This is a genomic window from Rhodoluna sp. (assembly GCF_036721215.1).
Classification (GTDB): domain Bacteria; phylum Actinomycetota; class Actinomycetes; order Actinomycetales; family Microbacteriaceae; genus Rhodoluna.
The window spans coordinates 228212-342594 of the sequence record NZ_DAIMLM010000001.1 but is presented as its reverse complement, the minus strand read 5'-3'; the positions used below and the strand labels follow the sequence as shown (position 1 = coordinate 342594).

Annotated in this window: 116 protein-coding genes and 3 tRNA genes (1 of these 119 cut by a window edge); 23 read left to right on the top strand and 96 right to left on the bottom strand. The window is 49.0% G+C overall.

The annotated features are described in order from the left end of the window. Window positions 1–65, bottom strand: the 5' end (the start) of a protein-coding gene (gene glmS, locus AC9UCN_RS01790; protein WP_509523181.1) for a glutamine--fructose-6-phosphate transaminase (isomerizing). Its footprint begins 1786 nt before the window's first position; 65 of the gene's 1851 nt are visible here — the first part of the coding sequence; it begins with the start codon at window positions 63–65; its stop codon lies beyond the left edge, outside the window. A gap of 29 nt (window positions 66–94) precedes the next feature. On the opposite strand from glmS, the gene coaA reads away from it, so the two are divergent. Then, a complete protein-coding gene (coaA, locus tag AC9UCN_RS01785) occupies window positions 95–1057 on the top strand; it encodes a type I pantothenate kinase (protein WP_509523180.1) in 963 nt (320 codons plus the stop codon). On the opposite strand, the gene glmM is transcribed toward coaA, so the two are convergent. From glmM to AC9UCN_RS01610, 35 genes are all read right to left on the bottom strand, one after another. After that, on the bottom strand, window positions 1043–2392 hold the full coding sequence (gene glmM, locus AC9UCN_RS01780; RefSeq protein ID WP_509523179.1) for a phosphoglucosamine mutase: 1350 nt from the start codon (window positions 2390–2392) through the stop codon (window positions 1043–1045). The two genes, coaA and glmM, sit on opposite strands and share 15 nt — an antisense overlap. A gap of 30 nt (window positions 2393–2422) precedes the next feature. Beyond that, window positions 2423–2917: a 30S ribosomal protein S9 gene (gene rpsI, locus AC9UCN_RS01775; RefSeq protein WP_509523646.1), complete on the bottom strand. Its 495-nt coding sequence runs from the start codon at window positions 2915–2917 to the stop codon at window positions 2423–2425. A 28-nt stretch (window positions 2918–2945) separates the two neighbouring features. Beyond that, window positions 2946–3389: a 50S ribosomal protein L13 gene (rplM, locus tag AC9UCN_RS01770; protein ID WP_509523177.1), complete on the bottom strand. Its 444-nt coding sequence runs from the start codon at window positions 3387–3389 to the stop codon at window positions 2946–2948. Between the two features lie 129 nt (window positions 3390–3518). Continuing rightward, window positions 3519–4385 (bottom strand): tRNA pseudouridine(38-40) synthase TruA, encoded by an 867-nt coding sequence (gene truA / locus AC9UCN_RS01765; RefSeq protein WP_509523175.1) that lies wholly within the window; start codon window positions 4383–4385, stop codon window positions 3519–3521. Between the two features lie 9 nt (window positions 4386–4394). Next, entirely contained in the window at window positions 4395–5018 is a 624-nt protein-coding gene (gene rplQ, locus AC9UCN_RS01760) for a 50S ribosomal protein L17 (protein ID WP_509523174.1), read from the bottom strand. A 35-nt stretch (window positions 5019–5053) separates the two neighbouring features. Continuing rightward, entirely contained in the window at window positions 5054–6046 is a 993-nt protein-coding gene (locus tag AC9UCN_RS01755; RefSeq protein WP_509523645.1) for a DNA-directed RNA polymerase subunit alpha, read from the bottom strand. A 99-nt stretch (window positions 6047–6145) separates the two neighbouring features. After that, window positions 6146–6580 carry a 30S ribosomal protein S11 gene (rpsK, locus tag AC9UCN_RS01750; RefSeq protein ID WP_509523172.1) on the bottom strand — a complete coding sequence of 145 codons (435 nt, stop codon included), beginning with the start codon at window positions 6578–6580 and terminating at the stop codon, window positions 6146–6148. A 30-nt stretch (window positions 6581–6610) separates the two neighbouring features. Beyond that, window positions 6611–6988: a 30S ribosomal protein S13 gene (gene rpsM, locus AC9UCN_RS01745; protein WP_509523170.1), complete on the bottom strand. Its 378-nt coding sequence runs from the start codon at window positions 6986–6988 to the stop codon at window positions 6611–6613. A gap of 126 nt (window positions 6989–7114) precedes the next feature. Then, on the bottom strand, window positions 7115–7228 hold the full coding sequence (rpmJ, locus tag AC9UCN_RS01740) for a 50S ribosomal protein L36 (RefSeq protein ID WP_506558027.1): 114 nt from the start codon (window positions 7226–7228) through the stop codon (window positions 7115–7117). A 42-nt stretch (window positions 7229–7270) separates the two neighbouring features. After that, a complete protein-coding gene (infA, locus tag AC9UCN_RS01735) occupies window positions 7271–7492 on the bottom strand; it encodes a translation initiation factor IF-1 (RefSeq protein WP_506558026.1) in 222 nt (73 codons plus the stop codon). Between the two features lie 121 nt (window positions 7493–7613). Then, window positions 7614–8462: a type I methionyl aminopeptidase gene (gene map / locus AC9UCN_RS01730; RefSeq protein WP_509523168.1), complete on the bottom strand. Its 849-nt coding sequence runs from the start codon at window positions 8460–8462 to the stop codon at window positions 7614–7616. Between the two features lie 12 nt (window positions 8463–8474). Next, entirely contained in the window at window positions 8475–9053 is a 579-nt protein-coding gene (locus AC9UCN_RS01725) for an adenylate kinase (protein ID WP_509523166.1), read from the bottom strand. Next, window positions 9050–10363: a preprotein translocase subunit SecY gene (gene secY / locus AC9UCN_RS01720; RefSeq protein WP_509523164.1), complete on the bottom strand. Its 1314-nt coding sequence runs from the start codon at window positions 10361–10363 to the stop codon at window positions 9050–9052. Before secY ends, AC9UCN_RS01725 begins: the two co-directional genes overlap by 4 nt. A 22-nt stretch (window positions 10364–10385) precedes the next feature. Continuing rightward, window positions 10386–11084 (bottom strand): 50S ribosomal protein L15, encoded by a 699-nt coding sequence (gene rplO / locus AC9UCN_RS01715; RefSeq protein ID WP_509523162.1) that lies wholly within the window; start codon window positions 11082–11084, stop codon window positions 10386–10388. After that, entirely contained in the window at window positions 11084–11269 is a 186-nt protein-coding gene (rpmD, locus tag AC9UCN_RS01710; protein WP_509523160.1) for a 50S ribosomal protein L30, read from the bottom strand. Before rpmD ends, rplO begins: the two co-directional genes overlap by 1 nt. Window positions 11270–11271: 2 nt before the next feature. Then, a complete protein-coding gene (gene rpsE, locus AC9UCN_RS01705; RefSeq protein ID WP_509523159.1) occupies window positions 11272–11928 on the bottom strand; it encodes a 30S ribosomal protein S5 in 657 nt (218 codons plus the stop codon). Continuing rightward, the gene (gene rplR, locus AC9UCN_RS01700; RefSeq protein WP_509523157.1) at window positions 11925–12302 is read right to left on the bottom strand and encodes a 50S ribosomal protein L18; all 378 of its coding nucleotides are present in this window, start codon (window positions 12300–12302) and stop codon (window positions 11925–11927) included. Before rplR ends, rpsE begins: the two co-directional genes overlap by 4 nt. Window positions 12303–12304: 2 nt before the next feature. After that, entirely contained in the window at window positions 12305–12841 is a 537-nt protein-coding gene (gene rplF / locus AC9UCN_RS01695; protein WP_509523156.1) for a 50S ribosomal protein L6, read from the bottom strand. 6 nt (window positions 12842–12847) lie between these two features. Beyond that, the gene (gene rpsH, locus AC9UCN_RS01690) at window positions 12848–13246 is read right to left on the bottom strand and encodes a 30S ribosomal protein S8 (RefSeq protein ID WP_509523154.1); all 399 of its coding nucleotides are present in this window, start codon (window positions 13244–13246) and stop codon (window positions 12848–12850) included. Window positions 13247–13290: 44 nt separating this feature from the next. Next, a complete protein-coding gene (gene rplE / locus AC9UCN_RS01685; protein ID WP_509523153.1) occupies window positions 13291–13974 on the bottom strand; it encodes a 50S ribosomal protein L5 in 684 nt (227 codons plus the stop codon). Next, window positions 13974–14333, bottom strand: coding sequence for a 50S ribosomal protein L24 (rplX, locus tag AC9UCN_RS01680; RefSeq protein ID WP_509523151.1), 360 nt, complete (start codon window positions 14331–14333; stop codon window positions 13974–13976). Before rplX ends, rplE begins: the two co-directional genes overlap by 1 nt. Window positions 14334–14335: 2 nt before the next feature. Beyond that, a complete protein-coding gene (gene rplN, locus AC9UCN_RS01675) occupies window positions 14336–14704 on the bottom strand; it encodes a 50S ribosomal protein L14 (RefSeq protein WP_506558007.1) in 369 nt (122 codons plus the stop codon). A gap of 50 nt (window positions 14705–14754) precedes the next feature. Next, on the bottom strand, window positions 14755–15039 hold the full coding sequence (rpsQ, locus tag AC9UCN_RS01670) for a 30S ribosomal protein S17 (RefSeq protein WP_509523149.1): 285 nt from the start codon (window positions 15037–15039) through the stop codon (window positions 14755–14757). Between the two features lie 2 nt (window positions 15040–15041). Continuing rightward, on the bottom strand, window positions 15042–15419 hold the full coding sequence (gene rpmC, locus AC9UCN_RS01665) for a 50S ribosomal protein L29 (protein WP_509523148.1): 378 nt from the start codon (window positions 15417–15419) through the stop codon (window positions 15042–15044). After that, window positions 15419–15838: a 50S ribosomal protein L16 gene (rplP, locus tag AC9UCN_RS01660; protein WP_509523146.1), complete on the bottom strand. Its 420-nt coding sequence runs from the start codon at window positions 15836–15838 to the stop codon at window positions 15419–15421. Before rplP ends, rpmC begins: the two co-directional genes overlap by 1 nt. Window positions 15839–15840: 2 nt before the next feature. After that, window positions 15841–16635 carry a 30S ribosomal protein S3 gene (gene rpsC, locus AC9UCN_RS01655; protein ID WP_509523144.1) on the bottom strand — a complete coding sequence of 265 codons (795 nt, stop codon included), beginning with the start codon at window positions 16633–16635 and terminating at the stop codon, window positions 15841–15843. Next, entirely contained in the window at window positions 16635–17027 is a 393-nt protein-coding gene (gene rplV / locus AC9UCN_RS01650; protein WP_509523142.1) for a 50S ribosomal protein L22, read from the bottom strand. Before rplV ends, rpsC begins: the two co-directional genes overlap by 1 nt. A gap of 30 nt (window positions 17028–17057) precedes the next feature. Next, complete coding sequence (gene rpsS, locus AC9UCN_RS01645; RefSeq protein ID WP_509523140.1) at window positions 17058–17339, bottom strand: 30S ribosomal protein S19; 282 nt, start codon at window positions 17337–17339, stop codon at window positions 17058–17060. 15 nt (window positions 17340–17354) lie between these two features. Beyond that, a complete protein-coding gene (gene rplB / locus AC9UCN_RS01640) occupies window positions 17355–18191 on the bottom strand; it encodes a 50S ribosomal protein L2 (protein WP_509523138.1) in 837 nt (278 codons plus the stop codon). Between the two features lie 15 nt (window positions 18192–18206). After that, window positions 18207–18506: a 50S ribosomal protein L23 gene (gene rplW, locus AC9UCN_RS01635; protein ID WP_509523137.1), complete on the bottom strand. Its 300-nt coding sequence runs from the start codon at window positions 18504–18506 to the stop codon at window positions 18207–18209. A gap of 3 nt (window positions 18507–18509) precedes the next feature. Beyond that, on the bottom strand, window positions 18510–19166 hold the full coding sequence (gene rplD / locus AC9UCN_RS01630) for a 50S ribosomal protein L4 (protein WP_509523135.1): 657 nt from the start codon (window positions 19164–19166) through the stop codon (window positions 18510–18512). Window positions 19167–19170: 4 nt separating this feature from the next. Then, complete coding sequence (gene rplC / locus AC9UCN_RS01625) at window positions 19171–19824, bottom strand: 50S ribosomal protein L3 (protein ID WP_509523134.1); 654 nt, start codon at window positions 19822–19824, stop codon at window positions 19171–19173. Window positions 19825–19834: 10 nt separating this feature from the next. After that, window positions 19835–20143 (bottom strand): 30S ribosomal protein S10, encoded by a 309-nt coding sequence (rpsJ, locus tag AC9UCN_RS01620; RefSeq protein ID WP_506557996.1) that lies wholly within the window; start codon window positions 20141–20143, stop codon window positions 19835–19837. Between the two features lie 298 nt (window positions 20144–20441). Beyond that, window positions 20442–20834, bottom strand: coding sequence for a hypothetical protein (locus AC9UCN_RS01615; protein ID WP_509523133.1), 393 nt, complete (start codon window positions 20832–20834; stop codon window positions 20442–20444). A gap of 40 nt (window positions 20835–20874) precedes the next feature. After that, window positions 20875–21825 carry an asparaginase gene (locus AC9UCN_RS01610; protein ID WP_509523132.1) on the bottom strand — a complete coding sequence of 317 codons (951 nt, stop codon included), beginning with the start codon at window positions 21823–21825 and terminating at the stop codon, window positions 20875–20877. 66 nt (window positions 21826–21891) lie between these two features. Here AC9UCN_RS01610 and AC9UCN_RS01605 point away from each other — a divergent pair, with 66 nt between their 5' ends. After that, a complete protein-coding gene (locus AC9UCN_RS01605) occupies window positions 21892–22707 on the top strand; it encodes a shikimate 5-dehydrogenase (protein ID WP_509523130.1) in 816 nt (271 codons plus the stop codon). Between the two features lie 50 nt (window positions 22708–22757). On the opposite strand, the gene AC9UCN_RS01600 is transcribed toward AC9UCN_RS01605, so the two are convergent. From AC9UCN_RS01600 to AC9UCN_RS01550, 11 genes are all read right to left on the bottom strand, one after another. Next, window positions 22758–23135 carry a hypothetical protein gene (locus AC9UCN_RS01600; RefSeq protein ID WP_509523129.1) on the bottom strand — a complete coding sequence of 126 codons (378 nt, stop codon included), beginning with the start codon at window positions 23133–23135 and terminating at the stop codon, window positions 22758–22760. A gap of 150 nt (window positions 23136–23285) precedes the next feature. Then, complete coding sequence (gene tuf / locus AC9UCN_RS01595) at window positions 23286–24476, bottom strand: elongation factor Tu (protein ID WP_509523127.1); 1191 nt, start codon at window positions 24474–24476, stop codon at window positions 23286–23288. A gap of 115 nt (window positions 24477–24591) precedes the next feature. Beyond that, window positions 24592–26694 (bottom strand): elongation factor G, encoded by a 2103-nt coding sequence (fusA, locus tag AC9UCN_RS01590; protein WP_509523126.1) that lies wholly within the window; start codon window positions 26692–26694, stop codon window positions 24592–24594. A 62-nt stretch (window positions 26695–26756) separates the two neighbouring features. Next, window positions 26757–27227: a 30S ribosomal protein S7 gene (gene rpsG / locus AC9UCN_RS01585; protein WP_509523124.1), complete on the bottom strand. Its 471-nt coding sequence runs from the start codon at window positions 27225–27227 to the stop codon at window positions 26757–26759. Next, window positions 27227–27598, bottom strand: coding sequence for a 30S ribosomal protein S12 (rpsL, locus tag AC9UCN_RS01580; RefSeq protein WP_509523122.1), 372 nt, complete (start codon window positions 27596–27598; stop codon window positions 27227–27229). Before rpsL ends, rpsG begins: the two co-directional genes overlap by 1 nt. A gap of 156 nt (window positions 27599–27754) precedes the next feature. Beyond that, window positions 27755–31957, bottom strand: coding sequence for a DNA-directed RNA polymerase subunit beta' (gene rpoC, locus AC9UCN_RS01575; protein ID WP_509523121.1), 4203 nt, complete (start codon window positions 31955–31957; stop codon window positions 27755–27757). Window positions 31958–31977: 20 nt separating this feature from the next. Then, window positions 31978–35583: a DNA-directed RNA polymerase subunit beta gene (gene rpoB / locus AC9UCN_RS01570; protein WP_509523120.1), complete on the bottom strand. Its 3606-nt coding sequence runs from the start codon at window positions 35581–35583 to the stop codon at window positions 31978–31980. A gap of 209 nt (window positions 35584–35792) precedes the next feature. Beyond that, on the bottom strand, window positions 35793–36359 hold the full coding sequence (locus tag AC9UCN_RS01565) for a uridine kinase family protein (RefSeq protein WP_509523118.1): 567 nt from the start codon (window positions 36357–36359) through the stop codon (window positions 35793–35795). A gap of 140 nt (window positions 36360–36499) precedes the next feature. Further along, a complete protein-coding gene (locus tag AC9UCN_RS01560; protein WP_509523116.1) occupies window positions 36500–36865 on the bottom strand; it encodes a hypothetical protein in 366 nt (121 codons plus the stop codon). A gap of 25 nt (window positions 36866–36890) precedes the next feature. Beyond that, window positions 36891–36980 (bottom strand) — tRNA-Ser (locus AC9UCN_RS01555). 17 nt (window positions 36981–36997) lie between these two features. Then, on the bottom strand, window positions 36998–37447 hold the full coding sequence (locus AC9UCN_RS01550) for a nucleoside deaminase (protein ID WP_509523114.1): 450 nt from the start codon (window positions 37445–37447) through the stop codon (window positions 36998–37000). A gap of 81 nt (window positions 37448–37528) precedes the next feature. Between AC9UCN_RS01550 and upp the strand changes: the two genes are divergently transcribed. Together upp and AC9UCN_RS01540 are read left to right on the top strand one after the other, a co-directional pair. Then, window positions 37529–38164, top strand: a complete 636-nt coding sequence (gene upp, locus AC9UCN_RS01545) for a uracil phosphoribosyltransferase (protein WP_509523113.1) — start codon at window positions 37529–37531, stop codon at window positions 38162–38164. 17 nt (window positions 38165–38181) lie between these two features. Next, window positions 38182–38748 carry a nucleoside/nucleotide kinase family protein gene (locus AC9UCN_RS01540; RefSeq protein WP_509523112.1) on the top strand — a complete coding sequence of 189 codons (567 nt, stop codon included), beginning with the start codon at window positions 38182–38184 and terminating at the stop codon, window positions 38746–38748. Between the two features lie 5 nt (window positions 38749–38753). Here AC9UCN_RS01540 and AC9UCN_RS01535 read toward each other — a convergent pair whose 3' ends face one another. From AC9UCN_RS01535 to AC9UCN_RS01495, 9 genes are all read right to left on the bottom strand, one after another. Then, window positions 38754–39383 (bottom strand): DedA family protein, encoded by a 630-nt coding sequence (locus tag AC9UCN_RS01535; RefSeq protein ID WP_509523111.1) that lies wholly within the window; start codon window positions 39381–39383, stop codon window positions 38754–38756. Between the two features lie 9 nt (window positions 39384–39392). After that, a complete protein-coding gene (locus tag AC9UCN_RS01530) occupies window positions 39393–39965 on the bottom strand; it encodes a nitroreductase family protein (RefSeq protein WP_509523110.1) in 573 nt (190 codons plus the stop codon). Between the two features lie 53 nt (window positions 39966–40018). Beyond that, window positions 40019–41095: a threonine aldolase family protein gene (locus AC9UCN_RS01525; protein ID WP_509523109.1), complete on the bottom strand. Its 1077-nt coding sequence runs from the start codon at window positions 41093–41095 to the stop codon at window positions 40019–40021. A 19-nt stretch (window positions 41096–41114) separates the two neighbouring features. Continuing rightward, window positions 41115–41579, bottom strand: a complete 465-nt coding sequence (locus AC9UCN_RS01520; protein ID WP_509523108.1) for an Lrp/AsnC family transcriptional regulator — start codon at window positions 41577–41579, stop codon at window positions 41115–41117. Between the two features lie 14 nt (window positions 41580–41593). Continuing rightward, complete coding sequence (locus AC9UCN_RS01515; RefSeq protein WP_509523107.1) at window positions 41594–43687, bottom strand: DUF6421 family protein; 2094 nt, start codon at window positions 43685–43687, stop codon at window positions 41594–41596. Between the two features lie 113 nt (window positions 43688–43800). After that, window positions 43801–44691 (bottom strand): DMT family transporter, encoded by an 891-nt coding sequence (locus tag AC9UCN_RS01510; protein ID WP_509523106.1) that lies wholly within the window; start codon window positions 44689–44691, stop codon window positions 43801–43803. Between the two features lie 21 nt (window positions 44692–44712). Then, on the bottom strand, window positions 44713–45471 hold the full coding sequence (locus AC9UCN_RS01505; RefSeq protein WP_509523104.1) for an amino acid ABC transporter ATP-binding protein: 759 nt from the start codon (window positions 45469–45471) through the stop codon (window positions 44713–44715). Continuing rightward, window positions 45468–46322 carry an amino acid ABC transporter permease gene (locus AC9UCN_RS01500; protein ID WP_509523103.1) on the bottom strand — a complete coding sequence of 285 codons (855 nt, stop codon included), beginning with the start codon at window positions 46320–46322 and terminating at the stop codon, window positions 45468–45470. Before AC9UCN_RS01500 ends, AC9UCN_RS01505 begins: the two co-directional genes overlap by 4 nt. A gap of 54 nt (window positions 46323–46376) precedes the next feature. Further along, complete coding sequence (locus AC9UCN_RS01495; RefSeq protein ID WP_509523101.1) at window positions 46377–47222, bottom strand: ABC transporter substrate-binding protein; 846 nt, start codon at window positions 47220–47222, stop codon at window positions 46377–46379. A gap of 381 nt (window positions 47223–47603) precedes the next feature. Between AC9UCN_RS01495 and AC9UCN_RS01490 the strand changes: the two genes are divergently transcribed. Continuing rightward, window positions 47604–48461 carry a methylenetetrahydrofolate reductase gene (locus AC9UCN_RS01490; RefSeq protein WP_509523100.1) on the top strand — a complete coding sequence of 286 codons (858 nt, stop codon included), beginning with the start codon at window positions 47604–47606 and terminating at the stop codon, window positions 48459–48461. Then, window positions 48461–52051 carry a methionine synthase gene (gene metH / locus AC9UCN_RS01485; RefSeq protein WP_509523099.1) on the top strand — a complete coding sequence of 1197 codons (3591 nt, stop codon included), beginning with the start codon at window positions 48461–48463 and terminating at the stop codon, window positions 52049–52051. Before AC9UCN_RS01490 ends, metH begins: the two co-directional genes overlap by 1 nt. Before the next feature lie 7 nt (window positions 52052–52058). Here the strand turns inward: metH and AC9UCN_RS01480 are convergent, their stop codons facing one another. The 3 genes from AC9UCN_RS01480 to AC9UCN_RS01470 form a co-directional block, all read right to left on the bottom strand. Then, window positions 52059–54704: an MMPL family transporter gene (locus tag AC9UCN_RS01480; protein WP_509523098.1), complete on the bottom strand. Its 2646-nt coding sequence runs from the start codon at window positions 54702–54704 to the stop codon at window positions 52059–52061. Between the two features lie 184 nt (window positions 54705–54888). Next, a complete protein-coding gene (locus tag AC9UCN_RS01475) occupies window positions 54889–55854 on the bottom strand; it encodes a bile acid:sodium symporter (protein WP_509523096.1) in 966 nt (321 codons plus the stop codon). A 2-nt stretch (window positions 55855–55856) separates the two neighbouring features. After that, window positions 55857–57581, bottom strand: a complete 1725-nt coding sequence (locus AC9UCN_RS01470; protein WP_509523095.1) for an AMP-binding protein — start codon at window positions 57579–57581, stop codon at window positions 55857–55859. A gap of 166 nt (window positions 57582–57747) precedes the next feature. Here AC9UCN_RS01470 and AC9UCN_RS01465 point away from each other — a divergent pair, with 166 nt between their 5' ends. From AC9UCN_RS01465 to AC9UCN_RS01425, 9 genes are all read left to right on the top strand, one after another. Continuing rightward, window positions 57748–58191: an iron chaperone gene (locus AC9UCN_RS01465; RefSeq protein WP_509523093.1), complete on the top strand. Its 444-nt coding sequence runs from the start codon at window positions 57748–57750 to the stop codon at window positions 58189–58191. A 48-nt stretch (window positions 58192–58239) separates the two neighbouring features. Then, window positions 58240–58557, top strand: coding sequence for a DUF4870 domain-containing protein (locus AC9UCN_RS01460; protein ID WP_509523091.1), 318 nt, complete (start codon window positions 58240–58242; stop codon window positions 58555–58557). 38 nt (window positions 58558–58595) lie between these two features. Then, entirely contained in the window at window positions 58596–59438 is an 843-nt protein-coding gene (locus AC9UCN_RS01455) for an ROK family protein (protein WP_509523090.1), read from the top strand. Continuing rightward, window positions 59422–59982: an SIS domain-containing protein gene (locus AC9UCN_RS01450; protein WP_509523089.1), complete on the top strand. Its 561-nt coding sequence runs from the start codon at window positions 59422–59424 to the stop codon at window positions 59980–59982. Before AC9UCN_RS01455 ends, AC9UCN_RS01450 begins: the two co-directional genes overlap by 17 nt. A gap of 7 nt (window positions 59983–59989) precedes the next feature. After that, a complete protein-coding gene (locus tag AC9UCN_RS01445) occupies window positions 59990–61177 on the top strand; it encodes an MFS transporter (RefSeq protein ID WP_509523087.1) in 1188 nt (395 codons plus the stop codon). 95 nt (window positions 61178–61272) lie between these two features. Continuing rightward, on the top strand, window positions 61273–62034 hold the full coding sequence (locus AC9UCN_RS01440) for a GntR family transcriptional regulator (protein ID WP_509523085.1): 762 nt from the start codon (window positions 61273–61275) through the stop codon (window positions 62032–62034). 204 nt (window positions 62035–62238) lie between these two features. Next, a complete protein-coding gene (locus tag AC9UCN_RS01435) occupies window positions 62239–63207 on the top strand; it encodes a substrate-binding domain-containing protein (RefSeq protein WP_509523083.1) in 969 nt (322 codons plus the stop codon). Between the two features lie 93 nt (window positions 63208–63300). After that, entirely contained in the window at window positions 63301–64344 is a 1044-nt protein-coding gene (locus AC9UCN_RS01430) for an ABC transporter permease (RefSeq protein WP_509523081.1), read from the top strand. After that, entirely contained in the window at window positions 64341–65123 is a 783-nt protein-coding gene (locus AC9UCN_RS01425; RefSeq protein ID WP_509523079.1) for an ATP-binding cassette domain-containing protein, read from the top strand. The genes AC9UCN_RS01430 and AC9UCN_RS01425 overlap by 4 nt, the downstream gene beginning before the upstream one ends. Before the next feature lie 54 nt (window positions 65124–65177). Here AC9UCN_RS01425 and AC9UCN_RS01420 read toward each other — a convergent pair whose 3' ends face one another. The 11 genes from AC9UCN_RS01420 to AC9UCN_RS01370 all read right to left on the bottom strand — a co-directional run bounded on the left by AC9UCN_RS01420 (window position 65178) and on the right by AC9UCN_RS01370 (window position 78127). Then, window positions 65178–66062 carry a sugar phosphate isomerase/epimerase family protein gene (locus tag AC9UCN_RS01420; protein ID WP_509523077.1) on the bottom strand — a complete coding sequence of 295 codons (885 nt, stop codon included), beginning with the start codon at window positions 66060–66062 and terminating at the stop codon, window positions 65178–65180. Next, a complete protein-coding gene (locus tag AC9UCN_RS01415; protein WP_509523076.1) occupies window positions 66063–66998 on the bottom strand; it encodes an NAD(P)-dependent oxidoreductase in 936 nt (311 codons plus the stop codon). Window positions 66999–67034: 36 nt separating this feature from the next. Beyond that, window positions 67035–67799 (bottom strand): HpcH/HpaI aldolase family protein, encoded by a 765-nt coding sequence (locus AC9UCN_RS01410; protein WP_509523075.1) that lies wholly within the window; start codon window positions 67797–67799, stop codon window positions 67035–67037. After that, the gene (iolD, locus tag AC9UCN_RS01405) at window positions 67787–69748 is read right to left on the bottom strand and encodes a 3D-(3,5/4)-trihydroxycyclohexane-1,2-dione acylhydrolase (decyclizing) (RefSeq protein WP_509523073.1); all 1962 of its coding nucleotides are present in this window, start codon (window positions 69746–69748) and stop codon (window positions 67787–67789) included. The genes AC9UCN_RS01410 and iolD overlap by 13 nt, the downstream gene beginning before the upstream one ends. Before the next feature lie 14 nt (window positions 69749–69762). Continuing rightward, window positions 69763–71196, bottom strand: coding sequence for an aldehyde dehydrogenase family protein (locus AC9UCN_RS01400; RefSeq protein WP_509523071.1), 1434 nt, complete (start codon window positions 71194–71196; stop codon window positions 69763–69765). Window positions 71197–71259: 63 nt separating this feature from the next. After that, window positions 71260–72201: an SDR family oxidoreductase gene (locus tag AC9UCN_RS01395; protein ID WP_509523069.1), complete on the bottom strand. Its 942-nt coding sequence runs from the start codon at window positions 72199–72201 to the stop codon at window positions 71260–71262. Continuing rightward, the gene (locus tag AC9UCN_RS01390) at window positions 72201–73688 is read right to left on the bottom strand and encodes a CoA-acylating methylmalonate-semialdehyde dehydrogenase (protein ID WP_509523068.1); all 1488 of its coding nucleotides are present in this window, start codon (window positions 73686–73688) and stop codon (window positions 72201–72203) included. The genes AC9UCN_RS01395 and AC9UCN_RS01390 overlap by 1 nt, the downstream gene beginning before the upstream one ends. A 30-nt stretch (window positions 73689–73718) precedes the next feature. Continuing rightward, window positions 73719–74594 carry a Cgl0159 family (beta/alpha)8-fold protein gene (locus tag AC9UCN_RS01385; protein ID WP_509523066.1) on the bottom strand — a complete coding sequence of 292 codons (876 nt, stop codon included), beginning with the start codon at window positions 74592–74594 and terminating at the stop codon, window positions 73719–73721. Continuing rightward, complete coding sequence (iolC, locus tag AC9UCN_RS01380) at window positions 74585–75532, bottom strand: 5-dehydro-2-deoxygluconokinase (protein ID WP_509523065.1); 948 nt, start codon at window positions 75530–75532, stop codon at window positions 74585–74587. The genes AC9UCN_RS01385 and iolC overlap by 10 nt, the downstream gene beginning before the upstream one ends. 56 nt (window positions 75533–75588) lie before the next feature. Beyond that, the gene (iolG, locus tag AC9UCN_RS01375) at window positions 75589–76593 is read right to left on the bottom strand and encodes an inositol 2-dehydrogenase (protein ID WP_509523063.1); all 1005 of its coding nucleotides are present in this window, start codon (window positions 76591–76593) and stop codon (window positions 75589–75591) included. A gap of 127 nt (window positions 76594–76720) precedes the next feature. Further along, window positions 76721–78127 (bottom strand): aspartate aminotransferase family protein, encoded by a 1407-nt coding sequence (locus AC9UCN_RS01370; RefSeq protein WP_509523061.1) that lies wholly within the window; start codon window positions 78125–78127, stop codon window positions 76721–76723. A 164-nt stretch (window positions 78128–78291) separates the two neighbouring features. Between AC9UCN_RS01370 and AC9UCN_RS01365 the strand changes: the two genes are divergently transcribed. Genes AC9UCN_RS01365 through AC9UCN_RS01350 form a run of 4 tightly spaced genes read left to right on the top strand, consistent with a single transcriptional unit; the run spans window position 78292 to window position 81935 of the window. After that, entirely contained in the window at window positions 78292–79149 is an 858-nt protein-coding gene (locus AC9UCN_RS01365; protein WP_509523060.1) for a DMT family transporter, read from the top strand. 24 nt (window positions 79150–79173) lie between these two features. Then, window positions 79174–80091, top strand: a complete 918-nt coding sequence (locus tag AC9UCN_RS01360) for a DUF368 domain-containing protein (protein WP_509523058.1) — start codon at window positions 79174–79176, stop codon at window positions 80089–80091. A 1-nt stretch (window position 80092) separates the two neighbouring features. Further along, a complete protein-coding gene (locus AC9UCN_RS01355; RefSeq protein ID WP_509523057.1) occupies window positions 80093–81016 on the top strand; it encodes a DMT family transporter in 924 nt (307 codons plus the stop codon). Next, a complete protein-coding gene (locus AC9UCN_RS01350; protein ID WP_509523055.1) occupies window positions 81009–81935 on the top strand; it encodes a DMT family transporter in 927 nt (308 codons plus the stop codon). Before AC9UCN_RS01355 ends, AC9UCN_RS01350 begins: the two co-directional genes overlap by 8 nt. Here AC9UCN_RS01350 and AC9UCN_RS01345 read toward each other — a convergent pair. The 10 genes from AC9UCN_RS01345 to AC9UCN_RS01300 all read right to left on the bottom strand — a co-directional run bounded on the left by AC9UCN_RS01345 (window position 81894) and on the right by AC9UCN_RS01300 (window position 93037). Continuing rightward, on the bottom strand, window positions 81894–83561 hold the full coding sequence (locus AC9UCN_RS01345) for a GMC family oxidoreductase N-terminal domain-containing protein (RefSeq protein WP_509523054.1): 1668 nt from the start codon (window positions 83559–83561) through the stop codon (window positions 81894–81896). The genes AC9UCN_RS01350 and AC9UCN_RS01345 overlap by 42 nt on opposite strands. Continuing rightward, window positions 83545–84480 (bottom strand): GNAT family N-acetyltransferase, encoded by a 936-nt coding sequence (locus tag AC9UCN_RS01340; protein ID WP_509523053.1) that lies wholly within the window; start codon window positions 84478–84480, stop codon window positions 83545–83547. The genes AC9UCN_RS01345 and AC9UCN_RS01340 overlap by 17 nt, the downstream gene beginning before the upstream one ends. A gap of 9 nt (window positions 84481–84489) precedes the next feature. Continuing rightward, a complete protein-coding gene (locus AC9UCN_RS01335) occupies window positions 84490–85776 on the bottom strand; it encodes a saccharopine dehydrogenase family protein (protein ID WP_509523051.1) in 1287 nt (428 codons plus the stop codon). Between the two features lie 83 nt (window positions 85777–85859). Continuing rightward, on the bottom strand, window positions 85860–87098 hold the full coding sequence (locus AC9UCN_RS01330; RefSeq protein ID WP_509523049.1) for an MFS transporter: 1239 nt from the start codon (window positions 87096–87098) through the stop codon (window positions 85860–85862). Between the two features lie 149 nt (window positions 87099–87247). Then, window positions 87248–87634: a 50S ribosomal protein L7/L12 gene (gene rplL / locus AC9UCN_RS01325; RefSeq protein ID WP_509523048.1), complete on the bottom strand. Its 387-nt coding sequence runs from the start codon at window positions 87632–87634 to the stop codon at window positions 87248–87250. Window positions 87635–87658: 24 nt separating this feature from the next. Beyond that, window positions 87659–88174, bottom strand: coding sequence for a 50S ribosomal protein L10 (gene rplJ / locus AC9UCN_RS01320; protein ID WP_509523047.1), 516 nt, complete (start codon window positions 88172–88174; stop codon window positions 87659–87661). Between the two features lie 374 nt (window positions 88175–88548). Continuing rightward, complete coding sequence (locus AC9UCN_RS01315; protein WP_509523046.1) at window positions 88549–90741, bottom strand: DEAD/DEAH box helicase; 2193 nt, start codon at window positions 90739–90741, stop codon at window positions 88549–88551. 252 nt (window positions 90742–90993) lie between these two features. Further along, window positions 90994–91245 (bottom strand): glutaredoxin family protein, encoded by a 252-nt coding sequence (locus AC9UCN_RS01310; RefSeq protein ID WP_509523045.1) that lies wholly within the window; start codon window positions 91243–91245, stop codon window positions 90994–90996. A 2-nt stretch (window positions 91246–91247) separates the two neighbouring features. Then, entirely contained in the window at window positions 91248–91892 is a 645-nt protein-coding gene (locus tag AC9UCN_RS01305; RefSeq protein WP_509523044.1) for an HAD-IA family hydrolase, read from the bottom strand. Beyond that, the gene (locus AC9UCN_RS01300) at window positions 91889–93037 is read right to left on the bottom strand and encodes a hypothetical protein (RefSeq protein ID WP_509523042.1); all 1149 of its coding nucleotides are present in this window, start codon (window positions 93035–93037) and stop codon (window positions 91889–91891) included. The genes AC9UCN_RS01305 and AC9UCN_RS01300 overlap by 4 nt, the downstream gene beginning before the upstream one ends. A 35-nt stretch (window positions 93038–93072) precedes the next feature. Between AC9UCN_RS01300 and AC9UCN_RS01295 the strand changes: the two genes are divergently transcribed. Further along, entirely contained in the window at window positions 93073–94053 is a 981-nt protein-coding gene (locus AC9UCN_RS01295) for a carbohydrate kinase family protein (protein WP_509523041.1), read from the top strand. On the opposite strand, the gene AC9UCN_RS01290 is transcribed toward AC9UCN_RS01295, so the two are convergent. The 3 genes from AC9UCN_RS01290 to AC9UCN_RS01280 are packed head-to-tail and all read right to left on the bottom strand — an operon-like array spanning window position 94043 to window position 96680. Next, window positions 94043–94276: a DUF5522 domain-containing protein gene (locus tag AC9UCN_RS01290; protein ID WP_509523040.1), complete on the bottom strand. Its 234-nt coding sequence runs from the start codon at window positions 94274–94276 to the stop codon at window positions 94043–94045. The two genes, AC9UCN_RS01295 and AC9UCN_RS01290, sit on opposite strands and share 11 nt — an antisense overlap. Window positions 94277–94281: 5 nt before the next feature. Then, on the bottom strand, window positions 94282–96030 hold the full coding sequence (locus tag AC9UCN_RS01285) for a sensor histidine kinase (protein ID WP_509523039.1): 1749 nt from the start codon (window positions 96028–96030) through the stop codon (window positions 94282–94284). After that, window positions 96027–96680, bottom strand: coding sequence for a response regulator transcription factor (locus AC9UCN_RS01280; RefSeq protein WP_509523038.1), 654 nt, complete (start codon window positions 96678–96680; stop codon window positions 96027–96029). Before AC9UCN_RS01280 ends, AC9UCN_RS01285 begins: the two co-directional genes overlap by 4 nt. Window positions 96681–96801: 121 nt before the next feature. Here AC9UCN_RS01280 and AC9UCN_RS01275 point away from each other — a divergent pair, with 121 nt between their 5' ends. Continuing rightward, the gene (locus AC9UCN_RS01275; RefSeq protein ID WP_509523036.1) at window positions 96802–98187 is read left to right on the top strand and encodes a GH1 family beta-glucosidase; all 1386 of its coding nucleotides are present in this window, start codon (window positions 96802–96804) and stop codon (window positions 98185–98187) included. On the opposite strand, the gene AC9UCN_RS01270 is transcribed toward AC9UCN_RS01275, so the two are convergent. The 3 genes from AC9UCN_RS01270 to AC9UCN_RS01260 form a co-directional block, all read right to left on the bottom strand. Further along, on the bottom strand, window positions 98184–99125 hold the full coding sequence (locus tag AC9UCN_RS01270) for a carbohydrate ABC transporter permease (RefSeq protein ID WP_509523034.1): 942 nt from the start codon (window positions 99123–99125) through the stop codon (window positions 98184–98186). The genes AC9UCN_RS01275 and AC9UCN_RS01270 overlap by 4 nt on opposite strands. Then, window positions 99125–100132: a carbohydrate ABC transporter permease gene (locus AC9UCN_RS01265; protein ID WP_509523032.1), complete on the bottom strand. Its 1008-nt coding sequence runs from the start codon at window positions 100130–100132 to the stop codon at window positions 99125–99127. Before AC9UCN_RS01265 ends, AC9UCN_RS01270 begins: the two co-directional genes overlap by 1 nt. A gap of 89 nt (window positions 100133–100221) precedes the next feature. Further along, a complete protein-coding gene (locus AC9UCN_RS01260) occupies window positions 100222–101571 on the bottom strand; it encodes an ABC transporter substrate-binding protein (RefSeq protein WP_509523030.1) in 1350 nt (449 codons plus the stop codon). A gap of 233 nt (window positions 101572–101804) precedes the next feature. On the opposite strand from AC9UCN_RS01260, the gene AC9UCN_RS01255 reads away from it, so the two are divergent. Next, entirely contained in the window at window positions 101805–103379 is a 1575-nt protein-coding gene (locus AC9UCN_RS01255; protein WP_509523028.1) for a phytoene desaturase family protein, read from the top strand. Here the strand turns inward: AC9UCN_RS01255 and AC9UCN_RS01250 are convergent, their stop codons facing one another. From AC9UCN_RS01250 to AC9UCN_RS01235, 4 genes are all read right to left on the bottom strand, one after another. Then, window positions 103380–104300 carry a GDP-L-fucose synthase family protein gene (locus AC9UCN_RS01250; RefSeq protein ID WP_509523027.1) on the bottom strand — a complete coding sequence of 307 codons (921 nt, stop codon included), beginning with the start codon at window positions 104298–104300 and terminating at the stop codon, window positions 103380–103382. Further along, window positions 104297–105946, bottom strand: coding sequence for a DUF2142 domain-containing protein (locus tag AC9UCN_RS01245; protein WP_509523025.1), 1650 nt, complete (start codon window positions 105944–105946; stop codon window positions 104297–104299). Before AC9UCN_RS01245 ends, AC9UCN_RS01250 begins: the two co-directional genes overlap by 4 nt. 67 nt (window positions 105947–106013) lie before the next feature. Beyond that, the gene (locus AC9UCN_RS01240; protein WP_509523023.1) at window positions 106014–106439 is read right to left on the bottom strand and encodes a WxcM-like domain-containing protein; all 426 of its coding nucleotides are present in this window, start codon (window positions 106437–106439) and stop codon (window positions 106014–106016) included. Between the two features lie 19 nt (window positions 106440–106458). Beyond that, on the bottom strand, window positions 106459–107580 hold the full coding sequence (locus tag AC9UCN_RS01235; protein ID WP_509523022.1) for a glycosyltransferase: 1122 nt from the start codon (window positions 107578–107580) through the stop codon (window positions 106459–106461). 229 nt (window positions 107581–107809) lie between these two features. On the opposite strand from AC9UCN_RS01235, the gene gmd reads away from it, so the two are divergent. After that, complete coding sequence (gmd, locus tag AC9UCN_RS01230; protein WP_509523020.1) at window positions 107810–108823, top strand: GDP-mannose 4,6-dehydratase; 1014 nt, start codon at window positions 107810–107812, stop codon at window positions 108821–108823. Window positions 108824–108916: 93 nt separating this feature from the next. Here the strand turns inward: gmd and AC9UCN_RS01225 are convergent, their stop codons facing one another. The 6 genes from AC9UCN_RS01225 to serS form a co-directional block, all read right to left on the bottom strand. Further along, window positions 108917–110464: an ABC transporter ATP-binding protein gene (locus tag AC9UCN_RS01225; RefSeq protein WP_509523018.1), complete on the bottom strand. Its 1548-nt coding sequence runs from the start codon at window positions 110462–110464 to the stop codon at window positions 108917–108919. Window positions 110465–110780: 316 nt separating this feature from the next. Next, window positions 110781–110871: transfer RNA gene (locus AC9UCN_RS01220), tRNA-Ser, on the bottom strand. A 65-nt stretch (window positions 110872–110936) separates the two neighbouring features. Further along, window positions 110937–112046 (bottom strand): LCP family protein, encoded by a 1110-nt coding sequence (locus AC9UCN_RS01215; RefSeq protein ID WP_509523017.1) that lies wholly within the window; start codon window positions 112044–112046, stop codon window positions 110937–110939. A 77-nt stretch (window positions 112047–112123) separates the two neighbouring features. Next, window positions 112124–112211 (bottom strand) — tRNA-Ser (locus AC9UCN_RS01210). Between the two features lie 29 nt (window positions 112212–112240). Beyond that, on the bottom strand, window positions 112241–113086 hold the full coding sequence (locus tag AC9UCN_RS01205) for an HAD family hydrolase (RefSeq protein ID WP_509523015.1): 846 nt from the start codon (window positions 113084–113086) through the stop codon (window positions 112241–112243). A 24-nt stretch (window positions 113087–113110) separates the two neighbouring features. Further along, window positions 113111–114379, bottom strand: a complete 1269-nt coding sequence (gene serS, locus AC9UCN_RS01200; RefSeq protein WP_509523013.1) for a serine--tRNA ligase — start codon at window positions 114377–114379, stop codon at window positions 113111–113113. Window positions 114380–114383: the final 4 nt, after the last annotated feature.

The window sequence follows — 114383 nt, the reverse complement described above, 5'->3', positions numbered from 1 at the left end:
CGCAATCCCCCAAGAATTACATCTCTGGTTGATTTCGGTCCTACATATCCAACAATTCCGCACATACCTCTAATTTACGGCAGAATGACTTGTTGTGAGTGCTTCCGGTTCCCCTTCAACCCCTATAAACCAGGGTGAGCTGACCCCATTTGTTGAAATATTGCGATCGGACTGGTCTCAGCTCGGAAATTCAACAAAACAACCTTTGACCGAGTCAGAAATCTCTCAAATCAGAGGTCTCGGTGACTTTCTTGACCTAACGGAAGTATCAGAAGTCTACTTACCCCTTAGCCGTTTCCTTAATTTGTATGTGACAAAGCACGCTGACATTCATAAAGCAACCAGTGAGTTCTTGGGAGAGCGTGCCAAGCCAGTTCCATTCATTATTGGTGTTGCAGGTTCGGTGGCCGTTGGAAAGTCAACTGTTTCAAGATTGTTGCGCGAGCTACTGAGCCGTTGGGAAGGAACTCCAAAGGTTGCACTAGTCACCACCGATGGATTTCTATATCCAAATCAAGAACTAGAAAAACGCTCCCTAATGGACCGCAAAGGTTTTCCGGAATCCTATGACCGGTTGGCGCTAATCAAGTTTGTTTCAGATATCAAAAGCGGAAAGTCTCAAGTTTCAGCGCCAGTTTATTCGCACCTAACTTACGACATCATCCCTGGTGAACAAGTAGTTGTTGAATCCCCCGATGTTTTGATTATTGAAGGCCTCAATGTTTTGCAGTCGCCAGGTCCAGATCAAGACATAACCTTGAGCGACTTTTTTGACTTCAAGATTTTCGTAGATGCGGAAACACAAAACATCTCCAAGTGGTTCCTGAATCGCTTTCACGCGCTTCGTGAGTCTGCCTTCACGAATCCGGAAAGCTACTTTCACCGCTACGCCGAGATGCCTCTAGAAAAAGCACTGGCTCGAGCCACTGAGATTTGGGAAACCATCAACTTGCCGAACTTGACTGAAAACATCTTGCCCACCAGATCTAGGGCTACGCTGGTTTTGAAAAAAGGTGACAATCACCGAGTGGAAAGCGTGCTGCTAAGAAAGCTTTAGCTGCTTTTCAACAACCCTGGCGATTCGCTCGGCCCAGCTCTGAGCTGTTCCGGCATCTTGGGCTTCAACCATCACGCGAACCAGTGGCTCTGTTCCTGAAGCCCGAAGCAGCACTCGACCGGTTTCGCCAAGCTCGGTTTTTGCCTCTTGGACTACTTTTTGCAGCTCTGGGTCGGAATCAACTTTGGACTTGTCCACCTGTGGCACATTGATTAGCACCTGCGGATAAACCTTCATCGCACTTGCCAGTTCCTGCAAGCTCTTCCCGGTTGAGCTCATCTGGGCTAGAAGCTGTAAGCCGGTCAGGATGCCATCTCCTGTGGTGGCATGTCTTGCAAAGATAAGGTGGCCCGACTGCTCGCCTCCTAGGGTGTATCCACCCTCGCGGATAACTTCTAGAACGTAACGGTCTCCAACCTTGGTTTCGATCATTTCAATACCGGCTTGCTTCATGGCAATTTTTAGACCTAAGTTACTCATCACGGTTGCAACCAATGTGTTGCGCGATAGATCTCCACGGGCTTTTGCAGCAACTGCCAAGATCGCCATGATCTGATCGCCATCAACAATGGCTCCAGTTGCGTCCACTGCCAAGGTTCTGTCGGCATCACCATCGTGAGCGATTCCAACATCAGCCCCATGTTCAACAACCGCGGCCTGCAACGCGCTCAAGTGTGTCGAGCCACAACCCAAGTTGATGTTGTAACCATCAGGTTCGTTTCCAATTACAACTACTTCAGCTCCGGCATCTCTGAATGCCTTCGGTGCGATATCGGATGCGGCACCATTGGCACAATCCACAACAACTTTGATTCCCTTCAAGCTGTTTGGAAGTGTTCCTTGCAGGTGGACCAGGTAGCGGCTCTTCGCATCGGCAAATTCTTTTACGTGACCAATCTCGGCACCGATTGGAGTAAGCGGCTTGGCAGAAAGCGCTTTCTCGATTGCATCTTCGACTGCGTCATCGAGTTTGTGTCCACCGCGGGAGAAGAACTTTATGCCGTTATCCGGTGCTGGGTTGTGAGAAGCGGAGATCATGACCCCGAAGTCGGCGTCTAGATCTGCTGTCAAAAAAGAGGTGGCTGGGGTTGGAATAACACCGGCGTCAAATACGTCCACACCGCTACTTGCCAAACCAGCAGAAATAGCAGCAGCTAAAAACTCACCGGAAATTCTTGGGTCGCGTCCGATAACAGCAATTGGTTTTTGTCCGCGGGCTCTGGCCTGCTCGCCCAAAACGATTGCGGCAGCCTGAGCTAGCTTTAGGGCTGATTCTGATGTGATGTCTTTATTAGCAAGACCTCGAACACCGTCGGTACCGAATAACCGGGACATGATAGAAAGGTTAGCGAAATCTTGGAAAGATTAGCGCTTGCTGAACTGAGAAGCCTTTCTAGCCTTCTTCAGTCCTGCCTTCTTACGCTCCTTGATGCGGGAGTCGCGAGATAGGAAGCCACTCTTTTTTAGAGTTGCGCGGTTGTTGTCTTTGTCGATCTCGTTTAGGGCACGAGAGATACCTAGGCGAAGTGCACCGGCTTGGCCTGCAATTCCTCCACCAGAAATCTTTGCGATTACGTCGTAGCTACCGGAAAGTTCCAAAACTGTAAATGGGTCCTGCACTAGCTGCTGGTGCAACTTGTTTGGGAAGTATTCAGCAAGAGCTCTTCCGTTAACTTTGATGACACCGGTTCCTGGAACCATACGAACGCGAGCGATTGCTTCCTTGCGACGACCAAGACCTGCACCTGGAACAGTTAGCGGGGCACGTACCTTCTTGGTTTCTGCCTTCACGGATTCTGCAGGAGTCTCGGTTGAGTAGTTAGTAGCTTCTACTTCGGTTTCGTTTTTTGGCAAGGTGATCCTCTAGTTTTCTTGAATTAGCCAGTTGTTACTGGGCTACCTGATCAATTACAAAATTGGTTGGCTTCTGTGCAGCGTGCGGGTGCTCGCTGCCCTTGTATACCTTTAGCTTGGCTAGCTGGTCGCGACCAAGAGAGTTCTTAGGAATCATTCCGCGAATAGCTTTTTCAACTGCCTTCTCAGGAGTCTTCTCTAGCAATTCGGCATAGGTTGTAGCGGTTAGTCCACCTGGGTAACCAGAGTGACGGTAAGCCTTCTTCTGCAACAGCTTGGATCCGGTTAGTGCAACCTTCTCAGCGTTGATGATGATTACGAAATCGCCGTTGTCCATGTGAGGAGCAAAGGTTGGCTTGTGCTTGCCGCGCAACAAAGTTGCTGCTTGGGTTGCCAAACGACCCAGCACAACATCAGTGGCGTCAATAATTAACCACTTATTGTCTAGCTCATGAGCCTTTGGAGAATAGGTACGCACGCTAATTTGCCTTACTTTTCTTAGTCGATTTCATGTTTCCAGCCTTGGGGCTTGGATTCATTGTGCAATGGTCCTTACGAACCGGAACAAGTTACTAGTTTAGGCCCTGCCAAGCGGCTTGGTCAAACCCTAATTTTCCTCTAGAACCCTTCTTTTACGGGTGTTTTGGGCCTGCAAACCCATCCTGGAGTCCTTGGGGTAACCCACCTCAATCAGGCTCAAACCCTTGGCCGCAACCACCTTCAAAGACCCAGCTCTGGATCCTGATTTCAGTCGTTTTTGGACCTCTGAAACGGATGCTCGACCCCTACCCACTGCAACCAGCGCGCCAACAATGGATCGAACCATGTTGTGGCAGAAGGCGTCACCAGTGAGTTCGATCTCAATAATGCGACCCTTGCTTTGGTTGCGAACAATCTTGATTGATCGAAGCCTTCGAATCGTGGTTGCACCAGCTCGCGGCTTACAAAACCCCCCAAAGTCATGAAGGCCTACCAAAACCTTTGCTGCTTGCTTCATCAGCTTTAGATCAAGCTCAGGCTTCACTTCGAGTACGTATCTAACATCTAGTGGATCAACAAAACAGTTCTTGTCGGCGACCCGATAGCGATATTTCCGAAACGTGGCTGAGTATCTAGCGTCGAATCCCTCTGGGGCAACAGCAAAACTGAACACACGGATGTCTTTTGGTAGAGCGGTGTTTACTCGCCCGGCAACATCTGGATTTCTACCGATGCGCTTTAGTTGAGAAGGAGTTAGATCAAGGTGAGCCACCTGGTGCTGAGCGTGAACACCGGCATCGGTTCGACCAGCGATGCGAAGCTTAAAGTCATTGTCATCTTTTCCAAAGATGACAGCAATGGCCTTTACAAGTTCGGCTTGAACAGTTCGAAGGCCAGGCTGTTTGGCAAAGCCACTAAAGTCTGTACCGTCGTAGCCAAAGTCGATCCGGTAACGACAAAACCCGTCGACCGACAGGTCAACGGGTTTAGTCATTTCTAAGAACTACTTGCTCTCTTCTTCAGAAGCTGGTGCTTCTTCAGCAGGAGCTTCTGCAGCTGGCTCTTCGACAGCAGCTTCGGCAGCTGGGGCTTCTTCGGCAGGAGCTTCAACAACTGCTTCGGCAGCTGCGGTTTCAACCACTGCTTCTTCAACTGGAGTCTCTGCTACTACTTCTTCGGCCACAACTTCTTCTGCAACAACCTCAGCCTTTGGAGCTAGCTTCACTGCATTTTCAAGCTTTGGCTTCTTGTTCATCTTCTTGGGTGACACTGGGTCAAGCACCAATTCGATTACTGCCATAGGGGCGTTGTCACCCTTACGGAAACCAAGCTTGGTGATACGGGTGTATCCACCCTGACGCTCAGCAACCTGAGGTGCAATGTTTACAAACAGCTCGTGAACAACGTTTCTGTCAGTGATTGACTGCATCACGCGTCTACGGGAGTGTAGGTCGCCACGCTTTGCGAAGGTAACTAGTCGCTCAGCAACTGGGCGAAGACGCTTTGCCTTGACCTCGGTTGTGGTGACAGATTTGTTGATGAACAGCGAGCGAGCCATGTTGGCAAGCAACATTCTCTCGTGAGCTGGTCCGCCACCTAGACGTGGGCCCTTGGTTGGGGTAGGCATTTTGTTTCTCCTCTAGTATTTCTGAAAAACCAGACCTAAGCCCGGTCGTCCTCTTCGTAAGTAGAGCTGAAGTAAGCAGCGTCAAAGCCAGGTGCTGACTCTTTCAGGCTCAGTCCCATGGATACCAACTTGTCGCGGACTTCGTCCACTGACTTGGATCCGAAGTTTCTGATGTTGATTAGCTGCTCTTCGGTAAGACCGATTAGCTCGCTAACGGTGTTGATTCCCTCGCGCTTTAGGCAGTTGTAAGAACGAACGGTTAGGTCCAGTTCCTCAATTGGCAAAGCTAGCTCTGGGGACAAAGTTGCCTCAACCGGAGCAGGACCAATTTCGATACCCTCAGCAGCTTCGTTTAGCTCGCGCGCTAGACCGAATAGCTCAACCAGGGTTGATCCAGCCGATGCAACAGCGTCTCTAGGTGACATTGAATTCTTGGTCTCAACATCAACAATTAGCTTGTCGAAGTTGGTGAACTCACCGGCACGAGTTGCCTCCACGCGGTAAGACACCTTTAGAACTGGTGAATAAATCGAGTCGATTGGGATTACTCCAGGGTCAGAGTCTGGGTTGCGGTTCTGCGAAGCCTGAACGTAACCACGGCCACGCTCAATGATTAGCTCAACCTCGAACTTGCCCTTGCCAGTCAATGTTGCAATTACTAGCTCTGGGTTGTGAATCTCAACACCGGCAGGAACCTGGATGTCGGCAGCTGTAACAGGACCAGTGGTCTGCTTCTTTAGGTGCGCAACAACAGGAGCGTCGTTCTCGGAGGAGACAACTAGTTCTTTGATGTTCAAGATGATCTCAGTGACGTCTTCTTTAACCGAGTCAACAGTTGAGAACTCATGGCTAACGCCATCAATTCTGATGTTGGTCACGGCTGCTCCTGGAATTGAGGAGAGCAGGGTGCGACGCAGTGAGTTACCTAGGGTGTAACCGAAACCTGGCTCAAGTGGCTCAAGAGCAAACCTGGAGCGGTTCGGAGAAATTACTTCTTCGTTTAGTGATGGGCGCTGTGCAATTAGCACTTTGGTTCCTTTCAGCTGAGCATCCGCTATTTGATACTCATTTGTTGGGGCTGCCAAGTGGCCACTTGGCAGTTTGTTGCTTGAAACTAAATCTTGTTGTTAGACGCGACGACGCTTTGGTGGGCGGCAACCGTTGTGAGCCTGTGGGGTCACATCAGAAATTGAACCAACTTCAAGTCCTGCTGCCTGAAGAGAACGGATTGCAGTCTCGCGACCAGATCCTGGACCCTTCACAAAAACATCGACTTTTTTCAGTCCGTGCTCTTGGGCCTTCTTCGCTGCTGACTCAGCTGCAAGCTGAGCTGCGAACGGAGTTGACTTACGAGAACCCTTGTAGCCAACATCACCGGATGAAGACCAAGAAATAACGGCACCGGATGGATCGGTGATGGAAATGATTGTGTTGTTGAAGGTCGACTTGATGTGCGCCTGGCCAACTGCCACGTTCTTTTTTTCCTTACGACGAGGCTTACGTGCGGCACCCTTCGCGACTGTCTTAGCCGTGGTCTTCGCTGCGGTCTTAGCTGCTGCCATGATTTTCTCCTAAATCCTTCGGAGCCCGCCTTAGCGAGCTACCTTCTTCTTGCCGGCTACGGTGCGCTTTGGTCCCTTGCGGGTACGAGCGTTGGTCTTAGTTCTCTGTCCGTGAACTGGAAGTCCCTTACGGTGACGCACTCCCTGGTAGCTACCGATCTCAACCTTGCGACGGATATCCGCTGCAACGTCACGACGTAGCTCTCCTTCAACTTTGAAGTTTCCTTCGATGTGGTCACGAAGTGCAACTAGCTGATCGTCAGAAAGATCCTTGACTCGGATGTTCTTGTCGATCTTGGTCTCTTCGAGAGTTTTGACTGATCGGGTAGGCCCGATTCCGTAGATGTAGGTTAGGGCGATTTCAACACGCTTGTCGCGTGGAATATCAACACCGGCAATTCTTGCCATTTGGATTACTCCTGTTTGTTAGAAGGTCTGTAGCAATACCACCCCGATCAAATCGGGCTCCGGCCTTCTCCAGAGGTTAGGTGATAAATCACCTCGGTACTGCTATTGGATATTTAGTTGTAAGTGCTAGCCCTGACGCTGTTTGTGACGAGGGTTGTCGCAGATGATCATGACGCGACCGTGGCGACGAATAACCTTGCACTTGTCGCAGATCTTCTTGACGCTTGGGTTTACCTTCATGTCTCTGACTTCTTTTAGGGGTTTTGTTTTACCAAAACCGATTTACTTGTAGCGATAAATGATTCGACCTCGGGTGAGGTCGTAAGTGCTTAGCTCAACAATTACTTTGTCTTCAGGCAAAATGCGAATGTAATGCTGACGCATCTTTCCTGAAATGTGTGCCAATACTTTGTGGCCGTTAGTCAACTCAACTCTGAACATTGCGTTCGGGAGCGCCTCAACAACAGACCCCTCGATCTCAATGACACCGTCTTTGTTGGCCATAGCCTCACTTATCTTCTTGTTTTTTAGGCATCAAAAAACCAATCCAAAAAACGGGATTTCGCCTTTTTGAGCGCCGAAGCTCTAGCCTAGGCTAAATCACTGGCAAAGGGAAATTAAATTCCTAGCCCTCAAGGCCACCAAAGGGCACCCCGAGGCTCTCCAGCCTTGATTTTCCGCCATCTAGAGCGGTCAATACCCAGACCCCGGTCTCAGTGACCGCAACCGAGTGCTCCCAGTGGGAGGCATCCGAGGAGTCCTTACTGACCACGGTCCAACCATCGGCCAAAACCTTGGTTTTGTTGGAACCGGCGGTAACCATCGGCTCAATTGCAACAACTAGCCCTGGGGTCACTCTTGGGCCCAGCAACTTGGTGCGGAAGTTGTAAACCGGTGGCTCTTCGTGCATCGATCGACCAATACCGTGACCGACGTAATCCTCCAAAATGCCGTATTTGCCATTGGCTTCGATGTAATCCTCGATGGCAGCTCCCACTTCACCCAAGCGCTCGGCTTTAGCTAAAGATGCAATACCTGCCCAAAGTGATCCATCGGTTGCTTTAGAAAGCGCAAGTCTTGATCGAACCAAATCGGTATCAGGTAGCTTGCCTGATTCATCGGGAACGATGATGGTGATGGCACTATCGCCATTCCAACCGTCAATTTCTGCCCCACAATCCACCGAAAGGATATCCCCTGCCTCGAGGATTCGCTCGGGGGCGGGGATGCCGTGCACCACTTCGTGATTTACCGAAGCGCAGATGGTGTGGTTGTAGCCAGCCACAAGTTGGAAGTTTGAATGAGCTCCGAAGGACTCAATGGTTTCGTTTGCGATTCGATCAAGTTCCAGCGTCGATACTCCAGCGACACAAGCGCCCTTTACTGCCTCGAGGGCTTTAGCTGTTATGAGTCCTGCCTTGCGCATGGCAATAATTTGCTCAGGAGTTTTTAGTTCGAAATCGGAACGGGACATGGCGTTACCCTGTTAGTTCTGATTTTTGGAATCGAGTGCTTCGGTGATTCTTCGAGTCACTTCAGCAATTTCTCCAAGGCCGTCGACTTTTACTAGTAGTCCGCGTGATGCGTAGACACTAATCAGCGGGGCAGTTTGCTCTTCATAAACATGCAGTCTGTTGCGCAAGACATCTTCAGTGTCGTCTGATCTGCCCTGGTCAATTGCTCTTTTGGCAAGACGTCTAACAACCTCATCAGTATCTGCGGTTAGCTGCACCACGGCATCGAGCTTGGAATTGGTTTCAGTCAGGATTGAGTCAAGCTCTTGAACTTGATCCGCAGTTCTTGGATATCCGTCAAGCAGAAAACCATTGACGCAGTCTGGGTTTTGTAGTCGGTCGCGAACCAGTTTGTTGGTTAGCTCGTCTGGAACATACTCGCCACTATCCATATAGGACTTAGCTTCGATACCAAGAGGTGTTTGGTTCTTTACGTTTTCACGAAAGATGTCACCGGTTGAAATAGCAGGGATGCCAAAGACTTCAGAGAGTTTTGAAGCCTGCGTTCCCTTGCCAGCTCCCGGGGGGCCGATCAAGAGAAGCTTCATCATTTCAGAAGACCTTCGTAGTTGCGCTGCTGCATCTGAGCGCTGATTTGCTTCACGGTCTCAAGACCAACACCGACGATAATCAAAATAGAAGTTCCACCGAATGGGAAGTTTTGGTTCGCTCCAACAATTGAGAATGCAACCAGAGGAATAAGCGCAATCAAACCTAGGTAAATCGAACCTGGGAATGTGACTCTGGAAAGCACGTACTCAAGGAATTCGGTAGTTGGTCTTCCGGCACGAATACCAGGGATGAATCCACCGTACTTTTTCATGTTGTCGCTTACTTCTTCTGGGTTGAAGGTAATTGCAACATAGAAATAGGTAAAGCCGATGATGAGCAAGAAGTAAAGCGCCATGTATAGCGGGTGATCACCTTGAGTTAGGTAGTTTGAAACCCACTCAACCCATGGAGCAACTCTTCCTTCAGCATCTGGCTGGTTGAACTGTGCAATTAGAGCCGGAAGGTACAACAAACTGGAAGCAAAGATAACTGGGATAACTCCAGCCATGTTTACCTTGATTGGAATGTAAGTTGACTGACCACCGTAAGTTCTTCTACCAACCATGCGCTTGGCGTACTGAACAGGAATTCTTCGCTGCGACTGCTCAACGAGCACTACCAGTCCAACAATTCCTATACCCACCACGATAACTACCACCAAAGTCTCGATTGAACGAGTCTCGGCGATGGCCAACAACGAGGATGGGAAAGAAGAAGCAATGGATGCAAAAATCAGCAAGGACATTCCATTACCAACGCCACGCTCGGTGATGAGCTCACCCATCCACATGATCAGACCGGTTCCGGCTGTCATGGTGATAACCATCATGGTGATAGCTAGCGGTGAAGAGTCAGTCAAAATCGGAAGTACACAGTCAGCACCGAAAAGTGCTCCCTGTCTTGCTACCGCAATCAAGGTGGTGGACTGCAATAGACCCAAACCAATGGTTAGGTACCTGGTGTACTGGGTCAGTGTTGCCTGTCCAGCTTGACCTTCTTTATGGAGGGTCTCGAAGCGAGGGATAACTACCCGAAGTAGCTGGGTAATGATCGAAGCTGTGATGTAGGGCATGATTCCAAGAGCAAAGATAGATAGCTGAAGCAAAGCTCCACCGCTGAATAGGTTTACTAGCTCGTAAAGACCTGAGGTGTTGTTGGTTTGAGCCAAACACTGCTGCACGTTGCCGTAGTCAACATAAGGAGCTGGGATGAAAGAGCCCAAGCGGAAAACAGCCACGATTGCAAGGGTGAAAAACAGCTTGCGTCTTAGATCCGGTGTGCGAAACGCACGAATCACGGCATTAATCAACTTGAGCCTCCTGGCTTAGTAGCTACTTGCTAACTGAGCCGCCAGCAGCCAAAATCTTGGATTTTGCCTGCTCGGAGACCTTGTCAACTTGCACGTCCAGCTTAACCGAGATGTCACCGTTGCCCAGAACCTTAACTGGCTCATCCTTGCGAACTAGGCCCTTAGCTACTAGGTCTTTCACAGTTACGGCTCCACCTTGCGGGTAGGACTCTTGAAGCTTCTCAAGATTTACCACCTGATACTCAATGCGGAATGGGTTCTTGAAACCACGAAGCTTTGGGGTTCTCATAACTAGACGAACTCCACCACCTTCGAAACCTGGACGCACTTGGTAGCGAGCCTTGGTTCCCTTGGTTCCACGACCGGAAGTTTTACCCTTGGACGCTTCTCCACGACCAACACGGGTGCGGTCTTGCTTTGATCCAGGAGCTGGACGCAAGTGGTGAAGCTTCAAGATAGGAGACTTCTCTTTAGGAGCAGACTTCTTCTTTACAGACTTACCTTGGCGAACTGACTTCTCAACCTTTGCCGGAGCTTTTTCAGCAGCTGGCTTTTCTGCAGCAGGCTTTTTCTCCGCAGCTGGTTTTGAAACGGCAGGCTTCTTCTCAGCAGCAGGCTTGGCGGCTGGTTTTGCAGCGGCGCTCTTAGCGGCAGGCTTCTTCTCAGCAGCAGGCTTTGCTGCTGCTGGTTTCTTAGCTGCTGGCTTCTTTTCTTCAGCCATTAGTTAATCTCCTCGACTACTACTAGGTGGGCAACGGTGTTAACCATTCCACGTACCACGGGTGAATCTTCCTTGACGATGATGTCGCCAATTCTTTTCAGTCCGAGGCTACGAAGGGTGTTGACCTGATTTGGTCTTCCACCAATCTTGCTCTTGATTTGGGTGACTTTTAGACGGGCAGCCATGATTAGGAAACCGCCTTTCTTTGCTCGCGAAGTAGTCCAGCAGGAACAACTTCCTCAACCGACAATCCACGACGAGCTGCAACTGCGGATGGCTCTTCGAGCTGACGCAGTGCGGCGACGGTGGCGTGAACGATGTTTAGGGTGTTTGAAGATCCCAATGACTTAGACAAAACGTCATGGATTCCCGCACACTCCAAGATTGCACGAACTGGACCACCGGCGATAACACCGGTACCAGCGGATGCTGGGCGAAGTAGTACAACACCGGCAGCAGCTTCACCCTGAACTGGGTGTGGGATGGTGTTTCCAACGCGAGGAACGCGGAAGAAGCTCTTCTTTGCTTCTTCGACTCCCTTTGCAATAGCTGCTGGAACTTCCTTAGCCTTGCCGTAGCCAACTCCGACTGTTCCGTTACCGTCTCCGACAACTACCAGTGCGGTGAAGCTAAAGCGACGTCCACCCTTTACAACCTTGGAAACACGGTTGATTGTTACAACGCGCTCCAGGAATTGGCTCTTGGTTTCTTCGCGATCGCGACGCTCACCTTTAGGGGCACGATCGCGTGATCCACGACGAGCTTCGCGCTCTTGTGGGTCGACCGCTACTGCAACTGCAGCTGGGGTAGTTTCCAAGTTTGTCTCCTTGTTTTCTTCGCTCATAGCTTCAGACCTCCCTCGCGGGCGGCATCGGCAACTGCTTGAATGCGTCCGGCATACTTGTTTCCGCCGCGGTCGAAGACCACTTCGGTAATGCCAGCTTTCTTGGCGCGCTCGGCGATTGTTGCGCCGATCTTTGCGGCCTTGGCAGTCTTGTCTCCTTTTATGCCACGAAGATCTTTCTCCATGGTTGAAGCAGAAGCCAGGGTTACACCCTTGGTGTCATCAACTAGCTGAACCAGCATGTGACGAGCAGAGCGAGTAACAACCATGCGTGGACGCATTGCGTCTCCCGCGATCTTCTTGCGAAGACGGAGGTGACGACGGATACGAGCAGCTGTTGAGCTCTTACCGCGTAGTTTTGGAATTAGTCCCATGATTACTTACCGCTCTTTCCGGCCTTGCGACGAACAACTTCGCCGGCGTAACGAACACCCTTGCCCTTGTATGGCTCTGGCTTGCGTAGCTTACGGATGTTGGCTGCAACTTCTCCAACAGCTTGCTTGTCGATACCTGAGACAACAATCTTGGTGTTTCCCTCAACAGCGAATGAAATTCCCTGCGGTGGGTTAACGGTGATTGGGTGCGAGTAACCAAGAGCAAACTCAAGAGCCTGGCCCTTGGAAGCTACACGGTAACCGGTTCCAACAATTTCCAAAGCCTTGGTGAACCCTTGGGTAACACCAATGATCTGGTTGGCAATCAAAGTTCTGGTTAGTCCGTGCAGCGAGCGAGAAATTCTCTCCTCGTCTGGGCGGCTAACAATTACCTGACCATCGGTCAGCGCAACTGTGATTGGGGAGGCGACAGTTAGGCTCAACTGACCCTTAGGTCCTTTGACAGAAACTGCAGACCCAGAAATATTTACCTCGACGCCGGCTGGAACCGGGATCGGTGACTTTCCAATACGTGACATCTTCGATTACCAAACGTAGGCGACAACTTCTCCGCCTACTCCCTTCTTGGCTGCTTGGCGGTCTGTTAGCAGACCGGATGATGTTGACAAAATTGCGATTCCCAAACCACCAAGAACGCGAGGTAGCTCGGTTGACTTTGCGTATACGCGCAAACCAGGCTTCGACACTCTCTTGATACCGGCGATTGAACGCTCACGGTTAGGTCCGTACTTTAGGTCGACCACAAGGGTCTTGCCAACTTCTGCATCCTGAACTGCGAAGCTCTTGATGTAACCCTCAGACTTGAGGATTTCAGCAATCTGACCCTTGAGCTTGCTGTAAGGCAAGGAAGCGCTCTCGTGGTGTGCAGAGTTAGCATTGCGCAGCCGGGTCAGAAAATCTGCAACCGGATCTGTCATTGTCATAGTGTGTGCCTTCCTCGGTGGTTTCCCTTTAGGGACCTATCCGATTAGTTGTTTGGTTTCGTGAATGGGAAGCCAAGCGCAATTAGTAGCGCACGGCCCTCGTCGTTGTTCTTTGCTGTTGTAACGATTGTGATGTCCATGCCGCGTACGCGATCGATGTCATCCTGGCTAATCTCGTGGAAAACGTTCTGCTCGGTTAGACCAAAGGTGTAGTTACCTTTGCCATCGAACTGCTTTGGGCTAAGTCCGCGGAAGTCACGAATACGAGGAAGCGCAAGGTTTAGCAAGCGGTCCAGAAACTCCCACATGCGGTCTCCGCGCAAGGTCACGTGGCAACCAATTGCCTGACCCTCGCGAAGCTTGAACTGTGCGATTGACTTGGTTGCCAAGTTGATCTTTGGCTTCTGTCCGGTGATCGCGGTCAATTCCTTAACCGCGCCATCGATTAGCTTGCCATCCTTAGCAGCGGCTCCAACACCCATGTTCACAACGATCTTGGTAAGACCTGGAACCTGGTGGACGTTTTTGAAACCGAATTCCTTCATAAGCTCAGGCTTCATTTCAGAACGGTAGCGCTTCTGAAGACGAGGCTCGATGCGAACGTAAGGCTTCTTTTCTGCCTTTGCCTTAGCTGGCTTTTCTTCCTTAGTAGCTACTTCTACTACCTCTTCGGCAGCAGCGTCTGTAGTTACCTCAGCTTCGACTGTGGTGTCTTTTTCATCAGCCATTAGATTTCCTTACCTGATTTAACCGATACACGGGTGCGAACGGTCTTGGACTTGCCACCCTTGGTGACAGACTCAACCTTCGAACCCATGCGGGTTGGCTTCTTGGTGCTTGGGTCAACTAGCGCCACATTAGAAATGTGAATTCCAGCTTCCATAGTTTCGATACCGCCGGTCTTAGCGCCTTTTTCGGTCTGACCGATCTTGTTGTGGCGAGTAACCATGTTTACGCCTTCAACAATTACGCGGTTTTTAACAAAGTCAACAGATAGCACCTTGCCCTGCTTGCCACGGTCTCCGCCGCGGTCCGCCTTGGCTCCGGTGATGACCTGAACTAGGTCGCCTTTTTTGATTTTCGGCATGATTAAATAACCTCCGGTGCAAGAGAAATGATCTTCATAAACTTCTTGTCACGTAGCTCACGGCCAACTGGACCAAAGATACGTGTTCCGCGAGGCTCGCCGTCTGCCTTTACGATTACAGCTGCGTTCTCATCAAACTTGATGTATGAACCGTCTGCACGACGAGTTTCCTTCACTGTGCGAACGATAACGGCCTTGACTACTTCACCCTTTTTGACGTTTCCGCCTGGGATAGCGTCCTTTACAGACGCAACGATCAAGTCACCGATACCTGCATAGCGACGACCTGAGCCACCGAGAATGCGAATAGCGAGCAACTCCTTGGCACCCGAGTTGTCGGCTACCTTGAGTCTAGATTCCTGCTGAATCACTTCATACTCCTTGTTAGTTGGTCAAAACAGAAACTGCTTTGTCCTTTTGGTTACTTGGCCTTTTCGAGAATCTCGACTAGGCGCCAGTTCTTAGTTGCTGCTAGTGGGCGGGTCTCGCTGATTAGAACGAGGTCACCGATGCCAGCCTGGTTGGTCTCGTCGTGAGCCTTTACCTTCTTGGACTGGGTGACAACTTTTCCATAAAGCGGGTGCTTTACGCGGTCTTCCAACAAAACAACAATGGTCTTGTTCATCTTGTCGCTTACTACAACGCCACGACGTGACTTGCGGTAACCGCGAACTTCGGCAGTTTCAGCCTTCTTGGTTTCAGCCATTTCTAGCTCTCCTTAGTTTCGGTCTTGGAAGACTTCTTGGCGGCAGGCTTTTTGGCCTTTACTTCTTCAGGTGCAACCTCGGCTGCTGCTTCATTTACTGCTGCAGCAGGCTTTTCTGCCTTCTTCGCCTTTGCTGGCAAAGTCGCCCCTGGAGCTGGGATGGCACGAATGCCTAGTTCACGCTCGCGGATGATTGTGTAGATACGGGAGATGTCACGCTTTACAGCACGCAGTCTTCCGTGAGACTCAAGCTGACCGGTTGCTGACTGGAAGCGAAGGTTGAATAGTTCTTCCTTGGCCTTCTTTAGTTCTTCAACCAATAGAGAGTCCTCGATCTTGTCTAGGTTCTCAACGATTAGTTCCTTAGATCCAATTGGCATTATGCGTCACCTTCCTCACGCTTGATGATGCGGGCCTTTAGGGGCAGTTTGTGGATTGCACGAGTCAAAGCTTCACGAGCTAGAGCCTCGGTAACGCCACCAACCTCAAACAAAACGCGTCCTGGCTTAATGTTCGCGATCCACCACTCAGGAGATCCCTTACCGCTACCCATACGAGTTTCTGCAGGCTTCTTAGTTAGTGGACGGTCTGGGAATATGTTGATCCAAACCTTTCCACCACGCTTGATGTGACGAGTCATCGCAATACGCGCTGCCTCAATCTGACGGTTGGTTACATACGCAGGAGTTAGTGCCTGGATTCCCCACTCGCCGAAGTTCACCTTGGTACCACCGGTTGCTGCGCCTGAACGCTTCGGGTGGTGCTGCTTACGGTGCTTAACTTTTCTAGGAATTAACATCTTTAGGCCTCCACGTTTTCTGCTGGAGTCTCAGTTGCTGGTGCAGCTGCTGCAACTGGAGCTGCGGCTGGAGCTTGTGAACCGGCAGGTCTTGGAGCACCTTCGCGACGAGGTCTTGCAACCTTTGGAGCTGCTGCGGTTTCGCGAGCTAGTTCCTTGGCTGTTAGGTCGCCCTTGTAGATCCAAACCTTCACACCAATACGACCGAAAGTTGTCTTCGCTTCGTAGAAACCGTAGTCAATGTTCGCGCGAAGGGTATGTAGTGGAACGCGACCCTCGCGGTAAAACTCGCTACGAGACATTTCTGCTCCACCCAAACGACCGGAGCACTGAACACGAACTCCCTTAGCTCCCTGGCGCAAAGCTCCCTGCATTCCCTTACGCATCGCGCGTCGGAAAGCAACACGGCTAGCAAGCTGCTCGGCAATACCCTGAGCTACAAGCTGCGCATCCATTTCGGCGTTCTTAACCTCAAGAATGTTTAGCTGGATCTGCTTACCGGAAAGTTTCTCTAGGTCTGCGCGAATTGCTTCGGCTTCCTGGCCACGACGTCCAATAACAAGACCTGGACGAGCGGTGTGAATGTCAACTCTTACGCGGTCACGAGTTCTTTCGATCTCGATGTGAGAAACACCAGCGCGGTCAAGGCGCTGAGTCAATAGCTGGCGGATACGAATGTCTTCGGTCACGTAGTCCTGGTAGCGCTGTCCCTTTTTGGTGGAGTCAGCGAACCAACGTGAACGGTGGTCGGTTGTGATGCCGAGTCTAAATCCGTATGGGTTTACTTTTTGACCCATTAGTTGCTCCTTCTTTGCGCGCTTACCTTGTTACCGGCAAGCTCGTCCGGGGTTGCAACCACAATCGTGATGTGGCTGGTTCGCTTGAAGATCTTGAAAGCTCTTCCCTGGGCGCGAGGCATAAATCTCTTCAAGGTAGTTCCTTCGTCAACGAAAGCTCTCGCAACAACTAGATCTTCTTCGTCGATTGCAAGGTTGTCCTTTACTGCTTTCACCTTTGCGTTAGCAACTGCAGCCTGGACGAGCTTGAAGATCGGCTCAGATGCTTGCTGTGGAGCAAACTTTAGAATTGCCATTGCCTCAGATGCCTGCTTGCCGCGGATTAGATTGACGACGCGACGAGCTTTCATCGGGGTGACACGGATGTGACGCACACGAGCGAACGCTTCCATTTGTCTTTCCTTATCTTCTCTGGTCGCCGCTTAAACGCGACGGCCTTTCTTGTCGTCCTTCACGTGTCCACGGAAGGTTCGAGTTGGTGCAAATTCACCGAGTTTGTGACCAACCATTGGCTCAGTCACAAACACTGGGATGTGCTTGCGGCCATCGTGCACTGCAATGGTGTGTCCAAGCATTGCTGGAACAATCATTGAGCGGCGTGACCAGGTCTTGATAACGTTTTTTGAGTTCGCCTCGTTTTGAGAAGCAACCTTCTTGAAAAGGTGCTGATCCACGAATGGACCCTTCTTGAGTGATCTAGGCATGTTTTTCTATTTCTCCTAGCGCTTCTTGCCAACATTGCGGCGGCGGACGATTAGCTTGTCGCTAAGAAGTTTCCTCTTACGAGTTCTTCCTTCTTTTTGACCCCATGGAGTCACTGGGTGACGTCCACCGGAAGTTCTACCTTCTCCACCACCGTGAGGGTGATCGACAGGGTTCATAACAACACCACGAACTGTTGGGCGAACACCCTTCCAGCGAAGTCGTCCCGCCTTACCCCAGTTGATGTTGGACTGCTCTGCGTTGCCAACTTCACCAATGGTTGCTCGGCAACGAGCATCTACGTTACGGATTTCACCAGAAGGAAGTCTTAGCTGGGCGTAGGGTCCATCTTTGGCAACTAGTCGAACTGAAGCTCCAGCTGAACGAGCCATCTTGGCTCCTCCGCCTGGCTTTAGCTCAATTGCGTGAATTACGGTACCCACTGGAATGTTCTTCAAAGGCAGGGCGTTACCTGGCTTGATGTCAGCTGCTGGACCCTGTTCGATACGGTCGCCCTGCTTCAATTTGTTAGGAGCGATGATGTAACGCTTCTCGCCATCTGCGTAGTGAAGCAGTGCGATGTTAGCGGTACGGTTCGGGTCGTACTCGATGTGAGCAACCTTGGCAGGAACTCCATCCTTGTCGTGACGACGGAAGTCAATAACGCGGTACTGCCTCTTGTGTCCGCCACCAATGTGACGAGTTGTGATGCGGCCTGCGCTGTTACGTCCACCAGTTTTGTTCAGTGGGCGAAGTAGTGACTTTTCAGGGGTGGAGCGGGTGATTTCTTCAAAGTCAGAAACCGAAGCCCCTCTTAGACCTGGAGTAGTTGGCTTGAATTTACGAATTCCCATTTAGATTCCTACCCCTTAACCGATGCTCGAGAAGATGTCGATGGTGCCGGACTTTAGAGTCACAATGGCGCGCTTGGTGTCCTTGCGCTTGCCAAGACCAAAACGAGTCTTGCGCTCTTTGCCAACACGGTTCATGGTGTTCACAGAAGAAACCTTGACCTTGAAGATGGACTCCACGGCCTGCTTGATCTCAGTCTTGTTTGAGCGAGGGTCAACCTCGAAGGTGTACTTCCCTTCGTCAATTAGGTTGTAGCTCTTCTCAGAAACAATCGGACGCAAGATAACATCCCTTGGGTTCTTGTTTAGGGCAGTCATTTACTAGCCCTCCTTCTCGGTCTTGGACTTGGATGCGTTGCTGATGAACTCATCCAGAGCCGCCTTGGTGAACACAACGTCGTCGCTAAGAACTACGTCGTAAGCGTTTACCTGGTCAACCGGCAAAACGTGGACGTCTTTTAGGTTGCGAAGGGATTTGTAGCTAAGGTCATCGCTGCGGTCTAGGACTACCAATGCTTTTCTGCCACCGGTAAGGGCCGCAAGAATTGATGCAGCTGACTTGGTGGAAGGAGCGCCGTTCTTGAATAGCTCTGCGACTACGTGCAGGCGTCCATTGCGAGCGCGGTCCGATAGAGCACCCTTGATTGCAGCAGCAATCATTTTCTTTGGGGTTCTCTGCTCGTAAGTTCTTGGCTTTGGACCATGGGTGATGTAACCACCGCGCATCTGTGGAGCACGGAGGGATCCCTGACGAGCGTTACCGGTTCCCTTCTGCTTGAAAGGCTTCTTACCAGTTCCAGAAACTTCACCGTGCTTCAGAGTTGACTGGGTTCCCTGGCGAGCAGCAGCTTGCTGTGCAACAACAACCTGGTGCAACAGTGGAACGTTGGTCTGAACGTCGAAGATCTCGGCAGGAAGTGTTGCGGCGCCTGTCTTCTTGCCAGCTACGTCGACGATGTCGATTGAATTCTCAGCCATTTGCTTAGGCTCCCTTCACAGCGTTGCGAACGAAAACTAGCTGGCCCTTTGGACCTGGGATTGCACCCTTGATAAGTAGTAGACCCTTTTCAGCATCCACTGCGTGAAGCTTTAGGTTCATAGCGGTTACGCGATCTGTTCCCATGCGACCTGCCATGCGGGTTCCTTTGAATACGCGACCTGGTGTAGAGGATGCACCAATGGAACCAGGCTTACGGTGGTTACGGTGCTGACCGTGCGATGCACCAACACCATGGAAACCGTGGCGCTTCATGTGACCTGCGAAGCCCTTACCCTTTGAGGTTCCAACTACGTCAAGCATCTGACCAACTTCGAAAACCTCTACGCCAAGTTCTTGTCCAACTGAGTAAGTGTCTGCATCAGCGGTTCTGATCTCAGCCAAGAAGCGGCGAGGTGCAACGGAAGCTTTTGCGAAGTGACCAGCCTCAGGCTTGTTCACCTTGCGAGCAGCGATTGCACCGTAGGCAACCTGAACTGCCTGGTAACCATCAAGCTCTAGGTTTTTGATCTGAGTAACAACGTTTGATCCGGCTTCAACAACAGTGATCGGAATCATCTTGTTGTTCTCGTCCCACGCCTGAGTCATGCCAAGCTTCTTGCCTAGCAGGCCCTTTACAGTTCTATTCTCGGTAGACATCTTTTTTTCCTTAGAGCTTGATCTCGATGTTGACATCGGCTGGTAGGTCTAGACGCATTAGTGAGTCAACTGCCTTTGGAGTTGGGTCAATAATGTCGATTACGCGCTTGTGAGTTCTCATCTCGAAGTGCTCACGGCTGTCCTTGTATTTGTGAGGAGAGCGGATAACACAAACAACGTTCTTCTCGGTAGGAAGTGGAACTGGCCCAACTACGGTTGCACCTGCACGGGTTACTGTGTCGACAATCTTTCGCGCCGATGAATCGATGACCTCATGGTCATACGACTTCAATCGAATGCGGATCTTTTGTGCCGCCATCGTGACTCACTTTCCGTTTCATAAATGTTTGATTCAAAGGACTTGAATCGCTTCACCCACACCCGCGGTCGGGCGTGTCGAATGACATCCAGACCTAAAAACTGATGAAGGTTTAAGTTCTTGTTGTAGCCTCCGGGGGACTAAATTCCTTGAAGAACAAAGGATCTAGACACGAGCCAAAGGTGGTTTGGACCAAGAAAGGCCCAAATACTCAGCAACTTGTCAATCCTGCCACAGCACAGCGAGTCAATGCAAGTTAAAGATCCACTGGAGGTCTATATTCAGCCCTCAAAATGGCCTAAAAGAACAGGCGAAGCCTGGCCCTAACCAGGCCCTCAAACTTGGCAACATCACCCTTGACCATCAAAAGTTCCGCCCTGTCCAAGAACATCCCCAACGATCCATCAGCATATTGGGCCAAAACACAGGGTTCTTGGCCAGAAGAGGCCCGAATCTCTGATTCGGTCCTCTCGTTTAGGTGCTTTAGGTCAAATTCAAGCCCAAACTCTGACTTGAGGTCCTGCGCCAGCTTGTCAAAAGAAGCTTTGCGTCTAATTGGCGAATGGGTCACATCGCAAAGCTCACATTTGGCTACCCCAATTAGATGCCCAAAGAAGTACTTGAGCTCCCCCACGATTCCGCCATCGGCGTTGTAAACGCCGACTAGTCGAGTGGGTGTTTGCTGGTCCATGAGTTAGCTAACCCTAAAAAAGGTCATTTCCTTCCAAAAGCTAGAAAGCAACTTCTAGCTGGCCCACTACCTCTTGGCCGCCAAGAGTTGGAATGCTCAACTTTGAAAACAGCAGGTCGTAAGTGCCTTGCTCAAGCAAGTTGTTATTGAGCAGCATCTTTAGTGCTGCCAGGCCAGCTGGTCTCATGCTGCCATCGGCAACCTTGACTGCAACACCGTGGCCAGAAGTTAGCCCAATTACAAAGACCCCTTCGGCACCAATCTTGGCAAGCATGCCGTGCTCCATAACGAGAGTGTCTGATCCCCCGTGATCGTCAACAACCCAAGGGTATGCAAGCATCGCTGCCTGAATCTCTGTTTCGGTAGCGGCGAATTTTCCAATTGCCTTGGCTAGTCCCTGCAGGCTCATCAGGTGAAGTGGTGCTCCGCAGCCATCAAAGGTGGAGTGTGGGATTTTCTCTCCAGAGAATTCCTCAATAACTTCAACAATCAGTTTCTGTAACGGATGGCTTGGGTGCAGGTAGCTCTTGGTGCCCCAGCCGTTTTTTACACAGGCTGCCAAGAATGCAGCGTGCTTGCCGGAGCAATTAAAAGCTGCTCTGGATTCTGATTCGGTTCTACTTCTAGCAGCCAAGTTGCCAGGCCAAGCAACCGGGCACTGCAGATCTGATTCATTCAATCCAGCGTCTTGAAGAATGCTCAGCACTATTTTGATATGCTCTGGTGTGCCCTGGTGAGAAGCGCTCGACATGGCAAGTTGTTCACCGGAAAGTAGCAGCCCTGATCTTCGAAGAGCCAGTGCTTGAAGCGGCTTTACGGCGCTTCGGGGATAGATGAGTTTTCGGGAGTTTCCATGTTCTTGAATGAGCTTGCCATCAGGCCCTGTTAGGCAAACCAGACCGTGGTGACGGGATTCAATAATCCCGGCACGGGTCAAATAGGCCAGCTGAATCGTGTCCGCTACCTGATAACCCCAGTTGGTATCTACCACGACGGGTCTCCTAATTGAACTTCGCTCAAATCGACCTTGAGTCTATTGCTCTGCCAGACTTGTAGAGTGCCAATACTCAATAAAGACATGCAGGTCTGCATTTCTCTTGCCGCCAGGCCAACAAACCTTGGAACCCGCTTCCATAACTACTTGTATGACGAACTTGAGCTGAATTTTGTCTACAAGGCCTTCACAACCACTGATCTCGAAGGTGCCGTGCGAGGTATCAGAGCCCTTGGATTTAGAGGAGCTTCTGTATCCATGCCTTTCAAGGAAGAGATCATCCCCATGCTGGACGATCTTGACCCTTCGGCTAAAGCTATAGATTCTGTAAACACTGTTGTAAACAACAACGGTGTCTTGACTGGATCAAACACAGATTTCGAAGCCGTGCTGACTCTTCTGGGCAATTCTTCGATTGAACGCTCGTCCAAAGTTTTAGTTCGCGGTTCTGGCGGCATGGCTAAAGCCGTGGTGGCTGCATTCAAAGAAGCTGGCTTTGAGAATCTAACTGTGACTTCACGAAACAAGGATGCGGGATCTGCATTGGCAGCCAAATATGGATACACCTTTGACGACAAGGCTCTAGATAAATCTGGATTCCATGTTCTCGTGAATGTTACGCCCATCGGAATGACAGGTGACAATCAAGCTGAGCTGGCTTTCAGTTCCGACCTTATTGCTGCAGCAACCAGTGTTTTTGATGTGGTGGCTTCTCCTGCAGAAACACCTTTGATTGGTGAAGCTAGATCACAGGGTAAGAATCTGATTACTGGTGCCCAGGTCCACGCGCTTCAGGCTGCACTTCAGTTTGAGAAATACACGGGAGTCAAACTAAGCGAAGCGCAGATTGCTCGGGCGGCTGAGTTTTCAAGATCTTAAAAACAAACCCCCGAGAATAGTCCCGGGGGTTTGAAATAAGGAGAAAAAAGTTACTTCTTCTTTGACTTTTTCTTAGGCGCAGCTTTCTTAGCTACTTTCTTTGCAACTTTAGTTGCTACCTTCTTTGTTGCCTTTACCGCAGCTTTCTTTGAAGGTGACTTAGGAGTTGCCTTCTTGGCAACTTTCTTAGCAACCTTCTTGGCAACCTTAGATACCTTCTTGGTGGTCTTGGATGCTGCCTTCTTTACGACCTTCTTAGCTACCTTTACGGTTGCTTTCTTGGTCGCCTTAGCTACTGCCTGAGCTGGGGTTAGTGGCTTCTTCTTTTTAGGAGTGGCCTTGGACGGGGAAGCCTTTTTAGCTGCTGGCTTTTTTGCTGCAGTTTTCTTTGCCGCTGGCTTCTTAGCGGTTCTAGTTAGAATTGTCATCCTTAAAATATGGCAAAGAATTAATGGGCTAAATACCAAAATTGTTGTTATTAGGTTAACTTTCTCTTTACTAGGTAAACAACAATTTTTTGGCGCGAAACGTAAAAACCCCCAGGATTTCTCCTGGGGGTTTGAACTAAGTAAGTGTAATTACTTGGTGATCTTGGTTACAGTTCCTGCACCTACGGTACGGCCACCCTCACGGATAGCAAAACGTAGTCCCTCTTCCATGGCGATTGGCTGGATTAGCTCAACCGACATTTCAGTGGTGTCACCAGGCATAACCATTTCGGTTCCTGATGGCAGGGTGATAACACCGGTCACGTCAGTGGTACGGAAGTAGAACTGAGGACGGTAGTTAGCGTAGAACGGGTTGTGACGACCACCCTCATCCTTGGAAAGGATGTAGACGTTGGCGTCAAAGTTGGTGTGAGGTGTGATCGAGCCAGGCTTGCAAACAACCTGTCCGCGCTCTACATCTTCACGCTTGGTTCCACGTAGTAGTAGACCAACGTTCTCGCCGGCCTCTGCGTAGTCAAGTAGCTTACGGAACATTTCGATACCGGTCACGGTGGTCTTCTGCTTGTCGCGAATACCAACGATCTCAACTTCGTCGTTCACGTTAACTGTTCCACGCTCGATCTTTCCAGTGATAACGGTTCCACGACCAGTGATGGTGAAAACGTCTTCAACAGGCATCAAGAAAGGCTTGTCAGTTTCGCGCTTTGGCTCTGGGATTGACTCGTCACAGGCGTTCATAAGGTCAAGAACCTTAGCGCCCCATGCTGCGTCACCCTCAAGTGCCTTTAGAGCAGATACCTGGATAACAGGTGCCTTGTCTCCGTCGAAGTCGTAACGTGAAAGTAGCTCACGAACCTCAACCTCAACCAGCTCAAGAATTTCTGCATCGTCAACCATGTCGGACTTGTTTAGAGCAACAACGATGTAAGGAACGCCAACCTGCTTTGCAAGTAGAACGTGCTCCTTAGTCTGAGGCATAGGGCCGTCAGTTGCTGCAACTACCAAGATTGCGCCATCCATCTGGGCAGCTCCGGTAATCATGTTCTTGATGTAGTCAGCGTGACCTGGAGCGTCTACGTGTGCGTAGTGGCGCTTCTCGGTCTGGTACTCAACGTGTGAAATGTTGATTGTAATACCGCGCTGCTTCTCCTCAGGGGAGTTGTCGATCTGGTCGAACGCAGATGCGGTGTTTAGAGTTGGGAACTTGTCATGAAGCACCTTTGTAATAGCCGCAGTCAGAGTGGTCTTACCGTGGTCAACGTGACCGATAGTACCGATGTTGACGTGCGGCTTGGTGCGCTCGAATTTCGCCTTAGCCATTATGTATGGTCCTCCTCAGGACTGGTAGTAAATCTCCGACCTTGAGGGCCAAAGGATTTTTTGGTTTGCTTACTTTGTATCTTACAAGGTTGTTGGGTCCCAGTAAAAGGGGACTTTATTCGCCCTTATTCTTCTGGACGATCTCGTCGGAGACGGCCCTTGGCACCTCTGAATAGGTGTCAAAAGTCATCGAATAGACCGCACGGCCCGAGGTCTTCGAGCGTAGGTCACCGACGTAACCGAACATTTCAGACAGTGGAACTAGGGCCGAAACGACCTTTACGCCTGAGGCGTCCTCCATTGACTGGATTTGACCACGACGAGAGTTGAGGTCTCCGATAACGTCTCCCATGTATTCCTCAGGAGTACGCACTTCGACGGCCATCAACGGCTCGAGTAGTACTGGGTTCGCTAGTCTCGCGGCCTCTTTATAGGCCATCGAACCAGCAATCTTAAACGCCATTTCTGACGAGTCAACGTCGTGGTAAGCGCCGTCAACCAGGGTTGCCTTTACGCCAACTACTGGGTAACCAGCCAAGGTACCAACCTGCATGGCGTCCTTGATTCCAGCGTCCACGCTTGGGATGTACTCACGAGGAATACGTCCACCGGTAACCGAGTTCACGAATTCGTATACCTTGTCGCCCTCGACCTCCATTGGCTCGAGCTTGATCTGAATCTTTGCGAACTGACCAGAACCACCGGTCTGCTTCTTATGGGTGTAGTCGTAGCGCTCAACAACCTTGCGGATTGTCTCGCGGTAGGCAACCTGAGGCTTACCAACGTTAGCTTCAACCTTGAATTCGCGTCTCATACGGTCAACCAGGATGTCCAAGTGCAACTCACCCATACCGGAGATAACAGTCTGACCAGTTTCCTGATCCTGCTCCACGCGGAAGGTTGGGTCTTCTTCAGCAAGCTTCTGAATAGCAAGACCTAGTTTTTCCTGGTCTCCCTTGGTCTTTGGCTCAATAGCAACAGAGATAACTGGCTCTGGGAAAGTCATTGACTCAAGCACAACTGGGTTTGCTGGGTCACAAAGTGTGTCACCAGTAGTGGTGTCCTTTAGACCAATCGCTGCGTAAATGTGTCCGGCAGTAATGGTGTCAACCGGGTTTTCCTTGTTGGCGTGCATCTGGAACAACTTACCGATGCGCTCTTTCTTGTCCTTGGTGGAGTTCAACACTTGATCACCAGAGGCCGCCTTACCGGAGTAAACGCGGATGTATGTCAATCGACCAAAGAACGGGTGCGACATAACCTTGAAAGCAAGAGCAGAAAACGGGGCCGCAGAGTTTGCTTCGCGAACAATTTCCTTGGTCTCATCACGAATATCCAAACCAACAACTGACTCAACGTCTAGTGGTGTTGGTAGGTAGTCGATAACGGCGTCAAGCATTGGCTGAACACCCTTGTTCTTGAAGGCAGAACCACAAAGAACTGGGTAGATCTCGGACTTGACGGTCATCTTGCGAATCGCTGCCTTGATCTCGGCAACGGAAATCTCTTCGCCAGCGAAGAACTTTTCCATTAGAGCGTCATCAGTTTCGGCAATTGCCTCTAATAACTTGTTGCGGTATTCATCGGCCTTAGCCTTCATGTCCGCAGGAATTTCTTCCACTTCGTACTTGGCACCAAGCTCAACTTCTCCACGCCATACCAGTGCGCGCATTTCAACTAGGTCTATAACACCTTCGAAGGTGCTCTCGGCACCGATTGGAAGCTGAATAACTAGTGGTCTTGCACCGAGGCGCTTAATAATGGTGTCTACGGTGAAGTAAAAGTCAGCTCCGAGCTTGTCCATCTTGTTTACAAAACAAATTCTTGGAACGTCGTACTTGTCAGCTTGACGCCAAACAGTTTCAGACTGTGGCTCAACACCTTCTTTTCCGTCGAATACCGCAACGGCACCATCTAGAACTCGAAGGGAACGCTCCACCTCAACGGTGAAGTCAACGTGGCCCGGGGTGTCAATGATGTTGATTTGGTTGTTGTTCCAGAAACAGGTTGTTGCAGCAGAGGTAATGGTGATGCCTCGCTCTTGCTCCTGCTCCATCCAGTCCATGGTTGCTGCACCATCGTGCACCTCACCAATTTTGTGAGTGATACCGGTGTAGTACAAGATGCGCTCAGTTGTCGTGGTTTTACCCGCGTCAATGTGAGCCATGATGCCGATGTTTCGAACCTTACTCAGGTCGGTAAGCACGTCTTGTGCCACGGTTATCCTCCGAATTAGTTAGTGCAGCACAGAGTTATTTCTGCGCCAGTTTGCTGTAGTTTCTACCAGCGGTAGTGCGCGAACGCCTTGTTGGACTCTGCCATCTTGTGAGTGTCTTCGCGACGCTTCACAGCAGCTCCTAAACCATTAGATGCATCCAAGATCTCGTTCATTAGACGCTCGGTCATGGTCTTTTCGCGTCTTGCCTTGGCGTAAGTTACCAACCAGCGCATAGCCAGAGTGTTGGCACGGTGTGCCTTTACTTCGATTGGCACCTGGTAGGTAGATCCACCAACACGACGTGAGCGAACCTCAACGGTTGGACGTACGTTATCTAGAGCTTTTTTCAAAAGTGAAACAGCCTCGGTGCCGCTCTTGTTCTTGGCTCCATCCAAAGCACCGTAAACAATTGACTCCGCGATGGACTTTTTGCCATCTAGCAAAATCTTGTTTACAAGCTGAGAAACAACCGGAGAACCATAAACCGGATCTGCAACTACTGGCTTCTTGGTAACTGGACCTTTACGAGGCATTATTTGCCTCGCTTTGCGCCGTAGTGGCTTCTTGCTTGCTGGCGGCCCTTAACGGACTGGGTGTCTAGTGCTCCGCGAACAATCTTGTAGCGAACACCAGGAAGATCCTTAACACGACCACCGCGAACTAGGACCATGGAGTGCTCCTGTAGGTTGTGACCTTCGCCCGGGATGTATGCAGTTACTTCAATTCCGTTGGAAAGCTTCACACGCGCTACCTTACGTAGTGCCGAGTTTGGCTTCTTAGGTGTGGTTGTGTAAACACGAGTACACACACCGCGTCGCTGTGGGCTGGCCTTAAGTGCTGGCGTCTTGGTCTTTGAGGCCTTCGACGTGCGTCCCTTACGGACCAACTGCTGAATTGTTGGCACTACATTTCTCCTTTAAGGTTTTCCCGCGGTCAAATACCGAGAAAAAATTTTCTTTAGTTTGCTGCCAGCCAACTTATTGGCTGTTTTGGCAAGACAATGCGTCCCGTAGGACGCTTTGCCCAGCCTAGCTGATTAGGCTCCAAGCGGTCAAATGGTTTATTCGACCGGCTCGGAGCTTGCCTCAACTGATTCTTCGTCCATCGAGAAGCTCAGCGCTGCCGCTGGTGATACCTCTTCGACTAGGGCTTCTTGACCCCAGATGCGGTTCGGGTAGCGATCTTCCTTGGCCTTTTCGGTTCCGTCTACCGAGATGTTGCGGTAGCCAGGTAGTCCGGTTCCAGCTGGAATTAGCTTTCCAATGATGACGTTTTCCTTTAGTCCTAGTAGCGGGTCGCTTCTTCGATCCAGTGCCGCCTGGGTTAGCACCCTGGTGGTTTCCTGGAAGGAAGCGGCCGATAGCCATGACTGAGCAGCCAAGGATGCACGGGTCATACCCATTACTTCCTGACGAGCAGATGCAGGCTTCTTACCCTCAGAAACCGCCTGGCGGTTAATGCGGGTGAAGCGGTTACGGTCGATGATCTCACCTGGAAGCATTTCAGTGTCTCCAGAGTCGATAACGGTAACCTTGCCAAGCATCTGGCGAACGATAACCTCAAGGTGCTTGTCGTGCAGTGGCACACCCTGTGAACCATAGATCGCCTGAACACCACGGATGATTTCGGCGGCAGCTTCGCGGCTTCCCTTAACCATCAATACCTCGTGAGGAATTGGAGTTCCATCAACTAGGTAGTCTCCGGCCTTTACGGCATCGCCCTTTTCGATCAGTAGATCATCTGGTGAGCTAACTGAAGTAATAGGTGTGTATGGAGATAGCTTCTTGAAGGTCTTCGAGGTTGTTCTGGAGAAAGAGTACTGAAGCGCTAGAGCTTCGGCTTCCTTCTCGGCAGCTTCACCAGTTGGACGAACATAAACATCGAACTTCTTGGCTCCAGTTGCGCTAGCAACCTCAACGATGTCAACGGTTCCTGGCCAGAATGCCATTACGGCAACCTTTCCAGCCTGACGCCATCCAACACGAGCTTCTAGCAAGTCAGTCACACCATTTAGACCTTGGGTGATGTCGTAGGAAATCAATCGCTCAACGCGAACCTTACGACCACCAATGGACTTCAAAATAGTCTGCTTCTTAGCGCTCGATGCAGCACCACCGGTGTGGAAGGTTCGCATTGTTAGCTGAGTACCAGGCTCACCAATTGACTGAGCGGCGATAATTCCAATTGCCTCTCCAAGTTCAACAGGATCTCCAGTAGCCAAGGAGTTTCCGTAACACTTGGCACAAACACCGTGAACTGATTCACAAGTTAGAACCGAACGAACAGCAACGGTCTCAAGACCTGCTGCTTTCATGGTCGCTACTAGCTTGGAGTCAATTGCGGTTCCAGCCTTGGCAATTGTCTTTCCGTCAGCCTTGATGTCAACAGCCGCACAACGAGCCAAGATCGATAGTTCTACTTGGTCATCGTCGAGTAGGTCCTTGTCTAGACCCTTGGTTGTGCCACAATCTGGTTCACGAACGATAACGTCCTGAGCCACGTCAACTAGACGACGGGTTAGGTAACCCGCAGCAGCAGTTTTCATGGCGGTGTCAGCGTTACCCTTACGAGCACCAGTTGCGTTAATGAAGTACTCATTCGCAGTTAGTCCAAGCAAGTAGTTTCCCTTGACCGGCATAGGTGCGAAGTCACCAGATGAAGTTGCAACCGGTCCACGCATACCCATGATCGAACGAATCTGTAGCAGGTTTCCACGAGCACCGGAGGTAACCATCTTGTAAATGGCGTTGTCCTTTGGAAGTGATTCTTCTAGCAAGGTACCGATCTCGTTAGTTCTCTTGAACCACAAAGCACCTAGCTCGTCACGACGCTCCAAGTCACTCTTTAGACCGTTGTCAAACGCTTCTTGAATCTTGGTGTGTTCTTTCTCACCATCAAGCAGGATCTTCGCGCGGGCCTTGTCAAAGTTTCCGGAGGTGTCGAAGTTTGCATCCGAGATGGACATCGAAACACCAGAACGAGTAGCCCAGTAGAAACCAACATCCTTGATGCGGTCTAGTGACTGGGCAACCTCAACGCGGCTAACGGAGTCAACAAGGTCAGTCACAATGCGACCGATTTCCTTCTTGCCAACGCGAAGCTCCTGGTAAGGGAACTCAACTGGAAGAGTTTCGTTGAACAACGCACGACCCAAAGTGGTTTCGCGAATTGCTGGCTCACCCTTTAGCGGCAAACGAATCTTGATCTTGGCGTTTAGATCCAAGAATCCAGCGTCGAATGCAAGCTGAGCTTCAGAGATTGATCCGTAAGCCGAACCTTCTCCCTTGACTGCCTCTTTCAAGGTGGTCATGTGGAATAGACCAATGATCATGTCCTGGGTAGGAGTTGCAACCGGACGACCATCGGAAGGCTTCAAGATGTTGTTTGATGCCAGCATCAAAACACGAGCTTCAGCCTGTGCCTCTACAGATAGTGGAAGATGGACAGCCATCTGGTCACCATCGAAGTCAGCGTTGAAAGCTGCACAAACTAGCGGGTGAAGCTGGATGGCCTTACCTTCTACTAGCAGTGGCTCGAAGGCCTGGATACCTAGACGGTGAAGGGTCGGTGCACGGTTTAGAAGAACCGGACGCTCCTTGATTACCTCTTCCAGAACACCCCAAACCTGTGGGCGAGATCTTTCAACCATGCGCTTTGCAGACTTGATGTTCTGGGCAAGACCCAAATCAACCAATCGCTTCATTACGTATGGCTTGAATAGCTCTAGAGCCATCAGCTTTGGAAGACCGGTCTGGTGCAACTTCAGCTGAGGACCAACAACGATTACGGAACGACCTGAGTAGTCAACACGCTTACCCAGAAGGTTCTGACGGAAACGACCCTGCTTACCCTTTAGAAGATCTGATAGGGACTTCAGTGCACGGTTTCCGGTTCCAGTAACAGCGCGGCCACGACGACCGTTGTCGAATAGCGCGTCAACAGCTTCCTGAAGCATGCGCTTTTCGTTGTTCAAGATGGTCTTTGGAACAGCGCCTAGGTCAACGAATCTCTTTAGACGGTTGTTACGGTTGATCACCCTGCGGTATAGATCGTTCAGGTCAGAGGTCGCAAAGCGGCCACCATCTAGCTGAACCATCGGACGAATTTCTGGAGGTAGCACAGGCAGAACATCCAAAACCATTGAGGTTGGAGGAGTGTTTGACTGCATGAAGCTGTTTACAACCTTTAGGCGCTTAATAGCTTGTGTCTGCTTAGAACCCTTGGTGGTTGCAATCTGCTCGCGAAGTTCCAGTGCACAACCTGCTAGGTCGAACTCTGAAAGAACGCGCTGCACGGCTTCAGCACCAATAGAAGTGTCGAAGAATTCACCATAGGAGTAGTCAAAGTGATCGAAGATCACGTCGTTCTGGATTAGGTCTCCAGCCTTTACGGTCAGATACATTCTCCAAGCCAGCTGCTCTTTTTGCAGGTTGGCAGGACGCTCTACTCGAGCAAACTCACGAACAATCTTGTCGGTCTTTTTCTTGAACTCAGAAATAAGCTGCTTAATCTGCTTTTCTTCAGCCGCTGGACGAACAACCGGTGATACCTCTTCGTCGTCTGCTGCTTCTGCTTCGGCAAGAGCTTTCTTGTTCCAGAAACCTTCAGGGTTCTTTTCTTCCTGATCGATTAGCTGCTCCAGGCTCTTTGCGAACTGAGCGTCAACCCAGGTTGGAGCTTCCCAAAGCTTGATTGCGTGCTGCAGGGAAAGACCCATTCCAGTTAGAGCGTCATACTCTGCCTGAGCAACAGAAAGCATTTCCTGCAATCTCTCGTCAGAGATGGTGCGCATTCTCGCTACGTAGTCTTCTTTGGTGAGACCTGCGTCAAGGGTTTTGTCCTCGTGGTGAATGGACATGATTCTGTAGGCGGCGAAGTAAATGATCTTCTCTAGGTCTTTTGGAGCCATGTTCAGTAGGTAACCCAATCTTGAAGGAACGCCCTTGAAGTACCAGATGTGAGTAACCGGGGCAGCTAATTCGATGTGACCCATGCGCTCACGACGAACTGAAGACTTGGTTACCTCAACACCACAGCGCTCACAAACAATTCCCTTAAAGCGAACGCGCTTGTACTTACCGCAGGTGCATTCCCAGTCCTTGGTAGGACCAAAAATCTTCTCGCAGAACAGACCGTCCTTCTCAGGCTTGAGAGTTCGGTAGTTGATGGTCTCAGGCTTCTTAACCTCACCGTGAGACCAAGATCTGATGTCATCAGCGTTTGCTAGTCCCACTCTGAGGGCGTCGAATGATTCAACTTCCATGATTTTTTCCTAATCTCTCTCTAAAATCCGGTGTATTCGTTGTCTGCGGTTAGGTTCTCGTTGCGAGATAGGTTGATGCCCAGCTCTTCAGCTGCGCGATCAAACTCGAAGTCATCGTCCTTCATCTGAACTGCCTGACCTTCGGCGTTTAGAACCTCAACGTTTAGAGCAAGAGACTGCATCTCTTTTGCCAAAACGCGGAAGGATTCTGGAATACCTGGAGCTTGGATGTTGTCACCCTTCACGATCGCCTCGTAGGTACGAACACGTCCGGTGATGTCATCTGACTTGATGGTAAGTAGCTCTTGCAGAGTGTGAGCTGCACCATATGCCTGCAGCGCCCAAACTTCCATCTCACCAAATCGCTGTCCACCGAACTGAGCCTTACCACCAAGTGGCTGCTGAGTAATCATGGAGTAAGGACCAGTGGAACGAGCGTGAATCTTGTCATCAACCAAGTGGTGAAGCTTCAGCACGTACATGTATCCAACAGAAATTGGCTCTGGGAATGGCTCTCCTGAACGGCCGTCAAACAAACGAGTCTTTCCGGTTTCGTTCACCAGTCTCTGACCATCCCTGTTAGGAAGGGTCGAGCCAAGCAATCCGATGATCTCGTCTTTAGAAGCACCGTCGAAGATTGGTGTTGCAACCTTGGTGCCAGGCTTACCCTCGCGCATTTCTGCAACGATGGCGTCTGCCCACTTGGCAACTCCTTCAACTTTCCAACCCTGCTTGGCAATCCAACCAAGGTGAGTTTCTAGAACCTGACCGAAGTTCATTCGACCTGGGATACCCAGTGGGTTCAAGATGATGTCAACTGGTGTTCCATCGTCCATGAACGGCATGTCTTCAACAGGAAGGATCTTAGAAATAACACCCTTGTTTCCGTGGCGACCAGCAAGCTTGTCACCCTCGGTGATCTTTCTGCGCTGCGCGATGTTGACAACAACTCTCTGGTTGATGCCAGCACCTAGCTCGTCATCTCCTGCTTCGATGTCAAACACCTTCACTGCAATAACGGTTCCGCCTTCACCGTGAGGAACCTTCAAAGAGGTGTCGCGAACTTCGCGGGATTTCTCATTGAAGATTGCACGAAGCAAACGCTCTTCGGCTGAAAGCTCGGTTTCACCCTTAGGTGTTACCTTTCCAACCAAGATATCTCCCGGTCTTACCTCGGCACCGATGCGAATGATTCCATTCTCATCAAGCTGTGCAAGGGCTTCCATAGAAACGTTTGGAAGATCTGCTGTGATTTCTTCCTTACCCAACTTGGTGTCTCGGGCGTCAACTTCGTATTCTTCGATGTGAATCGAAGACAAAGTGTCTTCCTTGACCAGGTTCTGGCTCAAGATAATGGCGTCCTCGAAGTTGTGCCCTTCCCAAGGCATGAACGCTACAAGTAGGTTCTTTCCAAGAGCTAGCTCACCGTTATCGGTCGATGGACCATCGGCAAGGACTTCCCCAGCCTCAATCTTCTGGCCAACTGAAACAAGTGGCTGCTGGTTGATGGCAGTTCCCTGGTTTGAGCGGTCAAACTTGCGAAGAAGGTATTCCTTCTTACGGCCGTTTTCTTGCTTGATCACAATTACGTTGGCTGCAACTTCTTCAACAACACCGGCGGTCTCAGCAATAACCAAGGCTCCGGAGTCAAAAGCTGCGGTTCTTTCCATACCGGTTCCAACAAATGGAGCCTCGGAGCGAACTAGTGGAACAGCCTGACGCTGCATGTTTGCACCCATAAGAGCACGTGATGAGTCATCGTGCTCTAGGAATGGAATCAACGAAGTTGAAACCGAAGCTAGCTGGCGAGGAGATACGTCAACGAAGTCAACATCTTCCTTGTCAAACTCAACAACGTCTCCCCGGAATCTCGCGAATACCTTCTTGTTAGCAAATGTCTTGTCTGCGTTCAAAGGAGTGTCAGCACCAGCGATTGCTTTGCCATCTTCGGCTGCTGCATCTAGGTACTCGATCTTTCCAGAAACCTTGCCGTTAGTTACCTTCAGGTAAGGAGTCTCGATGAAACCAAACGCGTTAATTCTTGCGTAAGCGGTCAAAGATCCGATCAGACCAATGTTCGGTCCTTCTGGGGTTTCAACCGGACACATTCTTCCGTAGTGGGAAGGGTGAACATCTCGAACTTCCATCTGGGCGCGCTCACGAGCGATACCTCCAGGACCAAGTGCGGACAAGCGACGCTTGTGCGCAAGACCTGCAAGTGGGTTGTTCTGATCCATAAACTGCGATAGCTGGCTAGCACCAAAGAATTCCTTGATAGCGCTAACTACTGGACGCAAGTTAATCAATGTTTGAGGAGTGATCGCCTCGATGTCCTGGGTCGACATACGCTCACGAACAACACGCTCCATACGAGATAGACCGATACGAACCTGGTTCTGGATTAGCTCTCCAACGGAACGAATTCTTCGGTTTGAGAAGTCATCGATGTCGTCAGCAGAAACGGCAATCTTTACAGCCTTGCCATTCATCTTTACTGGGAACTCGATACGGGCGTTCGAAGCAGATGCCTGGTTCGCGATTGACTGGTCAAACAGCAATAGGTACTTCAACGCGCCAATTACGTCACTTTTGGTCAAAGTGTTTACTTCTAGTGGCTCGTCGATACCTAGCTTGCGGTTTAGCTTGTGACGGCCAACCTTTGCAAGGTTGTATCTCTTGGACTCAAAGTAAGTTGAGTTAAGCCATGCAGCCGCTACTTCAGAACCGGCAGCTTCGCTACGAACCTTGCGGTAGAGCTCACGAAGAGCATCTTCCTTGGTCAAGATTGGGTTGGCAAAAACCTTTGACTCGTCATAAGCCAAAGTGTTTGCAATTAGGTCAACATCGTATTTCCAAGTTGGAGCAGCGCTTCCAACTGCCTTTTCGATGTCAGAAAACTCTGCAATGATTTCCTCTTTAGTGAAACCAAGTGCTTTCAAGAAGATAGTTGCAGAAACTTTAGTCTTGCGATCTACCTGTACCTGAACAATTGGCTGACCAAAACGAGCGATTGGCTTACGGTCATCTCTAACCCACTCGGTTAGAAATTCTAGGTAAGAACCACGAGATGGAATGATCTGCGCTTTGTTGTTTCGAACGTCTAGGTTTCCAGTGGTGTTAGTCGAAACCGAGAAGTAAACACCAGGAGATCGAACAAGCTGAGAAACAACAACACGCTCAGTTCCATTGATAACGAATGTTCCCTTTTCAGTCATGACTGGGAAATCTCCCATGAAAACGGTCTGTGACTTAATTTCACCGGTTAGGTAGTTGGTGAATTCCGCTTTGATATAAAGAGGTTGGGTGTAGCTCTTACCCTTGGTCTTGCACTCGTCTGGAGTGTAAGCAGGGTCATACAAAATTGGGTCACCAAAAACTAGACCCATCTTCGGGTCTTGTGATGAGTTTGCTGAGTCTTCGATCGGAGAGATCTCTTCGAATACTTCGTCAAGACCGGTCTTGGCCTTGTTGCCTTCTTTGGCTCTCCATGATGGTCCGCCAATCAGCCACTCGAAGCTTTCGGTTTGCAAGGAAAGAAGATCTGGAAGATCAATCTGTTCTTGAACCTTCGCGAACGATGGTCGTGATGCTAGACGGGTGTTTTTTGCGTTTTTCGAAGCAGCCAAGGCGGTCCCTCCAAGGGCACATTAGTTAGAAAGCGGTCAGATTTGGGGCTGTCCCGAAACCGATTGTCGCCACAATATGCGAACAGGGCACGCCAAAATATGCGCACTGGTTTTTTTGGGTCAAGTGGATACTCTATAACGATTTGGCAAAGTTGTAAACACCCAGTTTAAATACCCATGAATAGCGTTTTTGGGTGTATCCGCAGGGTTTAGCCCTCGGCCCGCTTCTCGCTCAGATAGTTCATGATTTCGGCAGTTGCGGGAAAGGGCTTCGTGCCGTCAAGAACCAAAGTTGCCGCCAGCTTGGGGTGCTGGGCAACAAAGTAGGTTTCTTCCCCTTCGAGCCACTTATCCAGCCAGGATTTGCCCCCAATCTCCAAACTAAAGGCCCTTGCCATGAGCGCGTCCTTGGGGGCATCAACAAAAATCGTGAAGTCGTAGGAGTCACGGAAACTTAGCTCCAGTGAGTAAACGCCTTCAATGATTACCTTTTGTCCAGCTGGGACGTTGAACTTCTGGGTCGATAGTGTGCCGTTTGCTTGGTCCATAACTCGGTATTTGATGTCCCTGTGGTCAAGAAGTGGCTCTGTTACCTCTTCAAAGAAGCGATCTAGATCATAGTTTTTGGCGATGGCGCTAAGGCGGTACTTGCTTTCAGGAAGAAGAAAAGAATCCATGGAGATTACGGTTGCGCCAAGGTCAGTGGCAAGCTGGGCAGCAAGAGTGGACTTACCCCCACCGCCAGGGCCATCAATGGCGCAGGCCTTCCAGTGCAATTGAAACTCCCTGTAAATCTAAAGTATTAGCATTTAGAGCTGTTCACTAAATGAATTGAATTAAGTATAAGCAGAGTGAGGAAGTCTCACCAAATGCTAAACAAGGTGTCAAAGGTTTTTACAAATTAGGAAAAAGCAGCTCAAGAGTTAGCTCGTCCAACGCGCTGTAAGTAGGCCAAGTAGCCAAACAGTGGAAAAGCCAGTGCGAGAGATCCAAGGTACACCCATAGCAAAATCAGGTTCTCTGGACCCGACTCAAAACCACCGAAGTTTTCCTCGGGGACCAAGAATCTGATTGCCACAGCAATTGCCACAAACACAAAGAAGATTCCCCAGAGAACATAGCTAGGTTGGGCCGGACCATCTGATTCAGCCTTGCGAGCGCCAAAGTAAGCACCTAGAGCGGGCAAGAAGATAGCAGCTCCAAACTGAGGCATGAACCAGAACAAGATGAAACCTAGTAGGGCAATGACCCCAAATACGGTCATGTGTTTTCTGTAATTCATCTGAAACCTCTCTAGTTATCTCCTGTGGCGGTGACGGTGGGATTTGAACCCACGGTGCGCTTTCACGCACACAACTTTTCGAGAGTTGCACCTTCGGCCGCTCGGACACGTCACCAGAACAAAGCTTAGTGTTTAGCGCCGTTTCTCAAAAAAGTCCTTTAATACCTTGGAGCACTCGTCTTGCATTACACCTGTTATTACTTCAACTGGTGAACCGAGTCTGGAATCGCGCACCAGGTCATACCTAGACCCAGCTCCCCCAACCCGTTCATCAAAAGCCCCGAAAACTACCCTTGGGATACGAGCGGCAACTATCGCTCCCGCGCACATCACGCATGGTTCCAAAGTGACCACCAGGGTAAGTTCTTCTAAGCGCCACTTAGAAGATGCTTTGCCAACTCTTTGAATGGCCAAGATCTCGGCGTGAGCGGTTGGGTCTCCGGTTGCCTCGCGCTCGTTGTGTGCGGAGGAAACTAAGTTTCCATCTGGGTCAACTAACACCGCGCCAACCGGCACATCTTGGCCAGATTGGTTGGCTTCGGCCAAAGCCATTGTCATGGCCGAATCCCAAGTGTTAGTCATTTCTTATTCACTCCCTTACTCCAAGTATTCCAACACTTTGGCTCATCTTGGCACCAGCTTGCACCCACTAGATTTACTTGTATGCGCACCCACATAGCCAATCACCCGCTGGTAACTCACAAGCTCACGGTCCTTCGCGACAAGAACACTCCTTCTCCTACCTTTAGGCAGCTTGTTGAGGAATTAGTGACACTACTTACTTATGAGGCAACGAGGGAAATAAAGGTGCAGGAGATAACAATTGAGACTCCACTTACGAAAACCACCGGTGTTCACCTAAGTACTCCACTTCCATTGATTGTTCCAATCCTTCGAGCAGGACTGGGAATGCTCGATGGCATCCTAAAGTTGCTTCCAACCGCCGAAGTTGGATTTCTTGGTATCAAGCGCAATGAAGAAACTCTTGAGCCTTTCACCTACGCCGAGCGTCTTCCAGATGATCTAACCGGTCGCCAGGTATACATAATCGATCCGATGCTCGCTACCGGTGGCACCTTGATTGACTCCATCAAATATGTTTTCGATCGTGGAGCAGTAGAAGTAATTGCCATTTGTCTAATCGGATCACCCGAAGGGCTGAAGGCTGTTGAGCAAGCTGTTGGGAACAAAGACGTGACGATTGTGTTGGGTGCTTTGGATGAGAAGCTCAACGAAATCGGATACATCGTTCCAGGGCTTGGCGATGCAGGAGACCGTCTCTACGGTCTCGCTGACTAGTAATCTTTAGGTTTTTCTTGCCTGCCAACACAGCTCTCATTCAGGAAATCACCGACAAGGTTCTTGAGCAGATTGATCTTGGGAACACCACACCGATTGTTCTAATTGATGGAAGATCCAACTCTGGCAAATCGACCTTTGCAAAGTCTTTGCAAGAGAGTCTCTTCAAGCAAGGCGAGTCATTACCGAGAGTTATCCATATGGATGATCTTTATCCCGGGTGGGAAGGGTTGAGACTTGGGGCAGATTATCTGAACCGATTCATTCTTGAACCACTAACCAAAAAACAAACGGCATCGTGGCAACAGTGGGATTGGGCGCAAAACCAGCGCGGCGCCTGGATGGAATTTTCCGGAGGAACTCCATTAATAATCGAGGGGTGTGGGGCGCTGGGTCATCGCGCCTCTTCCGTTGCATTCTTGCGGATTTGGCTGGAAGCTAAAGAACCGGTTCGTCAGGCTCGTTGGTTAGAGCGTGAAGGAAATCTCGACAAGTTTGATATGTGGGCTGCCCAGGAGCTTGATTTCTATGCTCGAGAAAAATCAGCGTCACTGGCTGATTTTGTTATCGCAACCGACAACTAATGGCTCTAGGCTGCGGCTTTAGATTTGTTGTTTTTGTACCAAGACCTAATTCCCGCAACCAGGGAAGCAGCGATTACCAACACCGCAAGGATGTAAGTGGCGTCTTTGACTAGTGGAATGCTCGCGGCAAAGTAGCCGGCAAGAGATAGCCCCATTCCCCAGACCACTGCTCCAACTAGGTTGGCTGAAAAGAACTTGTAGTAATTCATTTTTCCAATGCCCGCAATAACTGGGATTAGGACTCTTGCCATTGGAATGAATCTTGCAATAACTACGGCCCACCAACCCCAGGCTTTATAGAACTTCTCAGCTTTTCCGATAGCGCTTTGAATGATCGCGCCTTGTCTTTTATCTAGGTATGGCCTGCCGAAGTGTCGACCAAGTGTGTAACCAACTTGATCTCCTAACCAAGCAAAGATTCCTATTCCAATGCTGAGAGCCCAGATGTTGATAGTTTCTGGAAAACTAGCCGCAACCAAACCTGCGGCAAATACAAGTGAGTCACCTGTAATAAAAGGTATGAAGGCCCCAATAAGTAGTCCGGTTCCTGCAAAAACCAACGCCCAAACAGCCGCAACAAAGAGAATCGGGCCGATCTGGTCATACCAGAGAGCTATTTGTTCGGTTATGGGCACCTATTAACTCTAAGGCTTGCCGTGCAAGACAATTTCCTCAAGAGGAAGCCTGGTTCGAGGAGCAATCTCTCGCTCGTAAGCAGCTCCCTCAAACACATCAGGTGATGTAACTTTGCCAATTGCTACAACTACCGCAACTTCGAATTCTGCAGATATACCAAGGCTTTCTTGGATTACCTCCGGGGTAATTCCACTCATTTGATGAGAGTGCAGGTCTAGAGATTGCGCTTGCACGGTCATTAGTGAGACAGCCAATCCTGCATCATAGAAATTCTTGGCGCTTGATGTGCCATCCTCATTTTTCTTGATTGAAATCACGATCATGGCTGAAGCAGTAGGTGCCCAGGCCTGGTTAAAGCCACCAAGTCCCGCTGTCACCTTTTCGTGAACATCAGTTCCTCGAACCGCTACTGAGAATCTCCACGGCTGGCCATTACTTGCAGAAGGGGCCCAGCGACCAGCTTCCAAAATAGAAAGCAGATCATTATCTGCAATTAGGTGGTTAGCGTCATAGGCCCTAGGGCTCCAACGCTTTTCCAATAGATCGGTAAGGGGTGCGGAAGTTTCAGGTTTTTTGTTCATTTGATTCCCAACTAAGAAAGAGTGTTTATTGTTCCCTGGTTTAGCTAATTGCTTTAGCTAACTGCTGCGTCAAGTGCTGCAAGTAGCCCATCGACGTCTGATTCTTGGGTATCCCAAGCGCACATCCAGCGAACCTGGCCTGTTGCCTGATTCCATACATAGAATCGGTAAGTTTCAAGTAATTTGTTGGTGATCTTTTCCGGCAGGATCGGGAACACAGCGTTTGCCTCAGTTGGGTTCGGGATTGTGACAAGTGAGCTCTTGGCCGCTATCGCAACAACTCCCCCGTAGAGCTTTTTCGCCATCTGGTTCGCGTGTTTTGCGTTAGCTAGAGCTAGAGCAGCTTTGTTCCCAAAAAGTGCATTTAGCTGGGCCGAGACGAAGCGCATTTTTGAAGGCAGTTGCATAGAGGTCTTTCGAAGAAATGGCATAGCCTCTGCAAGTTGTTTTCCGCGAGGAGTACTTGAGTCAATAACAACCACAGCTTCTGCACCCAAGCCGCCAATCTTAGTTCCGCCAACTGATACTAGATCTACCCCGACATCGGTGGTGAACTCTTTGAAAGACAACCCCAGAGCCGCTGCTGCATTCGAAATTCTCGCTCCATCTAGGTGAAGCAAAAGCCCATGCTTGAGGGTAACCTCGGCAATCTTTTTGATTTCTGCCGGTTTGTACAAAGTACCTAGCTCCGTGGTTTGGGTGATGGAAACAACTCCAGGTTGTGCTCTGTGAACAACACCCATGTCAAAAATCTGCGACTCGATAAGTTCGGGAGTTAGCTTTCCATCAGGGGTTGGAACAGTCCAAAGTTTTAATCCAGCCATCTTTTCTGGAGCGCCACCTTCATCGACATTGATGTGTGCAGTGTCCGCGCAGATAACTGCTTCCCACCTCTGGAGGGCCGCTTGCAACGCAACAACATTCGCGCCGGTTCCATTGAAAAGCGGAAAGCCAACAGCATTGGGGCCAAAATTTTCCAGCACAACTTTGTTGAACTTTTCTGTTTCGGTGTCATCACCATAGGCAATCTCATGACCCTCATTGACTTGGCTCATCGCCTCAAATACTGCTGGGTGAACACCTGCATAGTTATCGCTAGCAAATCCGCGCCAGATTTTTCTTGTTGTCATCTTCTGTTCGCTTCTTTCTCTAGCTATCGCTCAGGTCTGATTCTGGAATTGCCGGTGGTCTGTTCTCAAATGCGGTTGATAAAACAACAGTAGTTTGGGTCGAGCAATTTGTCTGGGCTCTAATCTTGCCCAGTAGTGCTTCCAAGTCCGCAGGCTCGGAAACATTCACCTTGACTATATAGCTTTCTTCTCCTGCAACACTCCAGCAGCCCTCAATCTCCGAAATGGATTGCAGCTGAGCTGGAATCGAATCTGGGGCTGCAGGATCAATCGGTGTCAGTGAAACAAATGAGGTCAGACTCAACCCCACTTTGCGCAAATCCAATTTGGCCTGGTAACCCAAAATCAGGCCACGAGTTTCTAGGCGCTTTATTCTTTGGTGCAGCGTTGATGTCGGTAATCCAACCTCAACAGCAAGATCTTGTAAGGAACGCTCAGAGTCCTCAGCTAAGAGAGTGAGGATTTTTCGGTCTATAGCTTCCATAAATACTTGCCGCCTTAGGCAGTAACGCCTTTTGTTGAAAGAATCACATCTTGTAAGTTGCGATTTAGAGTATCGAAGAAAACATTCAATGGGAACTCGTCGTCTAGCACTGCGTTCACCATTTCCTTGAGCTCACCCTCAACCGGAAGTGCATCCGCACCCTTGGCCCAGGTTGAAGCAGGGTGAGGTTGAACGAGGTCGCTTACAAATTCGTAAGACGCCATCCACTGAGCCACTCTAGATCTATCGATGCCATCGTGATAGAGACTTTCGACCTCGCCACAAAGGGCAACAATCTGCTCGTTGACCTTGTCCCAATCAAAGCTCAGTTTGTTGTCAGTCCACTTCAAGCCACCGTGGCGGTGTAGATAACTGAAAATGATCTGCCCACCCAGTCCGTCGTAGTTTCTAACTCGTGGACCAGTAATTGGAAAACGGAACAAACGATCAAACAAGATTGCGTAGCGAATGTACTTTCCAAGTCTTTCGCCCTGGTCATCCAATACAAATGTCTCTCTGAATGTGGACAAGTCGCAGCGCAATTCCTCTAGTGCATACATCCAAAATGGCATGCGCTGCTTGATCATGAATGGATCAAATGGTAGATCTCCCTTGGAGTGAGTGCGGTCGTGAATCAAGTCCCACAGCACATAGGTTTCTTGTGCCAGGAGCTGATCGTTGACAACTCTTTCTGCATCAGGAGGAAGAGGCAGGAATAGAAGCTGTTGGGCAGCTCTAGTGACCATGCGGAATCTGGCAGCCTCACGGTCGCAGAAGATTCCTCCCCAGTAGAACTTGGCTAGCTCCCTGGTTGCCACTGTTTCTGGGAAGAACACTGCCGAGAAGGTGTCGTAGCCAGAAGTAAAGGCCACAAATTCAATCGGAACAAACGCGCTGTTCTGGTAAACCTGCTCTTTTTCGGCAAGCCAGTCAGGCCAGAAGGTGTTGGTAATGACCGCCTCAAGGTTTCGGTTCGGGTTGCCGTTTTGGGTATACATGGCAAAAACGGCAAGGTTCTCAACGTTGTTCTCACGCTTGAGGTCAGGGCGGAATAGCTCCAAAGAGTCATAGAAATCAGGGACATTAAAGCCGCCTTCAGCCCATGCCTTGATGTCTTTTTTGACCTGAGTCAAATAGTCAATCTGGTGCGCAAATCTTGGAGTCAGCTCCGTGATTGCTTCTAACACAAGGGCAATTTGCTTTTTGGCTTCTTCGAGATCGTGTGCAGTTGAATCTATCGATCCGTCTTTGATTTGCATTGGCTTTATAGCCTCCACTGCAGCGGCAAGTTTTAGCCAGCTTGGGTCAGTCGCAGCCCAAGATGGGTCTTTTCTGGTTTGCGCTAGTGCAGCGGCTTTTCCACCAGAAACCCATGATGCGATGTTGATCCAAAAGTTTTTGTTGTCTAGCTCATCGATTGAGTCATCACCAAAAATGTCGCTGTCTGCAAGAACAACTACTCGACCTTTGCCGAAGTTAGTTGCTGCAACTAGAGCTGCCTCTGAGGGTGTTGCAGAACTTGAGCTGGTTGCAATCACGTGAGCATCAGAACCATCTTTTATTTCTAAAACTCCGGAGCGATAGAAAGCAGTTTGCTCTACTTTGAAACCAAGATCAAATTCAAATGATTTCTTCAGATCAGCAAGCACCCAGGTTGCAACACCTTTGAAGTTGTTTTCAGAATCCTGAACGGTGGCGTTTGCAATCTTGATACCGAATTGCTCAGTGAGCTCCGAAAAATTATTTCCATACTTTGGCTGTTCGGATTCTCCTAGAACCACAAGACCGCCACCGGCGTTCACAAAGTCTCTAACAGCTGAGATCTCATCGGAAGTTAGCTTCGGTGAACCCTCACCTAAGGTTTTCTCCCAATCATCATCGGATGCGTGAGGGATAACTAAAACATCAACTCCGCTCAAAGACTCTTTAGTGAAAGTTCCTGTTTCGTGAGAGCGAACTCCAAACCCCGATGCTTCAGCTGAGAGCACTAACTTTGAGTATCCAGAATCTTGAGGGTTGCCAGGGTTTAGCTCCTTGGCCTTCTCGGCATCAATGCTCCAAGCCTGACGGTGAGACTGGTCGATGAGAATTTGGGTCGCTTTTTGCATTCCGGAGACTTCCTTTGAATAAATTCCTGATTTGAATCAAAATACCAGATTTTTTACTCAAATAGGAAGGGATTTATGTCGAATACACCGATAACTAAGGGATTTACGGCAGATTAGCTGGCTGCGGGCTGTTTAGCCTCGTACTTTTGACCAGCTAGCCAGCTTCCGATCAAAACCAGAGGAAGTCCTATCAGAAGGCCTGGGGTAATTGGCTCGCTCAGGAACACGACTCCAAGAAGCAGTGCCACCAGAGTGTTGATGTAAACAATCAGTGTCGCCCTCGGGGCACCTATTTCCTTTATGAGCGCAAAGAAGAGCACAAAAGCCAGGGCGGAACAAATGGCACCCAAGCCCAGAAGCGCCAACCAGGAATCAAGGCTTGGAGAATTTGCTATCTCCAGAGGTAACTGGGTACCTGCCGGAATTAAATAGGCAAGAGCTACGAAAACCATGGACAGGCTTACAACTCCAGTGGTCGGCACAAACCCAATCTTGTAAGAAATAACAGCAGGTGCAATCGCGTAGCCAATGGATCCAAGGATGACAGCGCCGACCCAGATTGGATCCACAATTCCCTGGAGTGAGTCGATACCTACCAGTGCGACAACTCCAGCGAATCCAACAACCATTCCAATTAGGGTCTTAGGGTTTCTGATCGACTTGTCACCTAGGAGGCTGGCGACAACAACACCAAACATAGGAACTGTTGCAATTAGCAAAGCGGTAAGGCCAGAAGAGATGTGTCTACCAGCCTCAGTGATTAGCCACCATGGAATAACCATTTCCATGACTGCAAAGAATAAAACCCATTTCCAGTGCTTGAGCGCAATCTTTAGGGCACCGGAGTTCAGAGCCAGCGGGACCATAATGGCAGCCCCAATTAGTACGCGGATGAAGATGATTGAGTAGCTCGAAAAATCCTCAAGCGCTATTTGAATAAAGAAGTAAGGCAGTCCCCAGGCTAGCCCGGTCGCCAAAAACAACAAGAGGGCTTTGCGGGACATGCAATAAGCCTAGCTGCTTGGTTACTGTTCGGAGCGCTTGATCATTCGCGTTAGGAACTCTTTAGTCCTAGGCTCCTTGGGGTTGTCGAAGAAATCTTTAGCTTCACCCTGTTCCAGAATTTTTCCCTTTTCTAGGAAAATCACCCAGTCGGCAACTTCTCTTGCAAAAGAGAGCTCGTGGGTTGCCATCAAGATGGTAGTTCCAGATGCCTTTAGGTCTTTAATCAATGACAGCACTTCCCCAACCAGCTCTGGGTCTAGCGCGCTAGTTACCTCATCAAGCAACAAAACCTTGGGCTCCATGGCAATAGCTCGGACAATTGCGGTGCGCTGTTGCTGTCCCCCGGAAAGTTTGTCTGGGTAAGAGTCCGCTTTATCAGCAAGACCAATTCTCTCTAGCCAAGTAAGAGCTTTCTTCTTAGCTTCTTCCTTCGGCATCTTCTTGACGTGTATCAAAGCCAGAGTGATGTTTTCCAAAATTGAAAGATGCCCAAATAAGTTAAAGGACTGAAAAACTAGTCCAATCTGTTCGCGAACTTTGTCTTGGTCAACATCGGGCTCGGAGATCTCAACGCCTTCTAGGAAGATCTGTCCATCGAGAATGTCCTCCAGTAAATTCACACACCGCAACACCGTTGACTTTCCAGATCCAGAAGAGCCAATCACAGCAACAATCTGGCCTGGAAACACCTCAAGGTCCACTCCATCAAGTACTACCTTTGTGTCGTAGTTCTTTTTGAGGTTGACTACCTTGAGTCTTGGCTTAGTCCAATCGATCACAGTGCGTTACCTGCCTGTTCACGTTCGGAATACTTCCTTTGAATTCGATCAGCTAGCCTCACTGTTGGAATCGCTAGCAAGACAAACAGTAAGCCAGCAACAACATAAGGAGTAAAGTTTGCAAACTTTGCGACTTCAATCTGAGCACCACGAACAGCGTCAATTGCACCAAGTACGGATATCAATCCAACGTCTTTCTGCAAGGCAACAAAGTCATTCATCAGAGGAGGGACAACTTTTCGAATAGCCTGCGGCAAAATAACTAACCTCATCGACTTTGGATAGCTAAGACCTAGAGATCTTGCCGCCATGCGCTGCGATGGGTGAACGGCTTCGATTCCGGCTCTGAATACTTCGGATACATAGGCGCTATAGGTAAGTGTCAGTGCGATGATGCCTAGAATCTCGGAAGGAATGCGTCCAAGAAATTCCAACCTCAGCCCTGGGATTCCAAATCCAACTAGGTACAAAACAATAATCAGTGGCAGACCTCGAAATAGGTCAACATACCCTTGAGATAAAACTCTGAGTGGGAAAAACACGGGGTTTTTTAGCGTTCTAAAGATTGCCAACAAGAGACCAAAAACCAACACGAGAATTGCCGCTGCAACTAGAACTCGAAGATTTAGTAGCAACCCGTCAAAAACTCTTGGAAAAGCGGCAACCGCTACATCCCAATCAAAAAAGAACCCTTGGACTCTTTCCCAACCCGGTGTTGCCAACAACCCAAACCAAACCAGAGCTGCGAACGCCAGAGTCGAAAGTAGTGAAACCGCAATTGATTTCTGCTTACGCTTGGCTCGCCAAACCCGGCGGCGACGTTCCGCTTCTGATGGGTTCGAATCTGACATAGCTCCCCTATTAGAAAAGGGGGTGGTTTCCCACCCCCTTAACAATTTACTGCCTTACTTTAGAACTGGCGCACTGGTGTCAGTTAGCCACTTCTTCTCTAGCTCTGCAAGTTTTCCGTTGTCACGCAGTGCCTTGATGGCTGCGTTAACGGCTGCAGTTAGAGCTGAGCCCTTGTCTAGTACTAGACCAAAGCTGTCTCCACCTTCGGCTCCAGCAATCTGTCCAAGAATCTTGCCGTCGGTTAGATCACAGCAGGTTAGGTACAGTGCGGTTGGAAGGTCAACAACAAGTGCGTCAAGCTGTCCGCTCTGAAGCGCTGCCTTTGCGTCGTCGTTGGAGTTGAATGCCTGAGCTCCAGCGGTTGGAGTAATAAACTCCTCAATCGCTGTGAAGCTGGTGGTAGCTGAAGCTGCACCAACAAGCAGTTCCTTTAGATCTGCAAGTGAGGCGGCGTTCTCAGCGGCCGATCCAGCAACTGTGATAACTGTCTGAGTAGTTGTGTAGTAAGGGTCTGAGAAGTCAACATTCGCCTTGCGCTCTTCAGTAATGGTGTACTGCTGCAAGTTGAAGTCGAAGTTCTTAGCTCCTGGAGCAATTGCCTCGTCGAATGTGGTGCGAACCCATACAACGTCCTCAGCTGCAAAGCCAAGCTCAGCTGCGATTGCGTAAGCAACTGCTGCCTCAAAGCCCTCGCCTGATTCAGGTGCATCTCCAACTACCCATGGCTCATAGGCTGGTAGGCCAGTTCCGATGGTTAGCTTGCCTGGAGTGATGGTGGTGATTGCTGATTCATCTGTTGCTGCGGTGTCTGCAGGTGCGCAACCAGTTAGGGCAAATGCCACAATGGCTGCTGCTGCAATTCCCGACCTTATGCGGGATAGTGTGCTCTTTCTTGACATGATTTGTATCTCTTTCTGTTTTTGCCGGAGGCCGACTTGGTTGGATATGAAGGTATTTACTTGATTTGTTGTGTTGGAAATTTGCGGAGCTTTACCCCCGCGGCTTAGTTCACCGTTGAAAAAACGCAGAAACCAAGCGTCTAGAGCATTCGCTCCATAGACGCCATAGACATACCCATTGCACAAACGGCAGATAGCGAAGAACGCAATTCTGTCATCTCGGGTACCTCTCTAGTTTGGTTAGTAATGAAAATCATAGTGGCATATTTCTAGGTCTACAAAATCCAATGCCGTGCAAGTTTGTCCTGCCCGGTGCCAGTAATCGGCCTGCCGTATGGGTCTTCTTGAAGATAGGCTTGAATCCAATGACGGGGAGTTGTTTTGAGTAATCAGGTTCGAGTTTCCTTTGAGGTCTACCCTCCCAGGGACCAAAACTCTGGCGAGAGCCTAGAAACCTCCATAATCGAGCTCGCCAAAATGGACCCGACCTTTATATCGGTGACCTTTGGGGCCGGGGGCTCTTCGACCAAGAATTCCCTAGAAGTTTTGAAGTTCATCCTCAAAAACACCCAAGCAGCGGCTTTGGCGCACCTAACATGCGTTGGCCATAGCTTTTTGGAAACTAAGGCGTTGGTCAATCAATTTATGGATGAGGGAATCACTGACTTTCTAGCCCTAAGAGGAGATCCCCAGCCTGGGATGCCACTCGAGCCTAAAGGTGAGCTAAAGACTTCTTCCGAGCTAGTGCAATTGATTTCTCAGGTTCACAAAGAACGTGGAAATAGCAGATCCGAGCTCAATGTCGCGGTAGCAACATTTCCTAACGGTCATCCCGACTCTGACAGCATCAGTCAAGACATCCAAGCCCTGCTAGCTAAGCAAAACGCAGGAGCAGATTATGCCATCACCCAGGTTTTCTTCTTTGCTGCAGATTACGTGAGGTTTGTGAAGCTAGCCAAAGACGCTGGAGTCACAATCCCGATTTTGCCGGGCATCATGCCGGTCACGTCTATGCAACGCCTGAATCGAGTGATTGAGCTAACCGGTGAGAAAAACCCAGAAGGCTTAGCCAAACTCCTTGGTGTCACCTCCAAAGATGATGCCAAGCTGGCAGGAATTGACTGGGCAGCTAATCTTGTATCAGAGCTAGTTGATGAAGGTGCGCCCGGGGTGCACCTTTACGCATTCAACCAACACGAAAGCGTCACTCAGGTTCTCCAAAGAGCAGGAATTCGTTAATGCACTCCATTAAATCAATGGCCTTTGCGCCAAGAGCGCAAGCGCTTCTTGACGCACTCGCCACCCGCGTGGTGATTGCCGATGGTGCGATGGGTACTGAGTTACAGGAGCGTAAACCTACGCTTGAGGATTTCCAGAACTTAGAAGGTTGTAATGAGATTCTCAATGTCACAAGACCCGACATAGTAAAGAGCGTTCACGACGCCTATTTTGAAGCCGGGATCGATTGCATCGAGTCCAATACCTTTGGAGCAAACTGGTCAAACCTATCCGACTACGGAATCGAAGATCGAATTGAAGAGCTAGCTGAAGTTGGGGCAAGAATTGCTCGTCAGTCCGCAGATGGTTTTAGTGAGAAAGACTCCAGGCCGCGCTGGGTTTTGGGTTCGATGGGACCTGGAACAAAGCTTCCAAGCTTGGGCCACGTTGACTACGCGTTTCTGAGAGATACCTTCAAAGAACAAGCTGTTGGACTAATCAAGGGGGGCTCCGATGCTTTCCTAGTCGAGACCTCGCAGGACCTACTCCAAACCAAAGCGGCCATTAATGGCTGCCGGTTGGCGATAGTTGAAACCGGCACCAGGCTGCCAATCTTTGTTGAAGTAACTGTTGAAACCACTGGAACCATGCTTATGGGTTCAGAAATTGGTGCGGCACTTACCGCAATCGAACCACTTGGTGTGGACATGATCGGTTTGAACTGTGCAACGGGACCCACCGAAATGAGTGAGCACCTTCGTCAGCTTTCGAAGCACTCCAGAGTTCCAATCATGGTTATGCCAAACGCAGGTCTTCCGGTTCTAACTGCCACTGGTGCCAGCTACCCACTGGGACCTGAAGAGTTGGCAACTGCTCACGAGCAGTTTGTAAAAGAATTCGGCTTGGCAATGATTGGTGGGTGTTGTGGCACAACGCCTGCTCACTTGAAGGCGGTTGTTGACCGACTCGGTCAATTAAGCACTCACTCAAGAACCATCGAGATTGAGCCGGGTGTTGCAAGTTTGTACCAGCATGTTCCTCTGACTCAAGACAATACCTATCTTGCAATTGGTGAAAGAACTAATGCCAATGGTTCTAGAGCATTCAAGCAAGCAATGCTTGATGAAAGATGGGATGACTGCGTCGACATCGCGCGCAAGCAAGTTCGCGATGGCGCTCATTTGCTGGATGTCTCTGTTGACTATGTTGGCCGAGACGGTGTCGCCGACATGCGAACCCTGGTTTCAAAACTAGCCAGCGCTTCAACATTGCCACTTGTTATTGACTCGACTGAGCCAGCGGTTATTCAAGCAGGTCTGGAACTAATCGGTGGAAGACCTGTTGTGAACTCGGTGAACTTCGAAGACGGCGATGGGCCAAATTCTCGCTTTGCCAAGATCATGCCACTAGTAAAAGAACACGGTGCAGCCGTGATTGCGCTAACCATTGACGAGCAGGGTCAGGCCAGAAACCAAGCCGACAAGGTTCGTATCGCTTCCAGGTTGATTGACGACCTTGTTTCCAAATGGGACATGAGAGTTGAAGACATAATCGTCGATGCCCTTACTTTCCCGATAGCCACTGGGCAGGAAGAAACTCGTCGAGACGGCCTGGAAACCATTGCCGCCATCAAAGAAATCACCACCAAGTACCCAGGCATTCACACCACCCTAGGTGTCTCCAACGTTTCCTTCGGATTGAACCCGGCGGCTAGATCGGTCCTGAACTCGGTTTTCCTGCACGAAGCTACCCAGGCAGGACTCGATTCCGCCATAATCGACGCCGCCAAGATTGTTCCACTGGCGGACATGCCAGAGGATCGACTAAAGGTCGCTCTTGATTTGATTTACGACCGCCGCGAATACGACGCGGACGGCAATCTCACTTATGACCCGTTATCTGCCATGTTGGATCTATTCGATGGTGTTGACTCCGCATCGATTCGCGATGCTCGCGCAGCTGAGCTAGCAGCATTGCCAGTCAACCAAAGACTTGAGAGACGAATCATCGATGGGGACTCCAAGGGTCTAGAAGACGATCTCGAACTGTCAAGATCTGAAGGAAACAAGCCGCTTGCAATCATCAACGACTACCTGCTTGCTGGGATGCAAATTGTTGGGCAGCGCTTTGGTGCCGGCGAGATGCAGCTACCTTTTGTTTTGCAATCTGCCGAAGTTATGAAATCAGCCGTCGCTCTTCTAGAGCCATACATGGAAAAAAGTGAAGCTGCCGGCAAGGGAAAGATTGTCCTAGCCACAGTTCGAGGCGACGTTCACGACATTGGCAAAAACCTCGTTGACATTATCTTGACAAACAACGGCTATGACGTGGTGAACATCGGTATCAAGCAGCAGGTTGCTGACATCATAAAGGCCGCTGAAGAGCACAATGCGGATGTAATCGGTATGAGTGGTCTACTTGTGAAATCAACCGTTGTTATGCGTGAGAATCTTGTCGAACTTGGGTCACGAGGACTTGCCAAGAAGTGGCCAATCATTCTGGGCGGCGCTGCCTTGACCAGATCTTTTGTTGAAGACGACTTAGCTGGCGAGTTTGATGGAACGGTGCGATACGCCAAAGACGCTTTTGAAGGACTCGATCTGATGGAGCCGCTGGTTGCAATTGCCCGCGGCGCCGATGCCGAATCAGTTGGTTTGAAGCCGCTAAAAAAGAGAATTCATGCTCAGAGCAAGTTGGTTCTAACTGAACCTGAAAACATGCCATCACGGTCAGATGTAGCTAGCGATAACCCTGTTCCAACACCTCCTTTCTGGGGAACCAGAATTGTGAAGGGTATCGCGCTTGCCGACTTCTCTTCTTACTTGGACGAGCGTGCAACATTCATGGGCCAATGGGGACTAAAGCCCACCCGAGGTGATGGTCCAGGTTACGAGGAGCTAGTTAGAACCGAAGGAAGACCGAGGCTTAGATATTGGTTAGATCGCATTCTCTCTGAGGCAATTGCTGACGCATCGGTTGTTTACGGATACTTCCCTGCGGTTTCAGAAGGCGAAGATCTAATTGTTTTGCACCACGATAACGATCCATCCGGACAAGTTGGCAAAGCTGGTTTACTTGCACCCGATGGCGGATCGGGCGGAGCTATCGGCACTGACCGAATGAGATTTAGCTTCCCAAGACAAAGAAGAGATGGCCACCTTTGCCTATCCGATTACATTCGCTCCAGAGCATCAGGTGAGATCGACGTGTTTGGGGTTCAGCTTGTGACCTTTGGTTCTGCTGTGGAAAAAGTTACCAAAGTGCTTTTCGAAGACAACAGCTACCGCGACTACATGGAGCTAAATGGTTTGGCGATGCAGCTCACCGAGGCCTTGGCCGAGTACTGGCACTCTCGAATTAGAGCTGAGCTTGGTTTTGCCAATGAAGAACCAGAAGACATGCAGGGATACTTCGACCTAAAGTATCGCGGTGCTAGGTTCTCACTTGGTTACCCAGCATGTCCTGAAATGGAAGATCGCAAAAAAGTAGTTGAGCTACTGATGCCTGAGCGAGTTGGAGTCAGCCTGTCTGAAGAATTACAGCTTCACCCAGAGCAGTCAACCGATGCTTTTGTATTCCATCACCCTGAGGCTAAATACTTCTCCGTATAGCTTTTATCTAGTGAAGCTTCTTTTTCTCGATCTTGGTTCCCTCAACGTCTACGTCTGGCAAAGCCTTGTCTAGCAACTTTGGAATCCACCAAGCAGACTTGTCAAGAATTGTCATTGCCGCAGGAACCAGAATGAGCCTGACTAAGAAGGCGTCAATCAAAACACCGATTGCTAAACCAAAGCCAATGGGACGGATTGTTGCAAGGTGCGAGAAGGCGAACCCACCAAAGACTGTGACCATGATCAGCGCTGCCGCAACCACCACTCCCCTGCTTTGGTGAATTCCGTAGTTGATTGCATCCTTTGGCTTCTTGCCGTGAGTAAAGGCCTCTCTCATTCCTGAAACCAGGAAGAGCTGATAATCCATAGCCAGACCAAAAATTATTCCGATTAGGAATATCGGCAAGAAGCTAAGGATTGGACCAGGGCTTGTCACACCCAGCAGCTCTGATAGCCAACCCCACTGGTAAACCGCCACAACCGCTCCAAGGGTTGCCGTAACGGTAAGTAGGAAACCGGCAGCGGCAAGAATCGGTACTAGTATCGAGCGGAATACCAGCATCAAAAGCAGAAGCGATAGCACTATGACAGTTGACAGATAAAGAGGTAGCACATCAGAGATCTTGTCTGAAACGTCGATGTTGGTTGCGGTGAGTCCTATTGCACCAATCTTGCCGTCGTACTTATCCTCGACCATCTGGTTGAGATCACGAATTTCATAGACAACTTGCTCAGTTTCAACGCTCGATGGTCCACCGGTTGGCACAACCTGGAACAAGAAAGTCTTCTTGTCATCCGACACTGCAGCCGGTACGGCGGCAGTTACGTTCTCAAGCCCAGCTAGCGCAGAAGCCATCTCAGCCTGCAAAGTAAGAGTGTCTTGCTCGGCCACCGGTTCGTTTAATTCCAAAACAGTTGTAATCTGACCGTTGAAGCCAGGTCCAAAAGCTTCGCTAACTAAGGTGTATGACTTGTATGCGCTCGAGTCTGTTGGCTCGGAACCACCATCTGGCAACCCAAGTCGCATATCCGATAGCGGGATGGCCATGATTACAAGAACAGAAATTGTTGCGGCTAGCGCAAGCCAAGGGTTCTTGGTAGCCCAAACAGGAGCTTTAGAGGTTTTGACCGTAGCGGCTTTCTTGCGCTTTGCAGCGGTTGAAATGCTAGCTCGTTCCTTCTTGGTGAGAATGCGATCACCAATCAATGACAATGCAGCTGGGGTAACAGTGAGTGCAATAAGTACTGCGACAACAATCGCAATTGCACCCATTGATCCCATCAGGCCAACAAAACCAATTCCAGTTAGGTTCAACGCAACAAGCGCGATGACAACTGTCACTCCAGCAAAGAGGACAGCGTTTCCGCTGGTTCCATTTGCAATAGCGATTGATTCCTTTAGCTTCGCGCCAGATTTAAGCTGCCTGCGGTGACGGTTGACGATAAAGAGGCTGTAGTCGATACCTACCGCCAGACCCAGCATCACCCCCAAGATAGGAGTGGTCGAAGTCATTTCAATTTGAGAAGCCAAAGCCAAGGTAATTGATGCCGAAATTCCAACTCCAACGATTGCAGAGAAAATTGGTAGCGAGACACCAATGAACGTGCCAAGTAAAACAAACAGCACAATTGCAGCGCTAATTAGGCCAACAATTTCTCCAACACCCAAAATGTCGCCAAATGACTGAGTCAGCTCTTGTGAGAACTCCACTTCAATTCCATTTAGGTCGGCTTCTTCCAGATACTTAACAACTGATTCTCGGGTGCCAGCTTCTAGCTCGGTGCCTCTTTTATCGAATCGAATAGTTGCCAACGCAACAGTTTCGTCATTGGAAACGGTTGTGAAGTTTGCTGAGGCGTCAATTAGCTTCTGGGCAGACTCAAGATCTTTTCTGCCCTCTTCTAATTCCAATTTTCCAGCAGCGACTTCTTCTACCGCAGCTGCGAGTTCTAGTTCAGCTTTTTCAAGCTCAGCGGTGGAAGCATTTGCAATAGCTTCCTGTTTAGCAAGTTCGGCTAATCCAGCTTCTACTTGAGCTTTTGTTCCAAGTAGTTGAGCGGTCGGCGAAGCACCCGCATCGGTGTATTGCTTGATGCCTGCGTTGACTAGAGATAAGTTCGCTGTTAGCTCTTGTCTTGTTTTCGCGATTTCAGCCAGGCCGCCAGCGAGTTGCGTTTTGCCAGCGTCTACTTCTTGCTGGCCAGCGGCGAGCTCGAGTACTGCCTGATCAACTTTTGCCTGGGCATCAAGGAGTTCCTTACTACCGTCAGCTAAATCTGCAGCACTTTGATCGATTTGTACTTGAACGTCGAAGGGGTTAATGGCTTCAGCAATTCCCGGGAGTTTCTCTGTGCCATTTAGCGCGAGGGTAATTGCATCAATATCTTCTTGGTTAAACACACCATCAGGCTTATGAAAGACAATTTGCCCTGATCCTCGGGATGCATCTGGAAAAGTCTCTTGAAGCTCATCCACAACCTGTTGTGAGGGAACGCCGTCGATTGAGATGCTGGTGGTTAGTTTTCCACCTAAGGAAAGTGCTAGCCCAGCAGTGATACCAAGGATGACAATCCAAGAGACAATTACTTGCCAGGCGCGACGAGCCGAAAACAATCCAAGCTTGTAAAGCAAAATAGCCAAGTGCAACTCCATTTGTTAGAAAGCCAACCCGAGAGCGTTATTGATTGCCTCTTGGCAAAGCATTTGTGTACCTCTATGTTATTTAGTGTTTGCCTACCTGAAGAAACATTGATAGTTTTCACAGAACTTTCCAAGGTTTCAGGACAAGAAACAAACCCCACGCATTTTCTGCGGGGGGTTTGTTTACGATTGATTCCTAGAGCAGGTTTGGGATCTTCTGCTCGGCTGCCAAGTTGGCCCTTCTGAACACAAATGTGACAGCGGTTGAAATCAGCACGATGAACAGCGAGTACAGGGCAGGAACTAGCAAGATCTTGTCGAGTCCTGGACTGTCGATGTATACGGCCACGATAACCGCAATCGCTAGTGGTCCGTTCTGAATACCTGTTTCCAAGGCGATGGTTCGAACGTTTGCTGGGTGAAGGCCAATGGCTTTTGCGATCCAGAAGGCCACTGTTATTCCAACCAGTCCAAGACCAATAGCAACAACATAGGTTGGCCATTCGGTTTCTAGAAGTAGCTGCCAGTTTCTTGGCACCCAGATAGCGATTAGGAAAGGAATAAATAGCACTCCAAATAATCCACCTACAAGCTCAAGAACTGAACCTGCGTTGGCGCTGAGTCGACGCACAAGCATTCCTAGTCCGACCGGAATAATCAGCCCGACAATAACCGTTGCCAACTCGGTGAACTCGATTGTGATTGTGTCATCCAGGCTAAGGAAGTTTGCGTAGATGAACAGCATCAGTGGGGTCATGATGAACGCCCATAGAGTCGAGTTGATTGTCATCATCACGCTCAAGGCCAAGTTTCCCTTGGAGAAATAGGTAAACAGGTTTGATGTTGTTCCCGCTGGAACAGCACCCATAATCAAAGCACCTAGCGCGATGAAGGCAATGTTCTCATCGACTGAGAACGGGAATAGGACAGTAACAATCAGGATGTACGCGGTTAGCGGCATAACACCAAACTGTGTCAACCATCCAATAATCAATCCCCATGGGCGACGAAGCGCCAGACCGAAGTCCTTAGGAGTAAGACCTGCACCAAGACCAAACATGATGATCAGGATGAAGATCCTAAGCAGGGTCTGTTCGAACTCGTTTACAACAGTTGCTTCATTGGCGACTTCTTCCGCCATAAGAATCATTGAGTTCAGCATATCTATGCACCTTTCCCAGTTGTGGACTTCTCTATTGCACCAGCTCGTAGTTGGCGACGCAGGATCTTGCCGATTGGGCTCTTAGGAAGTTCGTCAACAAAGACAACTTTCTTTGGGGCCTTGTACGCCGATAGTTCTTTCTTGCAGTGAGCGATGATCTGCTCTTCCGTTGGAGCAGGTAGTCCTGCAACCACGTAAGCAACCACAGCTTCACCGGTCTTGTCATCTGGCATTCCGATGACACCAACTTCGGTAACTCCTGGAACGGCGGCAATCTGCTCTTCAATCTCGTTTGGATAGACATTGAAACCGCTAACGATGATCATGTCCTTCTTGCGGTCAACAATTGTGAAGTAACCGTCTTTGTCCATAGTTGCGACATCGCCGGTATACAAATAACCCTTCTTTAGAGTGTTATTTGTTTCGGCTTCCTTCTCCCAGTAACCGAGCATGATCTGTGGTCCCTTGGCAATAAGTTCGCCAGCTTCGCCAAGAGCTACTTCCTTGCCCTTTTCGTCAACACAGAGAATCTCGGTTGATGGAACTGGGATACCGATTGTTCCGTCTTTACCATTTCCACCAAGTGGGTTGAAAGTAAGTACCGGTGAAGACTCGGTCAAACCGTATCCTTCAACAATTGGAGTGCCAGTAACTTCACGCCACTTCTTGGACACTGACTCGTGCAAAGCCATACCTCCAGCAGCCGAAGCACGTAGCTGCTTCGGTGGGCTGTCGGTGAACCAGGTCTCGTTCAATAGAGCATTGAACAAGGTGTTCACACCGGTCAGCCAAGTGACCTTGTAGTTTTCAAAAGCACGTCTCAGGTTGCTTGGAGGTCGAGGTGAAGGAACCAATATGTTTCTGCCACCGATGTGGTAAAAACCAAGCAAGTTAATGGTGAAAGCAAAGATGTGATACAGCGGCAAAGCTGTAATCACAACCTCTTTGCCTGGACGCATGAATGAGCCACACATAGTAATCAGCTGCAGGGTGTTTGTTGCCAAGTTGCCGTGAGAAAGCATCGCACCCTTTGAGACACCAGTTGTTCCACCGGTGTATTGCAAAGCGGCAATCGATTCTGAAGTAATGCCCTTCACGTAACCGTCTGCTTTGTTTGGAGACTTTACTTTTCTGCCAGCATCTAGAGCATCCTGGAACTTGGTGTGTGGAACAGTTATCTTTGGAAGCGTTCTGCTCCAAACTTTTTGAACTATACGAATAACGCCGCCAACAATTGGTGGGAAGAATTCAGAAATCTTCACCGTTACGACGGTCTTGATCTTTGTCTTTGGTAGTACCTCAGGTAGTCGATCGGCAAACATGTCGATTACAACCAGAACCTCGGCGCCGGAATCTGCAAACTGGTATGCCATTTCAGGTGCGGTGTATAGCGGGTTGGTGTTTACAAGAACCAAACCTGCCTTCATAACTCCAAAGGCAACAATCGGATATGCCAAACAGTTAGGCATCTGAACTGCAACTCTAGTTCCAGCTTTAAGAGCCAGAGTTTCTCTTAGGTACGCTGCGAAGTCGTCCGATAGGGAGTCAATTTTTTTGTAAGTGAGTGACCCGTTCATGCCGTTGGGCATCACTTGGGTGAAAGCTATGGTTTTGGAGTAATCGTTGCTTGCTTTTTTGACTAGTTCGGCCAAGTGAACAAAGGGAACCTTTGAAAGCTCTGCTGGAACGTCTTTTGGATAGTGGGCCAACCAGGGACTCTGGGTCATTTTCTACCTTCCGCGAGGGTAAGCCATCGCCGAAGATTCCCCGGCGCTGGAGTATTGCTCCAATACTAGCCAATGGATCTAGTGCCTATATCCCACAATCTAAAGGCCAATAAGATTGCATTCGGGATAAGCCCTCCAGAAAGCCAGATAGAAAGGGGCCGAAGTAATGGCTAAAACAGCCTCTTCAAGCAAGTCCAAGCCATCGGAGAAATTCAGTGCCGCTGAGCGCCAGGCCATGAAAGACAGAGCTCAAGAGCTCAAAAACAAGGCAAAGGGCCTGAAGGGCGAAGCAGAACTTATGGAAAAAGTGAAGCTTATGAACAAGGAAGATAAAGAGCTTGCTCTATCGATCCACAAATTGATCACATCGATCGCTCCAGAGCTAGAGCCAAAGACTTGGTACGGAATGCCTGCCTATTACAAGAACGGCAAAGTGTTGGTCTTTTTCCAAAATGCTGGCAAATGGAAGTCTCGTTACTCAACGCTTGGCTTTGATGAGTCCGCGAACCTAGATTCTGGTTCGATGTGGCCAACATCATTCGCACTGACAAAACTCACTCCTGCCAACAAGAGAGCAATTACCGACTTAGTCTTAAAAGCAAAGAGATAAGAGGTAACTCAATTGGCCAAAACCAATCCCTACGCAAGTAGCTCACCAATGTCCAAAGACGGGGAGAAAGCTTGGGCGGTTGCCGGTCACCTGCTCGCCATACCGTTTGAATTCTTTGCTCCAGTAATTGGATACATTGCCTTTAACGGCAAAGGTCCATTTATCTCCCACCACGTAAGAGAATCACTAAATTTTGGAATCACTATGTTGCTTGCGGTTGTTGTACTGGCGGTTTCAATAATTGGCTGGGTCCTGCTCTGGCTTCCACCACTACTGTGGATCATCTTTAGAATCATCGCCGCAATCAAAACTTCCCAAGGTGAGTTCTATAAGTACCCGCTAACACTTCGACTGATTCAGAATTAGGCGGCTAATCGCCAAATTGTCTCGTTAGGCTCTTTGTCATGACTGCATTATTACTCGACATTGGCGGTACTAAGTGCAGTATTGCTTGCTCCAGTAACGTTGAGAATTTCTATGAGCTGGTAACAGCAGACTATAAAACCCCCGAGAAAATCCTTACCCAGTTAGCCCTTTACGCTGCTGAATTAATCACCAAAGACAAATCCATCGACCGAGTTGGAATTAGCTTTGGCGGGCCCTTTGATTTTGCCAATCAAAAGGTAAAAAGGTCAGTCCACGTTTCAGGTTGGGAAGAATTCGATTTCTCTGAATGGTCGAAGGGCGTTCTTGGGCTACCGGCAGTTGCAGACAACGATGCAAATGTTGGAGCCCTCGGTGAGTTTGTTTCCCGAAATTCCAGACACAAAAACCTTGCCTATGTGACTGTCTCCACTGGCATTGGTGCTGGGTTGATTATCAACGGAGAGATTTATCGCGGCCACGGTGAACTTGCCGGAGAACTAGGTCACATCGTGATTGATCCATCCGGCCCGGCAGACGAATTGGGTAACCATGGAACTCTTGAGAGATTCTGCAGCGGCTATTGGCTGCGAAAAGATTATGGAAAATCTGCTCAAGAGCTCTTGCTTGACGACAGCTTCTTGTTGGAATACAGCGCGCGACTAGCAGCAGGGTTATCGACTATTGTGAGACTTTTCAATCCCGAGCTCGTGGTTTTGGGCGGGGGGATTGCGAAGGTCGGTCCTAGGTTAGAGTCTGCTTTATTGAATGAGCTGCAGCCGCTTTTGGATCAGACGCAAACCAAGCTGGAGTTTTCAACACTGGGTAATGCAAATGTATTAATTGGAGCAAGAGAGTTGGCACTAAATGAACTACGTGGCTAATTATTTGGCAAAGGTGAAAGAAGCCATCGACCTTGTCGATGCCTCGAAGATAGACGCCCTCATTTCTTGGCTTTCAGAAACTCGTGCTGCCAAGCAAACAATTTTCACAATGGGTAATGGTGGCAGCTCCTCCACCGCATCCCACTGGGTCAACGATTTGGTCAAGGGAGCCTCCTATGAAAAAACTGAGCGCTTCAAGGTGATGTGTCTAAATGACTCGGTTTCCACCCTCACTGCATACAGCAACGATGTTGACTACGACCAAGCACTGGTTGAGCCACTCAAAAACTTCCTGGAACCAAAAGATCTCGTAATTGCAATCTCAGGTTCTGGGAACTCAAACAATGTCATCAAGGCGGTTGAGTATGCAAAATCTATCGGTGCTCGGACTGTCGGTCTGACCGGCCGAGATGGTGGCAAGTTAGGCTCTTTAGTCGATCTTGAAATCAGAGTTCCAGAACCAAACATGGGTCGAATTGAAGATGTTCACATGATGATCACCCACGCGGTTTCATGGAGCTTTATTGAAAACGAAAGAAGTTAGGTCTCAATTGTCAAAACCGTCCATAGTAGTTTGGTCCACCGCTTCCGCAACTCTATTTTTTGCCAGAGCATTTTTGTTCTCCACCTGGGTAAGTCGCGGTCCAGAGGTGCAGGAGCTGCTTGGGTTCAATGACCTCGAGTTTGGAATCTTCACCATGTTGTATGCAGTCGGTGGATTGCTTGGAATTTTCTTTGCGAGTTTCCTTGTAAAACGTTTTGGCTCGAGGCTGATTGCAGCTCTCGGATTTTCTATTGGAGCAGCTTCGCTCATGGGTATCGGTCTTTCGGTGGAACTTGGTTTGATTCTGGTTTCAAGCCTGTTACTAGTTTCAATCGGAACTCCTATGGCAATAGAGGACTTTGTTGGAAACTACGAGGGTAACGCCGCGGATAGAAAATCAAAGCATTCAATCTTCCCTGCCATTCACGGTGCATATGGTGTTGGCATGCTGGGTGGTGCGGCTATTTCTGGCTGGGCAATCGATCAAGGAATTGGTCTTGCCAGTCACTACTTTGTGAGTGGATTATTTGTTGCCGCAATCTCCATTGCTGCCGGCGTTGTGTTACCTGCTCGAAAGAAAAATGCCGAGAGTACTGCTGGCAAGGCGTCCAAAAAAGGTGAAACCAAGAAGGTATGGACTGAAAAGCGAAGTCTGTTGATTGCTGTTGTAGGTTTTTCTTTCATCATGGCCGAGATGTCGGCTGGAACCTGGGTTCCAATCGCCCTGACGAGTTCTGGGTATTCAGGATCTGAAGCTGCGATCATGTTCGGTGTTTTCTGGATCGCCATTACCTTCGGAAGGCTAGTTGGTGGTTTCGTAGTTGACGCGATTGGAAGGTCGAGAACGATTCTGTTCTCGGCGTTGCTGGCCGTCAGCGGTATAGCAGTATTCATTGCTCAGGATCTAGTCAATCTTCCATTGCTGGGTCTGATCCTTTGGGGTCTGGGAATCGCAATGGGCTTTCCTATGTCAGTTGCCTCGATGGGAGACCAGGAAGCTTTGGCTCCTGCCCGAATCAACATGATTATCACCGTGGTTTACATTTCCTCGATTACCGTGGGGCCTGCTTTGGGTGCTTTGGGTGAGTTCGCTGGTTTGTATGTGGCGTTTGGAATCCCGCTTGTGTTCATGTTGATTGCGGCAATCCTGAGTCCAATCACTAAGCCCATCGACAACGAAGGTAAGCGCATCTAGCTTCAAAAGTTCACTTGCTGGAAACAATGAATCTGCCTTGAACTTGCTGGAATGAAGTATTGTCATAACATACTTCAGATCAGGAGATTAAGCGGATGCGCAAGACCGAGGTAATCCTTCCGCTATCAATTTTCTCCAAATTGAATCGAAAATCTTCTGTCCCTCTTTATTTCCAGCTTTCTGAATTGTTGGAGAAATCAATTCTTTCAGGTCAGCTAGCTGCCGGTGACCGATTAGAAAATGAAATATCAATTTGCGAGCGCCTTGGTCTATCCAGACCAACCGTTCGACGAGCCATTGAAGAACTTGTTGACAAAGGACTTTTGGTTCGCCGTCGCGGTCTTGGAACTCAAGTTGTTCACGGCCAAGTTACTCGCGGGGTTGAACTCACATCACTATTTGATGATCTTGAGCGAGCTGGAAGAAAGCCATCAACCAAAGTTATTGAATTCAAACTTTTGCCCGCTGATGCAGTTGTTGCTGCGCAACTTGGAGTTGCAGTTGGGCAAAAAGTTGTCTTTCTACACCGGGTAAGAAGTGCTGGGAAAACACCAGTTGCTGTTTTGCAAAACTGGATACACCCAAGATTTGAGCACCTTACCGAAAGTGATATATCTAAATCCGGTCTTTACGATTGGCTCCGAACCAATGGAGCCTCAATCCAAGTTGCTAAGCAAAAAATTGGTGCGCGTCGCGCAAGCGCAGAAGAATCGAACTTGTTAGAAATTGAAAAGAACTCACCAGTACTAACCATGAATCGCACCGCGTTTGATAACTCCGGGGTTGCGTTGGAGTATGGACAGCACTGCTATCGAACGGATTTGTACTCTTTTGAGTTCACTATCGTCGAGCGGTAGCAAGCTGACATAGAACTAGCTTTGTAACCGACCAGGCTCCCGCTTGGATTAGGGTGCTTTCTCTATAAATGCTGGGCTTCAGGCGGTTAGGTATCTTTTTTATAACGGGGACATGAAATCTGGCTTAATTGTCCTTACAAACCGCGATAATTATCAGCAGTCGGGTCTTTCCGACCATTTAAATGAAAACGAGAGGTTATCTCTATGAACATCAAGAAGCTAGCTGCTCTTGTTGCCGTTTCCGCGTTAGTACTAACCGGATGTGCAACAACCGCAGCAGAAGAAGAAACAGCAGCACCAGCAAGCGACTTCAAGATCTGTGTTTACACACACGGTGACGGTGGAGGTTTCTGGACTGTAGCACAAAAGGGTGCTGAGCAGGCCGGTGTTGACCTAGGAGTCACAGTTGACTACCAGGGCTCAACAAACGACTCTGCAAAGCAGGCTCAGACAATCGAGGCTGGTATCGCAGGTGGCTGTGACGCAATCGCAGCTTCAGCTCCAGACCCAGGTGCAATCACTGACGCAATGTTGGCAGCAGCTGCCGCTGGCATTCCTACAGTGACCATGAACTCTGGATCCGCAGTGTTCAAGGACCTTGGTGCAATCACCCATGTTGGTCAGGATGAGTTCATCGCTGGTCAAGAAGCTGGTCTTCGTTTCAACGAAGCTGGATTGACAAAGATTCTTTGTCCTCTACAGGAAGCTGCAAACGTTGGTCTTGAAGAGCGTTGTGCAGGAGCAGCAGACACATTCGATGGTGAAGTTGTTAACTTCAACCTAGATGGCGGTCTTGCTGACCTTACAGCTGCATCTGCAAAGATCAAGGCTGCTTTGGAAGCTGACCCAACCTACGATGGCGTGTTCGCATTGAACGCTGACATCGCAGCGAAGGCAGTTCTACCAGCAGTTACTGACCTAGGTGTAGAGATGTACATCGGTACAGTTGACATGTCAGCTGAGGCTCTAGACGCTATTGAAGCAGGAACAATTGCATTCGCAATTGACCAGCAGCAGTACGCACAGGGTTACCTATCGGTTGCCTTGCTATACCTAAACCTAACCAACGGTCACACCCTTGGTGGAGGTCTGCCTATGTACACCGGTCCTGGCTTTGTTGACTCAACAAACGTCGCGACTGTTAAGGCACTGGTAGCAGCAGGTACTCGCTAGTCGTATCATAGAAACACAAGGCAGGTGGGCTAGAAGATTTTCTAGCCCACCTGTTTTCTAAATGAAACAAATTAGGAAACTGAGGATCCATTCATGGCAAACGCACTCAAAGACGAACGCGTTCAAAAAACTTCCCCTATAACAACTCTCCTAAGACGTCCAGAATTCGGAGCCCTAATGGGTGCGCTGGCGATCTTCTTATTGTTCTCATCGGTTGACACAACCGGAAACTTTGGCCAACCTGGCGGTATTGCTGGTTGGACCGACATCGCTGCTCCAATTGGAATTGTGGCGGTATTCGTAGCCCTTCTTATGATTGGTGGCGAGTTTGACCTTTCCACTGGAGTAATGGTTGGAACCACAGGTCTTCTCACCGGAGTGCTGGTGACTGAACTTGGGCTAGATCTTTGGACCTCGATTGCTCTCGTTCTGATCTTTGCTGCAGCGGTAGGACTTCTGAATGGCTGGCTGGTAGTTACAACCGGGTTGCCGTCATTCATTGTTACCCTTGCCACATTCTTTGTTCTTCGCGGAGCGAACCTAGCTGTTACCAAGCAGTTCACTGGAACTGTTCGGGTGAGTCTTACCGAGGAGACAGCTAACTACGACCAAGCAGCGGCGTTGCTTGCAAGCAAGATTGAGTTTGCTGGAGCAAGCTTCCAGATTTCGATCCTCTGGTGGATTTTCTTCACCATCTTGGCTACCTGGATTTTGACCAGAACCAAGTTTGGTAACTGGATTTTTGCATCTGGTGGAGATGCTAACGCAGCCCGTAACGCTGGAGTGCCTGTTATTAGAACCAAAATCATCTTGTTTGTGATGACATCAATGGCCGCAGCTTTCGTAGGCATCATGTTCGTACTTCGCCTAAAGGGTATGCAGGCTGGACAGGGTGTTGGAGTTGAGTTTTTCTACATCATCGCAGCAGCGGTAGGTGGAACACTGCTTACCGGTGGTATGGGCTCAGCTATTGGAGCCTCTCTGGGTGCAGTCATTATGGGAATGGCCTACATCGGTATCCCTTATGCACTTTGGGATTCAGACTGGACATTCACATTCCTAGGTCTGATTTTGTTCACAGCCGTATTGATTAATACCTTCGTAGGAAAAAGAGCAATGAAGGGACGAAAGAAATGACCGTAGCTTTAGAGCTTAAAAACGTAACCAAGCAGTTCGGAAGCGTTATTGCTATGACCGATGTGAGCATGGAGGTTACTTCGGGAAGCGTTACCTGTGTACTTGGTGACAACGGTGCAGGTAAATCGACCCTTATCAAGACTCTCTCTGGTGTTCATAAGGCAACAACCGGTGAGTTCTTGATGGATGGTGAACCGGTTGACTTTAACTCCCCAAGAGAAGCAATTGCCAAAGGTATTGCAACTGTTTACCAGGACCTAGCAACCATTCCGATGATGTCGGTTTGGCGAAACTTCTTCCTCGGTAACGAAATCACCGTAGGCTGGGGTCCTTTCCGAATGCTGAACATCAAGAAGATGAAGGCGCTTTCAAAGCAGCAGCTTCTTGAAATGGGTATCGACCTTCGAGACACCGATCAGCCAATTGGAACCCTATCCGGTGGAGAGCGTCAGGCCGTAGCTATTGCCCGCGCTGTTTACTTCGGTGCCAAGGTGCTAATTCTTGATGAGCCAACCTCCGCTCTTGGAGTTCGTCAGTCAGGCATCGTTTTGAAGTATGTTCTATCAGCCAAGGAACGAGGTGTTGCGGTTGTATTTATTACACACAACCCACACCACGCATTCCTAGTTGGAGACCGCTTCTACCTTCTAAACCGAGGAAAGATGATCAACGAGTTCCAGCGCAAGAATGTAAAGCTGGACGAGTTGACCATGGCCATGGCTGGTGGAGCAGAGCTTGAAGCTCTGACCCACGAAATCACCCAAGTAAAAGGTAAGTAACTTCTAACCAAACGGCTGCCAGCTTTTAGTTGGTGGTCGTTTGGTATTTAAGAATCAAGCAGCGAACTCGCTAGCCACCTTGTTGATGAACTGAACACTCTGGCTTGCGTCACTGACTGGGCCAGAGCCGGCAGCTGGGTCTGTATCGACCACGTTATCTTGCTCGAGAGTAAACCAACCCTGGTAATTTGCCGCAATTAGGTTCTTGATAATAGATCTAACATCGACATCTCCCTGGCCAAGAGGGGTGTACAAACCCTGCTTTACAGCCTCATAATACGAAAGCTGCCCGGATCTAACCTTTTCTGCAACTTGTAGATTCACATCCTTGAGATGTGAATGCTGGATTCGATCCGAGTGGTCTTTCGAGAACTCAACTGGGTCCGTTCCACCGATCAACATATGTCCAGTGTCAAGACAAAACCCAATAGTTGTTCCAGCCAACACCTGCTCTATGTCCTCGCGGGTTTCAATAAGTGTTCCAACGTGAGGGTGTACTACCGCCTTCACGCCCCGCTGATTTGCAATATCAGCAACTTTAGATAGATTCTCAAACATAGTTTGCCACTGGCCTGGCGTTAGAGCTGGCCTGGCATCGTCATAGCCATCAATTCCCGTTGATGCTGCCAGTACGAGCACCTCGGCGCCAGCAGCCTCATAGGAATCTAACTCTGCTGTCACAGCAGGTATTGGATCGTTAGTTGGATCATGAAGCAGAATCGGATAGAAGCCTCCGATAGCTCTGATTTTGTGACCCGCAAGAAATGCAGCTTTTTGATTTGGGTCGGTAGGCAAGAAACCCTCGGGCCCAAATTCTGTCGCTGTTAGTCCAAGGCTATTCATCTCCGCCAACACTCTGTCTGGGCTCATTTGGAAACCCCAGCCAGGGACCTCAGAAACTCCCCAACTAATTGGTGCTCCAGCGATTTTTACCTGCATTTAGTTTTCTCCTCGCGGTTGATTTACAATCTCAACACTTCCAGTGTGATTGAAAAAATCCTTTATGGCCTGGGCGGCGGCAGAAAAAGTCTGCTGCCTGGCACGGTGGCTAAGGCCCATGACGTGTGGGGTAAGAACTACGTTGGGGTGATTGAAGCACTCGTGAAATACCGCAGGCTCGGGATCAAAAGAATCTAAACCTAGGCCTGAAAGTTTCCCAGAATTAAGGGCCTCGTGGGCGGCGTCTAAGTTCACCACACCGCCTCGAGCGACATTGATGATGATGGAACCCTGAGGCATAAGCTCAATCTCCCTCTTGGAAATCAAATTACGAGTCTTCTCGTTAAGAGGAACGTGGACCGAAACAATATTGGACTCTGACAACAGGTCATCCATGGATTCAGCTCTCAGGTTTTCTGGGACATCGGCAACTGGATCAAAAGCTAATACCCGCATTCCAAAAGCTTGCGCCAGTTGGGCAACTCTGGATCCGATGCGTCCGAATCCCACAAGGCCAAGGGTTGAGCCCTCTAGGTCCCCTGGGACAATAACGTCACGGCTAGTCCATTGATCTTTTCTTACTAGTTCAGTTAGCGGGGAAAGTTTCTTGGAAAGCGAAAGCATCATAGCCAAAGCCCCTTCAGCAACGGCGTTGGTGTTTGCCCCGGGGGTAATAGCAATCGAAACACCTCTGTCGGTTGCTGATTCCAGATCCACCCTGTCAACCCCCACACCTGTCCGCACGGCTATCTTCAGCTTTGGCATTGATTCCATTGCAGCTTTATCGAGGTAAAACTCGGCGCGAACAATCGCGCCGTCAGCTTTTTCTAGATCGTGAGAGGTTGGATCAGCCACGAAAGTGAATTCGGATCCTAGTAATTCTTGCGTTTGCTTGGCAGGCACTGGTCCAAGACCGACTATGACGACTTCAGCCATTTCGAATTCCAGAAGAAGCCAAGTAGGTTTGCATAGCTAGTTGTTTCGAATAGCTTCTATTTGAGACTTGAAGGCCTGAAGCAAAGAAGTTGAATCCGATCCCAGAGCCAGAAAATCAAAACCTTGCTTTTCATATGCTTTAGCATCCTCGGCTGAAGTGGCGAGTATTCCCAATGGCTTTTTGGCACTTCTGCAATTTTCAAGAACCGAAGCTATGGCTGATTGAAACACTTCAGAACTGTAATCTCTTGGAACACCAAGCGAATAAGAAAGATCCAATGGCCCAATAAAAAGTGCATCGACTCTCTTGTTTTTTACCAATTCAGCAATTTCATTAACGGCAAAGCGAGTCTCCACCTGGACTATGGCAACTGGATCTGCTTCCAAAAGAGCCTTCTGGTCAGCACCCCAAGACGCGCTGCGGTTATAGCTGGCAACGCCTCTGGAGCCTTTGGGAGGGTAATCCAATGCAGTTAGCGCGCTATCTAAATCCTCAAATGAAGAAATTCTTGGAATCATAATTCCAGCTGCACCCCGATCCAGGGCTCGAGAAATATTCTCTGCCGAAGGCGAGCTCACCCGAGCAATTACTGGACCATCGAATGCCACTACCGCCCTGGCTAAATCAGAAAATTCATTCTCGCCATGTTCAAGATCGGAAATGACCCAGTCAAAACCAGCCAGTGCTGCCAACTCATAAGAAATGGTGCTGGGTATGCCAATAAAAGTGCCGAGGCTCTTTCCCGCTTGGAGACTGGCACGCAGTTGCCTTTGAAGTTCAGGCGCTTTTAGCCGTGCCATCGTTGAGTACCCAATCCTTCGTTGTATTCGGCTCGTGCCGCGATTAGCCAGGGCTGGTCTGATACTTCCGCGGGAGCAACATCCCACCAAAGTCCAGCTCCAGGCAGGCTAACGTGAGGGATCGTCGGAACAACAATTACTACAGGACCAGATGCAGTTCTGGTTTCGTCCAAAACTTTTCTGAACTCATCGGCTGTAACAGGTCGATAGGTTTTGGCACCCATACCTTTTGCCATCGAGACGATATCAATTTCTAGGTAGTTGCCCTCAAGACGAGGTGAGTTCTTGGTGCCGGCAGACTCAGTCAAAATGGGTCCTTCTTCGCGGTAGCGGAATTCATTTCCAAAGTGATGGCCCACCCGCCACATCTGCAATCGTCTAATTACCTGGTAACCCCGGTTTTCAGAAACCACGATTGTGAGATCGAGATTCTCTTGGGCTGCCGAAACAATTTCTGTTGGAGCCATCACGAAAGTCCCATCGCCAACAAGAGAAACCACTCGGTTCTTTTTGTCTGGATTGGCTAGTCGCACTCCAATTGCGGCAGGAATCTCATATCCCATGCAGCTAAAGCCGAATTCCAAGTGAGCAAAGCGCCCTTCGGTAGCGTCCCACACCTTTTGAATATCTCCTGGAGGTCCGCCAGCTGCTGCTATCAAAATGTCACCGTTTTGGGCTTTTTCTTGCAAGACGCCAATTAGCTGACCCTGAGTCAAAACTGCATCAGTATTTGTTCGAGCGTCCAGTGCAGACTTATCAAATAGCTTGTCGGGGTCCATTGACTCAGCTCGCAAGTTATTCCAGTAAGTCATTTGAGTTGTTATCTCATCACGCCATGCGGGATCAATCTGGAATCCCTTCAGCTCGGATGCTAGAGCCTCCAGCGATAGCTTTGCGTCAGCTACTACTGCCGTAGCGCCTTGCTTTATTGCGTCACCCTCGGTGACGTTTATTGAAACAAATCGCACCTTTGGGTTTTGGAATATTGACTGAGACGCCGTAGCAAAGTCAGTCAATCTGGTACCGATATGAATAATCAGATCTGCCTGCATCACTAACTGGTTGGTCGCAGGTGTTCCTTCGAGTCCTATGCCCCCGAGGTGCCAAGATCCAGGGTTTTGAATAGATCCTTTTCCACCAAAGGTTTCAGAAACGGGAATACCTGTTTGATTGGCTAGGGCTTCTAGTGCCTTTGTTGCGCCAGAGTAAATTACCCCGCCTCCGGAAATCACCAATGGTTTCTTAGAGCTCTTAATCGCTTTAGCTATTGATTGGATATCTGTTGGGTCTGGCAACGGCCTGCGAATTTTCCACTCTTTTGGTTCAAAGAATGATCGCGGGAAATCAAAAGAGTGCGACTGAATATCTTGTGGCAGGGCAATAACTACTGCTCCGGTTTCTGCTGGATTCGCCAAAACTCTAAAAGCTTGAGGCAGTGAATAAAGTAACTGCTCAGGCCTTGTGATGCGGTCAAAGAATTTAGATACCGGGCGGAAGGCGTCATTGACAGAAACGTCCGGTTGTGAAAAGTCTTCAAGCTGCTGAAGTACCGGACCCTGACGCCTTGTTGCATAAACATCGCCAGGTAGAAGTAGCAGCGGGATTCGGTTGACAGTTGCGAGCGCGGCCGCCGTAACGAGGTTGGTGGAGCCTGGTCCAACCGAAGATGTAACGGCGATGGTTTGTGTGCGAAGTCTTTGCTTCGAGAAAGCGATTGCGGCATGGCCAAGGGCTTGCTCGTTTCTTCCCTGCATAAATGGAAGGTGATCATGGTATTCGTCAAGGGCTTGGCCTAGTCCGGCGACGTTTCCGTGGCCGAATATTCCAAAAACCGCGGGCACAAATCGCTGCCTACCCAAATCAGAAACCGAGTACTGGTTCGAAATGTACAAAACTAAAGCTTGCGCCACAGTCAGAGTAATTGTCTCTCCATAGTTTGGCTTAGTCATTATTTTCTCCGTTTCTACCAGGCGCGACCGTGCATGATTATGGTTTTAGATTCTGTCATCTCCGAAACCGTGGTTCTAATTCCTTCTTTGCCTATGCCGCTGGATTTGAGTCCACCGTAGGGCATTAGATCAGCCCGCCATAGTGGGGTCCAGTTCACGTGGATTATTCCAGCATCAATCTCGCGCATAGCTTCAATTGCTTTATCCATGTTTTTGGTGAAAACTCCAGCGCCTAGGCCGTAAACAGTGCTGTTTGCGAGGGCGATTGCCTCCCTGTCATCATTGGCATTGGAGATCACTACCGCTGGGCCAAATAGCTCTTGCTGAGCAATGGACGAATCTGGATCAACGTCAGCGAGAATTGTGGGCCGGACATAGGAGCCTTCTCGCCCTCCACCCAACAGAAGCTTGGCTCCCTGGCTAGTTGATTCCTTGATGCTTGCAGCCACTCGCATCGCCTCGGACTCCGAGATCATCGAGCCGATATTGTTGCTTTCGTCCAGAGGATTTCCATACTTTAGAGCTGCAACTTTAGGTCTGAGAGCATCCAAAAAGTCTGCCTTGATGGATTTTTCAACAATTACTCTTTGTACCGAGATGCAAACCTGACCGGCGTTCACATAGCCCCCGATTGAAACCGCTTGAGCCGCAAAGTCTATGTCCGCGTCACTTAAGACCACGACCGGTGAGCTGGCACCAAGTTCGAGCGAGAGCTTCTTGACCCCAGCAATTCTGGTGATCGACTCTCCCACCTTGGTCGAACCCGTGAACGATATCTTTCTTACCTTCGGGTTGGTGACTAGAGCCTCACCTAAATCGGCACCTGGACCGGTTATAACGCTTAGAACACCTTCAGGTAAGCCAGCGTCGATGAAGCACTGGGCCAATGCAATTGCAGTCAGTGGTGTAGTTCTCGCAGGCTTCAAGATAACCGCGTTGCCAACAGCTAGTGCTGGCCCGATTTTGTGCATAACTAAAAGTGCTGGGTAATTGAATGGCGTAATTGCAACAACGACGCCAACTGGTTGAGGCAGAGTAAAGCCGAGCTTTTCTTGGCCAGTTCCCTTGTTGGCGTCCAACGGTAAACCTACGCCGTAGAGCTGGGACCCTTCAAAAGCTGAAAGCCTCATTATTTCGCCGCTACGTGCAGCTTCGGATCTGGCCTCGAGAATGCTCTTGCCATTCTCCTGAGAAATAATCTGGGCCATTTGCTCCTGGCGCTCATCGGCCAACGCGGCGGCTGCCATCATGATTTCGTATCTCTTATGGGCAGGAGTCCTGCGCCAAGTTACGGCGGCTAATTCCGCCTGGTCGACAGCTCTTTCAACGTCCTGAACTGTCGCTGTCTCAACCTCAGCTATGACCTCACCGCTGTAGGGGGTAACGACTGGTTCAAATAATTTGTTCTTCGAACCTTGGCCCGCAATTAGCAAGTTGAACTTCTGCAAAGCTGACCTCCTTGTCGCTATTGTCTCCAGCTTAGTCTTTGTCAGGACAAAGAATCTAGGGCACTAATTCCTGGTCGCGAAACCAGCTTCGTATTCAATCCGCAAGGACTCAAGCAAGCTTCGAAGACTTTTTTCACCAATTCCGAGAATCTTTTTAGTCTCAACATTAGACAGTGAGGTATCCACCGGCACCGGAGCGGGAAATAGTTCAGACTCGGGTGGGTTTGTTTCTTGCAACAAAGATGCATCTAGATTAAAGACCTCGCAAACTAACTTTGCAAGCTCCATTCTGGTAACAGCGTCGTCGCCAACTAAATGAAAAGTTCCGGTTGCATTTCGCATGGCAACTTTCTTGACTTGCGCGCCAATTTCAGCAGCAAGAGACGGGGTTGCGATTTTGTTGACTTGATCGCCGCCCCAAACTGCAAAAGGCTCGCCTTTGCTCAAGGAGTTCACAAGTGAGGTCACGAAGTAACCAAAACCAACGTCTTGACTCCTTGGGCCATCTTTCTTGGTTTGATGAAAACCCATGACTCCCCCGATGCGGCATACTGCACCGTTTTCTGGAGCCAAGTCGCGCACCACCTGCTCGCCCATGGCCTTTAGGAAACCGTAAAAGTTCACCGGGTTGCCTTTGTTGGATTCCAAAGCAAGATGTGTGGTGCCATCCATAACCCAGTCGGTTGAGATGTAAATAGGTTTTGATCCGGCTTTGTTGGCGGCCCTTACTACCCTCGAGGTCATGCCAACAAAGCTGTCGTAGGCGAAGTCTCGATCTTGCAGCAGCCTGTTGAAATCATTAGCTATAGCGCAGTGAACTACGGCCTCTGTGCCTTCAAGAGCCGAACTGATTGAGTCTTCGCTGGTGAAATCAACCAGTTTGGTTTCCCAGGGCAACTTGGCTTCTGATCGAACTAGGCCAATTACTTCGTGACCGGAGCTTTGCAAAACTGACGCAATGTTGCTACCAACAAATCCGGTGGAACCGGTGATAGCAATCTTCATTAGTTTTGTGGGAAGCCTAGGTTTAGACCACCGTGGCTTGGGTCAAGCCATCTGGAGGTAATTACCTTGGTCTGGGTAAAGAATCGGAAACCTTCTTCTCCATGGGCACGGCTGTCACCAAACAGTGAGTGCTTCCAACCACCGAAGCTAAAGTACGCTACCGGAACTGGAATTGGAACGTTGATTCCAATCATTCCCACCTGAACCTGGTTCTGGAACTTACGAGCCGCTCCACCATCGTTTGTGAAAATTGCAGTTCCATTTCCAAACTGGCCAGAGTTGATAAGGTCCAGACCCTCGTCATAAGTCTTCACTCGAACTACCGATAGCACTGGACCGAATATTTCCTCGGTGTATACCTTGGATCCGGTTGGAACGTTGTCAATCAAAGTTGGGCCAAGCCAGAATCCACCGGGAGCACCATCAGGAACTACACCGCGACCATCAACTACAACCTTGGCGCCATCTTTTTCGGCAATTTCGATGTAAGAAGCAACCTTGTCACGGTGAACCTTTGTTACAAGTGGTCCCATGTCACAGCTACGTCTTCCGTCTCCGACCTTGATCTGCGCCATGCGCTCGGTGATCTTGGCTATAAGTTCATCAGCAACAGGCTCAACTGCAACCACAACAGAGATTGCCATGCAGCGCTCACCGGCAGAACCAAAGCCTGCGTTCACCGCAGAGTCAGCAACTAAGTCGAGATCAGCATCTGGCAAAACCAGCATGTGATTCTTGGCTCCACCAAGTGCTTGGACTCTCTTGCCGTTTTTAGAAGAAGTCTCGTAGATATAGCGGGCTATTGGAGTTGATCCAACAAAGGAGATTGCTGCCACATCTGGGCTGTTTAGCAGACCGTCTACGGCCTCTTTGTCACCGTGTAGGACGTTGAAGACACCGTCTGGCAAACCAGCTTCTTTCCATAGTTCAGCCATCCAGTTGGTAGCAGATGGGTCCTTTTCGCTTGGCTTGATAACAACCGTGTTTCCGGCAGCAATAGCAACTGGGAAAAACCACATTGGAACCATGGCTGGGAAGTTAAACGGGCTAATGATTCCAACAACACCCAATGGCTGTTTGATGGAATAGACGTCCACGTTGGTTGATGCGTTCTCTGAGAATTCGCCCTTCAATAGGTGTGGCAGGCCACAAGCAAACTCAACGACTTCTTGACCGCGAGTGATCTCTCCCAAAGCGTCCGAAAGCACCTTGCCGTGCTCAGAGGTGATGATTTCGGCGAGCTCGCCCTTCTTGGCTTCTAGTAGCTCACGGAAGCGGAACATGATCTGTTGGCGTCTAGCCAATGAGAGATCACGCCAAGCTGGGAATGCATCCTTGGCAGCTTGGATGGTAGCTGCTATCTCAGCGCCGTTGGCAAAGCCAACGCGCTTGGTAGCCTCACCTAGCGCTGGATCAAAAACGTCTCCGAATCTTCCAGATTGACTCTGAACACTCTTACCGTTGATCCATAGTGGAACTGTCTGCATTTTCGCTACCTCATCCTTGTTATTGAAATATTACTTGTGAACCAAATTGGCCGCTTGGGCCACAGCTTTTGAAACATCGTTATCGTGTGGGTATAGAAGTGTCCTGCCAACTACGAGACCCTTTACGCCAGGAAGTGCCAAGGCGTTGGACCAAGAGCCAAATGTTGCCTCTTGATCCGAGCTTCCCTCGCCGCCAAGTAGCAGAGTCGGAAGTGTGGTTGCATCCATAACTCTTTCCATGTTTTCAACTACAGGTAGCTTGAGCCAAGACCAAGCACTGGTTGAGCCAAGGCCAGAAGAAATTGCAACGGAGAGCTCGACCGCTTCTGCCGTTAAGCGGTTGACTGCTTTGCCATCCACCCAGTCACTCATAAAAGGCTCCAGTAGCATCGGAATCTCATGCTTGGCGCACTCATCAATAACTTTGGCAGTGTGCTCTAGAGTTCGAACCGTTCCTGGATCTTGCAGGTTGATGCGTAAAAGATTTTTACCCATGTCTAAACCCTGCTGCTTTAAAGAAGCTGCTGTGTAAGCGGTGTAGCGATCATCAAATTCGAAACTGGAGCCTTTCAAGCCGCCGCGGTTCATCGAACCAACCGCAATCTTTCCTTCAAGTAATCCCATGAGAGTTAGCTCTTCGATTACATCCGGGGTTCCCAGAACACCATCTACCTTTGGGTTCTCTAAGGCTGTTGCAAATCTTTCAAGCAATTCTTTTCTTGAGCCCATGGCAACAGGATTACCATTTACCGCCAAGGCCCCCCTAGCTGGATGATCGGCTGCCAGCAAGAAAAGGTTGCCGTCTCCTTGAACTAGTGGTCGGCGTTTTCTGTTCTTGAGCGCTTTAGCAATAGCGCCTGGATCAGAAGCTCTTAGCTCCTTGATCTGCTCAAAACTTAGTCCCATTTTTGGGCCTCCATGATCTTCTGCACTTCATCATAGGTTGGCATCGCCGTTGAACATTCAAGTCTGGAAGCCACGATGGCCCCTGCAATGTTGGCAAAGCGCAGGATTCTTTGTAGGTCCCAACCTTGAAGCAAACCGTAGCAGAGAGCACCACCGAAAGAATCCCCTGCCCCTAGACCGTTGACTACCTTCACCGCGTATGGTGGAACCTCGACGGACTCGTTTTTGGTCTTAGCTAGAACACCCTTAGGTCCTTGCTTCACGATTGCTATTTCAACACCACGCTCCAACAGAGCATCAGCTGCACGCTCGGGCTCTGTTTGACCAACTGCAACTTCACACTCTTCTTTATTGCCAACGGCAATTGTCACAAAAGGCAAAGCTTTGGCAATTTGCTGGGTGGCATCAGCTGGGTTTGTCCAAAAAGCCGAGCGGTAATCCAAATCCAGGATGGTGTGCGTGGCCTTGGCTCTTGCTTTTAGCGCAGCTAGGTTTGCTGTTCTGGAGGGTTCTTGACTAAGGCCGGTGACGGTGGACCAAAAGATCTTCGCCGATTTAATAGCATCTAGATCTAGCTCTGATTCGGAAATTTCTAGGTCAGGTGCCTTGGGTTCGCGATAGAAATAGATTGGGAAATCATCCGGTGGAAAGATTTCGCAGAAAACAACCGGTGTTTTGAGGTGTTCGGTTCGACCAACGTATCGACTATCGACATTTAGGCGCTCGAGTTCTTGAATCAAATAGTTTCCAAAGGGGTCATTGCCCACCTTGGTAATTACTGCAGAATTCAGTCCGTACCTGGCACCAGAGACTGCCACGTTGGTTGCAGAGCCCCCAAGGAACTTTCCAAAAGAGGTAACTTCTTCAAGGCCGACTCCGGTTTGAAGGGGGTAGATGTCCACGCCAATTCGACCCGTGGTTATTAGATCGAAAACCATTGACTACCTCCGGTTACAAGTCTGCCACAACTTCAATAATTTGTCATAACAAACTTTTAGAGCGAAACGGAGACTGTTTTACCTGTCTGTGACGACTCCAGGGCAGCGTTGGCTAGAACCAGTGCGGCTCGGCCATCTTCAAACTCAGGACTGTTCGAGGCCTCGCCACGCACCTTCTTCATGAATTCCGCTAGCTCTAGTAGGTAGGAGTCCATGTAGCGCTCTAGGAAGAAGTTCTGGTACGGCTCTTTGACCTCAGCGCTTGACTCGTTATAAAGCCTGACATTGGTGTTTGTAAGGTTTTCAACCCTAAGCATTCCCTTGTCTCCAAAGGCTTCCATTCTCTGATCAAAACCATAGATGGCATGACGGGAATTGGTAATCAGTACCAATTCATCATTAGCGCCGCGCAGGGTAACGCTGGTGGCGTCGTAGTCTCCCAGGTCCTTAATTTCACTCGAGAACTGGTTGAAACCGTTGGCTGTAACCGAAACGATGTTCGGTACGAAGAATCTACCCATGTCAAAATCGTGGATGGTCATGTCCCGGTAGATACCTCCAGAAACAGCTAAATACTCTTTCGATGCCGGGGCAGGGTCTCTAGAGATCAAAACCAGCTGCTCTAGTTTTCCAATTTCGCCGGCTTTCACTCTCTGGTGAACAGAGTTGAAATGTGGGTCAAAGCGACGGTTAAAGCCAAGCACGATTGGAATGGTTGCCTTGGCTGCCTTCTCGCGCATGGCGTCAACTCTTTTGATGTCTAGATCAATTGGCTTCTCGCAAAGAATCGGAATGTTGGCATCGATTGCCGCACTGATTAGATCCAAGTGGGTTGGGGTTGGAGACGCAACGATAACGGCATCCACCTTGGATGAATCGAAGCAGTCCATTGCCTCAGCGGTTGCAACACCACCGTATTGCTCGGCTGTTTTCTTGGCACCTTCAACAAAGACATCGGCCACCATCGTTAGCTCTGCACCTTCAGTTCTGGCAACACTGCTGGCATGAACCTGACCTATTCGACCGGTACCAATCAAACCAAATCTCATCGGTGCATTCACTTGGGGACTCCTCTTAGTTGAGCTAAAACAGCTATGTAATAACAAATCATAGATGTTAAAGATGACCTAGAAAGTGAAAACCCATGCGGACCAGTTATTGGTCCTCATGGGTTCAAACCATTTTTTTCTAGCCCCTGATTGCTTTTGCAAACTCCCTGAATGAACGAACTAGCTTGTTCATGTCATTTTGAGTGTGAGCAAAGGAAACGAGCCACTGCTCATCTAGACCCGGAGGGGTAATGATGCCTCGGTTTAGTCCCCATAGCCAGCTCAATTCCGCAAGTTCAAAGTCAGTTGCTTTGAAATCGCGGTAGTTACGAACTGGAGTTGGTGACCAAATCACGGCACCCTTGACTCCGAATCCAACTGTGTGAGCTGGAAGAGCGTACTCGTCAATGATTTTATCGATTGCATCAAGGGTTGCGTTGTTGATTGCTTCTGCCTTGTCTAGCGCCTCTGGAGTTGCAATGTTGTCAACTGCAATTGCTGCGGCAACAACTAGTGGGTTTCCGTTATAGGTTCCCAAGTGAGGCATGCGGCCATCAACTACGGTCTGCATGAACTCTTTCTTGCCTCCAAAAGCAGCAAGCGGTAATCCACCACCGATGCTCTTTGCAAGAGTGATTAGATCTGGCTTGACGCCAACTCTGATTGCAGCGCCAGCAACACCTGCAGTAAGACCGGTCTTAACTTCGTCAAAGATAAGTGCGATTTTGTACTTGTCGCACAAAGCCCTGACAGCTTTGAGGTAACCCTCATCCGGCAACACAATTGAAAGGTTTTCAATGATTGGTTCCATCATCAGCGCGGCTATTGTCTTGCCGTGATTTTTCATGATGGCTTCTAGTCGAACGGTGTCGTTGTATGAAACAACGTAAACCTCGCCAGCCTCAATTGCGCCAGGGTGATATGGTTTCGGGGCAGATACAGACCCAATTTTCTCTAGAGGAGCCTTAACTGATACTTGCAGTGGATCGTATCCACCGTGGTAGCCACCTTCGATTTTGATGATGGCTTTCTTACCCGTTGCAGCTCTGGCAGCGCGAATCGCGTACATCGTCGATTCGGTACCTGAGTTGGTGAAGCGCAACATGTCAATGTCGAATCGCTTCTGGAACCTTTCAGCAGCCTCTGTTGCCAGTGGTCCTGGGGTAACAAATAGCGTTCCGACTGAGCGCATGGCCTTTTTGACTGCCCTAACAACATCTTTGTTGAGGTGGCCAACCAACATCGCACCAAAGCCCATAGATAGGTCAAGAAGCTTCCGACCGTCTACATCTTTAAAGTAAGCGCCCTTCGCGGACACTATCGAGATTGGGTAAGGGTCCCAATGCTGGAAACTTGAGGTGACTCCCAGGGGCAGAACCTTACTCGCACGCTTGTTATGCGTGGCTGAGTTTGTTGTCGTGGATTGAAATCTAGCCCACTCTTGAGCTAGTAGTTTCTTCACCCTCGTTTTGCTAATGGGGGTGTATTTCTCTGGTACTCGGCGCCTTCCGGCAGGATCGTGTTTTAGGTTTAGAACTTTGGACACGTTCTATCACTCCTTCGTGTCCTTCCATTCTCTAACAGGATTCAAATAAACACCAATCCTTGAAGACACTGGTGAGTAAGGGGTGTTTTTTGAAAAAACTTTTTGTTTTTTTGGACTTTCTTTGTTTTTTTCTGCCCTCAAGTTTTGTCCCATAAACTTTAGGAATGAAGGCTGATCTATTTACCCTTGGAGCAATTTTTTTATGGGCTTCATTAGCTTCGCTGGCAACTCTGCTTTCTAACGTTCCGCCTTTTTTGTTAACCGGTATTGGGCTAATTATTGGTGCGTTGGTTTCGTTGCCCGCACTTAGGTCTGGAATAACCCCCTGGAAGATTCCTATAAAAACTTTGCTCATTGGTGTTTACGGTCTCTTTGGGTATCACTTCATGCTTTTTCTAGCACTGCAAACAGCTCCAGCTGTTGAAGCAAACCTTGTGAACTACCTCTGGCCTCTATTGATTGTTCTGCTGAGCCCAATCTTTACCAAATCACTTTCTTTGAATTTCAGATATGTTCTTGCTGCTCTCTCGGGATTCGCAGGTGCGGTTCTCGCAATCACCTCTGGGGGCTCAGGGTTTGGGTTTAGCTCAATTGAGGTGGGTTACTTCTTCGCCCTCGCGGCAGCGGTGATCTGGGCGACCTACTCTTTGGCCACCACCAAGGTTCCGCGATTTCCTACCCCAGCAATTGGGCTATTTGCTCTGGTCTCAGGGGTCCTAGCAATTGGCGCACACTTCCTCTTCGAGCCAGCTGCTTCGATAAGCACAGGCGATTGGCTCCTACTTCTAGTTCTTGGAGTTGGCCCACTCGGAGGAGCCTTCTACCTCTGGGGTGCCGCTCTCAAGATTGGCGATCCAAGAAGAATTGGTCTGCTGGCATTTTTGACACCGCTACTTTCAACCGCTCTACTGGTATTGGTTAGTGGAAACTCACTTGGCTGGCAATTACTCGTAGCAACTGGGTTGATTGTTGGTGGAGCACTGCTTGGTCCGCGCTCCACTAGTGGGTCGAAGAATAAATAGGCCCTTATCTGGGAAACTATAAGAGTGAGTAATCTTCCTGGAAATACCAAAAAACCAATCAGCATCATCGAAACCCTATTGAATTTTGTTCGCGGGTCACTTATTGGGATCGCAGAGTTGATTCCTGGTATTTCTGGTGGAACCATCGCGCTTATTACCGGTGTTTACAAGCGCGTGATTGATTCCGCGGCTGAAGCCGTGCGCGGCATAGTTTTACTCTTTGGTTTCTCCAAATCAAACTTGGCAAAATCCACTACCCACTTCAAAGCAATTTCTTGGTCACTTCTTATCCCGATGCTTATTGGCATGGTGACCGCAATCTTTGTTGGGGCTGGTATTGTTGAGCCGCTTTTGGAGCAGTACCCAACTGTTACCAAAGCTATTTTTGCAGGTCTAATTGCCGCGTCGCTTTTTGTTCCAATAACGCTTTCCGGAATGGGTTGGAAGCTGAGTCATTATCTAGTGTTGGCGATATCAGCATTAGCGGCATTCGCTTTTACCTCTATACCAAGAGCTGCGGACGCTGATCCAAGTTTTATTGTGATTGTGGTTTCGGCTGCGTTTGCGGTTTGTGCATTGGTGCTGCCAGGTATCTCAGGGTCATATCTGTTGCTCGCACTAGGAATGTATGCGCCGACCTTGGCTGCGGTGAACGATAGAGACTTTGGATACCTCGGTACATTCATTTTGGGCGCGATTCTCGGCCTAGCTTCTTTTGTGTCTTTGTTGCAGTGGCTACTTGCCAACAAGATCAAAATGACCATGGTTGTGATGACCGGGTTGATGATTGGTTCTCTTCGAGCTCTCTGGCCTTGGCAAAACGAAACTGGAGCCATACTGATGCCAGAAGCTAACTTCGGGCTAGAGCTATTGATGTTTGGTCTTGGTTCAGCAATTGTCTTCGGCCTTATTGTTATCGAACGCCGGATGGGTCACAAATAGTTTGACGAAGCAGGGTGAGGGCGTAAACAGACCTTGGGTTGCGATGTATGCAATTGCTGGGTTGATCTGGGGCGCTTCGTTTTTGTTTATTGAGCTAGCCCTTACCTTTTTGACTCCAATTGGAGTCGCGTTTGGAAGAACGTTTTTTGGTGCTCTGGCCATGGTGGTTGCCATGTTGATGTTCAAACCCAAACTGCCCACTTCGTTTGAAGCTTGGAAACGCCTGACCATCGCCGGAATCTTGATGAGCTCGATTCCTTTTGTGCTGTTCGCCTATGCCCAAACCCAGGTGACTAGTGCCTTGGCTGCAATCATCAATGCTGTTACCCCTATCACTACCGTGATTGTTCTGCTGGTTGCCTTTAGAACCGAAAAGCTGAAACCTCATGTTATTGCCGGAATCATCATCGGTTTATTTGGGGTGCTGGTTGTTTTGGGAGCCTGGCAAGGCTTTGGGGAAAACAGTCCGCTAGCTATTCTTGCGATGCTGATTGCGGTAATCCTCTACGGAATTGGAACCCCCTATGTTCGAAAGTATGTGACGCCACTTAATTTGGCTACTGAAGTCTCGGTTTTTGGTCAGATAGGAACAGCGGCCCTGACTTTGTTACCTATTTACTTGCTTTCAGGCCCGCTTATCACCACTGTTCCAGACTTTGCGTCGGTAGCGGCGATTGTCACCCTCGGCGCTCTTGGTAGCGGTGTTGCATACCTTCTTTATTACAAGATTCTGGATGTCGTGGGAAGTGCGATAGCTTCTTCCGTCACATACATAACACCGGTTATTGCGGTGATTCTTGGAGTAATACTCTTAGGTGAAAAGCTGCACTGGTACGAACCAGTTGGTGGCGTGATAGTTATTTTGGGCGCTGCCATCTCGCAAGGAAGTGTGCTGACTCTGTTTAGGAAAAAGACAATTGCTTAGTGCAATAAGGGCTTCCAAGGTCGACCTGGTTCTACTTGCAGTAGCTATCGTTTGGGGAGCAAGCTACCTTTCGGCTAAGGCAATCACCCCATTTGCGACAGTTCCTGCGATGCTTTCGGTTCGCTTTGGAATAGCTACCCTTGCCATGATTGCGATCTGGCTAATCAGGCGCAATAAGTTCTCGAAAACAGACCTATTGCTTGGAACGTTATTTGGCCTTACTCAGTCGGCGATTATGACCGTTGAGACTTTTGGGCTGAAGATAACTTCAGCAACCAACGCCGGGCTCCTGATCAGCTTGACCATTATTTTTACCCCAATCATGGAGTCCGCTTGGAAAAAGCGTTGGCTGCCAAGATCGTTCTTTTTGGCGGCTGTTGGAGCCATTGTTGGTGTTGGGCTCCTGGTAACAGGTAATGGAATCCAAGAGCCAAACTGGGGCGATGTGCTGCTCTTTATTGCAGCTATTGTCCGGGCAGTTCACGTAACTGCCCAAGGGGTACTTACCAAAAACCGTGAGGCGAGTAGCTTCAACATGATTTTGATGCAGTGCCTCACGGCAACGGTTGTGTTCTTTATCTTTGACATTCCAGGTGCCTTTGATGCCATTGCAACCTTTGGTCCTGCCCAGTGGGCAGGGACATTGTTTTTGGCGCTTTTTTGCTCGGTGTTTGCTTTCGTTGCTCAGCTCTGGGCAATTAGAAGAACTTCAGCCTCTAGATCTAGCTTGCTGCTAGCAACCGAGCCTATTTGGGCTGTTGTGATTGCGGTGCTATTTGGTGGCGAGACTCTTGCGATTTTAGGAATCATCGGTGCTGCGGTAATTATCATCAGCACTTACATCGGCCAAGGAATTGAATCCAAGCACCGAGAGCAGCTAGAGCACTCGGAGAGGAAGCCTGAGAGCTCCGCTAGCTGATGCTGGAACCGCAGGATTGTTTGGCTTCACTGAGTCAACAACCCTGAAAGCTTCACCAAGGTTTGGTCTGGTGTCTTGTTCAGACTTATTTGGCCAGTGCGCCATCGCCCATTCAGCCAAAGCGGTAATTGAAAGTGATGGGTTCACGCCAGGGTTTGCAGACAATGCAGAGCCATCGACGATGTGTAGTCCGGGCTGACCAAAGACTCGAAGGTAGCCATCCACCACACCAGCGTTAGCATCTTCTGCAATCACTGCACCGCCAAGGAAGTGCGCGGTAAGTGGAATACCAAATGGTTCTCCAATAACGGCTCCTGGTGTGCCATTGACGTCTTTTGCGATTTCTTTGGCAACCGTATGACCCATGGGAACCCAGGCTGGGTTTGGTTCCCCGTGGCCTTGCTTTGAGGTAAGTCTTCTCTTCCAGTAAGTAGTCAGTGAGTTGTCTCTTGATTGCATAACTAGCAAGATCAATGTTCGCTCTGGCCAAGTGCGAAGGTTGTAAAAGTTTGGCAGCTTAGGAAGATTCTTGAGGGTTACACCAATCAACCTAAAGATGTTTGGTGTTTGACCTTTAGGCCCGCTAGCAATAACAGACTGCAAAAGTCCCATAAAGCCGGAGCCACGTCCGTACCGAACTGGTTCAATGTGAGTATCGGCATCGGGGAATACAGAAGACGTTATTGCTGATCCCTGGGTGAAATCAACATCTCTATTTTTTGCCACCACTCCAAGCAAAGACTCACTATTTGTTCTGGAAAGCTCACCAAGTCTTGGACTAATTCCAGAAAGATTTCCCTTTGCCTTGACTTTGTGCAATAGCTTCGCTGAACCAAGCGCTCCGGCTGCAACCACAACTTCTGGAACCGTGATGGTCCGCTTAGCGGCAAACAACTTATCGCTTTGAATCAGGGTGAGTGTGTAACCGTTTGGTACCTGCTCAATGTTTACAACCTTGGTTAGCGGCATGATCTTGGTGCCAAGTTTCTCGGCTAAGTAAAGATAGTTTTTGACCAGTGTGTTCTTGGCCCCGTGTCTGCAACCGGTCATGCACTCCCCGCAATTAATACAACCGGTTCGCGATGGACCCTTGCCGCCAAAGTATGGGTCCTCGACAGTTTTGCCTTCTTCACCAAAGTGAACGCCAACCGGTGTCATCTGAAAGGTGGCACCGAAACCTAAGCGGTCGCTAACTCTTTTTAGAGCTTCGTCCGCCGGTGAAAAATACTTGTTTACCTCTACTCCGAGCATTCGCTCAGCCTGGTCATAGTAAGGCTCGAGAAGCTTTTGCCAATCGGCCATGCCAGCCCAGCTTCCGGTTGAGAAGAATCTGGCTGGTGGGCGATACAAAGTGTTTGCGTAAACCAAGGAACCGCCGCCAACGCCAGCACCACTCATCACAAGCACGTTTTTCAATAGGTCTATTCGCTGAATACCTTTTAGACCAAGTTTTGGAAAGAAAAGGAATTTCTTGAGATCAAAGGAGCTCTTGGCAAAGTCGTTGTCTTCAAATCTGGCACCAGATTCAATCACTAGAACTTTGTAGCCTTTTTCGCTTAGGCGCAGTGCTGCAACAGATCCGCCGAAGCCAGATCCAATTACCGCAACATCAAAGTCCTCTGACAAACTCCACCCAATTCTTATTCTCGTACTGCTCCCAAGAGCTATTTGGCTTAAAGCCCAACTTCTCGTAAAGCCTAAGGGCACCAGACTCGTTTCCGCTATCGACGTTAAGCTCAATGAATTCGCGACCCTGCTCAACACTGTGATTAATCCCGTGTTGTAGGAGAATCTGACCTAATCCCTTGCCTTGAAACTTGTGGGCAACACCTAGAACGTCAACGTAGCCACCGTTTAGGTGATAATTTGCGTTTGCCAACTGAATAAAGCCCGCGGGTTCTCCCTCGAAATCAAGAATGAAGCAAGCTTCTGGGTCCATTGTGCTAGACGCCATGTTTTGTTCGATCCAGAGCTCCATCGGCCTCGGGGCAAATCCAAAGTGTTTACTAAACGAGTCCTGATGTAGCTTCCAGGAGGTCTGCATATCTTGATCTCCGGAAACCAATCGAATTGAAACCCCAGGAGTAGAAATCGGCACGCTATCTCCAGTTGCCAACTCTCTTTTCATGTGCCAGTAGGTACGAATAACTTGCATGCCTAGAGACTCAAGGGACTCTCGCATCGCGATATCTTTTGTGTTGACACTAAACCAATGTTCGTATTCCGGAAACTCTGCGGCAGCTGCTTTAAGCGATTCAACTAGAGCTTGCCGAATAAGATTGGAGCCGGGTCTAGCATAAACATCCGTAAAGAGTCTTTTTCTGGTGGCGTCAGGGTTGACCGAATAGAAAGCGCTCGGCTCTTCGACATCGTCCGTATAAACAAATGCTGCTATCGCGGGGTCATAGACCCCTTCAATAACTTCCGTCGACTCCTCAACGCCTATAGGCGTGGAGGTTGGATCAATTTTGAGCTCATGCTGGTTGATAAGCTCCGCAAGCACTTCTGCATGGCGAGTTTCAGCCTTTACGATGCGATAGTTCATGTAAGTAGCTTATGGAAGGGCTAGCGGATTTGCTGGCAGTCTTTCCTGCGCGAACCACTTCTGGTGATACCCAGTTGATGAGGACATCAGTTCCAAAAATGGTGTTGGTGGGAATTGCTCAGGTGCCATGACTCCAACTCCAGACCAAGTGCCTTCGGCAATTAGCTCCAGGGCAATTAGTGGGTTGAAGGCGGTTTGCAAAACAACGCACTGGGACTGGTACTCGGCCATAGTTTCGGCGTTGTCGGCTACGTGGTAGATGTATGTCGCGCGATCTTTACCGTTCTTGTCTTTTCCGGTGATAAGAACTCCAGCACAAGCCTTACCCTTCATTTGAGGACCAAGAGTTGCAGGATCTGGCAAAACAGCAACCACGACATCTCTTGGTGCAACTTCTACTGGACCAGATGCCGAACGCACCCGAACCGGCTTAGTGGCGTCTAGGCCTAGATTGTGCAGGGTCTTTAGCACCCCAATGAATTCAGCTCCGAGTCCGTACTTGAAAGTAACTTTCTTAACATCCATGGTTCTTGGAAGCATCGGAATCTCTTCGTGCTCCACGTTCACGCACTCAACTGCTCCGATACCCTCCGGGAACTCAAAAATCTCAGGTTCGCTAAATGGCTCGGTTGTGTACCAACCTTTGTCTTTTTCGTAAATCAGAGGCGGGTTTAAGCACTCTTCAATAACTGTCCAGATCGAAAAAGATGGGGCGAAGATTTCTTCACCCTTGTCATTTCGAACGGTCAGGTTCGAGCCATCCTTGATGCTCACTTCGTCAATCTCGCTGAACAGTTCATCGGCAGCGTACTTGGCAAAGATGTTTGACATACCTGGCTCAACACCCATACCAATTAGAGCCAGCTGACCAGCTTTTTCCCACTGTGAGTTCAGTGCATACTGAGCATCACCCAGTTTGATTCCAGGCTTGTGATATGGATCGGTTTCGTGTGGCTCTGATAGAGACATCGCCATGTCCATGTATCCAACACCAGCGGTAAACGCGGCTGAGAAAACTGTCGGTACGAACTTTGGCTCTACCGCGTTTAGCAGGAACGTGATGTTGTGCTCTTTGCAGAGCTCAACAATATTTGACGCGTTAGAGGCATCGATTGTGGCTGGAATGAATTTAGCTGCGACCTCATCGCTGTGGCGCTTTCTAATCCATTCAATAACTTCTTCGGCTCTTTTGATATCAAAGTCGGCAACGACCATGACTTCAAAAAATGATCTTTCACTTGCAATTTTGGCTATTGCGGCGCCTACGCCGCCCGCGCCGACGAGTAAAATCCTCATCGTGATTTCCACATCCTTTATGGAAGTTGCCACCCCATCGAAGGGCCAATGCGGCAACTTGTATGTATTCCTAGGATACCTAACTAGTCCTTGATAAGTGCTGGAACGGACTTAGGTCTAACAACTAGGAAGAAAATAGCTATTGCGGCCAAGTGGCTAAGCGCGATCGCTATCCCGAGGCCCTCCGTGGTAGCGCTACCGAGGATTGGATATAGAGGTGCCGCAAACGCTGCGGTGAGCGAGTTCATAACACCAAGCACAGAAGCGGCTGTTCCAGCCTCTGAACCATGACCCTGCAGGGCAATGGTCTGTATCGGCGTGATGGTCATTCCAAATGAAATCATGAAAACAGCCATCAGAGGAATAACTGTTTCGATACCTGGATTTTGATTGGCAATAGTGAAAAGCCCAACCCCAGCAGCAACTGCAAGAATCAAAGACGCCAAAATAACCCAGGTGGCTCTAAACATCCGACCAAGCTTTGCTCCGGCTTGAATTCCCAAGAACCAGCAAAAAGCAGTAATTGAGAAAGCAATTGAAAACTCAACTGGAGTGAGCCCCAGGCTGTCTTGGTACAGGAACGGAATGATGTTGAGGTAACTAAAGAGCCCAATGGTTTGCACCATTCCAATAAGGACAAGACCTACCAGAATGCGATCTTTGAATACCGCGAGGAATCTTTTGGTAACACCCTCGAACCCTTTGGCCCTGCGGTTATCAATGTGATGGCTTTCTACCAGTGATTTAGAGGCGATCAGCAACACCGCAACACCCAAAATGGTCAAGGCCAGCGGAATCACGCGCCAGTCTGGAGCTACCAGCAATAGTTGCGCCGATAAAAATGGGCTTACCATTGGTGCGATTCCAGCAACCAACCAAACCCTGGCCAACATCTTCAACATGGCCTTACCCACGAAAAGATCTCTAATAATTGCCTGAGTAACCACCGCAATTGCAGCTCCAGCTAGCCCTTGCAAAAAACGAAAAGCAACAAAGGCTTCGATGCCTGGTGCCACATACAAAGCAGCCGAAGCAAAGGTAAAAAGCGACAAGAAAAATAGAGCTGGTTTTTTCCTACCGAGTGAATCACTAAGTGGCCCAGCGGCAAAAAAACCAATCGCTGCACCCGCAGTCACTGCCGACAGGGAGTATTGAACAAAGGCGTCTGGCACCTCAAAAAATGCGGCAATGTTTGGGTAAGCCGGTAAAAACATGTCTGTGACCAATGTTTGAACCATAAACAAGAATCCGAGTACAAAGATGTAAACAACTCTTTGGTTTTTGGTGATCTCGGAAGTAGATACCGAGCTAGTTTTTGCCATCACTTAGGAAGCTTCAATTCTTTGGGGTCTAGGGCTCTTGGCCCACCTAGAAAAGCATAGCTCTCTCACCAAGTTCAATAAGAAGTGACTCGGCAAAAGAAAAACCCCCCAAGCTAATTGCCTGGGGGACTTTTCTTCCAGTGAACTTATTACTTAAGGGTTACTTTTCCACCAGCTGCTTCTAGAGCTGCTTTTGCCTTCTCAGCAGTTTCCTTGTTTGCACCCTCAAGGATTGTTGATGGAGCACCATCAACTAGAGCCTTTGCTTCTCCTAGACCTAGGTTGGTAAGTGCACGCACTTCCTTAATAACCTGGATCTTCTGGTCACCAGCAGCGTCTAGAACTACGTCAAACGCGTCCTTCTCTTCTGCTGCTTCACCAGCTCCGCCACCGGCTGGAGCTGCTGCTGCAACTGCAACTGGAGCTGCTGCGGTAACTTCGAATACCTCTTCAAACTTCTTTACGAAGTCTGAAAGCTCGATTAGAGATAGCTCCTTGAAGCCATCGATTAGCTGTTCGGTTGTCAGCTTTGCCATTTGATTTTCTCCTTATTTTCTTTGTTAAGCGTTTGTCTCTTGCTTGGCACGTAGGGCGTCGATAGTGCGGACGGCCTGAGCCAGCGGAGCTTGGAACATGTAAGCAGCCTTGAACATTGAAGCCTTGAACATTCCAGCGGCCTTCGCCAATAGAACTTCACGGCTTTCTAGATCAGCAAGCTTCTTAACCTCGTCTGATGACAAAGTGACGCCATCCATGATGCCGCCCTTGACCACTAGAAGAGGATTTGCCTTGGCAAAGTCGCGCATTTGCTTGGCCACGTTGACTGGGTCTCCGTGAACAAAAGCCATTGCAGTCGGTCCTGCTAGCTGACCGTCAAATGCGGTCACTCCAGCGTTCTTTGCTGCAATCTTGAGTAGCGTGTTCTTTGCCACGGCGTAGGTTGCGTCAGCACTGATTGAGCGACGAAGTGTCTTCATCGCTCCAACAGTGAGTCCGCGGTACTCGGTTAGCAGTACGGCACTCGAGCTTTGGAATTTCTCCGTTAGCTCGGCGACGGTAGCTTCCTTGTTCGCCATGGCACTCCTTGATTATCTGTATTTGTCGGCAGCCCTAAGAAACAAAAAATGCTCCTCACGTAAGCGAGGAGCATAAGGAATTAGAGCAAAACTCTAGAATCTTTACTTCTACACCTACGTGGGCAAACACTTTGTGTTTCTTAGTCAAAACAAGCCAAATTCCAAGAATTCTTGGGATTTGTCCTGCCTCAAACCGACGGTCTTTGGCTTCCTACAGTCTAGAGCTTCAGGGGGTTAGCTGTAAAGCTCGAGTTTTGACCTAACCTCTAGATAGGTGAAAACCTTTTCCAGGCCCAAGCAAAAAGTAAACCCCACCCCCTAAGGGGTGGGGTTTTTTAGCGCTGTCTCGATCGCTTTTACTCCTCGAACTATTACTAGTTCGAATACTTCTTAGCCCTTGGGCGCTTCTCACCTGATGGCTTGTCGGCCCAACGACCCTTACCAGAACCCTGGTAGTTGCCTTTTTTCTTTGGTCTTGAATCACGATCACGGTCTCTTCCGCGGTGGTTAGAGCCTCCGCCTCGAGAGTCTCCGAAGTCCAGGATGTCTGGTGCTGCCGGAGGTGGCGCAATTGGACCAGCTAGTTCTTCCAGCAATTCAGATCCTGGACGAACATCAGTGATCTTGGCATCGCGCTCGGCGCGGTGCAGAAGGTCTTCGACCTTGCGACGCTTTGAACGTGGAATCAAGGTGATAACAACACCTTCCTTACCGGCACGGCCAGTACGGCCGGAGCGGTGAAGGTAGGTCTTGTATTCCTCTGGTGGGTCAACCTGGATAACCAGTGCAACATCATCAACGTGGATACCTCTAGCTGCAACGTCGGTAGCAACAAGGACCCTTACGGCACCTTTAACAAAGCGCTCCAAGTTACGAGTTCTTTGGTTCTGGTTTAGATCTCCGTGCAGTCTTGCTGCTGGAACGCCGTTGTTGGTAAGTGACTCGCTTAGACGCTCTGCTGTCATCTTGGTACGAGTGAAGATAAGTGACTTACCTTCTCCTTGAACTAGGCGAAGAAGGACCTGGCTACGATCATCTGGGTCAACTACCAGCACGCGGTGCTCGATTGTTGAGTTCTCCTGAGTCTCGTTAGGAACTTCGTATACGTAAGGATTTGGCATGAACTCGCGAACAAGTGCATCAACTTCACGATCCAGTGTGGCCGAGAACAGTAGCTTCTGGCTTTCTCCGGTTGCCCGTAGAACACGCTTTACGCCTTCGATGAATCCAAGATCACACATGTGATCGGCTTCATCAACGACCATGGTCTCAACTTCGCTTAGGTCAATGATGCGCTGCGCCATTAGGTCTTCTAGGCGACCAGGGGTGGCAACAACGATGTCAACACCGCGGCTCAGAGAAATCTCTTGACGGCGCTGTGGAACACCACCGTAAACACAAGCTGTGTAGAAACCAACCGAGCGTGCTAGTGCTGAAACAGTTCTGTCGATCTGATCTGCAAGTTCACGGGTTGGAGCCAAGATCAATGCGCGAGGCTTGTTTGGTTTTCTTGGCTGGGAGCCTGCTGCAACCAGTTTCGAAATAATCGGAACGGCGAAAGCAATTGTCTTTCCAGAACCAGTTTTTCCGCGACCCAAGACATCTCTGCCTTCCAAACCTGCTGGAATGGTCGACTGCTGAATCGGGAATGGAGTTTCAGCTCCAAGGCCGCGAAGTGCGGTGACAAGCTTTGGGTGCAGACCCATCTCTTCGAAACTTCCCTGAATGAGAATTTCTGAAGCGTCAGCAACAACTAGCTTTTCTAGAACCTTGTCCTCAAAGAATGCTTTGCGGTTTGGGTTCTTGTCGCGAGCGCCAACAAAGCTGGAGTCACGAGACTTGTCTCTTGAGACTCTGTCTTCGCGGTACGGGTTACGGTCGCGGTCATACTCTCTCGAGTTTGAACGTGGCTCGTAAGTTCTTCCAGATTCCCTTGAAGAGTCTCTTAATGAGTCTCTAGAACCGCGGAAAGAATCGCTGGTGAAATCCCTCGCTGGACGATCGGAGCGGAAACCGCGATCATTGCGAGCTGGACGCTCAGATGAATCTGAACGGTATCCAGATCCTGATCTGGAACCAAAGCTACGATCAGAAGACCCTGCAGGCTTGCTTGGTCCTCTTGCTTCATAGCCTCTAGATTCAGATGGTCTTGAGTCTCTGGAGTCAGAAGATTTTCTGTCTGAGTAAGAAGGCTTATCTGACCAGTTCTTTTTGGCTGGACGGTCGGACTGACCCTGGCCGTAGCGTGGCTTATCTGACCACTCACGTCTTGGGGCATCGCTTGATCTTGGTGCGCGATCGTCGAAAGATCTAGGTGCGCGAGTTGCGCGGTCCTCTGCTGTGTGACGAGGCTTACGAGCCGAGTCTGTCTTTGGACCTCTTGGTTCCCAGTTGGAACCGCGGTCTGGTTTGCGGCCGCTCATTTCGCGAGCGTCAGTTGTACCCTTGCGGTGTGATTTTTTCGGTGCAGCAGATGATCCTGCGAAACTTGAAGTTCCAGATCTTCGTGGTGCGCCTTTAGCTGCTCCAGTTTTTGGACGCGGAGCTGATTTGCCGAAATTAGGCATAGTTTTAATTGCTTCCTCTTTATGTGGCACGCGCGGGCAAGAAAAAGCACAATTCATGTGTTGTTTCGTTGCTGCGTGTGTCTTTGCGGTCTAGTCGAACTGCGCTAGACCCTAAGCATTCCCGGCTAAAGACCGACAGCTATAAGAGGTAAAGACTGATGCACCTAAAGTGCACTGCAAACGACTACTGCTGGGAAGTTCCCAACAACACAAGCCTAGTTGGCAAGAAACAATAAAGCTAGGAAAAATTTCCTAGGAAATAATGCCTCGAACCTTCAGTTCTGCGCTTAGTTCCGCATCAGATGGCTCAACTAGGTGCTTGCCATCAGCAAAAACGATAACTGGGATGTTAGTTCTTCCGGTAATAGCCTTGGCTTCCTCGGTAAATTCAGGACTTGTTTCGACGTCTTTCTTGTCGAAATCAACACCCAAGGTGTTCAAGAGTGCCTCTGATCTGCGGCAATCGCCACACCACTGTGCTCCGTAAAACGTTACTTCTGACATTGCTATCTCCTTATAATTTTCTCTTCTGGTATCACTAACTGCTTCCCATCAAAGCTGATTCCCGCCAAATCTTCAACCACAATGTCAGCATCGGTCTCTAATGCCCTTTTGGACACCCCAACAACAAAGGCCGCGCCTGCTGCTAGGGCTGCTTTGACCCCAGCATCGGCGTCTTCAAAGACAATGCAATCGCTCGCGCTAAAGCCCAGCTTCTTAGCTCCAAGTAGATATGGATCTGGTGCAGGCTTGCCATGTTCGACGTCATCACCACTAACAAACTGCTCGGGCAGCGGTAACCCTGCTGCCTTGATACGTGCCCTTCCAAGATTTGAATTAGCAGAGGTGCAGATTGTCCAAATACCAGCTGGCAGTGAATGCAAAAGATCTACTGCTCCAGGGAGTGCGTGAGTCTTATCCGCCGATAATTGCTCGAGCTCATTTATTCGATTGTTAGCCGCTTCGAACCTAGCTTCGCCCACTAGTTCAAGAATTAAATCTTGTGCTCTAGTGCCGTAGTGATTCGAAATTGAGAAACCCTCGAGACCGAATTCCTGCCCAAGAATTCCCCAGGCAACATCTACGGCGGCGTGAGAATCTACTAAAACCCCATCGTTATCAAAAAGGAGCGCACTGGCTCTAAGAATCATTTGCGCTTTCTTGTAGCAGCAGCCATTGCTTTGGGCTTGGTTTTGGAGTTAGGTGCAGCTTTCTTGCTTGCTGCTGACTTAGAAGCAGGCTTGCTTGCGTTTTTCTTGGTTGGAGAAAATGGGGCTGTTTGATTGCGCTCGGTAATAAACAAATAGATTCCAACAGCTGCTATCAATAGCAGCACAAGCGCTGGCACCATTGACTCAAAGAACCAGCTCCACTCAAACGGTGCTATTTCCCAACCCGGATCGAACACAAACTCTTCGCCCTCAGCTGGTTCTATATACTCTGGCCAAATTCTTAGAGATTCAATGGCGCCAGCTCCAAAAGTAAAAGACATTATTGAAACTGTTGCGCCAAACACGATAGAAAGCACAAAGTTCAAATTCGCAGCTCCTGCTGCCAAGGTTTGTCTAACTCTTGGAGGAGCTGCCTTGGCAGCTTTTGCCTTTGAGGAGAATCTGGTTCCAAGCAAAATACCCAGCGCGATGATGACCTGGATAACTACCCAAACCCAAACCTGGAGATCAGTTCTGGTGATGTCGTAGACAACGAGTCCAAAGATGATTGCGACCGCGGTGAACAGGATTGGAATGGCGTAGCCAAGACCAAGAGCTTTCTCCGAATCGGACATGCCCTGCTTCTTGGTCTGCTTGACGGTTTGCTTTCTGTAAACAAAAGCACGCAGCAAGATGTAAATCACGAGGATGGTTGCCAAGACAATTGGCACATAAACATCAAATAAGCGAACCAAAAGGTTCACGTTTTCCTGGCCAAAGCTATTGAAAGCATTTAGGAAATTACCGATTGCATAAATAGAGCCACCGACCAGAGAGATAACGACGGTTAGATTGGTGAATCTGTGAGCTGCTCGAGGAAGTGGTGCATCAAGTCCAGCAAGTTCTCTGGCGTGCAGGGACATTTGCTGACCTCGAAGAGCGAGCAGTCCAAACACAACGATTCCAACCAGGTATAGATAGGTAGAAATCTGAACAATCTGGGTTTCCCCAAGATACATTCCCTCGCTGTCATAAATCGGCAAGACATATAGGTCTGAGTAGATAGCGAACATGAACAATGTCCAGCCCACCACAAGGCCAATAAGAGGGGTGATGATTGCTTGTTTAGCTAATTTGATTTCCATATCTTAAGCCTACGCCCGACCCATAAACTTGAGGGATGATTGTGGTGATTGGCGAAGCTCTTATTGACCTAATTGAGAGTAAAGCGGACTCTGGCAGCTACCAGGCGGTGGTTGGCGGAGCAAATGCCAACGTAGCCATCGCGCTAGCCCGAGCAGGAACCCCGCAGCAACTTCTTGCAAGAATATCTTCAGATTCTTTCGGGCAGAAGATTAGAAATCGTCTTGAATCAAACGGTGTTGGGCTTGACTACGCAATTGATGCTCCCGAGGCAACCTCACTTGCAATTGCGTCAATTGGTCCTGCCGGTGGAGCAAAATACTCTTTTTACGTTGAAGGAACCGCTGACTGGAACTTCACCCGCGAAGAATTGCCGACCGCAGCAATACTTTCTGAAATCGGAGCGAAGGCTTTGCAGTTTGGCTGTTTGACGATGGCATTAGGTCCTGGAAACATCATCATCGAGTCTTGGGCCGGCGAATTTTTCAAAGAGGGCTCGCTTACTTTGTCGCACGATATCAATGTTCGCCCAGCCCTTGGCTTTGACGCATCAGTTGAGCGCGAAAGAGTGGAGCGAATCAATTCCATTTCAAATATTGTTAAAGCCTCCGACGATGACATCAACTGGCTCTACCAACTTGCGCCTGGATCTAGCGTGGATGAAATTGTTTGGGGCTGGATTGGCAACACCGACCAGGTTGTGTTTGTAACCCGTGGACCAGATGGCGTAAGCATTTACCGCAAGAACAAGGTCCGCATTGATGTGGCCTCCCGGGCAGTTAATGTTCAAGATACCGTGGGCTCTGGCGACACCTTCTGCGCACACATGCTCAGTGGGCTGTTAGCTATTGATGCCTTGGGTGCGGATCCGGATCAAAAACTAGCTGCAGTAACAAGTGACCAATTGGTTCAGATAACTCGGGTCGCAGCCATTGCTGCGAGCATTGCCTGCGAAAGAGTTGGGGCAGAGCCGCCAACTAAAGCTGAACTAGCAGCTGTTATTGCAGCTATCGCTTAAAGGGACAGTGCCTGCACTCCATTGCGCAGCAGCGATCAAAGTTGGAAAGTTCTTTAGCCGTAAAGACAAAGTTTCCATTTACTGGATCTTTATAGCCCGGTTGATCTAGTACCATTGCCAATTCGTGACGACGCAGCATCTCTTCGCGCGCAGGGTGATCCTCAGCCAGTCTCTTCGGGTGAGGAAGGCTGAGTGGTCTTCGGGTTTGGGTTGGTCTAGGCATAGAACCTAGACGCTATCTTGTGCCAGAACCATTTCTGCGTAAGAGCGCGTTGTGTCGCCCGATCTTGTCCTCTCCCAGTTCAAGCTCAACTCATTCAGGACTTTGGTTCCATAACCTGGGGTAGCACCTTCGAGAGGTGCCTTTCCGTTATCTGTTACCTCGACGCTGAACCTAGTTGGGTCAATTTGATTGATTGTGACTTTTACCTTGCTAGCTTGGCCGTGCTTGATGGAGTTTGTTACTAGCTCCCGAGCTAGCTCAATTGTTGCTTCGCAGGTCAACGGCTCGTTGGTTATCGCTAGCTCTAGTTCAGTTGGGATTTCAATTTCAACTTCAACACTGCCTGACCAAAGTTCTTTGATTTGGTTGAGAACTGAAAGCAATGTTTCGGATTCAAGTCGGTTTGGATTGTTTAGTTGCTCAAGAGCAGTCTCAATGTCCTTTTGAACCTTAGTTAGATAATCAGGGGTTGGGTTGTTGGTTTGAGCCATGCCCATCGCCGAGGCGTATAGGGCAGCTTGAATAGGACCGTGTAACAGCGCGGCCATCCTTTTGCGGTTGAGCCAAAGCTCCTGCGAGAGCCTGGAGGAAATCACCTCCAGCTGTCTGTTGACATCTTTTAGGCGCTCGGTTGTTTCTCTTCGTTGGAGCTGGACAAGCTGAGCAAAAAATAATAGAAGCCCTAGGCTCCACTCAAAAAACAGCATGGTGAACACTTGAGCATCGGTGCTTTGCATGTTCAGTATCGGCTTCAAAACAAAGAAGGCACTCAAAGGGAATGCATAAATAAGTGGCACAAGAACCCAGGCTGCCAAGGTAGGGATTTCAAGTTTGTAAGTGAGCGCCTGCACAATCCGGCCAAAACCAAAGACGAGTGCAAAAATCAGTGTCAGCACGATTAGCGCCATGGCTGGCTCCTCCAGCAAAACGGTGCTCGAAACCAACAAGCCGATGGACATCGTTGCCGCCCAAAATGGAATCAAGAACTCTCCAAGAATGACTCGCTTGGGAAGAGCTGATTTAACCCTTACGGCAGCTGGCTCATTCTCGAAGTTCAACTCATCTTGCCCCTCCGCTACTTCCCTACTAAGGGGTCTAACAACTTCATCGGCAGCATCTCTTAGGGATCCAATAACAGCTGCAGATGAGGCGGAAGCTAGTGTCTCTTGGATCTTTCTAATTGCAGGGCGTATCAAGGATTCAACTTTCGCGCTTAGCTCTTCTTGCTGCTGTTGCACCCTTGCCAGAACTCCAGCCGATCTAACCTGCAGTCTCAAGCGCTCAGCGGCAAGCATCGAAAGAGCCTCTTTATGCCTTGCATAGTTTGAAACAACAATCGCGTTCAAGATAAGTGCGATAAGGGTAAATAGCGGACCACCCACCAAGCGATATAGAATCTCCCCTTCTTGAAATTGCCCCGACAATATTGAAAACTCGAGCAGAGTCAGTCCACGAATTAGTCCAGCCAGAGCAAAAACAACCATCAGTAACGCCGGCCGACTGGGCCTTGGTTTATTGGGAAGAAAAATCCGAGCGATCAACAAAGGGATTATGGTGGCAATGTAACCAATGGTTGCGCTGATTAGTCGATACTCAAAAGTTGAGTCAGATCTTGTTTGATCAAAAATGATTCCAACACCGAAAGCGGGGATCAGGAAAAGTAAAAGTACCGGGTTGGAGAGTGCGTATCTAGATCCAACCTGTTGGAATAACCTCTTGGCCGTTGGGCGATGAGGTTTATACTCTTCGGTCACTGATCAGTCGCTACCGCACCAACAGCGCTTAGGTAAGCCTTAGAAGCGGCAATTCGAGCATTACCTGATCCGTTGGCATCAATATCAAGTGCTTGAAAAATTCTAGAAATCATTCCTTCAACAGCTCTAACCGTAGTGCCACGAGTTTCTGCAATCTGACTGTTAGACATTCCCTCGGACATCAGCTGCAAAACAGCTAATTGCCGTTTTGATAAATCGGCCAATGGTCTTCCTTCGGCTTGGTCATGACGAAACTTGGAAACGTCTTCTTCTTTCAAAACTGCGTTGACGGCATCCACTAGTTCTTTGGAATCAACCAGTTGTGACTTTCTCAGATATGCCTGCGATTGCTTGACCGCTTTGGAATCTTTTTTTGCAAATCTTGGATCAGGAAGATTAGTTAGGAAGACGACACCAATGTCCGGTGACTCTCTTGCTAGGTACTCAGCAAAATCAAAACCATCAGGTCCAGGGCCTAATTCGATATCCACGATGCAGGCATCAGGGTCAACTGCCTTACAAGCACGCTTGGCATCTGATGCGTTCGCGGCTGTTGTGACATGAAAGCCAACGGCTTCCAATGATCTAGCAATTAGATCTCGAAGTAGGGACTCGTTTTCGACCACGACAAGGGTTCTTGATGTTGGCACTGGAACCTCTGTTTCTGGATTTGTGGACTGAATCCAATTATGACCTCCCGAACTTTTTCAGGCAAAAAAACATGGTGGTGACCGAACATTAGCCCTCCAAGTCAAGGTCTAGGCTTGTTCAATGACCAAATACACAGCTTTAGCCAATGAGGTATCTTCCAGAGTCCCAGCAGGGTTTCTGTTTGGAGCCGCCACTTCATCTTGGCAAATTGAAGGCTCTAGCCACACCCGAGGAAGTTCCATTTGGGACGATTTCGTTAAGGTTCCAGGTGCAATCGTTGATAAAGCAACCGCGGACCCGGCTTGCGATCACGTCAATCGACTCGAAGAAGATCTTGATTTACTTGCCCGATTGGGTGTTGACACTTACCGTTTTTCTGTTTCTTGGCCAAGGGTTATTCCCGGTGGTAAATCTGCTGTTGATCAAAAAGGTATTGATTTCTACGACCGGCTAATCGATGGACTACTAAAGCGTGGGATTAAGCCTTCCTTGACTCTTTATCACTGGGACCTACCAAGTGAGCTGCAAGCTCAAGGTGGTTGGGCTTGGGAGGGAATCTACGAGCAATTCCAGCACTACGCCGATGTCGTGTCCTCTAAGTTTGCCGACCGCGTCTTTAGTTGGGCAACACTGAATGAACCTTGGGTTGTGGCTTACCTAGGTAACGCTGCTGGTATTCACGCACCCGGTATTAAAGATCCTGCGACCTCCCTTGAGGTCGCCTACAGACTTATGGTTGCAAGCGGCAAAGCTATCGAGGTTCTTAGATCAAACAAAGCAAACAATCCAGGCATTGTTCTAAACCTCACCACAATCATTGCTGACGATGAAGAAATTGCCGACGCCGCAAGACATATCGATAACCTACAAAACAGGTTCTGGCTAGATCTACTAGCTGGTCGAGGAATCACCAGCGAGATCAAGGACTCAACAGCAAAATACACCGACTGGGATTTTGTCACTGACGATGGCTTGAAAGCTGCCGCTAACAGGATTGACTGGATGGGAGTGAACTACTACTCCCCGATGCGGGTGGCATCAAAGCCAGCAGCTGGACCAGGTCACATCGTTGGACAAGTGCCGGCTCTTTTCCCCGGATCTCCTCCAGTGCACTTTGTTCCACGGGAGCCTCAAACGGATATGGGTTGGGAGATTCACGCTCCATCTCTTACTTCCACCCTGACCCGAATTGCTAAGGACCTACCTGGTGTACCGCTATACATAACCGAAAACGGCGGGGCCTTCCCGGATAAGTTAATTGACGGTGTTGTAGACGATCAAGATCGAATCGATTACTACGCTAAACACCTGCACGCCGCCTTCGATGCCATCGAGCAAGGAGTGGACCTTCGCGGTTACTACGCCTGGTCGCTCATGGACAACTTGGAGTGGGCCGAAGGTTGGACCAAGCGCTTTGGAATTGTTCGCGTTTCCGAAAATGACCTGACCAGGATTCCAAAGCAGAGCTTTGAATTTCTCAAAAAGGTTTTTGAGGAAAGAAACTAGCCCTTTACAGATCCCGCTAGCAATCCGCGCACGAAGTAGCGCTGGAGAGCAAAGAACACGATTAATGGGACAACCATAGAGACAAAGGCACCTGCTGTTAGTGTCTCCCAGCCAGACCCTCTAGTTCCAACCATCTCCGCCAAGCGCACGGTTAACGGAGCAATATCCTTAACTCCTCCACCGAAGGTAAGACCGACAAGCAAGTCATTCCACACCCACAAGAACTGGAAGATTGCGAAAGAAGCAATAGCGGGAATGCTAAGTGGCAAAACCACCTGTCTAAACAGGGAGAACCATCCGGCGCCATCAACCCTGGCAGCTTCAATGAGCTCACGAGGAATTTGGCGCAAGAAATTATGCATAAGGAAGATCGCAAGTGGCAAAGCGAATATGGTGTGTGCGATCCAGATTGGAATGTAAGTTCCGGTGATTCCAAGCGGTGGAATTATCACGTCCTCGCCAATCATGAACCCCTTGGCAAACAACTGCAGAAGCGGGACTAGCGACATCTGAAGTGGAATCACCTGAAGAGCAAAAATGCTAAAGAAGATAAAGTCCTTGCCCTTGAAATCAAACCAAGCCAAAGCGTAGGCGGCAAACACTGCAATCGTTAGCGGAAAAATTGCTGCCGGTATGGTGATCGCAAAACTATTAAAGAAATACTGGCTAAGTGGTGGCGTGACAGAGGAGCCAAGAAACAGAACGTTCTGGTAATTCTCCAACGTTAAGTTTGGGTTCTCAAGAATTGTCCACCAACCGGTTGCGTTTATGTCTTTTTCTGGCCTGACGGAGCTAACTAACAAACCAAAGGTCGGAATGGTCCAGAAAATAGCAATAATGATTGCTGCAGCCGAAGCCCAAGGAGAACTGAAGGCGTCTTTCATCCGCTGGCTTCCCTTGGTCAGGTTCAAACCCTTGGTTGCTGATTTCTTACTCATCATCGCTCCGTTCTATCGAGCTTGAGCTGACGAATGTTGTACCAAATAATTGGCACTACACCCAAGAACAAGATGATAGCCAGGGCGCTACCGGTTCCATAATTTAGCGCCCTGAAGGTCTGGGAATACATCTCATTGGCTATGACGTTGGTCTGAAAGTTACCGCCGGTCATGGTCCGAACAATATCGAACACCTTCAAGGTTCCGATGGTGATCGTTGTCAAAACCACAACAATCGAGGACCTGATCATCGGGACAGTTATTTGAACAAAGCGCTTTAGCTGGCTAGCGCCATCAAGCATGGAAGCTTCTACTACCTCATCTGGGATGTTCTTCATGGCAGCAGACAAGACCACCATGGCAAAGCCAGTTTGAATCCAGATCATTACCGCTATTAGCAAGAAGGTGTTTAGTGGGTTTTCCAAGAGCCAGTTAGGCGGTGTAAACCCTAAAGCTTTTGAAAACGCACTGAGAAGACCTATGTCTACCTTCTTTAGGTTTGGCTCAAAGTCGTATACGAACTTCCAAATAATTGAAGCTCCCACCATCGAGATTGCCATGGGCATAAAAATTAGTGACTTGACCGCTGAAGCCGATTTCATGCGGTCGGTCAGATAGGCAATCACTAGACCAATAAAAGTGGATGCCAACGGCGCAACAATTACCCAAATGGCAGTGTTACCTAGAACCTGGAGAATTTCTGGTCTGGTGAAAGCCCAAACGTAGTTGTCCATCCCAACAAACACTTCGCTGTCAGCATCCATAAATGACAGGATCAAAGTTCTTATGGCTGGATAAATCAATCCAATAATCAGTAACGCTATAGCTGGTACCAAAAAAACCAGGTACCTAACCCACTCTTGAGTCTTGACCGAGGTGCGCTCAGCTAACACAAACATCAAAAATATAATTGCGGCAAATGCCAAAAGGCCAGATACCAACATAATCAGATTGGGAGCGATAATCTCCCAGCCAGTTTTTCTGGCGACTATGTCAATAGCAAACATTTAGGTCTTTCCCAGTTGTAGTGAAAGTGTGGGCCCTGATTTGCATCAGGGCCCACACAATTCAATTACTTGTGTTTCTTGGAATTAGCTTAGCTGGCTGGCCAAGAAGCCTGAATGGCCTCTAGCACGTCAGCATCTGCCTTGTCCTCTGCAACCCAAGCGGTCATTTCCTTCCAGAAAGAACCTGCTCCAACAGCTGCTGGCATCAAGTCTGATGCGTCGAAGCGGAAGGTGGTTGCGTTCTGAAGGATCTCAACAGCTACAGCGTTTACTGGGTCAGCAACGTTTGCAGTGTCTAGACCTAGGTGAGCGGAGAACCAAGTACCCAAAGCGGCCTTCTTGTTGTTCCACTCAGCTGTGGTTAGGTATAGCTGAACAGCCTGTACTTCTGGACGGTCAGAGAAAGCTCCTACGAACTCTCCACCACCCAAAGCTGGCTTGTTGTCAGCAGATACACCAGGGAAGTAGAAAGTGGTAATTCCACCCTCAACGTCGGTGTCTTCTGGGGTAACGATTGTTGCTGCGTAGTCACCCTTTAGGATTCCACCGATGAATGATGCCTGACGGTGCATTGCGCAAGAACCGTCAACGATACCTGCTCCACCATCCTGGAAGGTTGTAGTTGCAATAGAAGCAACGTCGCCTACGTAGTCAGGGTTCTTCAGGATCTTTCCAGCTTCAGCTAGAACTTCGGCAACCTTAGGGTCGTCGAACTTCATCTCGTTGGATACCCACTTGTCGTAGGTCTCTGCGTCCTGGAAACGAAGCATTAGGTCTTCCATCCAGTCAGTTCCAACCCAACCGGTAGCGTCACCGGAACCGAAACCAACACACCAAGGCTGAACATCAGTCTTAGCAATTTCGTCAGAAAGGGTTAGTAGCTCTGCCCAAGTGGTTGGGATTTCCCAGCCATTGTCAGCAAAAGTCTTTGGTGAGTACCATACGAAGGACTTTACGTTTGCACCTAGTGGAGCAGCGTAGAAGGTTCCGTCAACGGTTCCGTAGTTCTTCCAGTCTGGAGTGTAGTTAGCGTCTACTGATGCAGCTAGTGCGTCAGAAGCAGGAACCATCTTGCCAGTCTCAACCATCTTCTTTAGAAGACCTGGCTGTGGGAAAATAGCTAGGTCAGGTGCAGTTCCACCCTCAACGCGAACAGGTAGCTGAGCTTCGAACTCCTGGCTTCCGTTCCAGTTGATGGTGATTCCGGTGCACTCTTCAAATTCCGCGAATGACTCTTGGAATAGGTCGGCCTCTGGGCTAACGATGGTTGTGTACATCTCAACCTCGGTACCCTCATTGCCTAGGTAATCGGCGTAGGCAGCACAGTCTCCAGTAGCGGTTGTATCTTCCGCAGCTGGTGCACAACCCGATAGAGCAAGTGCTGCAACTGCAAGAGTTGCAACACCAATTGTTGAACGACGGCGAATAGTTGCCCTCATTGGTTCTCCTTATTTATCGGTTTGATTGATCAATCAATTTGATTGTTTACGGCCCAAGGGTTGGCCCCCAAGCCCAATCACATCCATAAGGCTAGCCCAGCATTACAAAGCCCCCTCGTTGTCACAGTAACGGGTTGATAACAATCCCCCTGTCCCCCAGAATCCCCGTCAATCCAAGGTTTTGAGCCCATGCTGGCAGCACTGGCCTTTTGTGGGTACCCCATAATTGGAGAATGAATACAGACGTCGTAATAGTAGGTGGGGGACATAACGGCCTTACCGCAGCCTGCTACCTTGCCAAAGCTGGACTAAAAGTCACCGTGCTGGAAAGGCTCTCCACCTTCGGTGGAGCAGCGGTGTCTGAGCAAACCTTTGCTGGAGTAGAGGCCAAGCTTTCGAGATACTCCTACCTCGTTTCACTTCTTCCAAAAAAGATCATTGAAGACCTAAAGCTAGATATCCAACTAGCCCCCAGGCGCTACTCCTCTTATACGCCGCAACCTGGAACCAATAAGGGTCTGCTGGTAGATAACCAAGACAAGTCAGCCACTGCTTCCTCTTTTGAATCAATCGGGACAACCAAAGACGCAGAAGCTTGGCATGAGTTCTATAGAAAGACCACATTGCTAGCTAAAGCACTGTTTCCAACAGTGCTTGATCCACTTCCCACAAGATCTGAAGCCAAAGCAAAGCTAAGAGATCTTTCAGGTAGTGACCAGATCTGGGAAGAGTTCATTGAACAACCGGTAGGCAAAGTTATTGAAGAAAGCTTTGAATCGGATCTAGTTCGAGGGGTAGTTCTAACAGATGGATTGATTGGAACCTTTGGTTCCAATATTGATCAAAATCTAGATGTCAACAAGTGCTTTTTGTATCACGTAATCGGTAACGAAACCGGAGACTGGAACATCCCTATCGGCGGTATGGGTCAAGTCACAGACTCGCTATACAAAGTAGCCAAGCAACTTGGAGTTACCTTGCTGGCCGATTGTGATGTTAGCTCCATAGGTCAAGACAACACAGTTGTCTACAGCCAGCAAGGAAACCAGCAATCGATTCAAGGCAAGTATGTTCTGGCCAATGTCTCCCCAACGGAGTTAGAGAAGCTAACCGGAGTAGAAAACATAGTTCCAGCGGCCACCAAGATGGATGGCGCTCAGGTGAAAGTGAATCTGTTACTGAAGCGCTTACCAAAACTCAAGGACCAGTCCTTGGATCCGGTAGCCGCCTTCGGCGGAACATTCCACATCAATGAAAACTACAGCCAGCTACAAAGTGCCTTTGAGCAAGCCTCCAAGGGTGAGATTCCTAATCCCCTGCCCTGCGAGATCTACTGCCACTCACTGACTGACCCAAGCATTCTTTCCAAGGCATTACAGGGGCAAGGCGTTCAAACGCTAACGGTCTTTGCCCTACACACCCCACACGCTCTACTTGATGGCAAAGACCAAGACGAAATGCGAGAAAAGCTTAAGCAGGCAGTGCTTGCCTCTTTGAATTCAGTTCTTGCAGACAACATCGAAGATCTACTGATGACTGACGCGAATGGTGAGCCCTGTATAGAGGTAAAGACCACTCAAGATCTTGAAGATGTTCTCAGGCTTCCAGGAGGAAACATCTTCCACGGAGCACTTGCCTGGCCCTTTCTTGAAGACCACGAATCACGATCCACCGCTGCCCAAAAATGGGGAGTTGAAACCAAAAGAGAGAATCTGCTGGTTTGTGGGGCAGGGGCTAGACGAGGTGGCGCTGTTAGCGGCATTGCAGGTCACAACGCAGCAATGGCAGTTTTAGAAACTATTGGCTGATTAGCCCTTTTGGTTTGCTTTGTACCACTGGTAGGTCGAAGTGATCCCGTCTTCCAAAGAAATCTTTGCCTTCCAGCCCAAAGCGGTCAGCCTCGAAACATCTAGAAGCTTCCTTGGAGTTCCATCTGGCTTTGATGAGTCCCATTCGATTGATCCTTCGAAGCCGATAACTCCTTTAATGCTTTCTGCGAGTTCCTTAATTGAGACATCTTCTCCAACTCCAACGTTGATGGCGATGTCGTCGTCATAGTTTTCCAATAGGAAGATACAAGCGCTGCCTAAATCATCAGCGTGCAAGAACTCTCTTCTAGGCGAACCCGAGCCCCAAAGAGTTACTGAACTAGCTCCACTGGTTTTAGCGTCATCGAACTTTCTAATAAGGGCTGGCAGAACGTGTGAGTTTTCAAGGTCAAAATTGTCACCTGGGCCATACATGTTGGTGGGCATCGCAGATATCCATCGGTGCCCGTATTGATTTCTATAGGCCTGGACTAGCTTCAGTCCAGAGATCTTGGCAAGGGCATAGGCCTCGTTGGTCTTTTCAAGCTCTCCAGTTAGCAGGTACTCTTCCCGGATCGGTTGCTGGGCAAACTTTGGATAAACACAGGAAGAGCCAAGAAAAAGTACTCGCTCTATTCCTGCAGCATGAGCCCCATCAAGAAGGTTGGTTTCAATCTGTAGGTTTTGAGATAAAAACTCCACAGGATAAGTGTTGTTGGCCTGAATGCCACCGACTTTAGCTGCAGCAATAATGACCGCGTCTGGCTTTTCTTTGGCTAGGTACGCAAAAACTGCAGCTCTGTCCAACAGGTCGAGCTCAGCTCTTGTTTGACCAACAAAGACGTGCTTGGAGTCTTTTTCAATTTCCCGAACGGTTGCGGAGCCAACTAGGCCGCGGTGTCCCGCTACATAGATTTTCATGTTTTCTTCCGAGGCTTAGCTTTTTTGGCAACAAGCACTTTTTTAGGGGTAGTGGTCTTTCGCTTCTTAGGTGCTGTTGCTGAAGAAGCAACAGATGCGGTTTCTTTTGTCCATTCGTTATATCCCGGAAGGCCAAGTTCTGCCCTGAGTTTCCAAAGGGAAACCAAAAACACTGCAAAGGCTACCGATCCAGTAATCCAGACCAAGTTCGGTGAGAACCAGAACAGTTCACCGCTAGCCGGTCTATCAACCCACCACCACTCAAAGCCATAGTCAAGATTTTCTGCCACCTCACTCATTCCAGTTAGGTAGCGCCCCATATTGGTTCTAAGGGCAACGACGTGAGCAAACACCAAAGCGAACCCAATGATCCAAACTTGAGCGCGAGACATGAGCGGTCCCGAGTTCATTGAAGTTCTGAACATGGCAGCAGCAATCAGCATTCCGAGCAACCCCGTCAAGTAACGAGGTTGGACGAACTGTCCAACAAGCAATCCACTAGCGCTAAGTGCCAGAAGAGGAACAAAGATTAGCGCAGCAAAAATCAAAGAAACTGACAACGCTTGTTGCAGGTTGAAATACATAATCGCTGAGAAAAGCAAGCTGAGGAATACTCCCCAACCGACCACCCAAACAATTGGAGACATCGCAGTATCGAGCCATCCAAGACCCCAAACGCCAAAGCCACCAACCCAGAGCGTTGGCAGATTGATTATGTTTGCGTACAGCTGTCCACCTGTAAAGGTAGTGAGCCCACCGCCTGGCGCACCGGTAAGCGTTGCAGACGTGTTGGCGGAGCCAAACAGGAATATAGCTCCCATTAATAAAAGTGCGGCCGCTATTGAAAGGTTTACCGGGGTGATCATTTTGCGTGTGAAGGTAATGATTATTACCGCGGCAATTGCGACCAAAGTATAGAGAGCCGAATCGGGTCGACTTCCAGCTGACATCAGAAGAGTAGCCAAAGCGATTGATCCCAAAATCCAGCGGGATCTTCGATCCTTCGTAAGGACAAAACCTAGCAAAGCCGAGAAGAAAAGCACAACTGCATAAACCCCCCAAGCAGAGGGGTTGGTACTTGGAAGAATAAACAAGCCAAGGGGAAGCGCTATGGAAACAGCGCTTACCACCGGTACTCGCCGCAAGTGTCTAGGCAGGGCAAAAGTCACAGCAGCAAAGCCGAGCACTACAAGTATCGAATTAAAAAAACGGATGGAAATAACAGATGCCGTCAAATCATCGCTGGCAAACCAACTCATAACCCAATAGAAAATTCTGGGGTTCTCTCCCCCATTACTTCTTGTTGTTGGAGCAAACGCTTCTGTTTGCTTACACGTAGCAGTGTCGTCTGGGTTAAATGCATAACAAAATGGGTATTCCATCAAGGTTTCACGCACTACTACTTCACGTGGTTCAGAACCTTCCTCGCAGATGCCGTCCCGGAATCCCTGCCCACACCAAATGCTCACCAAGTGGTAGTCATCATCTGGAGTGGAGCCGATGGGGGATGCAAAAGCCCAAGCACCCAAAGTCATGATGGCTGAAACAATCGAGACGCTTGTCCAGCGGACAACTCTCTTTGAAAATCCTTTTTTGGAGTCTGCAGCCTTAAGTGAGGGAATCTTTGGGCTTTCTGTCTTAGCCATTACTGATTCCCGCCCCTACTGAATGTCTCGACATAATTCTTCAAATATAGTCCGATTTGAAGGAAGTCTAGATTTTCCAGAATGTTGATTCAATCCTGTAGTCGTCGACTAAGCTGTCGCTCAAAGTTGACGAGGAAATCACTAGAGCCTGAGAACCTGGTTCTAGTGAAAGAATGCCATTTGCATAACCGCCAGGAACAAAGAAGGCGTCAAGTGAATCAGCTTTAAGCTCTGCGACCTCAGGTACTTGGGATTTGTCAGGATTGGACCAGTCCTTGACTCTTACAGCGCCAAATCTAATTCGCCCTGAAAGTGTTATGAATATTTTTGACTCAAACTCGTGGCCGTGCCAACCGCGAAAAGGTTGGCTATCTGAATTATTGATTATGTACATACGTCTGAAGTTCGAAATATTCAACTCATTGTTGAAAAGTAAGGATCCTCGTTCATCCACATGCCGCGCGCCAACAATTAGCTTGGGGACTTGATCCATATTTTGTCCTTCTAGTTCTTCAAGCACTTGCAGTAAGACTCTGGTAGTACCCGGCTGCGATTAAAGATAGTTTGTCTGGGTTATACCTTGAATCAATAACAGCATAGTTCTCAGCCCTTGCAGCTTCAGAGTCAAACCTGCCTTCGATTATGTCCAGAACTGCAGAGCGAAGAGCATCTAAATCGTTGGGGGTAAAGATAAAGCCTGTTTTCTTGTCCATTACCCACTCCTGGGCACAAGAAGTGTTTGTTTGGACTGGAATCGCACCCATTGCCATAGCCTCAACCATCGATGTTGAAATCCCATCGGAAAGCGAGTGCCCTACGTAAATCAAAGAGGATTGGAACAGATCCATGACTTGGTTGTGAGAAAGTGCGCCCTTTTTATATGTGGTGATTTTCATACCAGTAGATTTCGAGAGTTTCTTTGCGGCTCGAAGCACAGGTGCGTTGCAACTGTATAAAACGATCTCGAGATTGCCGAGCTTGGCTCCCAGACCAGCAACAGCTTCTAGTGCTGCGATGGCCTTACCCCAATGGTTTTCATATCCCTTTATTGATATCTTGTTCCGAACCCGCTCTGGTCCAGAAAATTTGGCGAGCCCACCAGCAACCGGCATCAACGGAAGTGTTTGGTAGCCAGAAGAAATCTGTGCTGCGAGATTGTAGTCACGGGTGCACTCCGCGCTGAAGCCATCAGCTATATCAAGTAGGGCTTTTATCTTGGCCTTATGCTTGGGGAACTTTGAAAACCAGACTATTTCGCTTCCATAGTTTGTGACGATTAGTTTTGGCTTATTCTTCAGAAGCTGAAAAGCTCTTCGGGTTGCGTATCCTGCATTTTGCAGCTCATGGATATGAACGATCTCTGGATTAAACCTTCGAATCCTCCATGCAATGTATGCACCCCGAACCCAGTCGGAGAGAAACCGATCCGCTATCCACATCGGCAATGAGAAAACTCTTGAAAACCAGGTAATTGATACTCGGTTTGATTTCCGTGCGCGCTCAGATATTCCCTTTTGAACTCGTCTGTGTGGAGAAGCCGAGACAACCTCAAAAATCAAATCACTTGAATCAAATTGTGATATCCAGCGCGAAAGATGAATACTGTCCGCCATTCCGACAAGAAGTATTTTCATGATTTCTTTCTTTTTTCGACCCATAAGCAATTGTGACTTTTATATGTACCAAACTGCTGAATGATTACGTTTAGTCTAATTTGAAACCGAGTTTGAGAGTCGGGTGTATTTAGTTCTACCGCCTGATTTATGTACAATTTATCTAGGTTTGTGCCTTGGATTCTTTTCGCAGCCAGGATTGGACCACAGTTCACAAATTTGGGCGCCTAAATCTGCTAACTTTGTCCGCATGAAGAAAAAAGCGCTTATCACCGGTATCACGGGTCAAGATGGTTCTTACTTAGCTGAGTTTTTGCTCTCCAAAGGCTACGAGGTCCACGGCTTAGTGCGGAGAGCATCCAACCTCAACACCCAACGAATTGACCATCTGTTTGAGGATGTTCATGAAGAAAATCGCTCTCTATTTCTTCACTTTGCAGATCTCTCCGATGCCTCTAGGCTCACAACTCTTCTTTTTTCGATTAGACCAGACGAGGTTTACCATCTAGCTGCTCAGTCACATGTTCGTGTTTCATTTGATCAACCAGAATTTACTGGCGACGTCACAGGTCTGGCCACCACTCGCCTCCTCGAGGGCATAAGGCTCGCTTGCCCGGAAACCAAGTTTTACCAGGCGTCAAGCTCAGAGATGTTTGGGGCGACTCCTCCTCCTCAGAGTGAAATTACAGAGTTCTATCCAAGAAGCCCATACGGTGCTGCGAAACTCTATGCGTATTGGATGACCCGAAACTACAGAGAAGCATATGGTTTGTTTGCAGTAAACGGCATCCTCTTTAATCACGAATCTCCTCGAAGAGGAGAGACCTTCGTAACAAGAAAGATCTCCCGTGCGGTGGCAAAGATCAAGCTCGGTCTCCAAAAGGATCTTTACCTGGGAAACCTAGATGCTGTCAGGGACTGGGGATACGCACCAGAGTACGTAAGGGCGATGTGGTTGATGCTTCAAGCTGATACGCCTGAGGATTTTGTTATTGGCACAGGTGCTTCAGCAACTGTCAAGGATTTCCTGGACTATTCATTTCAAGAAGCAGGTCTAGATTGGGAAAAGTACGTCAAATTCGACGACCGCTATGTTCGTCCTACAGAAGTCGACTCGCTAATCGGTGACGCCTCTAAAGCTCAAAAGAACCTTGATTGGAAGCGCACCCTTGACGTAGCCGGCTTAGCTAGCCTGATGGTAAAACATGACATCGAAAGTGTGACAAAGAACTCTCACGTTGTAGACGTGCCGAAGTTCCTGTAGGTAGTTTCTAGTACTGTATCCATCCAAAAAAATTTTAGTCTCAATAAAGACATTTCTTGTGTGACCAAAGCAATCCCAACCGAATGATTTGGGCTAGTCGCCCTCATCAATTCTCATAAGATCTACAACCTTTTCAACAGAAGGATTTCTGGCAATTAACTCCTTGAAGGTTCCCGAATCACTGACTTTTCCGTCCTCAAGCAAAATCACTTTGTCTGCGTGCTGTATTGTGTTCAGCCTGTGAGCGATTACCACTACAGTGACCCGTCCGCGCATTTCTTCAAGGGTTTTTTGAATTTCTGATTCTGATTCTGCGTCTAAGGCAGAGGTGGCTTCATCCATCACCAGCAGGTTCGGCTTCGAATAAATAGCACGAGCAAGTCCAAGTCGCTGCATTTGGCCCCCAGACAAGCTGTCTTTCAATTTACCAAGTGAGGTTTCAATTCCTTCAGGCAACTCCTTGATTAACGTTCCAAGATGAGCGGCTTCAAGTGCGGAAATTACCTCGTCACGGTCAACACTTTCTGGCTCGACTCCCAAAGCAACATTCTCCAAAATCGTTCCGGAGATCATTCCAGGCTTTTGAGGAACATAGCTCACGCGACCGCCAATCAAAAGTTCGAGTTTCGATGAATTGGTAATTTGGGAGACACGTCCTGATGTAGGAGTTAAGAGTAAGCACAGCATGTCTGCGATTGTAGACTTACCTGCGCCAGAAGGACCCATGAGTGCTGTTTGTGATCCCGGCTCAATCGTGAAACTCAGATTCACTAACGCAGGAGAAGATGAATTTGGATATAAAAATGTCACATCTTCAAATACAGCCCCAATAGGTTGCTCAATATAATTGATTTGTTCAGCTCTGTTTGGACTCTTGGCTTCTCGTTCTACTAATTGCGGCAACCCCTCGAGGATATCGTGAGCGATTTTGGCAGAGGGAAGAGCTGCTTTGATTGCAAGAAATGAAGCCTGCAGAGGAAGCAGAGCGGTAGTAAGCCTAAAGGCACCTGCTAGAAATACACCAATAGTGCCAGTCGAACTTGCAAGGTCTCCTGATGATACTTGTGAAAGAAAAAATAGGGCTATGCCGATTATTAGAGCAGCTTCAATAATGTGCCTAGGCAATGTGGCAATAAAAGCACTTTTTGCAGCAGTATTTGCTGTTTTCGTTTTTGCTAAATGAATTTCACTTACGTACTTACCTTTCTTTCCGGAAACAGTGAGTTCACGAAACACCGCAATTAGGTTGCTTATTGAAGTGGCCAGCTTGATTGAACTTTCATAATTTTCGACCTGAGCCTTAAGAGTTACTGGCCCTATAAAGAATTGAATACAAATGGCAACTATTCCGAAGTAGAAAAGTCCCACGAGTGTTGCAATGGGGTCTACGAATAAGAGGCCCATGACGATAAGGGAAACAAACAATACACCTTCGGAAAAAACAGAATTCACGCTATTCAGCAAGCCATTAAAAGCGCTCGAAGTACCTTGTGTTACCGCGTACATCATCTCCTCTAATGAGTATTTCCTAGCGTCTTCAAGGTTGCCGTTGAATCTAATCTCCGAAATTCGCTTCGCGGCTTTTGATTCTATTTTTGCAACGAAAAAAACTGCCCATCCTGTAAGAGCTATGTTTAGCAATGACTTAGAAACAAATAAGCCAATAATTAGCGCTGCTAGAATCGGGAGAGTTTCGTTGCTAACACTCGTGAGTGTTATGCCTGCAAATTCTATAGTTGGGCTTACCCCTCCGGATACAATGGAGCCTAGGGATGTTGCCAAGTAACCGAGGGCAGCAATAGCTGCAATGTCAAGAAATGCGAGCGTGGATCTGGCTACCACTAGCGCAAACCAAACTAGCTTCTCAATTCCGGACATAAAAGAAATACTGAGTTTTATTGATTTGAGCATAACCAAAGTCTAATTGCGATTATTGAATTTGATTGCTGAGGGAGAGCGGAGACGAGAGGATTTGAACCTCCGAGGGGCTTTAACACCCCTACCTCATTAGCAGTGAGGCGCACTCGACCGGGCTATGCGACGTCTCCGAGAACGTTATGAGTTTAGCCCAATTAACATTGCAGCCAATTGGAAAGTAGTAAGGGTTATCCCTTTAGGGACTTGGGGTTGGCTTGATAACAACAGGGATGTCATTCCGAATTTGATCAAAAAGCTCAGCTGCCTCATCTGGAAGTAAAGCGAGGCGGCCATTATCGGCTCCCCCCAATGCATAAGTCGGAACTGCCGTAAAAATCATGCGCGAGGTGTCAACTTTCCTAAGTGCCCCAGCCAGGGTCACCATTGTATCGAGATCAGTAACTGATTCGGATAGCTTCATGTTTCTTGCGGCAGAACTGGCAAGACTGTAAAGAGCAACCGGGTTGTTAAGAACTCCATCTTGCTTTATCTTGTCGAACAGGGACATGAGGAACATTTGTTGATTTGAGATTCGACCTAGGTCAGAACCGTCCCCGAAACCGTGCCTTGTTCTTAAGAAGCCAAGAGCCTCTTTGCCCTTCAGGGTGTGTGTACCGGCATCAATATAAAACTTTGAGTAGTCATCTGAGATGTCTTGATCTATAGTTACCTCAACACCACCAACGGCGTTTGACATTTCAATCACGCCGTTGAAGTCAATCATGGCAAGAAACGGAATCTCTAGACCTGTAAGTTCTTGAATCGTTAGGTGCGTACAGGCTACTCCGCCTCTAGAGATAGTTGCGTTTATTTGCTGACTGTCAAGTGCCGGGAAAACCCCTCCTTCTGGATTCGGACACTCAGGCACGGAAACCAATAGGTCTCTAGGGAAAGAAACTACTGTTGCATCCTGTCTATCTTTTGTGATGTGTAGCAAAATGATGACGTCTGCCAGCTCGGAGGATACTTCTCCCTCGCCATATTCTTTGCCCTGACCGTCTCGGGTATCAGATCCGATAAGCAAAAAATTGATTGAGTCTTCGAGGTCGACTTCGCCGCTGGTAGACAAAACAATGTTGTCTTGGTTTAGTTTGTTGTAAATATCAAAAGCCGAAATTCCCGCTGCTGCTACTGCAGCTCCTGCGACAACGGCCAAGCCCTTGAATGCCCATCGGACATACTTTCTGCCTGGAGCGGGTGGCTTCTGATCTCCGTGTCTTGGTGGGAATTTCTTTGGATCTGCAGGAGGCCTGATTACTCTGCGTGTAGAGAAGTTTGGTAAATTATCAGACAACTTACTTCCCATCCCGAGCTACATCTAAGTTTCCAGTCTATTCAAAAGCAAAACTTTTTCGGTCAAGCTCTGGAAACTCTCAGCTTCTATGGCGGAGGCCGTGGGATTCGAACCCACGAAACATTGCTGTTCACTGGTTTTCAAGACCAGCTCCATCGGCCGCTCGGACAGACCTCCGTAAAGGAGTTTATAGCAATTGCCGACTACTAGCGGCGCCTGGAAAACAAAAAACCCTCGAGGCCTGCAAGAACCTGCGCAACTCCATCATCTGTAACTGATGCGGTCACATCTGTTGCAGCCATTTGGACTTCTTTGGGGGCTTGACCCATGGCAAATGCTAGTCCACCAGAATTCTTGGCCCATTCAAACATCTCGATGTCATTTCTTCCATCGCCCATTACTAGAACCTGACTTTTTTCGATGCCTAATCGAGATCGCTGCACTTCTAGGGCACTAGCCTTAGTGACACCTTGTGGGGAAATGTCTAACCAAGCGGTATAACCAATCGCATAACTTACAGATGACAATCCAATCTTTGAAATCAGACCCAAGAATTCATCAACGTCGTGCTCGGGCGACAATACGACAACTCGGCTAACTGGGTGGTGCATAAGTTCGTCAAGCGGAGTCTCGAAGTTTTGGTCTCCAAGGGCAAAAGAGGGAAAGGGTCGATGAAAGCGATAGCTTCCATCGACATCTTCTACGGCGAAGTGTGCCTGAGGTAAATGTTCGATTAGCTGTGTTAGTACTTCGGCAGGTTCAAAGGTAATCACGTCAGATATCTTGAACCCTCTTGGATGCTGTTTATCTAGCTCAACTGTCACGGCTCCATTTGAACTTACGACGAAGCCTTGCTCAATCCCAAGATCTCTGACTACTGGGACGGCGTTTGGGGCAGAGCGGCCGGTTGCAACGATAACTTCATGGCCTAAGTCCTTAACGCGACTTACTTCTTTGGCAACGTTTGGAGAAAGATACCCATCGTCATGAACCAGAGTCCCGTCAATGTCCAGACCGATAAGCCATCGGTCACTTGGGGAAAGGTTCTGCATGTTGGATTCGCTGTTGGGTTCTTTTTATGCGTTCTTGGGAAGGATTAGTTCTTCTCCACCAAGGTATGGCCTCAAAGCAGCAGGAATCTTCACCGAACCATCAGCGAGCTGGTGATTTTCTAAAATTGCGACGAGCCACCTGGTTGTGGCAAGAGTTCCATTTAATGTTGCAGCTATGGCTGTTTTACCATCATCGGTTCTATAGCGAACGTTTAGCCGTCTGGCTTGATAAGTGGTGCAGTTTGAAGTGGAAGTTAACTCACGGAAATTGTTTTGAGTTGGAACCCAAGCTTCCGCATCGTATTTACTTGCGGCCGATGAGCCAAGGTCACCGGCTGCTGTGCTAATCACTCGGTAAGGCAGCTCACAAGCTTGAAGCATCTGCTCTTGAAAAGCTAAGAGTTTTTGATGCTCTTGCTCAGCATGGTCTGGCTTGATGTAACTAAACATTTCAAGCTTGTTGAATTGATGAACCCTAAGAATTCCTCTGGTGTCTTTTCCGTGACTACCAGCTTCTCTTCGATAGCAGGTTGACCAACCTGCATATCTAAGCGGTCCGTCATTTAGGTCAATAATCTCATCTCGGTGATATCCAGCAAGAGCAACTTCACTTGTTCCGGTGAGGTATAAATCATCTGCTGGAAGGTAATAGATTTCATCCGCGTGCTCGCCAAGAAAACCAGTTCCTGCCATAATCTCGGGTCTAACAAGAGTTGGCGTAATCAGCGCGGTAAAGCCAGCCTTAGTTGCAAGATCTAAGGCCAAGTTCATTAGAGCGAGCTCGAGCCTGGCACCCATGCCTTTTAGGAAATAGAACCTAGAACCCGAGATCTTTGCTCCTCGTTCAATGTCGATGACGTCAAGTAATTCGCCGAGGGCAACATGATCTCTAAGTTCAAAATCAAACGTGGGTTTCATCCCCACTTCCTTGATGACAACAAAGTCTTTCTCGCCCCCAGGAGGAACACCCTCGTTCACTACGTTTTCGATTTTCCATAAGATCGCATCGAGTTCTTCAGAGGCGGTATTTGCTAACTCATTAGCAGCCTTCACTTTGCTCGCTAGGTCTTGAGCTGCTGCTACTAGTTCAGTTTTTTGATCTTTAGAAGCGCTGGAAACTAGCTTGGAATGAGCGTTTTGCTCAGCCCTTAGGGTTTCAAAGTCTGCGAGCGCCTTCCGGCGCTTTGCGTCGGCATCGACCGCTTGGTCAACTAGTGATTCTTCTCTACCTCTGGCACGCTGAGATGCCTTGATGGCATCTGGGGATTCTCTGAGGAGATTTAGGTCGATCACCCTT

What these genes read in the sequence shown, in the direction of transcription:
- gmd (WP_509523020.1), top strand. Translation starts at nt 107,810, where the DNA reads ATGAAGAAAAAAGCGCTTATCACCGGTATCACGGGTCAAGATGGTTCT.
- AC9UCN_RS01270 (WP_509523034.1), bottom strand. Translation starts at nt 99,125, where the DNA reads ATGAGTAAGAAATCAGCAACCAAGGGTTTGAACCTGACCAAGGGAAGC.
- rpmD (WP_509523160.1), bottom strand. Translation starts at nt 11,269, where the DNA reads ATGGCTGCCCGTCTAAAAGTCACCCAAATCAAGAGCAAGATTGGTGGA.
- AC9UCN_RS01450 (WP_509523089.1), top strand. Translation starts at nt 59,422, where the DNA reads ATGAACTACGTGGCTAATTATTTGGCAAAGGTGAAAGAAGCCATCGAC.
- AC9UCN_RS01300 (WP_509523042.1), bottom strand. Translation starts at nt 93,037, where the DNA reads ATGGAAATCAAATTAGCTAAACAAGCAATCATCACCCCTCTTATTGGC.
- AC9UCN_RS01480 (WP_509523098.1), bottom strand. Translation starts at nt 54,704, where the DNA reads ATGGAGTTGCACTTGGCTATTTTGCTTTACAAGCTTGGATTGTTTTCG.
- rplD (WP_509523135.1), bottom strand. Translation starts at nt 19,166, where the DNA reads ATGGCTGAGAATTCAATCGACATCGTCGACGTAGCTGGCAAGAAGACA.
- AC9UCN_RS01315 (WP_509523046.1), bottom strand. Translation starts at nt 90,741, where the DNA reads ATGCCTAATTTCGGCAAATCAGCTCCGCGTCCAAAAACTGGAGCAGCT.
- AC9UCN_RS01205 (WP_509523015.1), bottom strand. Translation starts at nt 113,086, where the DNA reads ATGCAGAACCTTTCCCCAAGTGACCGATGGCTTATCGGTCTGGACATT.
- rpsS (WP_509523140.1), bottom strand. Translation starts at nt 17,339, where the DNA reads ATGCCTAGATCACTCAAGAAGGGTCCATTCGTGGATCAGCACCTTTTC.
- AC9UCN_RS01470 (WP_509523095.1), bottom strand. Translation starts at nt 57,581, where the DNA reads ATGACCCAGAGTCCCTGGTTGGCCCACTATCCAAAAGACGTTCCAGCA.
- rpsC (WP_509523144.1), bottom strand. Translation starts at nt 16,635, where the DNA reads ATGGGTCAAAAAGTAAACCCATACGGATTTAGACTCGGCATCACAACC.
- AC9UCN_RS01310 (WP_509523045.1), bottom strand. Translation starts at nt 91,245, where the DNA reads ATGTCAGAAGTAACGTTTTACGGAGCACAGTGGTGTGGCGATTGCCGC.
- AC9UCN_RS01510 (WP_509523106.1), bottom strand. Translation starts at nt 44,691, where the DNA reads ATGTCCCGCAAAGCCCTCTTGTTGTTTTTGGCGACCGGGCTAGCCTGG.
- iolD (WP_509523073.1), bottom strand. Translation starts at nt 69,748, where the DNA reads ATGACTAAGCCAAACTATGGAGAGACAATTACTCTGACTGTGGCGCAA.
- AC9UCN_RS01530 (WP_509523110.1), bottom strand. Translation starts at nt 39,965, where the DNA reads ATGAACAAAAAACCTGAAACTTCCGCACCCCTTACCGATCTATTGGAA.
- rplQ (WP_509523174.1), bottom strand. Translation starts at nt 5,018, where the DNA reads ATGCCTACCCCAACCAAGGGCCCACGTCTAGGTGGCGGACCAGCTCAC.
- rpsG (WP_509523124.1), bottom strand. Translation starts at nt 27,227, where the DNA reads ATGCCTCGTAAAGGTCCAGTTACCAAGAAGCCAGTAGTTGCAGATCCG.
- AC9UCN_RS01455 (WP_509523090.1), top strand. Translation starts at nt 58,596, where the DNA reads ATGACTGCATTATTACTCGACATTGGCGGTACTAAGTGCAGTATTGCT.
- AC9UCN_RS01290 (WP_509523040.1), bottom strand. Translation starts at nt 94,276, where the DNA reads ATGCCTAGACCAACCCAAACCCGAAGACCACTCAGCCTTCCTCACCCG.
- rplB (WP_509523138.1), bottom strand. Translation starts at nt 18,191, where the DNA reads ATGGGAATTCGTAAATTCAAGCCAACTACTCCAGGTCTAAGAGGGGCT.
- truA (WP_509523175.1), bottom strand. Translation starts at nt 4,385, where the DNA reads ATGACTAAACCCGTTGACCTGTCGGTCGACGGGTTTTGTCGTTACCGG.
- AC9UCN_RS01260 (WP_509523030.1), bottom strand. Translation starts at nt 101,571, where the DNA reads ATGAGGGCAACTATTCGCCGTCGTTCAACAATTGGTGTTGCAACTCTT.
- rpoC (WP_509523121.1), bottom strand. Translation starts at nt 31,957, where the DNA reads ATGGAAGTTGAATCATTCGACGCCCTCAGAGTGGGACTAGCAAACGCT.
- AC9UCN_RS01385 (WP_509523066.1), bottom strand. Translation starts at nt 74,594, where the DNA reads ATGGGACTAAGTTTTGAGCAGATCAAGGAGCTAAGAGCTTCTGATCCA.
- AC9UCN_RS01340 (WP_509523053.1), bottom strand. Translation starts at nt 84,480, where the DNA reads ATGAACTATCGCATCGTAAAGGCTGAAACTCGCCATGCAGAAGTGCTT.
- rplF (WP_509523156.1), bottom strand. Translation starts at nt 12,841, where the DNA reads ATGTCACGTATTGGAAAGTCACCGATCCCGGTTCCAGCCGGCGTCGAG.
- rplL (WP_509523048.1), bottom strand. Translation starts at nt 87,634, where the DNA reads ATGGCAAAGCTGACAACCGAACAGCTAATCGATGGCTTCAAGGAGCTA.
- rpsK (WP_509523172.1), bottom strand. Translation starts at nt 6,580, where the DNA reads ATGGCAGCAGCTAAGACCGCAGCGAAGACCACGGCTAAGACAGTCGCG.
- AC9UCN_RS01430 (WP_509523081.1), top strand. Translation starts at nt 63,301, where the DNA reads ATGGCAAACGCACTCAAAGACGAACGCGTTCAAAAAACTTCCCCTATA.
- rpmC (WP_509523148.1), bottom strand. Translation starts at nt 15,419, where the DNA reads ATGCCAATTGGATCTAAGGAACTAATCGTTGAGAACCTAGACAAGATC.
- rpsJ (WP_506557996.1), bottom strand. Translation starts at nt 20,143, where the DNA reads ATGGCGGCACAAAAGATCCGCATTCGATTGAAGTCGTATGACCATGAG.
- rplV (WP_509523142.1), bottom strand. Translation starts at nt 17,027, where the DNA reads ATGGAAGCGTTCGCTCGTGTGCGTCACATCCGTGTCACCCCGATGAAA.
- AC9UCN_RS01420 (WP_509523077.1), bottom strand. Translation starts at nt 66,062, where the DNA reads ATGCAGGTAAAAATCGCTGGAGCACCAATTAGTTGGGGAGTTTCTGAG.
- rpsE (WP_509523159.1), bottom strand. Translation starts at nt 11,928, where the DNA reads ATGAGCGAAGAAAACAAGGAGACAAACTTGGAAACTACCCCAGCTGCA.
- rplO (WP_509523162.1), bottom strand. Translation starts at nt 11,084, where the DNA reads ATGGCTGAAGAAAAGAAGCCAGCAGCTAAGAAACCAGCAGCAGCAAAG.
- rpsQ (WP_509523149.1), bottom strand. Translation starts at nt 15,039, where the DNA reads ATGGCTGAAACCAAGAAGGCTGAAACTGCCGAAGTTCGCGGTTACCGC.
- AC9UCN_RS01525 (WP_509523109.1), bottom strand. Translation starts at nt 41,095, where the DNA reads ATGACAACAAGAAAAATCTGGCGCGGATTTGCTAGCGATAACTATGCA.
- AC9UCN_RS01255 (WP_509523028.1), top strand. Translation starts at nt 101,805, where the DNA reads ATGAATACAGACGTCGTAATAGTAGGTGGGGGACATAACGGCCTTACC.
- AC9UCN_RS01235 (WP_509523022.1), bottom strand. Translation starts at nt 107,580, where the DNA reads ATGAAAATACTTCTTGTCGGAATGGCGGACAGTATTCATCTTTCGCGC.
- rplP (WP_509523146.1), bottom strand. Translation starts at nt 15,838, where the DNA reads ATGTTAATTCCTAGAAAAGTTAAGCACCGTAAGCAGCACCACCCGAAG.
- AC9UCN_RS01335 (WP_509523051.1), bottom strand. Translation starts at nt 85,776, where the DNA reads ATGAGGATTTTACTCGTCGGCGCGGGCGGCGTAGGCGCCGCAATAGCC.
- AC9UCN_RS01440 (WP_509523085.1), top strand. Translation starts at nt 61,273, where the DNA reads ATGCGCAAGACCGAGGTAATCCTTCCGCTATCAATTTTCTCCAAATTG.
- AC9UCN_RS01275 (WP_509523036.1), top strand. Translation starts at nt 96,802, where the DNA reads ATGACCAAATACACAGCTTTAGCCAATGAGGTATCTTCCAGAGTCCCA.
- infA (WP_506558026.1), bottom strand. Translation starts at nt 7,492, where the DNA reads ATGGCCAACAAAGACGGTGTCATTGAGATCGAGGGGTCTGTTGTTGAG.
- AC9UCN_RS01515 (WP_509523107.1), bottom strand. Translation starts at nt 43,687, where the DNA reads ATGCAAAAAGCGACCCAAATTCTCATCGACCAGTCTCACCGTCAGGCT.
- rplE (WP_509523153.1), bottom strand. Translation starts at nt 13,974, where the DNA reads ATGGCTGATGAAAAAGACACCACAGTCGAAGCTGAGGTAACTACAGAC.
- AC9UCN_RS01550 (WP_509523114.1), bottom strand. Translation starts at nt 37,447, where the DNA reads ATGACTAACACTTGGGATTCGGCCATGACAATGGCTTTGGCCGAAGCC.
- rpsH (WP_509523154.1), bottom strand. Translation starts at nt 13,246, where the DNA reads ATGACAATGACAGATCCGGTTGCAGATTTTCTGACCCGGCTGCGCAAT.
- AC9UCN_RS01600 (WP_509523129.1), bottom strand. Translation starts at nt 23,135, where the DNA reads ATGACAATTCTAACTAGAACCGCTAAGAAGCCAGCGGCAAAGAAAACT.
- AC9UCN_RS01395 (WP_509523069.1), bottom strand. Translation starts at nt 72,201, where the DNA reads ATGAAGATTGCTATCACCGGTTCCACCGGATTTGTTGGTAGCAACATT.
- AC9UCN_RS01305 (WP_509523044.1), bottom strand. Translation starts at nt 91,892, where the DNA reads ATGATTCTTAGAGCCAGTGCGCTCCTTTTTGATAACGATGGGGTTTTA.
- AC9UCN_RS01500 (WP_509523103.1), bottom strand. Translation starts at nt 46,322, where the DNA reads ATGTCAGATTCGAACCCATCAGAAGCGGAACGTCGCCGCCGGGTTTGG.
- AC9UCN_RS01250 (WP_509523027.1), bottom strand. Translation starts at nt 104,300, where the DNA reads ATGAAAATCTATGTAGCGGGACACCGCGGCCTAGTTGGCTCCGCAACC.
- AC9UCN_RS01495 (WP_509523101.1), bottom strand. Translation starts at nt 47,222, where the DNA reads ATGTCAAGAAAGAGCACACTATCCCGCATAAGGTCGGGAATTGCAGCA.
- rplJ (WP_509523047.1), bottom strand. Translation starts at nt 88,174, where the DNA reads ATGGCGAACAAGGAAGCTACCGTCGCCGAGCTAACGGAGAAATTCCAA.
- AC9UCN_RS01475 (WP_509523096.1), bottom strand. Translation starts at nt 55,854, where the DNA reads ATGCTGAACTCAATGATTCTTATGGCGGAAGAAGTCGCCAATGAAGCA.
- rpmJ (WP_506558027.1), bottom strand. Translation starts at nt 7,228, where the DNA reads ATGAAGGTAAACCCAAGCGTCAAGAAGATCTGCGACAAGTGCAAGGTT.
- rplW (WP_509523137.1), bottom strand. Translation starts at nt 18,506, where the DNA reads ATGACTGCCCTAAACAAGAACCCAAGGGATGTTATCTTGCGTCCGATT.
- glmM (WP_509523179.1), bottom strand. Translation starts at nt 2,392, where the DNA reads ATGTCCCGGTTATTCGGTACCGACGGTGTTCGAGGTCTTGCTAATAAA.
- AC9UCN_RS01265 (WP_509523032.1), bottom strand. Translation starts at nt 100,132, where the DNA reads ATGTTTGCTATTGACATAGTCGCCAGAAAAACTGGCTGGGAGATTATC.
- AC9UCN_RS01390 (WP_509523068.1), bottom strand. Translation starts at nt 73,688, where the DNA reads ATGCAGACAGTTCCACTATGGATCAACGGTAAGAGTGTTCAGAGTCAA.
- map (WP_509523168.1), bottom strand. Translation starts at nt 8,462, where the DNA reads ATGTCCCGTTCCGATTTCGAACTAAAAACTCCTGAGCAAATTATTGCC.
- AC9UCN_RS01460 (WP_509523091.1), top strand. Translation starts at nt 58,240, where the DNA reads ATGTCCAAAGACGGGGAGAAAGCTTGGGCGGTTGCCGGTCACCTGCTC.
- rpsM (WP_509523170.1), bottom strand. Translation starts at nt 6,988, where the DNA reads ATGGCAAGAATTGCCGGTGTTGATATTCCACGCGACAAGCGTGTTGAA.
- AC9UCN_RS01725 (WP_509523166.1), bottom strand. Translation starts at nt 9,053, where the DNA reads ATGATGAAGCTTCTCTTGATCGGCCCCCCGGGAGCTGGCAAGGGAACG.
- AC9UCN_RS01365 (WP_509523060.1), top strand. Translation starts at nt 78,292, where the DNA reads ATGAAGGCTGATCTATTTACCCTTGGAGCAATTTTTTTATGGGCTTCA.
- AC9UCN_RS01415 (WP_509523076.1), bottom strand. Translation starts at nt 66,998, where the DNA reads ATGGCTGAAGTCGTCATAGTCGGTCTTGGACCAGTGCCTGCCAAGCAA.
- AC9UCN_RS01240 (WP_509523023.1), bottom strand. Translation starts at nt 106,439, where the DNA reads ATGGATCAAGTCCCCAAGCTAATTGTTGGCGCGCGGCATGTGGATGAA.
- rplC (WP_509523134.1), bottom strand. Translation starts at nt 19,824, where the DNA reads ATGTCTACCGAGAATAGAACTGTAAAGGGCCTGCTAGGCAAGAAGCTT.
- AC9UCN_RS01410 (WP_509523075.1), bottom strand. Translation starts at nt 67,799, where the DNA reads ATGGCACGGCTAAAAGCGCCTGAACTTCAAAGGCAACTGCGTGCCAGT.
- AC9UCN_RS01560 (WP_509523116.1), bottom strand. Translation starts at nt 36,865, where the DNA reads ATGAATTACAGAAAACACATGACCGTATTTGGGGTCATTGCCCTACTA.
- AC9UCN_RS01425 (WP_509523079.1), top strand. Translation starts at nt 64,341, where the DNA reads ATGACCGTAGCTTTAGAGCTTAAAAACGTAACCAAGCAGTTCGGAAGC.
- AC9UCN_RS01520 (WP_509523108.1), bottom strand. Translation starts at nt 41,579, where the DNA reads ATGGAAGCTATAGACCGAAAAATCCTCACTCTCTTAGCTGAGGACTCT.
- AC9UCN_RS01615 (WP_509523133.1), bottom strand. Translation starts at nt 20,834, where the DNA reads ATGGACCAGCAAACACCCACTCGACTAGTCGGCGTTTACAACGCCGAT.
- AC9UCN_RS01330 (WP_509523049.1), bottom strand. Translation starts at nt 87,098, where the DNA reads ATGGCAAAAACTAGCTCGGTATCTACTTCCGAGATCACCAAAAACCAA.
- AC9UCN_RS01295 (WP_509523041.1), top strand. Translation starts at nt 93,073, where the DNA reads ATGATTGTGGTGATTGGCGAAGCTCTTATTGACCTAATTGAGAGTAAA.
- AC9UCN_RS01215 (WP_509523017.1), bottom strand. Translation starts at nt 112,046, where the DNA reads ATGGGAAGTAAGTTGTCTGATAATTTACCAAACTTCTCTACACGCAGA.
- rplR (WP_509523157.1), bottom strand. Translation starts at nt 12,302, where the DNA reads ATGGGACTAATTCCAAAACTACGCGGTAAGAGCTCAACAGCTGCTCGT.
- metH (WP_509523099.1), top strand. Translation starts at nt 48,461, where the DNA reads ATGCACTCCATTAAATCAATGGCCTTTGCGCCAAGAGCGCAAGCGCTT.
- AC9UCN_RS01245 (WP_509523025.1), bottom strand. Translation starts at nt 105,946, where the DNA reads ATGGCTAAGACAGAAAGCCCAAAGATTCCCTCACTTAAGGCTGCAGAC.
- AC9UCN_RS01435 (WP_509523083.1), top strand. Translation starts at nt 62,239, where the DNA reads ATGAACATCAAGAAGCTAGCTGCTCTTGTTGCCGTTTCCGCGTTAGTA.
- iolC (WP_509523065.1), bottom strand. Translation starts at nt 75,532, where the DNA reads ATGGTTTTCGATCTAATAACCACGGGTCGAATTGGCGTGGACATCTAC.
- rplX (WP_509523151.1), bottom strand. Translation starts at nt 14,333, where the DNA reads ATGCCGAAAATCAAAAAAGGCGACCTAGTTCAGGTCATCACCGGAGCC.
- AC9UCN_RS01465 (WP_509523093.1), top strand. Translation starts at nt 57,748, where the DNA reads ATGGCTAAAACAGCCTCTTCAAGCAAGTCCAAGCCATCGGAGAAATTC.
- tuf (WP_509523127.1), bottom strand. Translation starts at nt 24,476, where the DNA reads ATGGCTAAGGCGAAATTCGAGCGCACCAAGCCGCACGTCAACATCGGT.
- upp (WP_509523113.1), top strand. Translation starts at nt 37,529, where the DNA reads ATGCGCACCCACATAGCCAATCACCCGCTGGTAACTCACAAGCTCACG.